General features: G+C 44.6%; 102 protein-coding genes, 2 tRNA genes and 1 pseudogene (2 of these 105 cut by a window edge). 49 read left to right on the forward strand and 56 right to left on the reverse strand.

The window, feature by feature from the left end:
• On the reverse strand, window positions 1-565 hold the 5' portion of the coding sequence (locus tag KHO06_RS09755; RefSeq protein ID WP_212581444.1) for a glycerophosphodiester phosphodiesterase family protein. The gene continues 236 nt to the left of window position 1, outside the view; only the first 565 of its 801 coding nucleotides appear in the window; the start codon lies at window positions 563-565; its stop codon lies off the left edge, out of view.
• A 194-nt stretch (window positions 566-759) separates the two neighbouring features.
• Window positions 760-2,352 carry an ABC-F family ATPase gene (locus tag KHO06_RS09760; RefSeq protein ID WP_005427581.1) on the reverse strand — a complete coding sequence of 531 codons (1,593 nt, stop codon included), beginning with the start codon at window positions 2,350-2,352 and terminating at the stop codon, window positions 760-762.
• A 399-nt stretch (window positions 2,353-2,751) separates the two neighbouring features.
• Here KHO06_RS09760 and KHO06_RS09765 point away from each other — a divergent pair, with 399 nt between their 5' ends.
• Window positions 2,752-5,097: an ATP-binding protein gene (locus tag KHO06_RS09765; RefSeq protein WP_045374022.1), complete on the forward strand. Its 2,346-nt coding sequence runs from the start codon at window positions 2,752-2,754 to the stop codon at window positions 5,095-5,097.
• A 2-nt stretch (window positions 5,098-5,099) separates the two neighbouring features.
• The gene (locus KHO06_RS09770; RefSeq protein ID WP_212581445.1) at window positions 5,100-5,978 is read left to right on the forward strand and encodes a mechanosensitive ion channel domain-containing protein; all 879 of its coding nucleotides are present in this window, start codon (window positions 5,100-5,102) and stop codon (window positions 5,976-5,978) included.
• Between the two features lie 99 nt (window positions 5,979-6,077).
• Here the strand turns inward: KHO06_RS09770 and KHO06_RS09775 are convergent, their stop codons facing one another.
• The gene (locus tag KHO06_RS09775; RefSeq protein ID WP_212581446.1) at window positions 6,078-8,120 is read right to left on the reverse strand and encodes a cache domain-containing protein; all 2,043 of its coding nucleotides are present in this window, start codon (window positions 8,118-8,120) and stop codon (window positions 6,078-6,080) included.
• Window positions 8,110-9,561, reverse strand: a complete 1,452-nt coding sequence (locus KHO06_RS09780) for a sigma-54 dependent transcriptional regulator (protein WP_212581447.1) — start codon at window positions 9,559-9,561, stop codon at window positions 8,110-8,112. Before KHO06_RS09780 ends, KHO06_RS09775 begins: the two co-directional genes overlap by 11 nt.
• A gap of 343 nt (window positions 9,562-9,904) precedes the next feature.
• Here KHO06_RS09780 and KHO06_RS09785 point away from each other — a divergent pair, with 343 nt between their 5' ends.
• From KHO06_RS09785 to KHO06_RS09810, 6 genes are all read left to right on the forward strand, one after another.
• Window positions 9,905-10,723, forward strand: coding sequence for a substrate-binding domain-containing protein (locus KHO06_RS09785; RefSeq protein ID WP_039840902.1), 819 nt, complete (start codon window positions 9,905-9,907; stop codon window positions 10,721-10,723).
• Between the two features lie 6 nt (window positions 10,724-10,729).
• Window positions 10,730-11,428 carry an ABC transporter permease gene (locus KHO06_RS09790; RefSeq protein ID WP_005427748.1) on the forward strand — a complete coding sequence of 233 codons (699 nt, stop codon included), beginning with the start codon at window positions 10,730-10,732 and terminating at the stop codon, window positions 11,426-11,428.
• A gap of 43 nt (window positions 11,429-11,471) precedes the next feature.
• A complete protein-coding gene (locus KHO06_RS09795) occupies window positions 11,472-12,191 on the forward strand; it encodes an energy-coupling factor ABC transporter ATP-binding protein (protein ID WP_212581448.1) in 720 nt (239 codons plus the stop codon).
• Window positions 12,169-12,756, forward strand: a complete 588-nt coding sequence (gene mobA / locus KHO06_RS09800) for a molybdenum cofactor guanylyltransferase MobA (protein WP_009706085.1) — start codon at window positions 12,169-12,171, stop codon at window positions 12,754-12,756. The genes KHO06_RS09795 and mobA overlap by 23 nt, the downstream gene beginning before the upstream one ends.
• Window positions 12,753-14,531, forward strand: coding sequence for a bifunctional molybdopterin-guanine dinucleotide biosynthesis adaptor protein MobB/molybdopterin molybdotransferase MoeA (locus tag KHO06_RS09805; protein WP_212581449.1), 1,779 nt, complete (start codon window positions 12,753-12,755; stop codon window positions 14,529-14,531). Before mobA ends, KHO06_RS09805 begins: the two co-directional genes overlap by 4 nt.
• Window positions 14,532-14,604: 73 nt before the next feature.
• Entirely contained in the window at window positions 14,605-14,871 is a 267-nt protein-coding gene (locus tag KHO06_RS09810; protein WP_050913334.1) for a DUF2960 domain-containing protein, read from the forward strand.
• Window positions 14,872-15,042: 171 nt separating this feature from the next.
• Here the strand turns inward: KHO06_RS09810 and nagK are convergent, their stop codons facing one another.
• The gene (nagK, locus tag KHO06_RS09815; RefSeq protein WP_005427769.1) at window positions 15,043-15,951 is read right to left on the reverse strand and encodes an N-acetylglucosamine kinase; all 909 of its coding nucleotides are present in this window, start codon (window positions 15,949-15,951) and stop codon (window positions 15,043-15,045) included.
• Window positions 15,952-16,124: 173 nt separating this feature from the next.
• Window positions 16,125-16,874 carry a tRNA-uridine aminocarboxypropyltransferase gene (locus KHO06_RS09820; protein WP_212581450.1) on the reverse strand — a complete coding sequence of 250 codons (750 nt, stop codon included), beginning with the start codon at window positions 16,872-16,874 and terminating at the stop codon, window positions 16,125-16,127.
• Window positions 16,875-17,057: 183 nt separating this feature from the next.
• Between KHO06_RS09820 and KHO06_RS09825 the strand changes: the two genes are divergently transcribed.
• Window positions 17,058-17,876, forward strand: coding sequence for a sterol desaturase family protein (locus tag KHO06_RS09825; protein ID WP_212581451.1), 819 nt, complete (start codon window positions 17,058-17,060; stop codon window positions 17,874-17,876).
• Between the two features lie 227 nt (window positions 17,877-18,103).
• On the opposite strand, the gene KHO06_RS09830 is transcribed toward KHO06_RS09825, so the two are convergent.
• The 7 genes from KHO06_RS09830 to KHO06_RS09860 all read right to left on the reverse strand — a co-directional run bounded on the left by KHO06_RS09830 (window position 18,104) and on the right by KHO06_RS09860 (window position 22,850).
• Window positions 18,104-18,322, reverse strand: coding sequence for a hypothetical protein (locus tag KHO06_RS09830; RefSeq protein ID WP_005427577.1), 219 nt, complete (start codon window positions 18,320-18,322; stop codon window positions 18,104-18,106).
• 38 nt (window positions 18,323-18,360) lie between these two features.
• The gene (locus KHO06_RS09835; protein WP_005427791.1) at window positions 18,361-18,741 is read right to left on the reverse strand and encodes a hypothetical protein; all 381 of its coding nucleotides are present in this window, start codon (window positions 18,739-18,741) and stop codon (window positions 18,361-18,363) included.
• Between the two features lie 51 nt (window positions 18,742-18,792).
• Entirely contained in the window at window positions 18,793-19,335 is a 543-nt protein-coding gene (locus tag KHO06_RS09840) for a hypothetical protein (RefSeq protein WP_212581452.1), read from the reverse strand.
• Window positions 19,336-19,337: 2 nt separating this feature from the next.
• On the reverse strand, window positions 19,338-19,808 hold the full coding sequence (locus tag KHO06_RS09845) for a hypothetical protein (protein ID WP_005427817.1): 471 nt from the start codon (window positions 19,806-19,808) through the stop codon (window positions 19,338-19,340).
• On the reverse strand, window positions 19,805-20,221 hold the full coding sequence (locus KHO06_RS09850) for an NUDIX domain-containing protein (protein ID WP_212581453.1): 417 nt from the start codon (window positions 20,219-20,221) through the stop codon (window positions 19,805-19,807). The genes KHO06_RS09845 and KHO06_RS09850 overlap by 4 nt, the downstream gene beginning before the upstream one ends.
• Window positions 20,211-20,624 (reverse strand): NUDIX domain-containing protein, encoded by a 414-nt coding sequence (locus tag KHO06_RS09855; RefSeq protein WP_212581454.1) that lies wholly within the window; start codon window positions 20,622-20,624, stop codon window positions 20,211-20,213. The genes KHO06_RS09850 and KHO06_RS09855 overlap by 11 nt, the downstream gene beginning before the upstream one ends.
• A gap of 207 nt (window positions 20,625-20,831) precedes the next feature.
• A complete protein-coding gene (locus tag KHO06_RS09860; protein ID WP_212581455.1) occupies window positions 20,832-22,850 on the reverse strand; it encodes a methyl-accepting chemotaxis protein in 2,019 nt (672 codons plus the stop codon).
• Window positions 22,851-22,990: 140 nt separating this feature from the next.
• Between KHO06_RS09860 and KHO06_RS09865 the strand changes: the two genes are divergently transcribed.
• Window positions 22,991-23,479, forward strand: a complete 489-nt coding sequence (locus KHO06_RS09865; RefSeq protein WP_005427745.1) for an NlpC/P60 family protein — start codon at window positions 22,991-22,993, stop codon at window positions 23,477-23,479.
• A 34-nt stretch (window positions 23,480-23,513) separates the two neighbouring features.
• Here KHO06_RS09865 and KHO06_RS09870 read toward each other — a convergent pair whose 3' ends face one another.
• The 3 genes from KHO06_RS09870 to KHO06_RS09880 form a co-directional block, all read right to left on the reverse strand.
• On the reverse strand, window positions 23,514-23,858 hold the full coding sequence (locus KHO06_RS09870; protein WP_005427720.1) for a DUF3802 family protein: 345 nt from the start codon (window positions 23,856-23,858) through the stop codon (window positions 23,514-23,516).
• 140 nt (window positions 23,859-23,998) lie between these two features.
• Complete coding sequence (locus tag KHO06_RS09875) at window positions 23,999-24,961, reverse strand: GGDEF domain-containing protein (RefSeq protein WP_005427771.1); 963 nt, start codon at window positions 24,959-24,961, stop codon at window positions 23,999-24,001.
• Window positions 24,961-25,929: a response regulator gene (locus KHO06_RS09880; RefSeq protein WP_005427631.1), complete on the reverse strand. Its 969-nt coding sequence runs from the start codon at window positions 25,927-25,929 to the stop codon at window positions 24,961-24,963. The genes KHO06_RS09875 and KHO06_RS09880 overlap by 1 nt, the downstream gene beginning before the upstream one ends.
• Before the next feature lie 224 nt (window positions 25,930-26,153).
• On the opposite strand from KHO06_RS09880, the gene KHO06_RS09885 reads away from it, so the two are divergent.
• Together KHO06_RS09885 and KHO06_RS09890 are read left to right on the forward strand one after the other, a co-directional pair.
• Window positions 26,154-27,020, forward strand: a complete 867-nt coding sequence (locus KHO06_RS09885; RefSeq protein WP_212581456.1) for a fructosamine kinase family protein — start codon at window positions 26,154-26,156, stop codon at window positions 27,018-27,020.
• A gap of 252 nt (window positions 27,021-27,272) precedes the next feature.
• On the forward strand, window positions 27,273-27,467 hold the full coding sequence (locus tag KHO06_RS09890) for a CPXCG motif-containing cysteine-rich protein (RefSeq protein ID WP_005427574.1): 195 nt from the start codon (window positions 27,273-27,275) through the stop codon (window positions 27,465-27,467).
• A 108-nt stretch (window positions 27,468-27,575) separates the two neighbouring features.
• Here the strand turns inward: KHO06_RS09890 and KHO06_RS09895 are convergent, their stop codons facing one another.
• A complete protein-coding gene (locus KHO06_RS09895; RefSeq protein ID WP_212581457.1) occupies window positions 27,576-28,187 on the reverse strand; it encodes a riboflavin synthase subunit alpha in 612 nt (203 codons plus the stop codon).
• 281 nt (window positions 28,188-28,468) lie between these two features.
• Between KHO06_RS09895 and KHO06_RS09900 the strand changes: the two genes are divergently transcribed.
• Both KHO06_RS09900 and KHO06_RS09905 read left to right on the forward strand, forming a co-directional pair.
• On the forward strand, window positions 28,469-29,839 hold the full coding sequence (locus KHO06_RS09900; protein WP_212581458.1) for an MATE family efflux transporter: 1,371 nt from the start codon (window positions 28,469-28,471) through the stop codon (window positions 29,837-29,839).
• 120 nt (window positions 29,840-29,959) lie between these two features.
• Window positions 29,960-30,976, forward strand: coding sequence for a DUF3080 domain-containing protein (locus tag KHO06_RS09905; protein WP_212581459.1), 1,017 nt, complete (start codon window positions 29,960-29,962; stop codon window positions 30,974-30,976).
• 22 nt (window positions 30,977-30,998) lie between these two features.
• On the opposite strand, the gene KHO06_RS09910 is transcribed toward KHO06_RS09905, so the two are convergent.
• The gene (locus tag KHO06_RS09910; protein ID WP_005427655.1) at window positions 30,999-31,841 is read right to left on the reverse strand and encodes a DNA ligase; all 843 of its coding nucleotides are present in this window, start codon (window positions 31,839-31,841) and stop codon (window positions 30,999-31,001) included.
• A gap of 314 nt (window positions 31,842-32,155) precedes the next feature.
• On the opposite strand from KHO06_RS09910, the gene KHO06_RS09915 reads away from it, so the two are divergent.
• From KHO06_RS09915 to KHO06_RS09990, 16 genes are all read left to right on the forward strand, one after another.
• Window positions 32,156-32,476 carry an STAS domain-containing protein gene (locus tag KHO06_RS09915; protein ID WP_005427675.1) on the forward strand — a complete coding sequence of 107 codons (321 nt, stop codon included), beginning with the start codon at window positions 32,156-32,158 and terminating at the stop codon, window positions 32,474-32,476.
• A 25-nt stretch (window positions 32,477-32,501) separates the two neighbouring features.
• Window positions 32,502-33,356: an OmpA family protein gene (locus tag KHO06_RS09920; RefSeq protein ID WP_212581460.1), complete on the forward strand. Its 855-nt coding sequence runs from the start codon at window positions 32,502-32,504 to the stop codon at window positions 33,354-33,356.
• Window positions 33,353-35,455: an SLBB domain-containing protein gene (locus KHO06_RS09925; RefSeq protein ID WP_212581461.1), complete on the forward strand. Its 2,103-nt coding sequence runs from the start codon at window positions 33,353-33,355 to the stop codon at window positions 35,453-35,455. Before KHO06_RS09920 ends, KHO06_RS09925 begins: the two co-directional genes overlap by 4 nt.
• Entirely contained in the window at window positions 35,455-36,144 is a 690-nt protein-coding gene (locus KHO06_RS09930; protein ID WP_212581462.1) for an AAA family ATPase, read from the forward strand. Before KHO06_RS09925 ends, KHO06_RS09930 begins: the two co-directional genes overlap by 1 nt.
• Window positions 36,145-36,156: 12 nt before the next feature.
• Window positions 36,157-36,540, forward strand: coding sequence for an Hpt domain-containing protein (locus KHO06_RS09935; RefSeq protein ID WP_212581463.1), 384 nt, complete (start codon window positions 36,157-36,159; stop codon window positions 36,538-36,540).
• 210 nt (window positions 36,541-36,750) lie between these two features.
• Window positions 36,751-38,292: a sigma-54 dependent transcriptional regulator gene (locus KHO06_RS09940; protein WP_212581464.1), complete on the forward strand. Its 1,542-nt coding sequence runs from the start codon at window positions 36,751-36,753 to the stop codon at window positions 38,290-38,292.
• Window positions 38,267-39,343 (forward strand): glycosyltransferase, encoded by a 1,077-nt coding sequence (locus tag KHO06_RS09945; RefSeq protein ID WP_212581465.1) that lies wholly within the window; start codon window positions 38,267-38,269, stop codon window positions 39,341-39,343. Before KHO06_RS09940 ends, KHO06_RS09945 begins: the two co-directional genes overlap by 26 nt.
• Before the next feature lie 152 nt (window positions 39,344-39,495).
• Window positions 39,496-40,680 (forward strand): glycosyltransferase, encoded by a 1,185-nt coding sequence (locus KHO06_RS09950; RefSeq protein WP_212581466.1) that lies wholly within the window; start codon window positions 39,496-39,498, stop codon window positions 40,678-40,680.
• A gap of 10 nt (window positions 40,681-40,690) precedes the next feature.
• A complete protein-coding gene (locus KHO06_RS09955) occupies window positions 40,691-41,863 on the forward strand; it encodes a glycosyltransferase family 4 protein (protein WP_212581467.1) in 1,173 nt (390 codons plus the stop codon).
• The gene (locus tag KHO06_RS09960) at window positions 41,856-43,277 is read left to right on the forward strand and encodes a lipopolysaccharide biosynthesis protein (protein ID WP_212582468.1); all 1,422 of its coding nucleotides are present in this window, start codon (window positions 41,856-41,858) and stop codon (window positions 43,275-43,277) included. Before KHO06_RS09955 ends, KHO06_RS09960 begins: the two co-directional genes overlap by 8 nt.
• Window positions 43,274-44,659, forward strand: coding sequence for an O-antigen ligase family protein (locus KHO06_RS09965; RefSeq protein ID WP_212581468.1), 1,386 nt, complete (start codon window positions 43,274-43,276; stop codon window positions 44,657-44,659). Before KHO06_RS09960 ends, KHO06_RS09965 begins: the two co-directional genes overlap by 4 nt.
• Window positions 44,660-44,754: 95 nt before the next feature.
• Window positions 44,755-45,882, forward strand: a complete 1,128-nt coding sequence (locus tag KHO06_RS09970; RefSeq protein WP_212581469.1) for a glycosyltransferase — start codon at window positions 44,755-44,757, stop codon at window positions 45,880-45,882.
• On the forward strand, window positions 45,879-47,306 hold the full coding sequence (locus KHO06_RS09975; RefSeq protein ID WP_212581470.1) for a chain-length determining protein: 1,428 nt from the start codon (window positions 45,879-45,881) through the stop codon (window positions 47,304-47,306). Before KHO06_RS09970 ends, KHO06_RS09975 begins: the two co-directional genes overlap by 4 nt.
• Window positions 47,307-47,531: 225 nt before the next feature.
• A complete protein-coding gene (locus KHO06_RS09980; RefSeq protein ID WP_212581471.1) occupies window positions 47,532-48,644 on the forward strand; it encodes a glycosyltransferase in 1,113 nt (370 codons plus the stop codon).
• Window positions 48,641-49,837 carry a glycosyltransferase family 2 protein gene (locus KHO06_RS09985; protein WP_212581472.1) on the forward strand — a complete coding sequence of 399 codons (1,197 nt, stop codon included), beginning with the start codon at window positions 48,641-48,643 and terminating at the stop codon, window positions 49,835-49,837. The genes KHO06_RS09980 and KHO06_RS09985 overlap by 4 nt, the downstream gene beginning before the upstream one ends.
• A 10-nt stretch (window positions 49,838-49,847) precedes the next feature.
• Window positions 49,848-50,486: a sugar transferase gene (locus tag KHO06_RS09990; RefSeq protein ID WP_212581473.1), complete on the forward strand. Its 639-nt coding sequence runs from the start codon at window positions 49,848-49,850 to the stop codon at window positions 50,484-50,486.
• Between the two features lie 48 nt (window positions 50,487-50,534).
• Here KHO06_RS09990 and KHO06_RS09995 read toward each other — a convergent pair whose 3' ends face one another.
• Entirely contained in the window at window positions 50,535-50,924 is a 390-nt protein-coding gene (locus KHO06_RS09995; RefSeq protein ID WP_045380354.1) for an ATP-binding protein, read from the reverse strand.
• Window positions 50,925-51,237: 313 nt separating this feature from the next.
• On the opposite strand from KHO06_RS09995, the gene KHO06_RS10000 reads away from it, so the two are divergent.
• The gene (locus tag KHO06_RS10000) at window positions 51,238-55,638 is read left to right on the forward strand and encodes an SslE/AcfD family lipoprotein zinc metalloprotease (protein WP_212581474.1); all 4,401 of its coding nucleotides are present in this window, start codon (window positions 51,238-51,240) and stop codon (window positions 55,636-55,638) included.
• A gap of 89 nt (window positions 55,639-55,727) precedes the next feature.
• Here the strand turns inward: KHO06_RS10000 and KHO06_RS10005 are convergent, their stop codons facing one another.
• From KHO06_RS10005 to KHO06_RS10015, 3 genes are read right to left on the reverse strand one after another with little or no spacing between them, the layout of a single operon-like run.
• Window positions 55,728-56,390 (reverse strand): DNA alkylation repair protein, encoded by a 663-nt coding sequence (locus KHO06_RS10005; protein ID WP_212581475.1) that lies wholly within the window; start codon window positions 56,388-56,390, stop codon window positions 55,728-55,730.
• Window positions 56,387-57,151 (reverse strand): class I SAM-dependent methyltransferase, encoded by a 765-nt coding sequence (locus KHO06_RS10010; protein WP_212581476.1) that lies wholly within the window; start codon window positions 57,149-57,151, stop codon window positions 56,387-56,389. Before KHO06_RS10010 ends, KHO06_RS10005 begins: the two co-directional genes overlap by 4 nt.
• A gap of 3 nt (window positions 57,152-57,154) precedes the next feature.
• Window positions 57,155-57,370: a DUF6434 domain-containing protein gene (locus KHO06_RS10015; RefSeq protein ID WP_005427785.1), complete on the reverse strand. Its 216-nt coding sequence runs from the start codon at window positions 57,368-57,370 to the stop codon at window positions 57,155-57,157.
• A 253-nt stretch (window positions 57,371-57,623) separates the two neighbouring features.
• Between KHO06_RS10015 and KHO06_RS10020 the strand changes: the two genes are divergently transcribed.
• On the forward strand, window positions 57,624-58,055 hold the full coding sequence (locus tag KHO06_RS10020; RefSeq protein WP_212581477.1) for a hypothetical protein: 432 nt from the start codon (window positions 57,624-57,626) through the stop codon (window positions 58,053-58,055).
• A gap of 52 nt (window positions 58,056-58,107) precedes the next feature.
• Here the strand turns inward: KHO06_RS10020 and KHO06_RS10025 are convergent, their stop codons facing one another.
• Entirely contained in the window at window positions 58,108-59,646 is a 1,539-nt protein-coding gene (locus KHO06_RS10025) for a sensor domain-containing diguanylate cyclase (RefSeq protein WP_212581478.1), read from the reverse strand.
• Window positions 59,647-60,094: 448 nt separating this feature from the next.
• Here KHO06_RS10025 and KHO06_RS10030 point away from each other — a divergent pair, with 448 nt between their 5' ends.
• From KHO06_RS10030 to KHO06_RS10040, 3 genes are read left to right on the forward strand one after another with little or no spacing between them, the layout of a single operon-like run.
• Window positions 60,095-63,259 carry a response regulator gene (locus KHO06_RS10030; protein WP_212581479.1) on the forward strand — a complete coding sequence of 1,055 codons (3,165 nt, stop codon included), beginning with the start codon at window positions 60,095-60,097 and terminating at the stop codon, window positions 63,257-63,259.
• Between the two features lie 17 nt (window positions 63,260-63,276).
• A complete protein-coding gene (locus KHO06_RS10035) occupies window positions 63,277-63,750 on the forward strand; it encodes a hypothetical protein (protein ID WP_212581480.1) in 474 nt (157 codons plus the stop codon).
• A gap of 1 nt (window position 63,751) precedes the next feature.
• Complete coding sequence (locus KHO06_RS10040; protein WP_212581481.1) at window positions 63,752-64,855, forward strand: porin; 1,104 nt, start codon at window positions 63,752-63,754, stop codon at window positions 64,853-64,855.
• A 78-nt stretch (window positions 64,856-64,933) separates the two neighbouring features.
• On the opposite strand, the gene KHO06_RS10045 is transcribed toward KHO06_RS10040, so the two are convergent.
• From KHO06_RS10045 to KHO06_RS10075, 7 genes and pseudogenes are all read right to left on the reverse strand, one after another.
• Window positions 64,934-65,875 carry an EamA family transporter gene (locus KHO06_RS10045; protein WP_212581482.1) on the reverse strand — a complete coding sequence of 314 codons (942 nt, stop codon included), beginning with the start codon at window positions 65,873-65,875 and terminating at the stop codon, window positions 64,934-64,936.
• Between the two features lie 183 nt (window positions 65,876-66,058).
• Window positions 66,059-66,673, reverse strand: a complete 615-nt coding sequence (locus tag KHO06_RS10050; protein ID WP_212581483.1) for a sugar O-acetyltransferase — start codon at window positions 66,671-66,673, stop codon at window positions 66,059-66,061.
• Window positions 66,674-66,893: 220 nt separating this feature from the next.
• Window positions 66,894-67,223 (reverse strand): hypothetical protein, encoded by a 330-nt coding sequence (locus KHO06_RS10055; RefSeq protein ID WP_212581484.1) that lies wholly within the window; start codon window positions 67,221-67,223, stop codon window positions 66,894-66,896.
• Window positions 67,224-67,361: 138 nt separating this feature from the next.
• Window positions 67,362-67,499, reverse strand: a pseudogene (locus KHO06_RS10060) (adenylate cyclase); the annotation flags it as partial.
• A gap of 36 nt (window positions 67,500-67,535) precedes the next feature.
• A complete protein-coding gene (locus KHO06_RS10065) occupies window positions 67,536-67,922 on the reverse strand; it encodes an MAPEG family protein (RefSeq protein ID WP_182053263.1) in 387 nt (128 codons plus the stop codon).
• A 74-nt stretch (window positions 67,923-67,996) separates the two neighbouring features.
• The gene (locus KHO06_RS10070) at window positions 67,997-68,431 is read right to left on the reverse strand and encodes an Mpo1-like protein (RefSeq protein ID WP_212581485.1); all 435 of its coding nucleotides are present in this window, start codon (window positions 68,429-68,431) and stop codon (window positions 67,997-67,999) included.
• 178 nt (window positions 68,432-68,609) lie between these two features.
• The gene (locus tag KHO06_RS10075) at window positions 68,610-69,092 is read right to left on the reverse strand and encodes a MarR family transcriptional regulator (RefSeq protein ID WP_212581486.1); all 483 of its coding nucleotides are present in this window, start codon (window positions 69,090-69,092) and stop codon (window positions 68,610-68,612) included.
• Between the two features lie 120 nt (window positions 69,093-69,212).
• Here KHO06_RS10075 and KHO06_RS10080 point away from each other — a divergent pair, with 120 nt between their 5' ends.
• A complete protein-coding gene (locus KHO06_RS10080) occupies window positions 69,213-70,115 on the forward strand; it encodes a DMT family transporter (protein WP_212581487.1) in 903 nt (300 codons plus the stop codon).
• A 63-nt stretch (window positions 70,116-70,178) separates the two neighbouring features.
• Here the strand turns inward: KHO06_RS10080 and KHO06_RS10085 are convergent, their stop codons facing one another.
• Together KHO06_RS10085 and KHO06_RS10090 are read right to left on the reverse strand one after the other, a co-directional pair.
• Complete coding sequence (locus KHO06_RS10085; protein WP_212581488.1) at window positions 70,179-70,598, reverse strand: cupin domain-containing protein; 420 nt, start codon at window positions 70,596-70,598, stop codon at window positions 70,179-70,181.
• Window positions 70,599-70,775: 177 nt separating this feature from the next.
• Entirely contained in the window at window positions 70,776-71,339 is a 564-nt protein-coding gene (locus KHO06_RS10090; protein ID WP_005427746.1) for a DUF308 domain-containing protein, read from the reverse strand.
• A gap of 295 nt (window positions 71,340-71,634) precedes the next feature.
• Here KHO06_RS10090 and KHO06_RS10095 point away from each other — a divergent pair, with 295 nt between their 5' ends.
• Complete coding sequence (locus KHO06_RS10095; RefSeq protein ID WP_212581489.1) at window positions 71,635-72,918, forward strand: mechanosensitive ion channel family protein; 1,284 nt, start codon at window positions 71,635-71,637, stop codon at window positions 72,916-72,918.
• A gap of 20 nt (window positions 72,919-72,938) precedes the next feature.
• On the opposite strand, the gene KHO06_RS10100 is transcribed toward KHO06_RS10095, so the two are convergent.
• From KHO06_RS10100 to KHO06_RS10130, 7 genes are all read right to left on the reverse strand, one after another.
• The gene (locus KHO06_RS10100; protein WP_005427656.1) at window positions 72,939-73,127 is read right to left on the reverse strand and encodes a hypothetical protein; all 189 of its coding nucleotides are present in this window, start codon (window positions 73,125-73,127) and stop codon (window positions 72,939-72,941) included.
• A gap of 369 nt (window positions 73,128-73,496) precedes the next feature.
• Window positions 73,497-75,206 (reverse strand): S8 family serine peptidase, encoded by a 1,710-nt coding sequence (locus KHO06_RS10105; protein WP_212581490.1) that lies wholly within the window; start codon window positions 75,204-75,206, stop codon window positions 73,497-73,499.
• A 204-nt stretch (window positions 75,207-75,410) separates the two neighbouring features.
• Complete coding sequence (locus KHO06_RS10110) at window positions 75,411-78,368, reverse strand: M66 family metalloprotease (RefSeq protein ID WP_212581491.1); 2,958 nt, start codon at window positions 78,366-78,368, stop codon at window positions 75,411-75,413.
• A 633-nt stretch (window positions 78,369-79,001) separates the two neighbouring features.
• Window positions 79,002-80,093 carry a choloylglycine hydrolase family protein gene (locus tag KHO06_RS10115; protein ID WP_212581492.1) on the reverse strand — a complete coding sequence of 364 codons (1,092 nt, stop codon included), beginning with the start codon at window positions 80,091-80,093 and terminating at the stop codon, window positions 79,002-79,004.
• Window positions 80,094-80,244: 151 nt separating this feature from the next.
• Window positions 80,245-80,670 (reverse strand): hypothetical protein, encoded by a 426-nt coding sequence (locus tag KHO06_RS10120; RefSeq protein ID WP_050909072.1) that lies wholly within the window; start codon window positions 80,668-80,670, stop codon window positions 80,245-80,247.
• 5 nt (window positions 80,671-80,675) lie between these two features.
• Window positions 80,676-81,122, reverse strand: coding sequence for a hypothetical protein (locus KHO06_RS10125; RefSeq protein WP_038889812.1), 447 nt, complete (start codon window positions 81,120-81,122; stop codon window positions 80,676-80,678).
• Window positions 81,115-81,726 carry a winged helix-turn-helix domain-containing protein gene (locus KHO06_RS10130; protein ID WP_038889833.1) on the reverse strand — a complete coding sequence of 204 codons (612 nt, stop codon included), beginning with the start codon at window positions 81,724-81,726 and terminating at the stop codon, window positions 81,115-81,117. The genes KHO06_RS10125 and KHO06_RS10130 overlap by 8 nt, the downstream gene beginning before the upstream one ends.
• A gap of 244 nt (window positions 81,727-81,970) precedes the next feature.
• Between KHO06_RS10130 and KHO06_RS10135 the strand changes: the two genes are divergently transcribed.
• From KHO06_RS10135 to KHO06_RS10160, 7 genes are read left to right on the forward strand one after another with little or no spacing between them, the layout of a single operon-like run.
• Window positions 81,971-82,525: a hypothetical protein gene (locus KHO06_RS10135; RefSeq protein ID WP_212581493.1), complete on the forward strand. Its 555-nt coding sequence runs from the start codon at window positions 81,971-81,973 to the stop codon at window positions 82,523-82,525.
• 17 nt (window positions 82,526-82,542) lie between these two features.
• Complete coding sequence (locus tag KHO06_RS10140) at window positions 82,543-83,061, forward strand: hypothetical protein (RefSeq protein ID WP_244858345.1); 519 nt, start codon at window positions 82,543-82,545, stop codon at window positions 83,059-83,061.
• The gene (locus KHO06_RS10145) at window positions 83,058-85,826 is read left to right on the forward strand and encodes a TcfC E-set like domain-containing protein (RefSeq protein WP_212581494.1); all 2,769 of its coding nucleotides are present in this window, start codon (window positions 83,058-83,060) and stop codon (window positions 85,824-85,826) included. The genes KHO06_RS10140 and KHO06_RS10145 overlap by 4 nt, the downstream gene beginning before the upstream one ends.
• Window positions 85,826-86,530, forward strand: a complete 705-nt coding sequence (locus tag KHO06_RS10150) for a hypothetical protein (protein ID WP_320339634.1) — start codon at window positions 85,826-85,828, stop codon at window positions 86,528-86,530. The genes KHO06_RS10145 and KHO06_RS10150 overlap by 1 nt, the downstream gene beginning before the upstream one ends.
• Window positions 86,527-87,126 carry a hypothetical protein gene (locus tag KHO06_RS26510; RefSeq protein ID WP_244858346.1) on the forward strand — a complete coding sequence of 200 codons (600 nt, stop codon included), beginning with the start codon at window positions 86,527-86,529 and terminating at the stop codon, window positions 87,124-87,126. The genes KHO06_RS10150 and KHO06_RS26510 overlap by 4 nt, the downstream gene beginning before the upstream one ends.
• 10 nt (window positions 87,127-87,136) lie before the next feature.
• Window positions 87,137-87,568, forward strand: a complete 432-nt coding sequence (locus tag KHO06_RS26515) for a hypothetical protein (protein ID WP_244858347.1) — start codon at window positions 87,137-87,139, stop codon at window positions 87,566-87,568.
• The gene (locus KHO06_RS10160; RefSeq protein WP_038889818.1) at window positions 87,568-88,359 is read left to right on the forward strand and encodes an outer membrane beta-barrel protein; all 792 of its coding nucleotides are present in this window, start codon (window positions 87,568-87,570) and stop codon (window positions 88,357-88,359) included. The genes KHO06_RS26515 and KHO06_RS10160 overlap by 1 nt, the downstream gene beginning before the upstream one ends.
• Window positions 88,360-88,612: 253 nt before the next feature.
• Here KHO06_RS10160 and KHO06_RS10165 read toward each other — a convergent pair whose 3' ends face one another.
• The 4 genes from KHO06_RS10165 to KHO06_RS10180 form a co-directional block, all read right to left on the reverse strand.
• Window positions 88,613-89,737 (reverse strand): hypothetical protein, encoded by a 1,125-nt coding sequence (locus tag KHO06_RS10165; protein ID WP_212581495.1) that lies wholly within the window; start codon window positions 89,735-89,737, stop codon window positions 88,613-88,615.
• The gene (locus KHO06_RS10170; RefSeq protein WP_212581496.1) at window positions 89,737-90,834 is read right to left on the reverse strand and encodes a hypothetical protein; all 1,098 of its coding nucleotides are present in this window, start codon (window positions 90,832-90,834) and stop codon (window positions 89,737-89,739) included. The genes KHO06_RS10165 and KHO06_RS10170 overlap by 1 nt, the downstream gene beginning before the upstream one ends.
• Before the next feature lie 113 nt (window positions 90,835-90,947).
• Window positions 90,948-93,305 (reverse strand): hypothetical protein, encoded by a 2,358-nt coding sequence (locus KHO06_RS10175; RefSeq protein WP_212581497.1) that lies wholly within the window; start codon window positions 93,303-93,305, stop codon window positions 90,948-90,950.
• A 164-nt stretch (window positions 93,306-93,469) separates the two neighbouring features.
• Window positions 93,470-93,724: a hypothetical protein gene (locus KHO06_RS10180; protein ID WP_038889820.1), complete on the reverse strand. Its 255-nt coding sequence runs from the start codon at window positions 93,722-93,724 to the stop codon at window positions 93,470-93,472.
• A gap of 373 nt (window positions 93,725-94,097) precedes the next feature.
• Here KHO06_RS10180 and KHO06_RS10185 point away from each other — a divergent pair, with 373 nt between their 5' ends.
• Both KHO06_RS10185 and KHO06_RS10190 read left to right on the forward strand, forming a co-directional pair.
• Window positions 94,098-94,706 carry an HD domain-containing phosphohydrolase gene (locus KHO06_RS10185; RefSeq protein WP_038889822.1) on the forward strand — a complete coding sequence of 203 codons (609 nt, stop codon included), beginning with the start codon at window positions 94,098-94,100 and terminating at the stop codon, window positions 94,704-94,706.
• 344 nt (window positions 94,707-95,050) lie between these two features.
• Window positions 95,051-95,986: a universal stress protein gene (locus KHO06_RS10190; protein WP_162092552.1), complete on the forward strand. Its 936-nt coding sequence runs from the start codon at window positions 95,051-95,053 to the stop codon at window positions 95,984-95,986.
• A gap of 502 nt (window positions 95,987-96,488) precedes the next feature.
• Here the strand turns inward: KHO06_RS10190 and KHO06_RS10195 are convergent.
• The 13 genes from KHO06_RS10195 to hppD all read right to left on the reverse strand — a co-directional run bounded on the left by KHO06_RS10195 (window position 96,489) and on the right by hppD (window position 108,740).
• A complete protein-coding gene (locus tag KHO06_RS10195; protein WP_212581498.1) occupies window positions 96,489-97,982 on the reverse strand; it encodes a lytic polysaccharide monooxygenase in 1,494 nt (497 codons plus the stop codon).
• Window positions 97,983-98,522: 540 nt separating this feature from the next.
• A complete protein-coding gene (locus KHO06_RS10200) occupies window positions 98,523-98,768 on the reverse strand; it encodes a mechanosensitive ion channel family protein (protein ID WP_348638092.1) in 246 nt (81 codons plus the stop codon).
• Window positions 98,769-98,872: 104 nt separating this feature from the next.
• Window positions 98,873-100,009, reverse strand: coding sequence for an HNH endonuclease signature motif containing protein (locus KHO06_RS10205; protein WP_212581499.1), 1,137 nt, complete (start codon window positions 100,007-100,009; stop codon window positions 98,873-98,875).
• Entirely contained in the window at window positions 100,006-100,713 is a 708-nt protein-coding gene (locus KHO06_RS10210) for an OmpA family protein (protein ID WP_212581500.1), read from the reverse strand. Before KHO06_RS10210 ends, KHO06_RS10205 begins: the two co-directional genes overlap by 4 nt.
• Before the next feature lie 2 nt (window positions 100,714-100,715).
• Window positions 100,716-102,464, reverse strand: coding sequence for a hypothetical protein (locus tag KHO06_RS10215; RefSeq protein ID WP_212581501.1), 1,749 nt, complete (start codon window positions 102,462-102,464; stop codon window positions 100,716-100,718).
• A gap of 612 nt (window positions 102,465-103,076) precedes the next feature.
• Window positions 103,077-103,153: transfer RNA gene (locus tag KHO06_RS10220), tRNA-Val, on the reverse strand.
• Window positions 103,154-103,199: 46 nt separating this feature from the next.
• Window positions 103,200-103,276: transfer RNA gene (locus KHO06_RS10225), tRNA-Val, on the reverse strand.
• Between the two features lie 179 nt (window positions 103,277-103,455).
• Window positions 103,456-103,794, reverse strand: a complete 339-nt coding sequence (locus KHO06_RS10230; protein WP_212581502.1) for a hypothetical protein — start codon at window positions 103,792-103,794, stop codon at window positions 103,456-103,458.
• A gap of 153 nt (window positions 103,795-103,947) precedes the next feature.
• Complete coding sequence (locus KHO06_RS10235; RefSeq protein ID WP_005427916.1) at window positions 103,948-104,610, reverse strand: DUF2726 domain-containing protein; 663 nt, start codon at window positions 104,608-104,610, stop codon at window positions 103,948-103,950.
• A 197-nt stretch (window positions 104,611-104,807) separates the two neighbouring features.
• Window positions 104,808-105,476, reverse strand: coding sequence for a maleylacetoacetate isomerase (gene maiA / locus KHO06_RS10240; RefSeq protein WP_212581503.1), 669 nt, complete (start codon window positions 105,474-105,476; stop codon window positions 104,808-104,810).
• Between the two features lie 20 nt (window positions 105,477-105,496).
• The gene (locus KHO06_RS10245; RefSeq protein ID WP_212581504.1) at window positions 105,497-106,534 is read right to left on the reverse strand and encodes a fumarylacetoacetate hydrolase family protein; all 1,038 of its coding nucleotides are present in this window, start codon (window positions 106,532-106,534) and stop codon (window positions 105,497-105,499) included.
• A 9-nt stretch (window positions 106,535-106,543) separates the two neighbouring features.
• On the reverse strand, window positions 106,544-107,674 hold the full coding sequence (locus KHO06_RS10250) for a homogentisate 1,2-dioxygenase (RefSeq protein ID WP_212581505.1): 1,131 nt from the start codon (window positions 107,672-107,674) through the stop codon (window positions 106,544-106,546).
• The gene (gene hppD, locus KHO06_RS10255; RefSeq protein ID WP_005427851.1) at window positions 107,667-108,740 is read right to left on the reverse strand and encodes a 4-hydroxyphenylpyruvate dioxygenase; all 1,074 of its coding nucleotides are present in this window, start codon (window positions 108,738-108,740) and stop codon (window positions 107,667-107,669) included. Before hppD ends, KHO06_RS10250 begins: the two co-directional genes overlap by 8 nt.
• A gap of 388 nt (window positions 108,741-109,128) precedes the next feature.
• On the opposite strand from hppD, the gene KHO06_RS10260 reads away from it, so the two are divergent.
• The 3 genes from KHO06_RS10260 to KHO06_RS10270 form a co-directional block, all read left to right on the forward strand.
• On the forward strand, window positions 109,129-109,593 hold the full coding sequence (locus KHO06_RS10260) for a TetR family transcriptional regulator (RefSeq protein ID WP_005427911.1): 465 nt from the start codon (window positions 109,129-109,131) through the stop codon (window positions 109,591-109,593).
• Between the two features lie 590 nt (window positions 109,594-110,183).
• Window positions 110,184-111,290 carry a M20/M25/M40 family metallo-hydrolase gene (locus tag KHO06_RS10265; RefSeq protein ID WP_005445476.1) on the forward strand — a complete coding sequence of 369 codons (1,107 nt, stop codon included), beginning with the start codon at window positions 110,184-110,186 and terminating at the stop codon, window positions 111,288-111,290.
• Between the two features lie 424 nt (window positions 111,291-111,714).
• Window positions 111,715-115,343, forward strand: partial view of a M66 family metalloprotease gene (locus KHO06_RS10270; protein WP_212581506.1) — the 5' portion only. The gene runs 82 nt beyond the window's last position; only the first 3,629 of its 3,711 coding nucleotides appear in the window; it begins with the start codon at window positions 111,715-111,717; its stop codon lies off the right edge, out of view.

The raw sequence follows: 115,343 nt of genomic DNA on the forward strand, positions 1-115,343 counted from the left end.
CATAGACAACGTACTGCCAGTCACTGACGTCATCATTTAAGTTTAACCAATAGCTCGTATTGAAACCTTGGTGCGTGAAAGTAGACAGCGCGCGTTCATTGACAGACTCGATGACGATTTGTCTCCGGCTAATATTGGGGTCAGCAAGACTAACCAAGCGCACCAACGCAGCGTTACGATCATCGATATTAAGTCGATACAGATTTTTAAAATCCAACCAATATTGTGTACCACTACCAAAGGTGGTAAATACCGATTCTAAAGTCAGCTCTTGCTCTCTTGGTTCCGGTTCATGCTTAACCAAAAAACGTTGCTGAGCTGGGTCGAAGAACACATCAATTTCAATCCCCCTCGCTCCCGCTTTCAGCGCTTCATTAAATGCTGAAATGGTATTTTCTTCCGCACTTACAGTAAGCCCCCTATGTGCCCAAACCTCTGTGCAGTTTTGCCAATACGTTTGTACTTGAGACGCAGAATAAGCAAACCATGCCAGCATTGGCACTAAGCATGTCAACAGCATGAGCACAACGGCTTTGACTTTCACGCCTGCTCTATGATTCGGCATATATTCTCGTCCCTATTCTCATTTTGAATTTCAAAATACGAGAAAGCTCGAAGGTTCGCTTTCTAAGTTCTCCTTTGCACAATATGTACCTGTTTTAATATTCCGTTCTTGGGGGGGACATAAAAAAGCCCCAAGCATAAGACATGCTTGGGGCTTTTTATCTTTAGACTTTTTATTTTGGAGCAATAAGAGCGTTAGCCTTCAATACCGCGAGATTTTAGGAACTCAGAGTAAGTACCTTTAAAGTCTGTGATTTTACCATCGCGGATTTCGATGATACGTGTTGCTAGCGAGTCTACGAATACACGGTCGTGCGATACGAAGAACAATGTGCCTTTGTACTGCTCTAGTGCCGTGTTCAATGATTCGATCGATTCCATATCCATGTGGTTGGTTGGTTCGTCCATCAGCAGCATGTTTGGTTTGTGCATCATTAGCTTACCAAGCAGCATACGACCTTGCTCACCACCAGACAGTACTTTTACTGACTTCTTAATGTCATCTTGACCAAACAGCATACGACCTAGGAAACTGCGAACCACTTGCTCGTCATCGCCTTCTTGACGCCATTGACCCATCCAATCAGTTAGGTTCAGGTCTTCTTCGAAGTCGTGTGCGTGGTCTTGCGCGTAGTAACCGATGTTCGCGTTCTCAGACCATTTGAACTCGCCAGTACGTGGTTCTAGTACACCAGCAAGTGTGTTCAGTAGGGTTGTTTTACCCACACCGTTCTCACCGATGATTGCAACGCGCTCACCGACTTCAAAAATTGCATTGAAGTTAGCAAACAGGTCGTCTTCAAAACCTTGGCTTAGGTTTTCAACAATCAGAGCATTACGGAAAAGCTCTTTAGACTGCTCAAAACGGATGAATGGGTTTTGACGGCTAGACGCTTTTACTTCGTCCAGTTTGATCTTGTCGATTTGCTTCGCACGTGAAGTTGCTTGTTTTGCTTTCGATGCGTTTGCAGAGAAACGTGCAACGAACGTTTGTAGCTCAGCGATTTGTGCTTTCTTCTTCGCGTTGTCGTTTAGCAGACGTTCACGAGCTTGAGAAGCCGCAGTCATGTACTCGTCGTAGTTGCCCGGGTAAACACGTAGCTCACCGTAATCCAAGTCAGCCATGTGCGTACATACTGAGTTTAGGAAGTGACGGTCGTGCGAAATGATGATCATTGTGCAGTTACGCGCGTTTAGCGTGTCTTCCAACCAACGGATAGTGTCCATATCCAAGTTGTTGGTTGGTTCGTCAAGAAGCATAACGTCAGGGTCTGCGAATAGAACCTGTGCTAGAAGCACACGAAGTTTCCAACCCGGTGCAACTTCACTCATTAGACCGAAGTGTTGCTCCATTGGGATACCCACAGCAAGAAGAAGCTCACCCGCTTTCGCTTCTGCCATGTAACCGTCCATTTCCGCGAACTGAACTTCTAGGTCAGCCACTTTCATGCCGTCTTCTTCGCTCATTTCAGCAAGTGAGTAGATGCGGTCACGCTCTTGCTTCACTTCCCATAGCTCTTTATGACCCATGATTACTGTATCGATTACAGTGAATTCTTCGTACGCGAACTGGTCCTGATTCAGTTTTGCAACGCGCTCGTTTGGATCGTAGCTTACGTTACCGCTTGTTTGTTCAAGCTCACCACTCAGGATTTTCATAAAGGTTGATTTACCACAACCGTTAGCCCCGATTAAGCCGTAGCGGTTACCTTCGCCGAACTTAACTGAGATGTTTTCAAATAGCGGCTTAGCGCCAAATTGTTGAGTAATATTCGCTGTGGAAATCAAAACCTTTACCTTAGCAATTCAAGTTTATTAGGAAAAACCGCGCAACGTTACTGCTTAAGGCTACACACTTCAAGTTTTGTTTTTATTAATTAATGAGAAAAAGCACTCTTTAGCGGACGGATTTTTGAGATTTAGCCAACATAAACCTTGCTAATAATAAGGGCACCTACCCTAACCGACTCAAATTTGAGACAAAAATTCGTCATGACTAAGCATTGACATACCCCATGAAATTGGGTTTATAGTGCGCCCCCATTTATTAATTCCGTACGCTATGCTTTTATTAAACGTCAGTTTTCAAAACAAATCGCAACATTGCACACGGTTAATGGGTAAAACTCGCATATCGCGATAAAGCAACTACACTAACTCTAACCTTATAAGTTTTAAGAGAATTTTATGCATTTCATGGCGCGCATTTTAATGCTAGTCGGTCTCGTGCTTTCTTTACCTGCTCACGCTGAGTGGGAGTACGAATTCCAACCTGAGCCTCAAATACTGCCAGTGGCAAAAGAGATCACTCAGGAGATCAATAAGCTGCCAGAACCTTTGTTTATGTCTGACCAAGACAAACGTAAGGTCAACCAACTGCTCAATGCAGTAATGAACGAGCAGCGCAAACAGACCCTTATCTTTGATAAGCACTTACAGACTTATCGTGAGTCCGGTGAAGACAGCGAATGGTTTGAGACGCAATCCAGCTACCTGACACTGAACAGCCTTGGACAAAGTAAAGAGCGTTTGCTGGAACTGACTGATCCCATCACGCATGACAAACTGACCGGTTTTGGTCCGTACGGTGTGACTCAGTTTAAGCAAGAGTGGCGCCAAACACAGCTTAATGTTGAATACTTAGTGTTCTTCCAGATTCGTGCTTTCAAATCTCTGATCAAGGAGATTCTAATTTCGCCAATCCCGGTCGTTTGGGCTGGCGTCAAAGTGCTGTTCATCTACTTCGGTTTGGTGTGGTGGCTAACCAATAGCAAGCGCATCATCAATCTATTCCGCGAGACTCAACTGGATAACGTCGCTAAGCCGCCAATTTGGGTTCGTTTGATTTGGTATTTCAGCCGTGCGCATAGAGCCATTGCTTGGTTGATTGCCATTACGCTCTCTCTGCGCGTGCTATCAGAAATCCCAAGCTTGCAGCATTTAATCATTCTAGAAATCTTCACTTGGTGGGTTCTGGGTGGTTCAATCGCAATTAGCTTCATCCTCGAATTTGCTTACCGCAACAGTCGCAGTACCAGTAAGGAAGTCATTGCCCTACGCCTTTCGACCATTCGTCGTTACGTATGGAGCGCCATTGTAGCGGGTGTGATTCTGCAAATCTCGATTCGTACTTTGGGTAAAGGCACCATCTACTCTTGGATCTACAGTGCGCTTTTCTTCTGGTTTGTATTGGTGACATTGTCTGTATTGCGCCTATGGCGTAAGAAGGTCTTCGAAGTCACAGAAAAGCTTTCTGACCGTCCGGTTTGGGTGAACTGGTCTCTGCGCCGCAAAGACACTTTGTTCCTAAGTATCATTGGCACTGCGATTTGTGCAGTGTGGATCATGCTACACAGCTCCAAGCATCGTATCGTGGCAATGCTGTCTAACTACACCATGTTTAGCCAAGCGCTGGCGTACTTGTTCCGCATCGAAGTCGCCAAGCAAACGGGCAATAAAGGTGGCGACACCAATCTGGTGAGAATCAAAGGCGAACAAACGTTCGAGTATATCCTCCCTGGTAGCGAAGACAGTGAGTTGGTGGAATACGCTTCTGATGAAATCAAGCTGCTGTCCAAATACCTTCTCACAGACAGCCCTGCGGTTTGCGTTGTTTCCGGTGAGCGAGGCGTCGGTACAACAACCTTCTTGCGCACTATGCTGAGCAAAGTAAAAAATGCAGAGCCAATTTACTTGAACTGCCCTTACGCAGGCTACAGTGAACTACTGTCAGAGCTCGCTCTGCAATTAGGATTAGAAGAAGACGCATCTGAGATTCAAGTGCTATCTGTCCTACGTAAAAGCGACACTTCTTACCTTATTGCGGTAGATAATGCCCAACGATTAGTTAAGCCAATGGTTGGCGGTTTGGGCGACTTGATTAAGTTGACGAACCTACTGCGTCGCTCTAAGAAGAACCATCGTGTTGTCATGGCGATTGAGAAAGCGAGCTGGCGTTTCGTCGACCGTGCTCGTGGCGAACGTTTGTTGTTTGACTGGGTGGCGTTTATGCCGCGCTGGAGTGAAAAACAACTCTCTGCGCTGTTTGATACGCGTATTAACCAGCAGATTGAGAATCCAGTAACGTTTGATGGACTCGTTGTGCCTAAGCAATGGGATCAAGAAGACATCACCGAAGAAGAACGTGCGAAGCAAGGTTTCTACCGTATTCTGTGGCATTACTCAGATGGTAATCCAACGGTTGCGCTACGTTTCTTCCGCCTGTCTCTTCGTCAGAACAAAGAGACGCAACAAGTGGTGGTTCGATTGTTCCACGCACCAGAGTCTCAAGAACTCGAGAAAATGCCGAAGCCAATGCTGGCCGTGCTCCGCTCAATTGTTCAGCTTGAAGTGGCGTCGCCTGAAGAGCTTTCTGAGTGTACTCAGCTAAGTATTGCGGAAGTTATTGGTACTCTGCGCTACTTCCAAAGCCGTGGCTTTATTGAATGGAGCGAAGACAAAGCTCGCGTGTCGGATCACTGGTTCCGTCACATTACCAACGTTCTCGACCGTCAACATTTATTGGTGAAATAACGATGAAAAAACTACTCACCGTATTAGCGTTATCGCTATTAAGCACCTCTGCATTGGCAACTGAAGAGATCGCGAGTGTGGATAATATCTCGCAAATTGCCAGCCTAATTCGCTGGAGCGGCGTGTTCTTCTCTATTATTGTGATTGCATCGACTTGGCTGTTGCTTAAGTTCATGAACTCGATGGTAGAAAATATTGGTAGCCAATTCGTGCAATACCGAATGGTGCTGCAAAAGCTTCAATCTTTCTTGCAGTTCTTTATCTACTTAACCGCTGGTTCTGTCGTGTTTATGATGAGCTTCCGCATTAACGATCAAATACTTGCTTTGATCGGTGGTACGTTAGCGGTTTCGGTTGGTTTCGCATTGAAAGACCTAGCCGCATCCTTCATCGCGGGTATGACGGTGATGGTGGATCGCCCGTTCCAAGTTGGTGACCGCGTCACGTTCGAAGGTAACTACGGCGATATTATTGCGATTGGTTTGCGCTCTGTACGTATGCGCACCCTAACCGATGACATCATTACGATTCCAAACAACAAGTTCTTAAGTGAAGTTGTGGTCAGCGGTAACTATGGTGCGCTGGATATGCAGGTAGTGATTCCGTTCTATGTGGGAATGAATGAAGACATTACGTTAGCGCGTGACTTGATTCAGGAAGCGGCTTCTTCAAGCCGTTATATCCACCTACCTAAGCCAGTAACAGTGCTTGTGAAGCAGACTATTACTGATAACTACTTAGCGATTCAGCTAACGTGTAAAGCCTATGTGGTAGATACCGCGTACGAGAAGCTGTTTGAAACCGACATTACTCTGCGTGTAATGAAAGAGTTCAAGAAGCACGGTATCAATCCTCCGAAGATTGCGGTGCACACCGGTTAATTAGGCATGCTCATTTAGCCGCTAAAAAGAAACAGATACAAAAAGGGTCAGTGATTACACTGACCCTTTTCTTTCCGCGTTAGCTAATCTTAAAAACTGTTAAGCAATATTCATCACCTCAAGCAGTAGCTCGGCTTTCTTTGGCAGATAGATACTGAACGTACTGCCTTTGCCCCATTCCGATTCGGCTTTTAGCTCGCCGCCTGTTTGACTAAGAATACTTTGCGAAACAGAGAGCCCTAGACCTGTACCATCACGCTTAGTGGTATAGAACGGCGAGAAGATACGACTTAAGTTTTCTGGCTTGATACCACAACCTTCGTCGGTGACATGAATAGCTGCGCCTTTCAATTCGCTGTCTTCAATCCAATCTTCACTCACAACGGTTAGCTTACCTTTGCCGTCCATCGCGTGAATGCCGTTCATCTGCAAGTTCACCAGAATCTGCAGCAAGTGATGGCGATTGATCTCGACCGAAGTATGGGCTTGTAGATCAGTGACAAACTCGATGTCGCGCTTTTTAGTGCCGGTTTTAACCAGCGTGATGCTCTCATCAATGATTGGATTCACGTGCTGCCACGTGATTTCGTCTTGTACACCACCCTGACGGCTGTATTGCAGTAGGCTGCGCGTGATATTGCGAATGCGGTCAATTTGAGCGTGAATGGCGTCAATCTCTTCCTGAACGCGGCTTGCTTCTTCACCTAGCTCAAACTGAATCAATTCAACGTTACCCAGAATCACTGCGGTTGGGTTGTTAATCTCGTGGGCGATACCCGCGGTTAACTCACCCAGTGCAGCAAGCTTTTCGTTGACCACAAGCTTGTCACGGGTTTGGTTGAGCAGTTGAATATGAAGTTCGAGTTGTTCGGTCTTGTCTTTCAAACTCGCCGTGCGTTGTTGAACTTTGCCTTCTAGTTGCATGGCAGAGTTCTTAAGTTCGACTTTGCGATCTTCCAAAGCATCGAGCATATTATCGAACTGACGAGCCAATTGAGCCAGCTCATGGTGTTCGTCTAGTCCGAGAGGACCAATACGTTTTTCTTTGCCCAACTGGACTAATTTCACGACTTTATGGATGCGTTCAATTGGACGGAATAAGTCTCGTGAGCCGCGATACACCATCACACCAGAAACTAAGAGCAGCATTAAAGTGATTAAGCTTATCTCGACGATATTGGTCATATACGCTTTGACGAATGGCCACATCAAGTAACCGGTGTAGAGCATCCCAATGACATTATCGTACTGGTCTTTGATTGGTTGATAAGCGGTGATGTACCAAGCATCGTAGACGAAAGCGCGGTCGACCCATTGCTCACCTTCCGCCAATACCTTGTTGTATACCTCAGAACTCACTCTCGTACCGATAGCGCGCCCCAGACGTTGGTCACTATCTAAGGGAACGTTGGTGCTGACACGAAGATCATCCAAAAATACCGTCAGAGTCCCCACTGGACGGAGGGTGTCGTTATCACTCAAATAAATAAGATCACGAATTTGATCGACCAATACCGTGCTGTTGTTAAGCAGCAAACCGCCATCTAAGAAGCCAATTAAGTCGTTCTGTTGGCTGTAAACTGGGATCACAGTTCGACTCACCAAGCCACGCGCTTCCACTCCACCATTCTTTAGAATCGGTACTTCAGCACGTTTGGCGAGTTCGGGGTCTAGCTTTTCCAGCTCTTTTCTGTCGAGAACATCGAAGAAAGACTCGCGCTTAGTTAAATCCATAAAGCGGAATTTGTTTTCCATCGAATTAACACGCTGGAAGGACAAAAAGTCCAAACCGTAGCGTTTTTTCTGCGCAGTCACCCACTTTTGCAACTCTGCTTGTGGGACATTTTGATTCACTCGGGTACGGAAATCATAAGAGTCCGCGAACGATTTGACGTAGTTCGCCTGCTTTTGTTGCAGCAGCGTAATGCTGTTATTAGCGACACCCAAACGCTCCGATACGTCTAACAACGCGTTTTGCCACGTATAGTGAATCGACCAATAGATCGTAATGCCAATAAGGGCTATCAGCGTTAGAAAAATTGGCGCAGATGTCAAAATCAACAGTCGATAACGCACCATGGTTTTGAATCGGTACGTCCATTTAGACAATCCTTTGTGTTGCTGCCAACTGCTACTCGGCATAGTCCTCGTCCTCAGAATCCCACTCTTTGTATTTGCGCTCTAGCGTTTTTCGTGCCACTCCTAAATCTCGAGCCGCTGCCGACTTGTTGCCTTCGTGCAAATTAACCAATTGTTGGATATGCGCTTTTTCCACTTCTTTTAGTGTCCAAGTGTTTGGATAGCCTTCACCAGCGAACTCTTTGCCCTCTTTGAAGGTTGGTAATTCTTCACTGTGTGATACGGTAATGGAAACATTAGGTAAAGCATGACCGCCATTGAGTTCACGCCAGTGATGCGCCGGCGGTTTGCCTAGCAGAATGCAACGTTCAATGAGGTTTTTAAGCTCACGAATGTTGCCCGGCCAATCGTATTCACTCATGGCTTCCATATCTTCATGGGCCCACTTCGGTGCTTGCATACCCAGTTCACTGGTCAGCATATTGCTAAAGTATGGAACCAGTTCAAACAAGTCAGTTTTACGCTCACGCAGAGGGGAAACTTCGATCTTCAACACGTTCAAACGGTAGTAAAGGTCGCTACGGAAGTTACCTTTGTTGACCTCTTCTTGGAGGTTGCGGTTGGTCGCCGCGACAATACGAACATCAATGCTGATTTCACGCTCAGAACCTACCGGACGAATGGTGCGCTGCTCTAATACACGCAGCAGTGATGCTTGCATGGATAAAGGCATCTCACCGATTTCATCAAGGAATAATGTGCCGCCATTGGCTACGCGGAAAAGACCTTCGCGAGATTTCTTAGCGCCTGTAAAAGCCCCTGAGGTATGGCCGAATAGCTCACTCTCTAAAAGCTCTGGTGCAATCGCACCACAGTTAAGTGGGACGAATGGACCTGTTCGACCACTTGCTTGGTGAATGCCTCTCGCAACCAGTTCTTTACCCGTGCCCGATTCGCCTTCCACTAGGACAGATGCGCGAGACGGTGCAAATTGCGTAATCAGCTGTTTGAGCTGACGAGTTTTTTCCGAACCACCAATAATCTCTGAGGTGTTGTGACGCTGATAGTCTCGTTTCATCGCGTATTGCATGCGCTCGTTCAAACGGCGATCCATACAGCGGCTGACCGCTTTCAGCATCTGCTCTAGGTTAAAAGGCTTGAGGATAAAGTCCGACGCGCCAAGCTGCAGTGCTCGAATCGCAATTTCCAAATCCGCGTAGCCGGTCATAAAGATGACATCCGCGCGTTTGTCATCATCTTCAAACGCCTCTTCCCATTCAATCCCTGAACGCCCCGGCAAGTTGATATCCAACAGAATCAAATCATAGTGGCGTGAATTACGTAGCTCTTCCGCTTCTTCAATGCTGCCCGCTGTATCAACTTGCGAAAACAGTTTGCCCAGAGCCTTTTTAAGAATGGCTTGCATACCGAGTTCATCATCAACGACCAGTACTGAAAAAGCGTTGTATTGTTGGTTTGTACTAATATGGGATTGAGTAGACATATTTACCCCAGTTGGATTTGAATGGGACAGAGTGTACCAAGTTTAAACAGAGATACCCTACAAAAAGTGCGACATTTTGTACCAACGCAAATTTTTGTGCAAATAAGTCCATGAATTAGCGCATAAATCAAACATTTTTGGCTTGTAAAATGTTGGCATCTTGTTTGCTATATGGAGTGTCCAAGTGATCTCAGGATGTGGGAGACATCAATGCAATACCATCGCTTCTCACTCCCTCACCCTAAGGTAGCTTGTGATATGAGCGCGCTATGACGCTCTGGCGACTTCTTTAGTAACCCAAGACTTAAGAAGCCAAAGAATCATTGGAAAGGAAACAACTAAAATGAAAAAAATTGCGCTGACTCTAGCTGCAACGTCAATCACTCTTGTAAGCTACTCTGCTTTTTCAGCTCAAGAAGGCGAACACATTCGTCTGGCGACAACAACAAGTACTTACCACTCTGGCTTACTGGACTACCTACTTCCTCAATTTGAAAAAGACACTGGCTATAAAGTGGATATCATCGCTGCTGGTACAGGTAAAGCGCTGAAGATGGGTGAAAACGGCGACGTTGATTTGGTAATGACACACGCACCTAAAGCAGAAGGTGTGTTCGTTGAGAAAGGCTACGGCGTCCTTCCACGTAAACTGATGTACAACGACTTCGTTATCGTTGGTCCTAAAGCTGACCCAGCACAAGTAAAAGACGATGCGTCAGTACTAGACGTATTCAAAGAGATCGCAAACAAAGACGCGACTTTCATCTCTCGTGGCGATGATTCTGGTACACACAAAAAAGAATTGGGCATTTGGGCGCAAACTAAGATGGAACCAAACTTTGGTGGCTACCGCAGTGTAGGCCAAGGCATGGGCCCTACTCTAAACATGGCGTCAGAGATGCAAGGCTACACCATGACTGACCGTGGTACTTGGTTGGCTTACCAAAACAAATTGGATCTTGCGATTCTATTCCAAGGCGACGAAAAACTGTTTAACCCGTACCAAGTGATTTTGGTTAACCCAGAGCGTTACCCAACCATCAACTACCAAGGTGCGAAGGCTTTCAGTGACTGGTTGGTGAACCCACGCGGTCAAGAACTGATCAACGGCTTCCGTCTGAATGGTAAACAATTGTTCGTTGCGAATGCTGAGAGCAAATAACGCAATATGAATCTTGCTGATACAACACTAGAAGCCCTGCGCTTACTGGTGAATTTTGATGCAGACCTATGGGAGATCGTTGCGGTCTCCTTTAGTGTTTCTATTACGGCAATATCTTTGGTGGTATTGCCGTCTATTTTGATGTCTTTTGTCCTAGCCTACACCGACTTTCGTGGTAAGTGGTTCTTGCTGTCCATTGTGAACACCTTACAGGCGGTGCCAACGGTCGTGATTGGTTTGCTACTGTACATGATGCTTTCAAGAGCAGGACCTTTGGGTGATTGGCAAATGCTGTTTACGCAAAAAGCCATGATCTTAGGACAAATGATCGTCTGTTTTCCGGTTCTGGTTTCCATGATGCATGGTGCGCTTCAATCGAGTGACCGTCGCGCAGTTGAAACAGCGATTACGTTAGGTGCGTCAATACCTCGTATTGCTGCTACTATGATCTGGGAGACACGTTTTCCTTTATTGGCGGCCATCATTGCGGGATTCTCACGAATCGTCACAGAGGTAGGCTGTTCAATGATGGTTGGTGGCAACATTATGGGCGTAACCCGTAATATTCCGACTGCCATTGCTATGGAAAGTAGTAAAGGTGCTTTTGCGCAAGGAGTTGCATTGGGAATTGTATTATTATCGTTAGCGTTAGCGCTCAACTTCCTCTTATCGAGCATGAGAGGCAAAGGCTATCTAAGAACATGAAGCAAGCAATCGACTCGCCATCGACCCAATGTAAGGGTGAATTATGACTATAAAAATTACCGCCGAGCAATTGTCCATGCGCTTTAAAGAGCGTGTGCTTTTCCACATTCCTGAATTGGCCATTGGTCCAAACGACGCGATTTACCTAAAAGGTGACAATGGCGTTGGTAAAACCACCCTACTCAAGATCCTTGCAGGTTTACTCAAGCCTTCAACGGGGAAAGTGGTGGCTCCAAAAGATACTTGGTTGAAGAAGTGGACGCGTCGCAATGGTCGTGTTGACGTGATTTATCTCCATCAGTCTCCTTACCTTTTTGACGGCACTGTGTATGAAAACGTCGTTTATGGAGTTAAATATCAACAAGACACAGCAAAAGATAAGCGAGCTCAAGTTATTAGTGCGCTGCGCATGGTAGGGTTAGAAACCTTAGCCGACGAACACATCTCTGTATTGTCCGGCGGTGAGAAGCAACGCGTAGCAATGGCACGAGCTTGGATCTTAAAACCATCGATTTTGTTGATGGACGAACCAAGTGCCTCTCTCGACCAAGAGTCGATTGAACGTCTGGTTATCATAGCAAAAGATCTGCTTGATCGCGGTTCTAGTATTGTTGTGACGAGCCACCAAGCGAACGCGTTGACGGATTTATGTAAAAAACAGTGGTGGATTAAAGACAAGACTTTGATAGAGTCTCCACTCTTGTATGTCATACCAAAAGAAACATCCCAAGAGAACGCATATGCTTCAGCCAACACAAACTAGTTGGGTCATTTTGGCTGGTGGTCAAGCCAGCCGCATGGGTGGAAAAGACAAAGGTCTGATCGAACTGAATCAGAAGCCACTCATCGAACACGTTATCGAACGTTTATCTCCGCAAACACCACGCATTCTAATCAATGCGAACCGAAACCAAGACGCCTACCGTGCGTTTGGTTTCGTCTTCAGTGATCAATTTAAAGATTTTCCAGGCCCGATGGGCGGTATCCACGCGGGCTTGGTTCATGCAGAAACCGATTGGGTTGGCTTCGTCCCTTGCGACAGCCCACAAATCAACACCGATCTTGTTGAACGTTTTTGCAATGCAGTAGAAGAAGACACCGATATTTTGGTTGCTCATGATGGCGACCACCAGCAGCCTGTCTTCACACTTTATCACAAGCGCGTACTGCCAAAGCTGACCGCGTTTTTAGAACGTGGCGATCGTAAGATCATCCTACTCTACAAAGAGTGCAACACCAGTTACGTTGACTTTAGCGACTCACCAAACTGTTTCGTCAACTTAAATACGCCTGAAGAACTGGCGCAATTTGGACAACTTGAATCATGAAACACACGCTAAACATCCCTATTCTTGGTTTTGCTGCCTACTCTGGTACGGGCAAAACTACGCTACTTGAAGCATTACTACCAAAGTTAACCGAAGCAGGTTTACGCATCGGTATGCTAAAGCACGCACACCATAATTTCGATGTCGACAAACCGGGCAAAGACAGCCATCGCCTACGTAAAGCAGGCGCATCGCAAATGCTGATCTCTTCTCGCAACCGCTTCGCACTGATGACAGAAACACCTGAGTCAGAATCTGAGTTTGATTACCTACTGACACGTTTCGATGAAGACAAGCTAGACGTGGTTCTCGTGGAAGGCTGCAAAAACATTGCATTTCCTAAGATCGAATTGCACCGTGAAGAAGTCGGCAAGCCTTGGCTTCATCCAAACGATGAAAACATCATTGCGATTGCTTCAGACAGCGGCGAATTAGACTCTGAACTGCCACAAATGAACATCAACGATCTTGAAGCGATTGCCCAGTTCGTTATTCAGTATGTTCAAGAAGCGAAAGCACCAAAGAGTAAAGAGAAAGAAGCCGCTTGCTGCGATACGCTTTCTCCAGCTTTCCTTTCTGTCGTTCAAGGCCAAGAAAAGATCCTTTCTTTGGTCAACACGGTTGCAGAAACCGAAGCATGCAAGATTGAAGATGCATACGGTCGTGTGCTTGCAGATCACGTGGTGTCACCAGTAAATGTTCCGCAATACACCAACTCAGCGATGGACGGTTACGCGATTCGCGGTGATGACGTCGAGCGTGAAAGCTACCAAGTGGTTGCTGAAGTAATGGCGGGCCATGCTTACGATCAACCTCTGGAAGTTGGTCAAGCGGTTAAAATCATGACAGGTGCACCAACACCTATCAATGGTGATACCGTTGTTATGCGTGAACAAGCTTCCCAAGACGGCGATACAGTCACGTTCAATGGTGCAAGCATCAAGACCGGTCAAAACGTTCGCCAAGCGGGTGAAGACTTAGCAATTGGTAGCGATGTGTTTACAGCAGGCACTCGCCTAGCCTCTCCTGAGATGGGCATGATTGCTTCTCTTGGCTTTGGTGAAGCGAACGTGTTCCGCAAGTTGAAAGTTGCTGTGTTCTCTACCGGTGACGAAGTACAAGCGCCAGGCACTGAACAGAAAGCGAATTCAATCTACGATTCAAACCGTTTCACTATCATGGGCATGTTAGAGAAACTTGGCTGTGAAATTTTGGATTTCGGTATTCTAGAAGACAACGAACAGTTGATGATTGAAGCGCTCGAAAATGCTTCTGCGCAAGCCGACGTAGTCATGACTTCCGGCGGCGTTTCCGTTGGCGATGCCGACTACATTAAGCTGGCATTGGATAAGCTCGGTCAAATTGATTTCTGGCGTATCAACATGCGCCCTGGTCGTCCGCTTGCGTTCGGTCAAATCAACGATAAGCCTTTCTTTGGTTTGCCGGGTAACCCTGTGGCTGTGATGGTTTCATTCATTAACTTTGTTGAGCCTGCTCTCCGTAAGATGCAAGGTGAACAAGGTTGGAAGCCACTTAAAGTCAGCGCCATTGCGACAGAAAATCTGCGCTCTCGCCAAGGTCGTACCGAGTTTAGCCGTGGTATCTACGAGCTAGACGAAACAGGTCGCCTAACCGTTCGCACAACGGGTAAACAAGGTTCTGGTATTTTACGTTCAATGAGTGAGGCAAACTGTTTGATCGAAATCTCCCCAGCTGTTGACACAGTAAAAGCGGGAGAAAGCGTGACAATTATCCCACTTCAAGGCAGAATCTAGGCCAATTCAGAATTCAAAGGTCAGCATGTCTGGCCTTTTTATTGATTACAGAAAATTTTTCAGAGAGACAGCTATGGCTCGCACCATTCTTTACACTTACAAAGACCAAGACAAAGAACTGACGTTCTCGTACCAGCAACACCGCAACATTCAAGAAGCGGTTGCAGAAGCAGAAGGTATCGACATCACTGAGTTCCTAAAGATGGAGCAACAAATCGAAGCAGTGTCTGACACTAAAGCAGTGCGCAACTACCGCGATAACTACTTCAGAAAATTAGGCTTTAGCAAAATCACCCTAGCTCAAAAAGAAAACTTGGGCGTAGGCAAAAAGAAAAAATAAGCCAAGCTATACAGACCAAAACAAAAACTCGCGATTCGTCGCGAGTTTTTTTATACCTATTCTTTTTGTTCGTTCTCTATAAGTAAAAAGCCCCGTTTCACCTTAACTTAAAGGAAAACGAGGCTCTCAATGTTGGTCTTATGTGTTTTCGCTTACCGAAAACTCAGACGACTATTTGATGTTTAGGAACGCAGCACCACGTACGCCACCTGAATCACCGTGTTTTGCTTTGATGATCTTTGGACACTTCGCGACAGAAAGCAGGTACTTAGGAATACGTTTTGGCATCTCTTCGTAAATCAGTTCGAAGTTAGATAGACCGCCGCCTAGTACAACAACGTGTGGGTCAGTCGCAGTAAACAGGTTCGCGAAACAGATTGCTAGAAGTTCCATAAAGCGCTCAACGTGCTCAACCGCTTTTGCTTCGCCTTCTGCATTTGCTTTGATAATGTCGATCGCTTTCTTCTCTTCGCCGTAGTAATGCGCGTAAAGAAGCTCGAAACCACGACCAGATAGGTAGCTATCTAGACAACCTTTCTTTTCACAACCGCAACCTAGTAGAGGCGCGTTTTCGCCTAGGTGGAACCAAGCGTCCAGAGGAAGACGAGTATGACCTACCTCACCCGCTACGTGGTTACGGCCAGAGAATACTTTACCTTCGTAGATAAAGCCGCCGCCAAAACCCGTACCAAGGATCAAACCTAGTACAGACGGTTCGTCTTGAAGGTCTTCATCCCATGCTTCAGAAAGCGCGAAACAGTTTGCATCGTTTTCAATTTTTACGCTGCGGCCGATTTTAGCTTCAAGATCAGCGCGAAGTGGTTTGCCTTTTGCTGCTGGTACGTTAACCGTTAGCACAGTTGCATCATCAGCATCTTCCATCCCAGGAAGACCAAGACCAATCGTACCTTCACAACCAAATTCCGCATCGTATTTGTTAACCAGACCTGCGATGGTTTCTACCAGCAAATCGTAGTTGTCTGTTGGTGTTGGTACACGTTCAGTTGCTACACGCTCAAGTTTTTCGTTAAACGCACCAAACTCGATTTTAGTGCCACCGACATCAAAGCCGTAATACATGCAATTCTCTCCTAAAAAGCTCAAACGACTCCCAAAATATGCTGGAGTCAAAAAAGATAAACTTTAGGCATTATCCATATCTGTACGCCTGCAAACCGTGACGGAATGCAGATTTATCCCCTCGTTGAAGCCAGTTGAACAACAAGCCATCAACAAAAGTTCATTCCTTAGAGTTAGCTCTCGATTTTAGCCCACTCTTTGAAACGTTTCAGATGCGGGCGAGACCAGTCGGTTTTTACTCGAGTTTTCGTCAGCATGTAGGTTTCACGGAAGGCTTCAAACCACAATTGCAGACACTCCGAAGCTTGCTCTTCACCTGCCTGTTTGAATACTAACGTCGCCACTTCTGCAGTAGACAGATGCTGCTCATTGTCCGAGCGGCGCATGATGTATTCAGACAATGACTCCGGCTCAATAGAAAGCACAGGTAAAGACTTCAAGAACTCTGAACGGCGGAAGATCTTACGTGCCTCACGCCAGCTGCCATCAATGAAGATCAGTAACCATTTTTTGCCTGAGCCATCGGCTATCTTCAAACGCTCTGGATTTAAGCCGCCTAACAAACGTTCAGGCTCATCCACGTAATCTGCTGGGAAGACAACCACAGGTTGATAAGCATCGCTCTCTAACAAGACCAACATCTCTTCGGAAGGTTCGGTACGATTCCATTGATACACGTAGGTCTCTTGAATCGTATCAGCAATAAGACGCCCAGTATTACTCGGCTTGAACACTTCGTTTTCCGATAAGATCAACATGCAGGCAATGTTGGATTCGATGTTCGGCTGAATGTCGCACAAACAATATTGTTCAGATACCTGACAATAAGGACAGCGAACCACTTTACAACCGCGAGCGTTAAACGGCTTCGTTGAGATAGATTGACGGTGCTGGTATAAACGATGGAAAGCGTGGATTCTCATGGATAGAAAGTGCCAGTTAGAATAAGTGCATGTATAAAGTAGAGCGCGATTCTACTTGCATCGCCAGTTAGTCTCAAGAAATGCTCGTAAACGGACTGATATTCACATTCCTTTCTTCTCGGTGAAAGATACGGTGGAGTCTTAAGGTCTTAACAAATAAGCGAATCAATCAAGGAAATCAGCGTGACCGAAACTGCATTTAACGACCCTTCTTGGCTACGACTCAGCATCTTTATTGGTGTTTTGTTGCTGTGTACCCTTTGGGAAAACAAGCTTCCGAGAAAGCAGTTGACTGTCGACCGTTCATTTCGCTGGTTTAACAACCTCACACTGGTCGCACTAAACAGCATCGTTATTGCCGTTGTCATGCCTATTGCCGCTTTCCAAGCAGCCATCATCGCTTATGAAAACCAATGGGGTCTACTCAATGCTCTTGCCTTGCCGACTTGGTTAAATGTGCTGATAGCCGTAGTGTTACTCGACCTCATCATTTATCTACAGCATTTAGTTTTCCATAGCGTTAAACCGCTATGGAAGCTTCACCGCATGCATCATGCTGACTTGGATATCGATGTCACAACCGGAACACGATTCCACCCGATAGAAATCATTCTCTCAATGATTGTAAAAATCGCTGCTGTTTTCGCTTTGGGCGTGTCTCCTATCGCCATCGTGGTGTTTGAAATCGTATTGAATGCTAGCGCGATGTTTAACCATAGCAATGCAGAGCTTTCACTGTCTTGGGATGCGAAGTTACGTAAATTGGTTGTGACGCCAGACATGCACCGCGTGCACCACTCTGTCATCGTGCGCGAGACACATTCAAACTTTGGTTTCTTCTTGTCGATCTGGGATCGTTTGTTTGGCACTTACCGAGCTCAACCGGAATTAGGTCATGATGATGTTGTGATTGGTGTTCCAGAGATTCGCGACAGAGACGAACAAAGATTGGATAAACTGATCACCCAGCCATTTCGTTACAAGGAAAAGTCTTCCTCATGAGCAGTTCAATAAAAGTGAATGTGTTTGGAAAAATCATGCTTGCTGAATGCAACGATGGGATTTGGACGCTTTATATCGATTCAGAAACTTCGATAAAGCGCCCAATCAGAGACTTTGTAGTGCCGCCCTCTCTCGATGAGGACGAGTTGCTGACCTATCTAGATGATATGTATCACGAACATGCGTCCGCTACTCATCCATGTGTGTTTAGGGTTGAATAAAAACCGTTAAGCTTTAATCAAATCGCGTTTTTTATTTGACTGTGTCACACCAACAAACAAGCCGATAATACCCAAGACAATTGACGAAATGGCGAGCACACTCACGTCTTGTTGCTTATTGATGGCCGAATATACAAACGCGATCCCAAAAAAGATGGCGCCAAAACTAAAGCCTGATAACGCTGCAAAAATGCCGAAGCTTGCTAGCTCCTTAAAATTATCCATAACACTTCCCTGTTGAAAAATACGTAACGTCTAAAAAATTAACGGAATATCTGACGTGATCGGCGCTGCTTTTGTGAATTCCAGAGCCAGATAGATACTCCAATAGAAAATCCTAGCAACAACGTTTGCCACTGCAGTTGTCCACTGCTCTCTAGTACGCCTAATCCATAGTGCGCATAAGAGTTGAAGCCAACGCTGCTCAACATGATCAATAACAGTAAAACCAGCCCTGTTCGGCGATGCTTGATCAACAAATACACGGCAAGCAAATCAAGGAGACCAAGTGCACTCCAATACATATTTAACCAGCCTGGGGCAAAATCGTAAGGCAAAAAGCCATCGACAATATTGTCGTAAATGTGGATGACACCACCCACTGTCAGGCAAAGGCATAGGAGAAACAGTACGAATTTATCCATTATCGTTTCCTTTCCTTATCTGAATGAATGCGCAAAGCATATAGAAATCAGCTAAATAATTGTAATTTCGACGCCATTTTTGAGAGCGACAGTGCCTTTAAACAGTACGTGAGGGGTACGAAAGAATAACAATGGTACTTTTTCCTTATCGATTCGCTCCTGATAAAAGCATAGCGTTTTGCTCGGAAGTTCGCTGAGTTGTGAAAGCTCGGTCTCTCTGTAAGGCATAAAATCCTCTTTTGATTCTTTCCAATCACCAATTTCTTGATTGGGCGACCAGAAAATCACGGTATTGGTTTGATCAAAGCCGAGTTCTCTCACATCAAATCGAAACCAACGACCTAGCGTTGTCGTCTCAAGGCCGCACTTTCTCAATCCCTCTAATACCTTAACCGGATGAATCGGCGTAAAGTGAAGCACGTCATTCCAATAGCAATCTAATCCATGAACACGACGCTGTAGAGCTTGCGGTCGATACTCGTATTTCTGGACATGTTGTTGATACAAGTTCGGGTGTGATGCTTTCAAGCAGTTAAGAGGTTTTAATCGGTCTCCCGTCAAGTTGCTTGGTACGCGATGGTAAACGTAGGTCAAGGTTATCCCTCTTGTGGTGCTTTTAAGTCAATGAACACAAACTTCATTGAAGGCGGAAAAATAAAATCATCATCACATCGGTAGCCTCTTAGCCACAAACCATCATCCCGCTTACGCAGATACAAACCCCTAGGATAGGTCTCCTCTTTAGCTATAGGCAAAGAAGCGAGCGTTACGTATTCACCTTTTGTGAGCAAAATACCTTGAAGTAACAAGTATGGTGCGACGGCGAGCGGACAAGGCTCTAGATCTCTCTGAGCTGCATGCTCAAGAAGCTCAGACAGTGTTGCGCCAAAAGGTGCCCCCAAATCCGAAGGCGTTGTTACCAATACAGACAATGCCTGACCACGTTGTTTGGTTTGTATCATTTGGTCTTCAAACAGCTGCAATGCAAACGGATTGAATTGAATGTGTTGTTCTTTGAGTTCTTGAAGCAACTCCGCATTCGTGTGATTACCAATTTCAACGTTCACTTCATTTCTCCAAGGCGAATCAACTCACGAACCTGCTCTAGAGCACGCTGAAAAACAGGATGGGCGCAGGAAGAAATGTCTTTCGCAACTTCATGCCAAAAGAATTCGAAATCATGCCCACCATCATCTTGAGTGTGGAAGACCCAATGTTCCGGCAACGCTTCACACTCACACAAAACGAAATGCCAATGTTGCTCTTGGAACCCACTCTCCCAAGCCCCTAAGTAGGTTGTTTGATTGACCAGTTCGATGCCAGACTCCTCTGCCAATTCTCTTTTTGCCGCACTTAAGAAGTCGCAATCGAAGGGTTCAACAGTGCCTTTCACCAACTGAACGCCCGCAAGAGGATGTTTGAAAAGAAGAATCTCGCGGTTTTGTTTTCGCAACACCAGAGGACACACTTTATCGACCACAGAGTACCTCCTCGCTCTGAAGGCATATTTGTTTCGCTTCGACAGGAAAGAGAGGCAACATGGCTAGTTCAGTAAAACTCACCCATCTTAGAATATATTGATTGGAAGCCGATTGCCTTTGTTGTTCGGGGCCATTACCTAGCGTAGGGGTGGCTGAACCGATATGGGATAAGAAGTAATGATCCTTTCGGCCTTGATTTTGAATCTGAAACACAGGTGTGAGGGATATCAGCTTTATAGAGGTTTCTTCCAGTGCCTCGCGTTTCGCCGCTTCAGAAAGAATTTCTCCATCCTCTACACTACCGCCAGGAAACACCCAATAGTGTTTATCGCTCTTCACTCGTTCAATCAATAAAACCTCCCCATGATCGTTTATTAATATCAGACTTGCTCGCTCTGGCATTTATCTCACTCCCTTGACTGAGCGGAATATTCTAACAACCTTGAAGCGATAACAAAGCATTAACAAATGCTGGTAACACATTTCTCTTGTGCCGTTAATCAATTTGCGATTTGGGTCACTCACTCTTGGATTCGAAAAATAAAAGGCAGAGCGATTGCCCTGCCTTTGGTCGTATTGGAAGTTTGTTTGGTCTCACCTAATACTGGATCAACTCATCTGATGCAGCTCGTATTTGTGCAGCATTGCTTGTTGATGTCCCGCGATGTCTGAAACTTGTTCTGAGCTCTCGACCATCGACTCCAACTGAAGTTTGGTGTGTACACCTTGGTCAGAAATATGTGTAATGGCTTGCGACACATCCGCTGTTGCTCGCTCTTGCTCTTCTGTCGCAACAGAGATCTGGTCGACACGCTGCTGAATCAGTTGTACCGCTTCATTGATATCGGTAAATGCTGATTTCACTTGTTGACTTGATTGCAACGCACATGACATTTCTTCTCGCGAATCACTCACCGCTTTACGAGAACGTTCTGCCGCCGCAACTAACTCATTCATAATTTCGCGAATGTTGGTCGTTTGCTGTGAGGTATCTCTGGCTAACTTACGAACTTCATCCGCAACGACCGCAAATCCTCGGCCTTGATCTCCTGCCCGAGCGGCCTCGATCGCCGCGTTTAATGCAAGTAAGTTGGTGTTATCAGCAATGCCGCTGATCATGTCCACCATTTCACGAATCTGTTTGACGCGCTCATCGAGCTCTAACATCGATTGTTCATTCATATTGAGTGAATTCTCTAACGACTCCAAACGCTGGCGATTTTTCTCAACCACGCCCACGCCTTTGACCGTATGTTTCGTCGCTAAGTGTGAAACTTCGGAAGAGGCATTTGTCACCATCGCAATCTCTCGAATCGAAGCCTCTAGTTGCGTAACCGTCGTTACCATACTAGCTAGCGCGGAATTTTGCACAGTTAGGCTTTGATTTGTTTGCTCTGCCGCATCATGGCTGATCTCAGCGGTTTGATACAAGGTTTCGCAGTTACGCGTGACGGTAGAAATAGAATCATGCGTTGAGTCGATAACTTGATTGAGTTTGCGCGCGACTTCTTTTAACTCAAACGGTCCAACCTCTTGCGCTTTACCTCGGAAATCGTGCTCTGTCAGTGCCGACAAACGGCTAAGGATATTCTTGAGGCCCCGGTTGATCCACGTTCTTAGACCAAACCATGTCACTAAGACCACTAGAGAGATAACACCAGCGGATATAACTGAAGTCAAACTCGCGTTTTGAATTGTACTGTGAACTACGGACTTACGATCATCAATAAGATCAGACGCGGCATCAGATACTTGGTCGAGCAAATACATGGTTTCGTTTGCAAGCTGCGAGGCACGTTGAAACTCCGCTTTCTGCTGTTCGCTCTGCTCTAGCTTGGTCAGTATTAAACGCAAGACGCCGTCATCGTTAAAGCCAGCTTGCACCATGTCATAAGGCGCGATCAAGCTGGTAAACTCATTAACCTCCGGATGCCACTCTTTGAAATCATCAAAAGCGAGATTGATACCAGCAATTCGATTGCGCATTTCCCTATACTCTTGCTCGGCTTTCTCTAACTCGGTGTGCGTCATCATAAGCAAGAAAGTACTCTCCATTGAGCTTGCAGAGGCGATAAAGCGGTTCGCTGCGTCACTAGACTCAGGGTTATCCTCACTCAGGAACGAACTAATTCGGTTCATCTCCGGCCCGATAGAGCTCAAGCCATAGCGAAAACCACCCACTGCGGCGTTAATATCGCTTTGCATCTGAATCACCGCTGACTGTTTCGATAAGATGGAATTGGTGACTTGATGAAGCTCTGCAACGTTTTCTCTCAGCATACTTGAGAGATGTTCTGCCACAGTGGATGTTTGTTCGATTAGCCCATCACTCTGCTTTGCTAACGCCTCAATTTGTGAAATGGTAAGAGGTAGTTCAGTGGGATCCGTAATTTGCATCCCATAGTTAAGTAGCTTGATCTGTTCTAACACATTGCGAGTGAGTGTCGCATTTGCCATTGCCATGGGTAACGCTTTTTGAGACAACTCTTCAAATTGTTCCCCAACCTGCTCCATTCCTTTGAAACTTGCGGTAGAAAGGGCTATAACAAGTGCGATGATAGTTAAAAATGTTGCACTGATAGTCTGAATCAGTGAAAAAGAAAAGCGTAAACGTTTGCGCGTCGTCATAATTAATTTATGTTCTTTCTTGGGTTTGAATCAACTTTCCGTTTGCTCGTCACATAAGTGAGACAATAACGTGATTTGCTGCCCATACTAGGTATTGGTTATGACGTTAATATTTCAGTTTTAAGTCGTAGGGATGACAGATGGGTGATGTGCGTCGTATTTATTTTCCTTTGATAATCAGTGTGCTACTTAGTGCTTGTTCATCTGGCCCAGATCCAGAAACGCAAGCAGAGCACTCCCTCCCTGTAACTCAGCTCCTCTCAGATAATCAAAGTTTGTTCGACTTTTATGATGAATGGGAAGGTACACCTTATCGATTAGGTGGAACGAAAAAGTCCGGCATTGACTGCTCTGCATTCGTGCAAAAAGCATTTGTTGAAGCATACCAAATGTCGCTACCTCGAACGACACGCCAACAATCTAAGCAAGGCGTTGAAATGAGTTGGTCAGACGCGCAACAAGGTGACTTGGTATTTTTTAAAACGAGAAGAAGCACCTACCACGTAGGTATCTATCTAGGGAATAAACAGTTTATGCACGCTTCTACATCAAAAGGCGTGATCATTTCTAGAATCGATAACCCTTACTGGGCATCGAAATTTTGGCAAGTAAGAAGAGTTACCATGTAACTCTTCTTTAGATAGAAATAACGAAAGATTAGAATCAGTCGTAAGTCGCAACAGCGGTATCAAATAAGTTTTTCACCAACGCAATGTACTCATCTAGGAAAGCGATCTGTTCGTTGGTCGCTTTCTTTGTCCATACACCCGCAAGCACTTCACCCAAATCTTCCACTACCGCATCAGCTTCTTTTAGTAACTTAAAGCGCACACTTGAATGCAATTCTGGGTTTTGTTCGAATATCGCCATGATGTTCGACGCAACCATGTCCGTTACGACATCTTCAATGCTTTCTGATCCTGTGTCACCAATTTCAGACGTAAAAATGTCTAAGTTGAGTGACAAGTGCTCGATTAGAGCGAGATATCCATCGGTTTCTACAACCACTGTTTTTCTCCGTTTTGTGCAAGCCTTCGAAGCTGAAAGCGAATTAGTTTCAATAGTAAGACATGCCGAGAAAATTTCATTAACTTATTTCATATTAATAAGCATTGATGCACTAACTGCATGGTTTTTATCCAATTAGGTTAAGCATCCTCATGATTGCAGGTTTGATTTCTTCCACTTTCTTTAGCGCGATATAACGCTGCATCGGCACTCTTTAGCCATTGTGTATGACTCTCAAAATACGATTTATACTCGCATACGCCGATACTTATCGTGTAGTTAATCAAAAACTCTTCAACTTTCACGATTTCTTGCTCAATTCGCTTTCGCAATCGTTCAGCAAAGTAATTGGCTTGTTCTTGATTGGTGTGCGGCAGCAACACCGTAAACTCTTCCCCTCCGAAGCGACCACAAATATCACTACTACGCGCTGTTTTACGCAACAGGCTTGAGGTACGACGAATTACCTCATCTCCCGTGTGGTGTCCGTAGGTATCGTTGACCTTCTTGAAGTGGTCGATATCGAAAATAACCAGTGAACTCGCCCCTTCGATGACTTTAAGTTGAGCGAACTCCTCTTTCAACGACTGCTCCCAATACGCTCGGTTAAACAATCCAGTAAGGCCGTCTTTACGACTGATTTCCGACAGGTGTTGGTTAGTCTCTCGCAAATGAATACGGTTACGCGCCGTTTCGGAAACGTCGTTAATCTGAATGGCAATGTGGCTAACATCACCTGACAACGAGCGCAGAGGTGTGATCACAATATCTTGGAACATCAGGTTACTGCTGTTGGAAACCGGAGAGAAGTTGTTGAACTTAAAAAGGTATGGTCGGTTTTCCCAACTAGAGAATGAACGCGTTTCTAAATCTGCAGATGTCTTAAGCTTGGTTTCTAGCCACGTTCTGGGCAGCTCTTCAAAGTGATCGAACAAGCACTCACCAAGAATATTCTGGGACAAAATACCACTATACGACTGCATAAAGCTGTTCCAAACACAGACTTTATAGTCTTGATCGAGAACAATAAGCCCAGAGTCCATGGTATCCAGTATTTGAGTGACCCAGTGAAAGTCTGCTATGTCCAGCGTAATTTCGGACATTAGATTAGCTCCATAATTTCATAGATGATGTCTACGGATGATTTATCTATCAGGAACAGAACTTCACACTCAAAGTCGAGTGATTCTGCCATATAGGTGTATTCAATGGTAAAGAGTTCGCCAGATTCTTCTTTTTCTTCACAGTAAGGTGTGATGGTTTCAATAATGCCAGGCTGGCGCAGGGAAAACTGTTTATCTAGCTGGTTTCCCAAAGAAGTTAAGAATGATGAAACCAGTAGGTTCGATACGTTTAGAATGATTTCATTATGTGGCGTGAATTCCAACAGATACCCAAGGCGCTCACCAATTTGGTTAATGTCTTTACCACGTAAGCAGACCAGCGCTTCACCATGAATGCCACCGCCTACAAAGCGCTGCGCAACCGCCACGGAACCATCTCTTCCAATAACGTCCACCAGCGTCATATGGAGTTCACCATAAGATAAAGGGCCTACATGAGGAACGGGAAGCTGAATGAATTCTCGTAGGTGGTCAGCCATGATCGCGGCACCTTTACCCAACGCGATATTCGCGACTTCGCGGAACTTCGATAAGGGAGAGACCTCAGCAACAGGTAAAGGTTCTGCATTAGTGTGGGCACTGAAGGCATAATGTAACCCCAGCTTTTCGTAGAGAGGAATGATCTCTTCTTCAGCCAGAGGTTTAGCAATAAAATCCATTGCACCAAGCTCTAAGCATCGCTGCTTGGCTTCGTGTTGGACATCACCCGAAATAATGACAATCTTGGTTGGATATTGACTAACGGGTAACGACTCTAGTACTTCGAACCCATCCATGACGGGCATGGTCAAATCGAGGAACAAAACGTCAATATTTTGTTCCGCTAGGATTTTCAAAGCCTCATGGCCGTCTTGGGCCTCAAGTAGGTGTAATGATGTATCTTGTACGATGGAGCGGGTAATCAACTTTCGTGCGACTGCCGAATCATCACAAATTAGTATTTTCATGCCACCAATGGAACTAAAGTCAAAAAAATTATAATACTAGCTGTGCTGTTATAGCTCCATATGTTAAGCCGATAAATCATAGGGTTATAGGCGACGTGATTCACACTTATAAACATTTTTCACTATAGGCGGAAAAATTATTGTCGAAGTTTGCTTCACTCCGCGTCAATGTTCCGCCGTTTATCCTAAACTATTGTTGGTCAAATAGATAAGCGAGGTTTTGTATGTGGCAAGCAATATCGCAGCAGCTTTCTGATACCTTGATGTTCGAATATCAAATAACTGAGAAGGTAAAACTCTCGGGTGGGGAAATCAGTGAAAGCTATATGATCAATGACGGAGAGCAGCGCTATTTCGTCAAACTCAACGATCGGGATTTCTTAGCCAACTTCGAAGTCGAGGCGGAAAGCCTGCACTTACTACGCGAAACCTCTGCTCTATTTGTCCCAGAGGTTGTTTTGGTCGGTAAAATCAAGACGCACTCCTTTATTATTCTCAATTATCTGCCAACGAAACCGCTTGAAGATGCCGATAACAGCTTTAAATTTGGCGAACAATTAGCGCGTCTCCATTTATGGGGAGAACAGAAAGAATTTGGTTTCGATACCGACAATTATATAGGCTCGACGCTGCAACCGAACCAGTGGCATAAAAAGTGGTGTGTGTTCTTTGCTGAACAACGTATAGGCTGGCAGCTTCAATTGCTGAAAGAAAAAGGCGTTTCTTTGGTCGATATCGATGACTTTATTGACGTCGTGAAACAGCTTTTGTCTCATCACGTCCCGAAACCTTCTCTATTGCATGGTGACCTATGGAACGGGAATGTTGCACTAACACCTGCCGGCCCTATCTGTTATGACCCATCCTGTTACTGGGGAGACCGTGAATGCGACCTAGCCATGACTGAGTTATTTGGAGGTTTCCAACTTGATTTTTATCAAGGATATGAATCAGTTGCACCACTTCCTGTTGGATATGAAGAACGGAAAGACATTTATAATCTTTACCATGTTCTCAACCATTGTAACCTGTTCGGAGGGCATTACCTCGAGCAAGCACAATCGATAATTAAGAAGATAATTTCTTATTGATTTGGAAGGGAAAGAGCATTACTGAGTGTAAAATTTCGACGCACATCACCCAAGATAATGACCCCAAGCCCAACGTTGGGTTTGGGGTCAACTTTTGCACTTATTTCGACTCAATTAGCAACAAGAGCACCTAATATTCAAAGTAACTCGGCTTACGTTGTATCTCTAACTCTAAGAGACAAGCGAGTAACTAAGGGCTGTATTTTCTCTACAACAAAGTATTAAAAGCCCTGCAATACTAGGAGTTTTTGTATGCAAAATTACACTGAAAGACATGTGAAATGTCCCCACTGCGGGCACTCAATCGGCATCACTCTCGATGCAAGTAATGGTAACCAAGAGTTCTATGATGACTGTCCGGCCTGTTGTCATGCGATTCACCTCAACATGAAAGTTGATGAGTTGCAGCAGAAAGTCGAATTGTTCATCGACGACAACTACGAGTAACAACTTATCCCCCCAATAGAAATAAGAAAAGGAGCCTCGAGTGCTCCTTTGTTATTTTTACTCTGTTACTTTTACCTGGTTAGGCAAAGCCAACTATTGCTCGAAGATCTAAAGCTGCTTCGCGGCCAACACACGTTCTACCGTATCAACAATCGCTTGTGTTTGTGGGTCGAATTCCACATTGATCTTTTCTCCAGCTTGGCGACGACCAAATAGTGTTCTTTCTAGTGTTTCCGGAATTAAATGAACAGAGAAACGATTATCTTCAACTTCGCCAATCGTCAGTGAACATCCGTCAAGGCCGATATAACCTTTAGCAAGTACATACTTCATGGATTCTTGCGGTAGCGTAAACCAAATCGTGCGGTTGTTTGGTGTATCAATCACTTCCGAGATTTCAGCCAGCAAACTGATGTGGCCCGACATGCTATGACCACCAATCTCATCGCCAAACTTAGCCGCGCGTTCAATATTTACGCTGTCGCCTTCCTCTAACTCACCAAGGTTGGTCAACGCTAACGTCGCTTGCATTAGGTCAAAGCTGATTTGAGTCCCTTCGATTTTGGTTACAGTGAGACAACAGCCGTTGTGCGCGACAGATGCGCCAATTTCTAGCCCTTCATTTAATGCTCCTTCAAGCACCAAAACGTGAGTTTGAAAACGATCTTTCTTGTCGATATGAACGACTTTAGCCGTACCTTGAACAATTCCTGTAAACATTCTTTTTACCTATTCGTTAGACGCAATTGATAGCCAAGACAAACGTCCACAGCTGATTTTTACAATCGTCTACCAATTAACCAAAATTCCACATGTTGTAGGTATGGCATCGGAGCATACAATTGTTTATCATCTGCGCGGAGTTCCTTCGAGGCATTTTTTCACCTTATAGTGACTAAAATCAACCATCAGATCAGTTCATCACATCTTTTGTCCTCAAGCACTCCCTATCTTTTCAAATAATTTCTTTTACAACCTATTGTTCCGCTCTGGAGTATTTCGTGCATCGCTATAAAGAAGAAGCATCGAGTCTTATAAAATTAGCAACCCCTGTGTTGATCGCTTCTGTCGCGCAAACGGGGATGGGCTTTGTAGATACCGTAATGGCAGGTGGCGTAAGTGCGACCGACATGGCAGCGGTTTCTGTGGCAGCAAGTATTTGGCTTCCATCAATTTTATTTGGTGTGGGCTTATTAATGGCACTTGTGCCGGTAGTCGCTCAGCTTAATGGCTCAGGTCGTCGCGTTAAGATTCCATTTGAGATCCAACAAGGCATTGTCCTTGCGCTACTGATCAGCATTCCAATCATCGGAGTGTTATTCCAGACCCAATTCATTCTTGGGTTAATGGATGTCGAAGCAGCGATGACAGAGAAAACCATTGGCTATATCCATGCGGTTATTTTCGCGGTTCCAGCCTTCTTGTTGTTCCAAACCTTGCGCAGCTTTACTGATGGTATGTCTCTCACTAAGCCTGCGATGTTTATCGGCTTTATTGGTTTGATGCTGAACATTCCGCTTAACTGGATTTTTGTTTACGGCAAATTCGGCGCACCTGCACTCGGTGGTGTTGGCTGTGGTGTTGCAACAGCCATCGTGTACTGGGTGATGTTTGGCTTACTACTGCTTTACGTGACAACTTCAGCTCGCCTAAAGAGCATTAATCTATTTGGTGAGTTTCACAAACCTCAACTTAAAGCGCAAATTCGTCTGTTCAAACTGGGCTTTCCTGTGGCCGCAGCGTTGTTCTTTGAAGTTACCCTATTTGCTGTGGTAGCACTTTTGGTCTCACCACTAGGGTCAATTATTGTTGCCGCGCACCAAGTTGCGATTAACTTCTCTTCGCTTGTGTTTATGCTACCAATGAGTGTGGGCGCGGCAGTAAGTATTCGCGTAGGTCATCGCTTGGGTGAAGAAAACGTAGACGGTGCACGAGTCGCTTCTCGCGTAGGCGTCATGGTCGGTCTCGCGCTTGCAATGATGACCGCTATCCTAACGGTGTTGTTCCGTGAGCAAATTGCCCTGCTCTACACTAATAACCCAGAAGTAGTTGAACTTGCGATGGTGCTATTGTTGTTCGCTGCAATCTACCAATGTACAGATGCGGTTCAAGTTATCGCAGCTGGTGCACTGCGCGGCTACAAAGATATGCGTGCTATCTTCAACCGTACTTTCATTGCCTACTGGTTGCTTGGTTTGCCTATCGGCTACGTGCTTGGTCGTACAGATTGGATTGTTGAGCCTATGGGTGCACAGGGTTTCTGGCTAGGTTTCATCATTGGTCTTTCTTCTGCTGCATTCCTATTGGGTATCCGCCTGCGTTGGATGCATCGCCAAGAGCCAGAAGTACAGTTAAACTTCTCTCAGCAATAATTCAAATCAAAGCGTGACTCGACTTGAACGCATCATTTTAAAGCCAGCATCCGCTGGCTTTTTTGATCTCTCACGGCCGTCTGAAGGTATACTTATCTAAGTGATTAAAAAGGAAATGCTGTGAGAACTTCACTTATCGCAACAACGCTTTTGCTATCAATAACCTTGCTAAGTGGGTGTAACGAGTGGTTCAACCCAGAGAAAGCAGTGTTTGAGAAATACAACCAGCGCCTGGCGAATGTCTTAGACGTGTCGGAATCTGCGCTTGAACCTTCACCTGCGATTACCATTCCTGATAAACGGGAGCTGTTCCAAGAGCTGCCTCGCCTGTCGCTTGGGTTACTAGAAAGTTATCAACTACGTCAATGTGGACTGTTCAATTTGATTGCGGAAAAAAACTCGCAGCTCGGGAAAGTGCAGGACGCTTTTTACGATTTTGATTATCAAACCAGTTTACTTAGAACATTGAATGGCTGCTTGAGTGAGTACCCATTGAGTGATGAAGAAAACACAAAGCTAAGCGGATTATACGATCAGAAATGGCATCACCTGACAGTACACCTCGACAACATGCTGCTCACCAGTGACGCAATGCGCAAACAACTTACAGGCTCCGCGTGGCTCCCCTTGGAAAGCAAAGACCAGATCGCTCACGTACGGGATGCTTTCCTCGTGTTGAATGCCATGTACCAAACCCCTTATCGCACGCTTTCTCGACTACCTGAAACCACCATCGTGAACTACCAAGAAGAGCTAGAAAAAACGCGTCTCATTGGCCGACTTTACTACACATTAATTGATGCGACTCACTGGTTAAATCACACCACACAGATGCTCGAAGCAAACCAAGACAAAATTATTTGCGGTGCTAACCGTGATATCACTCAGTTTCGGTATTTAAGAAATGTGTTTCAATCCATCTATGTGGCAGAAGTGCAACCTTACATGGCCTTTGTTGATGGCACTTATCAGCAGTTAGAGGGTGGGATTAACTTAGTTGAGCGTAGAATGGCAGCGCACGGTGCGCGTTACGGTATTGAAGAAGCACATGAACAATTTCGCAGAGAGACTTTAGAGCACGTTCAATTCTGGAAAAGCTTATTCAAACGTTGCGGGGTAACGGTTGGTAATCAGTGAAGAGACAACACCCCAAACTTTGTCATTGAGAAATTCGTTCTCGTAAGAATCGCGCGAACCGAGGCTTCCCGTTATGGGTATAACCGTTGTATCGAAACGTGATTGTCGAGCCAATCTTTGGCGGTGACTTCCTCACATCATCGGTAAAGCCACTGCCTATATAAAACTCAGTCCCGTCCGTCAATCGAACTAGCACCGCTCCCATCATTCCCAGTAGCCGTCCCGTGCCGGGCTTGTACCCAATCACAGTCGCTTCTGCATCTGCAAAACGTTTTAATTTGAGTAAATCACTGCCTCTGCCTGCTTGATAACGGCTTGACACTTTTCTAAGCATCACGCCTTCACCATCAGATTGCGAAATTTGATCTAACTGTTCAAACAAATGTTTCTCATCTTGAATGGCACGATGCTCAACGTACTTAATATGTGGTGCATCCATTGCAAACACTAAATGCTGAATGTTGTAGTAGCGCTTTCTGTAGTCTCCTGCCGAATAAGGCATGTCAAACACCATAAAGTCGATACGCTGCCAAGCGCTTTCTATTGGCGTCTTATCCAATACCGTTTGCTGCACAAGATGAAAGTTACCTCGCCCTGCCCACAACTCCCCATCCAATGGGTAATCGGGCAATACGCGAATGAACCATTCCGGTGCATATATGCGATTACCATTACGAGTAACCAAATGCTGACCTGTCCAATAAGCTCTAATGCCGTCCAACTTCTCGCTGTACCAATACTGGGACACATCGATTCCATCTTGATAAGAATCCGCGAGTGAAACCGGAGGATGTAAATTTGGATCCGCTTGCGGCTGTGCGGACGCAATCACGGCAAGTGCAATCAATGTCATTCTTAATGGCATGAGGAAACCTTTTTAATAGATCACACCTATTGAACCGCATCTATTCATAAACACCTAACCACAATTGACGTTCTTCGATCAATCGCAACTCCAACTCGCAATTAAGTGCAACCGCGTACATAAAGTTCGGACAGATCTGGCACTTTAAAACAGGGGGATTTTTACGTTTATTTGATTCTCAAATTGAGAACACACGTATTCTCAAAATGAAACCCTTCTCGCCATTAGGTTAAATCTCTGTTTTTAAAGACATTCACAATTGGCACACTCTCTGCTCTATTGAACCCAAGGAATCTTCAAACGGAGAATGAACCATGGAATTACGAAAGCAAGAAACGGCACCAAATACTCTAACCATTGAGTTTTTTGGCGATTTGGACGCAAAAGGCTGCCGTCAAGCACAGCATCAAATTGATGAGGTGATTCACAGTGATCATCACAAGGAAGTAGAAATCAACCTGCAACACGTCCAATTTCTTGATTCTTCAGGGATTGGTGCCATTGTTTATTTATATAAGCGCCTAGTTGAACGTGAACGCAGTATGAGCATAGAAAACGTATCGGGACAACCATTAGAAATTATGAGCTTGCTACGTATCAATCACGCGATTCCGGTCAATTCAAAAGGTCACTAAAAAACCGGTTAATACGGAGGTTGGCATGGTGAAACTCTTACGACAAAGCGTGTTGTGCAGTCTCGTTGTCAGCATGTTTGGTTGCTCGACGTTTGACTACCCTGACAATGGCAAGGGTGGCATGGCGGAAAATTACCAAGACATCTCTATCGAGAACTATCAGTTTTCACCTGTGATGCCAGACGAACCTCTTGGCCCTGAACATGGTTTGCGTTTCGACTGGCAACTAACCAAGTTGCATTTGGATGCTTTGATCCAAGAAGGTGCTCGCTGGTGCTTCCCCGCAGCGGTCGTTCAAGCACTAGAGAAACAAAATCGCATTGCTCGTGAGCTTGAAGGTGGATTGCTACTGGATGCGGCCAACGACATCGTGATTCAACGTCGTCGCCTCAACCAACTTGAGCTCCAATTGGACTACGTGCTATCTCAAACCACTTGTAAGCCACCGCAAGACATAGAAGCGCTACGCAGCGACCTCAACATCGTCGCCAACATCTATGACCTTCTGAACGTGGATAACCAGTTCGCCGTCGACTCTGCAGAGATTAACCCTAAATACATGGGGCACCTTGCGGAAGCTGCTTACATCCTACGTGACCACCCTTCTCTTTCATTGGTTGTAACCGGGCACGCTGACGCAACCGGCACGCCCGAATACAATCAAAAGCTAGCACAAGATCGAGCAGAGCAAGTGAAACGCTATTTAAACGTATTTGGCATTACCTCAGACCGTGTGCAAACAAAATCCGTGGGTGAAACGCTGCCTCTGTACGACGGACAAACACCCGCAGTGCGCTTAACCAATCGCCGCGTCAGCATTGAAGTTCTCAATGCGAAATCTGACACCAGCGCAGACATGGACATGGGAGGCACATTATGAGAATCCTCAACGCAACCATCTCCCTGGTTATGCTGTGTATCATCACCACTATGAGCTCTGCATGGGCTGATGAAGATGACGTGGTTAGAGTCGGTGATTTAGTGCAAATCAACCTGCCCGGTGAAGCTTCTCTTAACAAAGGTTTCCAAGTCGACAAACGTGGCCGAATCAATTTGCCGGAGATTGGGCCGGTATTTGTAGCTGGTTACAACGAAGCACAGCTGCAAAGTGTGATTACTGATAACCTCAAAACCGCTTTTAGGGATGTGGACAATGTGCGTGTATTCGTCAAGGAGCAACAGTTACTCATATCCGTGCAAGGTTATGTGGTCAAACCGGGAGAATACACACTCCCTTCTGGCTCCAACATTCAAATGTTCCTCTATGAAGCAGGAGGTCTACGGGCCGGGGCTCAATTGGACAAAATCATCGTCAAGCGCGGTAACAAGAACATAGAATTCGACTATAAACTTTTTCTCGATACTGGTGATGACTCAAAACTACCGGCTTTAGAATCTTTAGATGTGCTTTTCGTCCCTGCGTCCCCTTTGGTTGGGAATATCGAGCAAGAATTCGATGCCGCGAAACTCGCAAACTCTGGTGACAGTGCCGATTCCGCCCGTGCCATTAAAGTATTTGGTGAGGTGAATGCGCCCGGTTCATTCACTTACAAACCCAATACGACGCTCGTTGACGTGGTCATGCGTGCCGGCGGTGTTACTCGTTACGCCAGTGTGGAACAGATCCGCGTGATCACGAATAACACGCCCGTCATGTTTAATCTTAAGCGCTATTTAGACTCGGGCGACCAAAGCTTGCTACCTGAAGTTCTGCCCGGCACAACCATTTTTGTACCAAAACAAGAAGAAGAAATTAAAGCCGGTGCAAACGTGGTTTATGTCATGGGTGAAGTTGCTCACCCAGGCGCTTATGAAGGTAAAAAAGGCGCGAGTTTTATGGATATTCTCGCCAATGCAGGCGGTCCGACACGCTTTGCCGAATCTCGCCAAATCCGCGTCATTAAAGCTGACGGCGGCGTGATCAATTTCGACCTAACTGCGCATACTGAAGGGTTGTCGAATCAGCGCGTGCCCGCAGTGGGTCCGGGCGATGCGATATTTGTCCCAGAGAAGACCGATATGAACGAAAAATCTTGGCTCAAAGTCGCACCGAGTCGCGCCGTCGCGGTGATGGGTGAAGTGGTTCGTCCCGGTCGCATCGAATGGTCGGACGAAATGGATTTAATCGACCTGATCGCTCATGTCGGCGGCCCTACTCGCCGCGCAGACACCAGCAAAGTGGAAGTATCCAACAACGGCAAAGTCATCAAATTCGATTTAGACAAATACATCCTTCAGGGTTCACCGCATTCTAAGCTGCCAAGGGTATCCGCCGGTACTGTAGTTCGTGTTCACGCGCTTCCCGACGATCCATCCGACAACAAATCGCAGTGGGTGAGTCAAAGCTCTGACGCATCAATCTACGTCTTTGGCCAGATCAATGCACCAGGTCGATACCGCTTTACGACTGAGATGCACTTCCTTGACATTCTCTCAGCAGCGGATGGACCAACAAAGGATGCGGACATTCACAATATTAGAGTGACGCACCGTGGATTGGGCTACGCCAAAGTAAGCAAACTCAACTTATCGCTTTATTTTGAAACAGGTGATGAATCCATTCTCCCAGATGTGCGCCCAGGCGATACGATTTACATTCCAGAAAAAGATAGGAACTGGTTAGACCGTTCGAAAGAATCCACCGTTCGCGTATTAGGGGAAGTTCACTCACCGGGTCGTTATGTTTTTAATGACAACATGACGATTCTCGACATACTCGCCGAAGCTGGTGGACCAAGTGACAGCGCTTATGTCGAAAAGATCAGTGTGGTTAACATGTCTTGCTGCCAAGGTCAGGCTCGAGTCTTCAACTTGGCCGAATTCAGCAAAACTGCCAACATCTACGATCTACCTGTGATACGAGCCGGCGACACAATTTACGTTCCGCATAAAGACGAAAGCTTTGCCGAAAAAGCTCGTGCTGGCTTGCGTGATTTACTGCAAATCACCACCACCATCGTGCTGATAGGAGCGCTGTAATGACCATTCCTGCAACACATGCCGAGATTGAGCAAATCTATCTACAAAGTGAGCTCAAAGGTTATAAGTCTATTTGTGTGGTTGCTTGCCAATCTGAAGACGGCGTAACCTCTGTCGCTTCCGCATTGGCGGAACGCTTGATTCTAGCCGGACATAGAACCCTGTACGTAGACTTGAACCTATTTAAACCCGCTTATAGTACGGTACATGCCTTCGATGAAAACAGTGAGGATGTGGGACAATTGATCGCTCGTAAAGAAAATCATCAAACATTAGTAGGATTAACCGTCCCAGCTCTAGCAAGTACACAACTTGCCTACCGAGATCCGACGATGCTACGTAACGCCGTCGAGACTTGGCTCGAACAATACGATCGAGTGGTAATTGACACCTCTCCTCTGCTTAGCATGAACCGAAGCAATATTCCGGCACAAGTAGTTGCAGGTGTCTGTAATGCATGTGTATTGGTTGCTTGCTATGGCTCGACTACCACCAGCCAAATTGATCAAGCCAAAGCGCTATTAGAGGCAAGTAATGCCAACCTCTTGGGCTCGGTGCTTAACATGAAACACAACTCTGACCTCAAAGACGAGCTTCTTCGCCAAATCAAAAAGCTACGATTTTTGCCAGAAAAGCTCAAAGCAAAAATATCTGAACACATCAAAAACAGTGAATTGTTTACCCTATAGGGAGTGCACACTATGAATACTCAAACAGGCACTGCGTTAGAGCCAGAGTTGGTCGACGAGTTGATTCTCCAACAAATGATCAAAGACACGTGTGCGGAGATCATGCCCACGTTGATAGAGCACTACATTGAAGAGTCCCGAGAGCGCGTTGAAAAAATCCAGCAAGCATTAAGCAACCAAGATAAAGAAATGATGGAGTTTGAGGTGCATACGTTAGGCAGCTCGGCCCTCGCGCTGGGTAACCGCCCCCTCTCACGACACGCTCGTACCATCGAAAAACATTGTGTCGAAGGCAACACCGATCTCGCTTTTGAGCTCTGCCAATCATTACCAGAACTTGCAGAACAATCATTTCTCGCGTTAAACCAAAGAAAAGAGCAAGGTTTTGAAGACTAATCAGGAAGAGAACGAATTTAATCCACTAAAAATAGAGAACTTTCTACAATCCTCACTGTGTGTGCTAATACTTAAATATAAAGATTCTCAAAATGAGAAACGCGAACAAGCCATTTGCTTGAGGTAATTAATTGAATTCATCATCACTGCATGAATCTCAAGCCGACTTAACGGATTAAAACAACAATTTATACAAGTTGGGAAAGGATTATGAGACCAAGGGTGTTACTGGTAGAGGACTCTACTTCACTAGCCATACTTTATAAGCAGTACGTCAAGGATGAACCTTACGACATCTTCCACGTTGAAACTGGAGGTGAGGCGATTCAATTCATTGAGCACAACAAACCACAACTTATTATTCTCGACCTAAAACTTCCAGACATGTCCGGAGAAGACGTTCTTGATTGGATTAATGAGAATGAGATTCCAACCTCTGTCATCATAGCAACGGCGCATGGTAGCGTTGATCTAGCAGTCAACCTGATCCAGAAAGGCGCAGAAGATTTCCTAGAAAAACCCATCAATGCCGATCGTTTGAAAACCTCCGTTGCCTTGCATTTAAAACGCGCCAAACTAGAAAATCTCGTCGAGAACATTCAATCGACTTTCGATCGTCACAACTATCACGGATTTATTGGCTCTAGCCTTCCAATGCAGGCGGTTTACAAAACCATTGATGCAGTTGCCCCGACCTCAGCTAGCGTGTTTATCGTTGGTGAAAGTGGAACGGGTAAAGAAGTGTGTGCCGAAGCGGTTCACCGACAAAGTGATCGCAGAGACAAGCCATTCATTGCAATTAACTGCGGCGCTATCCCTCGTGATTTGATGGAAAGCGAAATATTTGGCCATGTAAAGGGGGCTTTCACTGGCGCTACCACCGATCGTAAAGGTGCAGCGACCCTTGCTCATGGCGGCACACTATTCTTGGACGAACTGTGTGAAATGGAGCTAGAGATGCAGAAAAAGTTATTACGCTTTCTGCAAACGGGAACCTACACGCCTCTCGGGGGCACCAAAGAGATGAAGGTCGATGTTCGTATTATCTGTGCAACCAACCGAGACCCTCTGAAAGAGGTAGAAGAAGGTCGTTTTCGTGAAGACTTGTATTATCGCGTTCATGTCGTTCCCATCGACATGCCGCCATTAAGAGAAAGAGGCAGTGACATTGTCACGCTAGCGAAGCACTTTTTGCTCACTTATGCCAAACAAGATAAGAAGAAGTTCAAACACATCGGTAACGACGTTCAGCATGTCATTAAAAACTACGACTGGCCAGGGAATGTTCGCCAGCTACAAAACATCATTCGTAACATTGTTGTATTAAATGATGAAGATAAGGTCACGCTACCTCACTTGCCTCTTCAACTGACTCGTAAGCCGGAAAAGACGCCTTCTGTATCGCCTGCGAATGCTGTGAGCGTAAAAGAAACGAGCTTCATTACCGAACAAACCGACTCCGTGCAGAATGAAGCCTTCCCAACCTCGGAGCCAGCAAGCGCCACCTATTCTTTCTCTGATCCTGAAAACCAACCAACTATCTCTGGAGCACAAAGGGCTTCAGTCTATTTTAATTCAGACGGCACCATTCGTCCGATGTGGAAAGTCGAGCGAGAGGCGATTCAAAACGCAATTGCTTACTGTGATGGTAACGTACTTAACGCCGCGGTGATGTTGGAACTCAGCCCTTCAACGGTCTACCGCAAAAAACAAGCGTGGGAAGCAGATGAAGCTAATCTCAAACAATCTTGAGATCCCCATTGCGGGTGAAGTCTGGGTACTATTGGATAGTGGTGTGTTTGGAGGGATCGAAAGTCACGTTATCGAACTCAGCAAAGGGCTACAGTCGTCGCATGTTCATGTAAGAGTGGTGTTGGTGTCAGAATACTCACCACCCGCACCACTGGTTGAAAAACTCGAACATGCCGACATTCCCGTCAGTTATCTCTGGCACCTCTGCCCAAAGTCGGAACGTTCCAAGAATATCCCAATTAAACAAATGACCAGTGCGGTGGCCGAACATCAACCTAGCGTTATACACACTCACGGATACAAAGCAGCATTATTAGCCAGAAGTGCGAAGCTCTTTACGCGTGCCTTCCCTCGCCTTATCTCTACTTTTCATGCAGGTGAGACGCCCAAAGGGAGAGTCTTGCTGTACGACTGGATTGACCGATACTCAGCTCGTCTTTCTGATCATTGCTTTGCGGTTAGCCAAGCGATACAACACAAGCTCCCTACTCAATCAGAATTGCTTAATAATTTTGTCTCCATTCCCAACCACCACTGCCGCTATAAAGAAATCGCTTTTGTAGGACGCTTGAGTCACGAGAAAGGCCCAGACCGCTTTATCGAAGTCGCGCGACACATTCCCGACCACCCCTTTTCTATCTACGGAGATGGCCCTGAAAAGAGCTCATTGGTTGAAAATCCCCCTTCTAATGTCATATTTCACGGACATCAAAGCGACATGAATGCTGTTTGGAGCAACATCAGCGTCCTCGTGATTTCATCCCGTTATGAAGGGTTACCAATGGCAGCATTGGAGGCTATGGCTCGTGGCATTATCGTGATAAGCCTGGAAGTTGGTCGACTGCCCGATCTCATCGAAGATGGAAGAAATGGATTCCTCGCTCACAACATCGTCTCACTTATCGACAAAACCAATCAATGGTTAGGCATGAGTCACAGCGAACAGTATCCACTGCGTCATAACGCAATTGAGACCATCAAAGCACATTACTCCTCTAGCAGCATCATTCCTATTCTGATTGAACGCTACCAAATTGCGAATCCTACTTGATGCATATCCATTCTCAAATTGAGAAGTCTTCGCTTTAGGTTCTCTTTATTCCCCACTTCCCACACAAAAACAGAGGTTTAAACCAATAGCATATTTTGGCATCTCGGTTGCAATGGTTAATTAAAACAGATTGGCTGACCGAGGTAACACCTATGACTAATCCAAAACGCATTCTCTATGTGCATTATGGGGACAACTGGATTCGCGGCAGCGAAAGAGTGCTGCTAGACCTTGTCTCAAACATCGACCGCAACCAGTACCAGCCTTTTGTTTGGTCAAACTGCGCGCCACTCATCGAGAGATGCCAATCATTAGGCATTGAGACAAAGTATTCCAATTTCAGCCTCGTTGGCGGATGGAACACGCCACGATGGGATATCAGTGGCTGGAACGAATTGATCAAGCAAGGCACGACACTCATAGAAGAACACAAAATCGACCTCGTAAACGTAAATAATGGAGGTCCTTGTCAATGGATGTGTGTCGCCGCTCGAATGAGCTACATTCCTTTGGTTACTCAACTTCATTGTCACTACACATTGCGCGACCGCCTCTCTCTTGGTCTACATCTCTCACCAAAGCTGATTTGTGTGAGTAAAGACGTTGGGCAAGAACTCCTAAAAGATGGCTATCCGAAGGATCGTCTACATGTCGTACATAATGGTGTATCGCTTGGAAATTACGAGAGTCCTATCGATGTAAGAGATCGCCTCGGTATTCCTCAACAGGCCTTTACCTTTATTTCTGTTGGCTCTCTCATTAAACGCAAAGGCTTTGACCGCTTAATCCGAGCCATGTATATGCACAACTATCACCAACATAACCCACACTTGGTGATTGTAGGTGATGGTGAAGAGCGCAACGTATTAAAGCAATTGGCCGTTGATTTAAATGTGGAAGACCGAGTGCATTTTGTTGGGGAGCAGCAAAATGTAGGGGCTTGGATGTCAGGCAATGTGGATGCCTTTATCAGTGGTACTTACGAAGAAGCCTTTGGTCTGGCTATTGGGGAAGCCGCTTTAGCGAAACTACCTATCATTGCGCCAAAAACAGGGGGCATTCCCGAGCTATTTGAGCACAACCACAGTGCTCTGTTTTATGTTAATCAAGGGATGGCAAGCCTTCTCAATGCGATCCAACAAATGCTGCAAGATGCTCTGCTGCGCAACAAGCTCGCAGAAAATGCTTATAAACATGCGAGTCAGCATCTCACAGTCGAAGCTTCTGTAAAGGCGATTGAAGGCATTTACCACGACGTGCTTCAACAAAAAGAGCGTACGCGAATGCCTATGATCCATTGTATGAAGCCGCTATCACGTTGGTTAAACATCAACTAAGGAGCTAGCCATGAAACGTGTTTTGATGTTTGACGCAATTCCAATGCAAGGCGGCTCTAAAATTGCCAACGCTGAATTGATTAAACAGTGCGACCAGCGTGACGTCATTGGCTATCTCGCAACAACACACCCAGAGCATTGGACCGCTACCTTTCGCTCCAACCCTCGCGTTCAGGTGCTTAAGATCAAACGTTCACCCATCACGTCACATCATGGTATCGCCTATTGGTTGATGAACAGTTTCTACTTAATTCAGCTCTTATTGGTCACGCTGAAGCTACCCAAGCTTGATTGGTTTATAGGCCTGTCTTCGCCAAACAACGACATGCCTTTGTACCTGCTCCGTTTATTTTCACGCAAACCTATCGTTCAAATGGTCCACGGACCAGTCGGTATTTCACGTGCTTCAGGCTATTGTTTGGTGAAAGCCCATGCGATTCATTACCTAGCCAATACCCGTGATTCAATGATTAATGCGCTTGTGGCTTACCTAAAAATGCCGAAACCTGCCGTAGAGCGCTACTGGACAACCTTAAATGCAAGCTCCTTCGTGAATGGGCTTTCTTCTCAGCGTACACCGAAGCAAGCAAACCCAATTTCCAAGCGTGTGTTTTGGGCGGCAAGTTTGTTGAAATGGAAGAATGTTGATTTACTGCTCGATGCAATACAGCAAGACGAAACGACCAACCTTAATGCGATCATTTGCTATATCAAACCCAACATAGCAGGAGTGGATTGCTCTGAGCCTGATTTTAGTCAACCGAATGTCGAGTGGCATGAGTCACCAAACAACTTAGATGAGCTTCGTGCACAGTGTGGCGTGTTTGTATCAACCAGCATCAATGAACCGTTTGGTCTATCTATTTTAGAAGCCTTAGCTGCTGGCATGTGCGTCGTGATTCCTCAGGATGACAGTTACTGGGATCGCGTGCTCACACACGGTAAAAACTGCATTAAATACATACCGAATGATGCGGCGTCGCTGCACAATGCGATCGTTCTTTTGAATGAATCGCCATGGCTGAAAGTCACCATGGGACTAGAAGCCTTGAATGTTGCGAGCCTATATACCGCTGAACGTTGCTATTTCTCGATCACTCAACAGCTTTGCAAAGACCCTTCTAGTAGAGATCCACAAAGCGCAAAGAAGCGTGACAAAGCTAAAGGGTACGACCATGCCTAAAGCCATGACGAATATGTCACTCTTTGCCATTGCGTTGGTGATCAACAAAAGCATTAGCCTCATTATGCTGCCTGTACTTCCTCAGTTTTTGACACCAGAGCAAATGGGCAAACTGGAGTTGCTCACTTCTTTCGGCGTGGTTACCGCCTTGCTTACGAGCATGGCAATGCATGAAGCGCTGTATCGTTTCGCCGGAGTGGAAAAAGACAAAGAAAAACAAGTGGCCATGCTTAACCACCTTTATTCCTTATCCATTACGATTGCTGCAGTGATTGGTTTGATATTGCTGTTTATCATCTTAGTCGCGCCGATCCCTGGCCCATTTTCTCAGTTCGAGTTCATCGTACTGATGCTCACAATTATTCTGGAAGGCACCATTGGTATCGGTACGGCTTGGCTGCGCATGCAAGATGACAAAGCGAAAACATTATTATATGTGATGGTAACAACCACTGTTCTTCAGGTGGTGTTCATTGTCACCGCTTTGATGGTTTATCCTCACGTCATTTCTGTCTTGCTCGGTGGCTTATTGGCGGCCGTGATTCAATTCATCTGGTTACACATCGTCAATAAGTACAAAGTCGTTATGCCGGACCTGACGTTGGCGAAACAACACCTGCATTACTGCATTCCGGTCATGATGTCGGCGCTAGTCGCTTTCTGCATGAACGGTGCTGAGCGTTGGTTTATTGGTGCTAATGCATCACTAGCTACACTTGGTGTTTATGCGATCGCCGTGAAGTTTGCGATTGGCATGTGTATTTTGGTCCAACCTTTTGGCATGTGGTGGATGCCGCGACGTTTCGCTTACTTAGAGCGGAGCCGTGGTGTGGAAGCGGTAAGAATTTCCCATCTCGGTATGATTTACATTGCGGCACTGAGTGTGCTCGTCGCGACACTTGCCTTCATTGTGATCAATCATTTTTTGCCTGATACGTATCAGCAAGCTGCACTTTACATCCTATTCCTCTTGCCGATAGCCATGCTAAAAGAATGGAGTGAACTACTGAATATCGCCATTTTATATAAACGCAGAACGCGTTGGTTATTAGGCATCAATATTGCCGCTGCAGGTATCGCTATAACGTTACTCTTTGTGCTCTCTTCCCTGGGTATTTATGGCGTATTTATTGCGCTTTACTACGCTCAATTGGCCAAGCTGGTCATGACGTTCATCATTGGGCAGCAATGCATACACTTACCATTCCAACTCAGTTTAATGGTCGCGTTACAGATCATCTCTGGTCTGGCACTGTTCCTGCTCAACTCTACTCAATCCATCGGGGGCGCAATCGCCATTTGCATTTTGACGTGCGTACTGTTTGCAGGCATCGCCTTCAGATTCATCCGCAGGGGTACACGCACCAACCTTGTGAATAAACTAAGGGCTGAAGCAAAAAGAGTGTCGTTATGAATACCAAGGATGTAAGACCCTCACAAATCACCGCTGCAACCACCATCACTATGGTTATCGCAGTGGCATGGTTAGTAATGCCCCATCCAATATTCATCGTCGCCATCTGCTTTGCTCCGCTAGCTATTTTATTAGTTCTCAACCAAACCTTTTGGCTGGTCACCTTGTTCGTGATCTTTTCCTTCTTTCGGATTCATGAAGCCTTCCCAGTTATCTACAACTTCAAAATCCCTTTGCTACTTTCATTGGGAGCGCTAGGGGCGCTCTCTTTTCACCTGTTGATCAGTCGTCAGCTTACTGTGTACTGGCATCCTTCATTAAAATGGCTATTTATCTTCTGGGCTCTCGTCATTATCAGCATTGCATTCGCGTCATCTCGGGATATCGCAATCACCGCATTCAAGAATACCTATTGGAAGATAATTGTGATGACCTTGGCGATTACTTGGCTCATCACAACCCCAAAACAACTTGCACAAATGTCTAAAGCCATCATGGTTGCAGGCTTATTAGTGGGGTTAGTCGCACTATATAATGCGAGTAATGGCATCGATCTGGTCGAGGGCACTCGCGTGTCGATTGGCCGTTCATTCGGTTCTATGCTTGGCGATCCAAATGACTTGGCTTTAGTGTTAATGTTCCCTCTCGCCTTTACGGTTAGTCAGCTGGTAGAGATACGCTCATCAATATGGATAAGAGGGTTTGCGTTACTGACTTGTCTTATTCTATTTCTGTCGATTATCGAAACACAGAGCCGGGGGGGCCTTCTAGGTGCGCTTTCTGTTTTTGGGTACTTTACTTCCAAGCATATTAGAAGCAGAACATTATTAGTTATTCTCACGCTAGTCGCGGCAATATCACTTTACATAATCGCTGGTATTGACGTTCGTGTATCTGGTGGTGGGGCAGAAGCCGGTATTGATGCTTCTGCAATGGGTCGTTTGTACGCATGGGAAGCGGCGTTCAAAATGGCACTCGATAATCCGTTAACTGGCGTAGGCTTGGAGAATTTCTACTATAACTACTTTTTCTATAGCTCCCATTGGGACGGCATTAACCACGCAGTCCATAGCACTTGGTTTGGTGTACTGGCGGAAACGGGGTTTGTTGGTCTAATTGTTTTCATTGCTTTGATCGTGTCTTTGGTTAAAACATCTCTGCGCTCTATCTCGCTTCTAACTAAACAGTCAGACATTACTCTTTCAGTTGGCGCAAATGCCGTAATAAGCGGCCTTATCGGTACCATCGTATCCGGCACTTTCCTCACTCAAGGCTTTGTTTGGCCAATTTACATCCTTACAGCGCTCACCATAGTGATAAATCGCATCGTTCAAACTGACTGTCAAAATGAGAAAGCGGAATATTCTCAAATTCAAAAATAACATAACCGATTGGTTTTTATAGATTTAAACCATTGGCATACATCGTGATACGTCTTGGGTAACAACAACGACACAATTGGCTCAAGGAGACAACGATGACAGATATCGTAGTATTTGGAGAAGATTTCGGTGGCTTACCCTCTTCCACTCAACATCTGATAAAGCACCTAGCAAAGAACCATCGTATTCTTTGGGTTAATTCTATTGGCCTAAGGCAACCGACGCTGACCACAAAAGACGCCAAACGTTTAGTTGCCAAACTGTCTGGTTCAGTAAAGCAAAAAGACGACAAAGCACAAACCGGGTTTAGTCACCACGATGACTCAGATATTCATACCATAACCTTGCTTACCATCCCTGCTCCACGTTCTGTATGGGCGCGTAAAGTTGCAACTCAAATGATGAAGTACCAACTAAGCAAAAAACTTCATGAGCTTGGCTTTCAACACACCGTTTTCTGGACGTCACTTCCGACTGCCGTAGATATTTGCAGAGAAATGAGTGCGAAAGGCATTGTCTACTACTGCGGTGATGATTTTGGTGCATTGGCAGGAGTAGACCATCAGACTGTATTGGAGCATGAAACTGAGCTCATTGATTGTGCAGACCTTATTCTAGCGGCCAGTGAAAAGTTGGCGGCTAACTTTCCTCACGAAAAAACCGTCACCATACCTCATGGTGTTGATTTCAGCCTATTCTCAGAATCGGTAGACAAAGCAGAAGACATGCCCAATAACGGACGAAAAGTACTTGGCTTTTACGGCAGCCTGTCGGAGTGGTTGGATTATCAATTGATTGAGCAAGTGGCGGAACAAGCGCAAGATTGGGATTTGGTGTTCATTGGCCCTAATGAGCTTCCTCACAACCCTTTACCACAACGAAGCAATGTTCATTACCTAGGGGTGAGAGCACATCAGGACTTACCACGTTATTCTCAGCATTGGGATGCAAGCTGGTTACCTTTTGTAGATAACGCCCAAATTCAAGCTTGTAACCCACTCAAACTACTGGAATACCTTGCGACTGGTACTCCTGTGATCAGCACACCTTTCCCTGCCCTTAAGCCATACCAACACATGCTGCATGTCGTGACGAATGTTGAGGATGTGTGTGCGAGCTTGAATCACCTTCTTCCACCACCTGAAGGATCGCTCTCGCTCATTCAACAACAAAGCTGGGAATCAAGAGCGCACCAAATTGAGCGATTAGTGAGGGCGTTATGAGCAATTTAAGGGACAACCTCACTCTTTTACTGCACGGGGCATGGCGACGCCGTTACCTGATCGTCATCCCTATGATAGTGCTGCCTATTTTGGGCTTTCTTGTCAGTAAAGCAGTGCCAACTAAGTATGTGGCTCACACCAGCATGCTGATCCAAGAAACGGCCAAAATGAACCCATTCCTTGAAGACCTTGCAGTTTCAACCATGTTGAAAGACCGCTTGAGTGCTTTGAGTACCTTACTCAAAAGCCGCCATGTGCTGTATTCCGTTGCCAAAGAGCAAGGCTTGATCGACGATACTATGGACGCGAACGAACAAGAGTTCATCATAAAAGACCTTGCCAATCGCTTAACGGTTCAACAACTCGGTAAGGACTTCATTCAAATCCAACTCACGAGCAGCCAATCAGAAGGGATGGAAGCGGTGTTAGGCTCTGTCAGCAATCACTTTGTCGAACAGCTCTTAGCGCCAGAGCGCTCATCAATAAAGGATTCTAGCCACTTCTTGACTATTCACATTGATAAACGCCGTGAAGAATTGGACAAAGCGGAACAAGCTTTTGCTGAATACAAAAACGCTTATTCTCATGCAACACCAGCGATGCAAGCACAGAGCTTGACGCGTCTCGCCAGCTTAAAACAAACGTTGGCAGAGAAGGAAGCCGAGTTAGCGGGTGTCAAGCGTAGCCTTGGTAGTTTAGACCAGCAACTTTCAAAAACCAATCCGGTGATTGGTAAGATTGAAGAGCAAATTATCGAGATTCGAAGTGAGCTCACTCTATTGCGTGCACGATACACAGAAGCACACAGTTTAGTGCAAGGTAAGCTACGTGAGTTGAACCGTCTGGAACAGGAGCGCTCAGTGCTACTCAACTCAAAACAGCCGGAAATGAACAGTGACCAACTTTGGGATATTGCAAGTACAGCGACCATAAGCACGATTGGTGATGCTCAACCGCTGCTTGTATCTCAACTCCACCAACTGCAAATCATGCGCGGCCGTTACGAATCTTTGGAAGAAGAAACGGTTAGTCTAAGAAACATGATCCAAGAGCTGGAAAGCGACGCCAATCGCTTTGGTAGCACAGCAACAGAAATCAATCGACTTGCTCGTGATGTCGCTGTAAAGCGTGAACTTTATGATGATCTGGTTGAACGTTACGAGATGGCGCAATTGACAGGATCTTTAGGTGTTTTTGAAGAAAACAAACGCGTGAAAGTCATCGATGAGCCTTACACGCCAACCTTGCCAGCTAACTTACCTGCTATTATCTTTGTTCTTCTTGGATTAATTGGGGGGGCAGGTTTAGGCATTGGCCTTGCCACCATTGCAGAACTGGCAGATAACTCTATTCACTCTCGCAAAGCATTGGAAAAACACCTTGGCGCTCCTGTCATCACCACCATCCCTAAAGTCATATTCTGACCTTGTTTTTTGACTAATCCTAAGACACTCTCTTCAGAGTGTTTTTTTATTGAGCCATTTCACCTCAAACTCACTTCCATCAATTTTGAATCTCAAATTAGGAATATCGATTTTCCAATTTGAACCTTTATAACAATTAAATATAAGCCATTGTTTAGTCGATACTTAAATTCTGGCATGCCCCCTGCAACGTTTAAGCGATAGCGATACGTCGAGGGCTCAGGAATGGAACACTCAGGCACACAAGAATCACCAATACACGGCAACGTGATTGTTCACGTCGTTCAACACCTAGCTCCCGGAGGTTTAGAAACGTTGGTTTTGGAGATGCTTCGCTTTGCGAAACCCGAAGATTCGGTTTTTGTTATTAGCTTAGAGGGAAGTAAAACAACAGCACTAAACCATTGGGAGAAACTAGAGAGCTTTGAAGCCCAACTCCACTTTTTGAACAAGCCTGCTGGTTTCAATCTCACTACGATTCGAACTTTGAGCGCCAAGTTGAAGGCATTAAATGCGAATGTCGTTCACACGCATCACATTGGCCCGCTTTTATACGGAGGCATCGCCGCACGGCTTAATGGTGTGAAAACCTTAATCCATACGGAACACGATGCCTGGCACTTAAACAATAAAAAAGCAGCACGATTACAGTCGATTCTGTTGAATGCGCTTAAGCCGCAAGTGGCAGCCGATGCCGACTTTGTTGCAAAACAAATCATCAATAAATTAGGCTATCGCAATGTAAACACCATCCACAATGGCATAGATTGCAACAAGTTTACTGATGGCGATAGAAGTGCCGCTCGAGCATTTCTCTCTCTACCCAAAGACAAAGTTATCATCGGTACGGCTGGGCGCTTAGAAGCGGTTAAAGGCCAAGAAATACTAATCAAAGCTTTTTCCCATCTCCCCAAAAATACCCACCTTGCAATTGCAGGTTGCGGAAGCCAAAAGTCGTTGCTTGAAGCCCAAGCACAGTACTTGGGCATCCGAGACAGGGTAACTTTTCTTGGCTTGGTTGACGATATGCCGCGTTTTTACCAGAGTCTTAACCTCTTTTGCTTGCCGTCACTTCAAGAGGGCTTTCCTCTCTCTACATTAGAAGCGCAGGCGTGTGGCGTACCTTGTATAGCCAGTGATGTTGGTGCGGTTAGAGAAACCCTTTCTCCTCACACAGGAACACTCGTAGAACCAAACCAAGTGCCAATGTTGACCGACGCCCTATCGCAACAACTCGCGTCACCACCTCGCTCTCCTAGAGAGCACATTCTTGAGCACTTTGACATTAGAACTATGGTTAATCGCTATGCGACTCTGGCTCAAGGAGAGAACTTATGATCGATCTACTTTTGACAATCGGCTTCGTTTTGTCTGCGCTACTGATCATCTATCATCACGTCGGTTACCCGTTGGTTTTGAATTGGCTATCCGCTCGTCGCAAGCAACGTCAAACGTCAAAAAACATGGGGAAAGAACGTTGTTATAAAGCTTCAAAAGCCGATTGTACGCTTCCAACGATGACGGTGATCGTCCCAGCGTACAATGAAGAACAATGGATTGCAGAAAAGATTCGTAACCTCGCGAGCTTAGACTACCCCAGAGATAAGCTGACCATCATTATTGCCTGTGATGGTTGTACCGATAACACCGCAGAGATCGCACAAGGCACCATCCAAGAAGCGATTTGCGCAGACACCTTGTTCATCGTGCACGACCATAAAAATAACCGTGGTAAAGTGAGCTTGATCAACACAGAGATGGAAAATGTTACCTCTGAGATCACTGCCCTAAGTGATGTGTCTGCCCTTGTGTCTTGCGATTCGCTCTTGCTTGCCAGCCAGCACTATCAAAACGAGAACGTTGGTGTGGTTAATGCCACTTACCAAATTATGTCTACCCAAAATCAAGGTGAAGCGGCCTACTGGCGTTATCAATCCAAAGTGAAATTCAAAGAGTCATTAATCGGCTCGACCATTGGTTCTCACGGCGCGTTTTACACATTTAGAACTGACCTATTCACACCTTTAGAGCCAGAGATCATCAACGATGACTTTATCTTACCAATGCGTATCGTGCTTCAAGGCTATGCCTCTGTCTATGAACTGAAGATGCTCGCGATTGAGTTAGAGGAGAGCTCCGATGATTCTGACTTCAAACGTCGCCTACGTATCTCAGCAGGCAATATGCAGCAGTTCTTGAAGCTGAAAAGGTTGCTACTGCCTCGTTACCGTGGCACCGCATTTGCATTTTTGTCAGGAAAGGTTCTGCGCCTCGCGACCCCCTACTTAATGATCATGTGCCTGACGAGTTCTATTTTGCTCATTGAGCATCCCGCTTTTCAACTTCTGTTGGTCGGACAGTTGGCCGTCTACTTAGTGGCGTTTATCACTTACTTAATACCAGCATTCAATTTGTTTAAGCCGTTCAAGTTGATCAACTACATAGTGGTTGGACACATAGCAAACTTTGCAGGCGGACTACGTTACCTACTTGGTATGGAAAATGGTCGCTGGAAGCGCGTTAATCAATAAGGAAAACACAATGAAAATTTCACGCTACGACTCAAATATTCATTTAGCAAAACGCACTTTCGACGTCGTTATCTCGCTACTCATCTTGCTGGCGACGATGCCAATTATGCCGATGATCGCACTAGTCATTGTGGTCAATTCGAAAGGCCCTGTCATTTATCGTCAGCTCCGTGTTGGTCGCTGCACACCAGAGAAGATGGACTTATTTGAAATTATGAAGTTTCGCACCATGTACATCGATGCTGAACAGCGCTCAGGGGCGGTGTGGGCCAGCGAAAATGACCCTCGAATAACTCCCGTTGGCCGATTCCTACGCAAGACGCGTCTGGATGAACTACCGCAACTGTTCAATGTTCTCAAAGGGGAAATGTCTTTGATTGGTCCTCGTCCAGAGCGCCCTGCTTTCTATCAAAAACTAGAAGATGAAATTCCTTATTTTGTTGAACGTACCTACGGCGTATTACCAGGTATCACTGGCCTAGCGCAAGTCAACCAAGGTTATGACTCTTGTATTGAGGACGTTCGCCGCAAAGTGGGCTTCGACCACAGCTATGCATTGAGTCTAAGTTCTTTTAATTCTTGGATTTCGATGGACATTTCGATCATGAGTAAAACGCTCGTCGTCATGATCGATGGTCGAGGTCAGTAAGGTTAGGGAGATAGAACGGAAGCCAAAAAGGAGGAAATAGATGAAACGTTACTCTTGCCACTGTCGACGCATGTTTTCAATCGTCGCCAGTGGCACATCATGAATACTTTGAAATTCTTCGCGACACACCTTTATTTCCACTTCAATGCCCTTTTTTTCGCAATACTGTAGATAACGCTTCATCTCCCAGTGACGTACAAACGTGTTACTAACAATCACTGTGTTTCCCTTACTTAACCACTTGCGCGTTTGTTGAAAACACCATTCGTGGGCATCAGTCAGCTTTGTACCATCAAAAACGTATTCACCACTTTCATTCTCAAAGTACATGTCAGCTTCAAAATGTTTGGCTTTGAGCTGCTTGGACAACTTCTTGGCAAGCGTCGTCTTACCAGAACCCGGTAAGCCACGAATTAGGATAAGTTTTGCGTTGGGCATAATGGTGTGATTTTAGTGGAAAACCAGCAAACTGTACGCGATTTTTATAGAAAAGAAAGCCAAAGTGAATAGAAGCTTCATTTACTCTCTCGATCTTGCTCTCAGTTACGTAAATAATTACCCCGCAGCGTTAATTTTTGTTCCCTCCTGTCGCATTTAAAACTAGAATGCGCGCGCATTTATTGAGCCTCAAAAAATCACTTAAAGTGAACGATTCACAATACAACACTCAATAGATCTGAGCTTTTAAATAAAGTTACTCTCAACCAATTCGCCACTCTTAATCTGATGGCATTTTATAAGGGTTTAGTCTTTGAAAAGAAGTCTTCTTTCAATCCTTGTCGCATCGCTGCTTTTTGGCTGCGGTGGCGATGAAAACAATCACTCAACAAGCACTACGCCACCAACGGTAGAACCTGATTTACCGCCAGATCAGCCGGATATTGGCGTAACTACCTATCAAGGTAAGTTGTTCATCAATGGCAAACAACTGACTGGCGATATTCAGTGCGATGGACAAAACATCAGTGAATCTGGCTACTTTACCTATGCGGCTTCAGAGGGTAATTTCAGTTGTGAATTTGGCGCTGTCTCTTTAGGTGAATTCAGCTATCAGATCCCAGTGCAAACCCGCACGGGCTCACAACCTGCTGAGTTAACTCAAAACTACGATCTTAAATATGTGCTCGGTACGCATGCCAACAATGCCGCTAAGCTACTGCATAAAATCGATACGTGTCCTTCGCAAGACACGCAAGTTTGCTTGGATGAAATAAACAGCTACGACATCCAAGACCTATACGAAAGCGACGATCAAGCTGCGATTGATGCGTTTCTCAACCCTAGCGTTGTGAATGAAGGCGACCAACCTAGCGCTCACGTAGATCCAGAACTTCAACCAGAAGTCACCCCAGGTGCAAGCAACAACCTAACAGGGTCGTTTGTTTCTGCCAATGCAGAAGCCGCCTACGAATACAAACCAAGTGCCGCCAACAAACCACTAACTAAGAGCCGATTAACCGACTCGCAAGGCAACGCACTTGCTGGTGTCGAGTTCTTCAGCCAATCCGCACGTGGAATCACGGATACCAACGGTGAGTTCGAATACCTATGGGGTGAAAACCTGATCTTTGGTATCGATACCTTTACTCTAGGTCAAGTGAAAGGCAATAAGGTCAATTACCAACTTACAGATTTAAGCGACAACCCATTGGTGAAGCAGAACCTTGATGCGTTCGTTCATCGCTATGGTGTGTCTTCTGGCAACCACATTGAAATCAGCGATACCGTTCGTCAGGTGTTTGCACAATACCCGAACGTTATTAACGAGCTGATCAATTTAAGCCTACCAAACGGCGCAAAAATTGAAGGCACGAACTTCACCACGCCAAATGAGTTCGAAGCACAATTCAGCCAAGGTTTAACACAAATCATTGATGGGCAACTAAAGCAGACGCCTCAATGGTCAAGCTTTGCTGCGCCTATGCTGCGTACGGTTCGTGCTTCTGGCAGTAATTATGTCACGCAATCTCTGCATCAGATTTATGCAGGTGTGGATAGCGTCCACATCTTCCATGATAATCATGGTTGGGGCGGCTCTGGCTACACACGTGCGATGCGCAACTTCAACCTAACTAACGAAGCCTTCCCTGTTCTGATGCCACGTAACGACAACAGCTACTGGCTCCCGTTTGGTGAAGAAGCGGCATGGACTCGTGGTTCTGGCAAAGATCAAAAAGCCTACATTGTGGATGCCACAACCATTGATGAGAGCTCAACGATCGTGATGCAGCGCCCAGAAGTGATTTCCAAACAAACCGCGACCTTTAATCTACCAACCATGACGGCAGGTATGATTGGTTCAGGTAAAGTGGTGTTCTTGGGTAACGCGATGTACACCTCTATCTTCTCTTGTCCAGACAACTACTGGGCAGGCGCAGATCTGGGCATCGACAGCGAAGCACAGCAATGTCGTTACAGCACACCTCACAACCAAGAAGCGCAAGATGCGGATACTCGTACCGATCGCGGCAGCATGCAAATCATGTTCAGCAACTTGATCGATTGGTTAGTGCCGAATGCAACGCAAGAATCTGTCGCGATTGCCACCAACATCAACAAAGGTCACGCATTCCGTTGGGATCGCAAAGAAGGTCAAATCTACGATTTCTTTGTCAATCCAAGCTATAAATTGGGTGAAATGGACGTATTAAGCAGCGGCCAGTTTGATTCATTAGATCCAACCTCTACACCACTGCTTTTGCTTCAGTCTTACGAAATCAAAACCGATGGCTACGCGACAAAATCCGTCGTGGCTGACATCAACCAACCTAAGTTGGACGCTGATGACGTTACAGCGCTGATCGAATACGTAAACAACGGTGGTAGCATCATCTTCTTTGATGCTTTGGAAGAGAGTAACCCAGAGCCAATTGCTCGTTTAGCGGATGCGGCAGGCGTTTCTGTTGGCGGTGCGAACGTTGCCAAGACGTTCCAATCCTTGTGTACTGATAGCTATTGGTGTCACAGTACATCAGGCCCGAACGTACCTAACTTGCATACCGTCGCAGAGCATGATCTCGTGGTTTATGAACGTTATGCAGACACGACTAAGATTGAGATTAACGACAACGGTACGGTGACATGGCCGGGCAATATCGACATGCCAACGCTAGAAATTCCGTTGTACAAAGTCTCAATTGATGGACAAGAGCATCAACGCTATGCCTTCCACATGGTGAAGTCGGAACAAGAGAAGCAAGCAGCCGTCGCAGAGCTTCAACGCGAGTTTCCTGGCGTGCCGGTTTGTAAAGACGATTACCAATACGAAGTAAACTGTATTGAAGTGCGCGAAGGTCATGGCATTCCAAGCCGCGGTAACCACCATCGCCCAGACTTTACCCGTTACGAAATGAGCCCAGAAGTCGTGGATAGCATGGTAAAGGCAGCGAACTTAGGTGCAAATATTGATCGCCTGCTTTCTCACGAGCTTTACTACCGCAGTATAGGAGAGATTGGTGAACGCTTGTCGCAGGCTGAGTTAACTTCAACCTACGATAACCTATCCGTTTGGCTGTGGAATGACGAGCAATACGAGTTCAATCCAAACGTACAAGATGAACTTGGCTTCGAACGTGCGGTCGAAATGCTGAACTGTTACACAAGCAACGAACATCAAGGCGGTAATGTTTGTGGTCAAGAGACGCGAGAGCAACTTGCTAAATGGTCAATGATTACCGAATCAGGCGAGCTGAACCCGTCTTACCCTCTGAACTGGATGGAAAAGCCGTTAACCCGCATGATGCTGGGTCGCTCTTATTGGGATTTGGATATCAGTGTCGATACGACTGGCTACCCAGGTCGACCAAGCCAATCAGGCAGTGCAGCGAACATTGCTATTCATACTGACAACAAAACCGTGATAGGTACAGCAGGCAGTATGCAATCGACGGGCTTGTGGGCGCCGCAACTGCAAGAAGTCACCATTTCAGGGGGCGTGAAAGCATCTATCAACGTTGCTTTGGTTGATGATCTAACGGGCCGTGCAAACCACGAGCTGAGTTTGAAACGCCCGCCACGCGTGCAAAAGACCTTCCAATATGACGGTTCCTCTTTGAGCTTCAAAGTACCTTACGGTGGTTTGATTTACATTCAACCGTTAGAAGTGGATTCTCGTGACGTTGTGACGTTTAACTTCACTGGCGTGCTTCGTGCATCTTGGTGGAAAAACGGCTCTTGGCTAAACCCAATCAACACAGACGTACCACTGGCAGAAATCGACTCCGGTCATTTCATCTACACCACGCCAACGAATAACGTGCTGGATACAGACGTACCTAAGTTTGTCGATGAACTGAATGCATTCGCGAATGATGCCAGTGATTTTTACGGACGTGACCAGGTTATTGAACAAGGTCAACATCGTCGATTTACTTATGATGCCCTACTCGCTAACCGTCACCGCTTTGTGAATGACGTGCAAATCTCGATTGGAGCGGCGCACTCAGGCTACCCAGTACAAAGCAACAGCTACTGGCCGACATGGACAGTGGTGCCAACGAACCCAACCAACGACTGGTTGTTATGGCATGAAGTTGGCCACAACCTTGCTTCAGCGCCGTTTATGATGGTAGGTTCGACTGAGGTTACTAACAACATTCTTGCCCTTTACATGCAAGAGCAGCGTGAAGAGAAACCGTATATGGAACGCATCGCAAGCGACCTATCTAAATCGCCGCTATGGCTTGATCGTTTTGAAGGTCATGCTTGGAGTGAAGCGGATGTTGGCATGCGTTTAGCCATGTTCGGTCAGTTAAAACTGTGGGCAGAAGATCATTTCAATATTGATGGCTGGTATTCGAACCAAGCAGAGAAACCAAGCATCTTTGGCGAAGATCAGGGCTGGAACTTCTTCAAACTCGCACACCGTAAAGCGCGAGGTGACAGCATTGGCGACCAAGGCATTAACTACTGTGAAACGCAAAGCAGCCAGTTAAACCAAGGGGATCTCATGATGGCATGTACCTCATATCTGACCGGATATGATCTAACAGATTACTTCCGTATGTGGAACCCATCAGAAACCAAAGCCAACCTGCCAAATGGCACTGTTGATTACTCCGGTGGTTTAACGCCTGCCGGTTTCAACGCGGTTGCTGCAATGGGCTTACCTAAGCCAGAGAAATCTCCATTTGAGTATTTGTCTGTTAAGTAACCCGTAAGATGATAAAAGCCGACAGAATTCGATTCTGTCGGCTTTTTTGTATCACTCTGTTTGCTTTGGCGAAATGCCGAAGAGGCAAACTACAAGGCCATCAACTCTCGCTGAGTTTGCTTATCCAGTTTTTCTATCGCATATCGAAACGCCGTTCTCGGCATTCTGCTGTGGCTGCATTTCAAATAATCTATCACACGTTCCGGTTCTTTTTGTGCCAATACTTTGAGCATCCAGCCATAGCCCTTTTGCACCAAGTAATGGTCATCTTCTAACAATAAGTCCACTATTTGAAAAGGCTTAGTGCCTCCATACAGACCTTTATTTATCGGATAAATCAGTACAACTGCTGCGGCACGCCTGACGGCAAAGTTGTCACTCTTACACCAACTGAGTGTTCGCTGAAACAACTGGTTATCTTGAGCAATGAGCGCACCGAAAGCGTGGGTGCAGAAATCATCACAATCATTCCAGTCGGTAATGTACTGATAAAGCCAAGACTCAAACCGAGCATACGTCACCTCATCATAATGCTTTCTCATTCTGTAGGCCCAATCAAACGCAATCACACTCAAAGCCCAATCGCGCTCAGCTAATAATCTCTCACATTGTTCGAAAACTAAGTCTGGCTGTTTGCTATCCAATTGACGAAAGCTCTTGGAGGACAAGTTTCTAACCAAACCTGTCCGAACTCGCTCGTTGGGGTATCCAATCTCACTCAACTGTTCAGATAACGTTTCTACAACATTCATTTTTCTTCTCTCAACACTTCCTTGGTGATACGTTTGGCGTGAATCAACCACCAAGGTCGCCCGTCAAACAAACGAGAGCCAACTTGTTCAACTTCCAACATCAAGCCGTCGACAACTTCGCTAGGCAATACTTCCCTTAATTGAACTTCATTACTCACCCATTCTTGATAAATGGCATGCCAAAATTCAGAAACACCCTTTCTCTCAATCGCTTCAACTAATTCAAATCCGTTTCTTTCTAGAGCCGAACGCCATGCAAAGCCCAGCTTTTTCGATTTAGGCGAGCCCTCTAGTGGCTCCCGTGTTGTGAAAATCAGTTGGCCACCCTTATTTAGTAAGCGATGAACATCTGACAGCAATTGGTCTTCGTCTTTTGCAAATGGTAAAGCGTCGATGCTGACAACACAGTCAAACCTATTGTAAAGACGGGATAAATTTTCAAATTCCACCACAGAAAACTCGACGCTTGAGCCCTCTTGTGTATGGTGCTTAGCGTACTCAATTGCGAATTCAGAACGATCTACGCCTAACACGTCGCAATCTAACGCTTGGTTAAGCCAGCGACTAAAGCCACCAGCTCCACAACCTAAATCCAATACAGCCTTAGGTTTTTTGTTAATGAGTTTACCTTGAATTTGCTCGAGTAACTCGACAGTACAACTGCTGTAAGGCTGCAAGTTCGAGGGGTAGATCTCACCTGCCGCTTTTGTCCATAATGAATTAAAGAAATCGTTGTTTAAACGGTATTGATAGCTATCCATAAATTACTTTGCTTCCTGTCTGCGTAACCATTCTTGTGCGGCTTCCCCCATGGTTATGCCCTCTGCTTGGTTCATCCATTGCATGAAGCCGCGATCAAACGCGAAATTATCTCCACACTTCGCTTTGAAGTAGCGACGTACATTCTGAGTACTCTTATAAGAGGAAGTCACTAACATGTTGTCTTCTATCTGGTCTTTATGCCAATCCACTTTATTCATCTCACGTTCCTTGCCTGACTTTAATACGCAACGTCTTGCTTAAAAGAGAGAGTGACATCTTTTATTACCCACATCTACTTGGTGCTACTGAATACTTCATTTTTGCTGATAGGCTCATATTCCAACCATTTATGGGTTGCACGGGAAAACAAAATGGGTACGAGACTCAATTATTTACCGATCGCATTGTAATCAGAGCTTCGCTAAGGCGGTCTGCAATTAGGGTCTCCCACTATTTATTGAAGGAATGAAAATGAAACAAACGCTTCACCCGAAAGTTCAACAGCAGTTAGGAATAGCTTTACTGGCATTGCGACTCAGTATCGCACTGGTGTTTATCATGTGGGCGCTGGATAAAGTGCTAGTGCCCGAACACGCAATGAAAGTATTTTCTAGCTTCTATGGCTTAGATATTTCGAGTGGCTTTTCTGTCGCGTTAGGTATTGCCCAGTTGGTGTTCATCGGGATTTTTGTGGCTGGACTTTGGAAGAATCTGACTTATCTTGCAATTCTGGTATTGCACTCAGGCTCGACTTTCTCTTCGTTCGCGAAATACCTAGATCCATTCAACAACCTACTATTCTTCGCGGCATGGCCAATGCTTGCAGCATGTTTCGCTCTCTACCTGTTGCGTGAGCATGACATTTATGTACTGAGAAAACAGCCTCAAGCGGTTTCTATTTAACTCACATCCAAGAACAAAACGCATTAAAAAGGGAGGCTTATCGCCTCCCTCTTCACTCATTGAATATCGGTACTTCTATCATCGAAGCATGATAAAACGCATATCGCCCTTTGCCTAATTGCTTGGCTCGATACACTGCCATATCAGAACAGTGCAATAAGGTCTCGATGTCTCTTCCTGCATTATCTGTCATGACAACACCAATGGATGCGGTTAAGTTGATATCGAGACCTAGACGGTCGGCGGTGCTCTGTAGCTTTTCAAGAAATCTATCTAGCTTGAGTTCAAGATCCCGCTTGTTTCTAAACTCTTTCGTCAATACCACAAATTCGTCGCCGCCAAATCGACCTACAATGTCACGCTTATGGCCAAAGCTCTCTCTCAATACCGCCACAAATAACGCGAGGACTTTATCTCCCGCTAGGTGACCGTAGGTATCGTTGATATATTTGAGGTTATCCATATCAAAGAATATACAGGCTCTAGGCGTGTTGCCAAGGGCTAATGATTTCTCTGCACCTCGCAAGAAGTATTCGCGTGTTAGCAATCCACTACGTGAACAAAAGACACCATTGCGACTGGCTTGAATAACTTGCTCGAAATGCTCTTTTAATTCCATAGAAGCGTCATTAAACACGACCTTACTCTCTTCCAAGAATCGGTCAAGCGGCTGCGTTAGACCCACCACTTGCTTACCCATTAAACGTGCGATCACGACGTAGATAGCGATAATCAACAACACGTTTGCACCAAACATCAATGTACCTTCGCCAAGTAACGCGCTAAATTTCGCTTTGGAAAGCAAAATCCAAGGCGTACCTTCTACCCTAGTAAATTCAACGTATGATAAATCCAGAGGATAACTGTAAGTAAAGAAGCCACCTCTCTCGGAGCCCGTTAGTGCTTTTAAATTCTCTTCACGGTCAAACAGTTTTTCATAACCGTAGTTGAACAAGTTGACACCAATGTAATGCTCGTCTCGAGAGTGGCTGATGATGTTAAGATCTTCATCTAATAGCACGCTGTAAATGTCGCTCTCTCCCTCTGTATCCAATGCTTTTTGAATCTCAGAGAAATGAATGGACGCAGATATCGTGCCTTGTAAATCACCACCCTCATCAAACATTGGGCGACACAATACATACACCGTTTGTCCGTTAGAGACATCGGTGAGGACATTGGTCATGACTGTTTTTTTGGTGCGAATAACCTGGTGGAAGTACTTTCGGTGAGCAATAGAGTGGACTTTGTCATTATGAGTACTCACCATGTTTCCTACACCATCACTGAAACCAATGCCCGCAAGGTCAAACGCTTGCTTATAAGGCATTGCTCTCTGTGCACGCTCGTGTAAGGAGATATCGGGTTCAGTGAAATGTTGATCGGAACTCATTGCTCGCAATAAATCACGGTAGCCACCAATGATCGTACCAAGATTAATTTCTGCCGATTTGACGTGATATTTGGAAAGGTTTTGAGCTTCACCAACTTGCTGATACGCCCAGTAAGTAAAGTTAGTGAATAATGCAATGAGGAATATCGGGACGGTATACCGCAGTGTGACCGATTGAAGACTTCTGGATACATTCATGATTTAGTTATTGTTATTAATAGCCGTACAAAACTTTTCGTTTGCATAATAATGATTTCCCCGCCCTGAGCTTGTGACCTTATGACGTTCAAATCACAAAAATTTCAAGTACGTTCTGCACATAGTCTCAATCACAAGAAAATCCGGCAATTATACCCATGCCTTGGTATCTAAACAGCCATTTTCAGACCTTATTCGACAAAATATTTTACTCACTCAACAAAAGGTATTTGTTTATAAATATCATCATGTTAAATAAACCACAATTATGCATAAAGACTGACTTATACTGATAGATTAGAAAACCCATACCCTTAAATCATCTAACTTTTGTCGTAGGAGTCACAGGTCCCACGCCGTACAAGTATGAGTTTTTCTACCCCATTTCTAACAATTGAGATAGTTAGCCTACACTTTTATATCAACCAATTGGATATGGGTGTGTACTGTGGTCAGATCGCTTTCATGGAATAACCTATCTGTTAAGCACAAGTTATTTAGCTTAGTTGTTTTACCCATTGTTCTGCTCCTCTTTCTCGCGGGACAACAAGTTCATCGACTCTCTACACAAGCACAAGATCTAGAGAAGGCTCAGTTATTTTCTGACTATATGGATAACGTTTCTTTTCTGTATAACTTGCCAAATAACGGTGACGTTTCAGACAGGGAATTAGCGATCAAATACATCACCCAATCACTTAACAACGAAGCAAAGCGCATCTTTGCAGACAAAGGTTTAGAAATGGCCGATCTGCTTTCCAGCATAGAAGAAGCGAGCTTATCTCTGACGACCACAACAGACATGAATGAGCGTCTAGACATTGCAGAATGGCGAGCAGACACCTACAAGCAGATCCTACTCGCATTAGAAAAAGTGCCGTTTAATGACGCCACCTATGAAACCCAAGCGCACCTCTCTGCGCTAATACAAATCGAGTGGTTGATGTTTTGGTCTAAAGAAGAGAACCGCCTGAGCCAATATCTGATTTACTCCGTTGAGCACAACCAATTTTATGATGCCGACATCAGCAGCGAGATTGAGTCTCTGGTCAAAAACCAACAATTGTTCCTTGAACGCTTCGTCACTCTCAACGCCAACCAACAACAAGTTGAACTGTTAATCGACACATTCACCAATGAAGTGTTCGTCCTTAGCCAAGAGTTCAGAAGCTTTCTGTTCAACGAAGAAGCGCTCAGCACCCTGCCAGAAGCTGAAGTTGCAGCAGGATTAACCGCCCTAAATGGACGCTTAGCCTTGCTCAAAAACGTCGATAACGACATATCCAATCAACTCAAAGCGGATGTTGGTCAAGCGATCACCATAGCCAATCAGCAGCGTTTGATGTTCATTGGCGTTATGTCTTTCATTACCATCGCGGTGATTAGCTTAGCGCTACGCCTCGTACGTAAAGTAACCAACAACCTTCAATTGGTTCTCGAATTTCTCCGTCGTGATAGCTACAGCGAAGAATCTCCACTAAGAGAGTTAATCAAAGGTAAAGATGAGTTAAGTAAATTTGCGCAAGAAGTTGAGCGGTTGAGTTACGAACGCGAGCAAGCCAAGGTCAAACTCACCCAAGCTAAGGAAGACGCGGAACAAGCAAAAGATGATGCGATTAAAGCCAGTAAAGCAAAAAGCAGTTTCCTTGCCAATATGTCACATGAAATACGTACCCCGTTGAATGGTGTTATCGGTATTTCAGAAGTGCTGTCCGATACCTCTCTTACCGCTACGCAAAAAGACTACGTCGACACCATTGAGACGTCATCACAGCTACTACTGAGCTTGATTAATGACATTTTGGACTTTTCCAAGATTGAATCTGGCATGCTACTTATCAGCCCTCATTCCACATGCGTGCGCGAATCCATTTACGACATCGCATCTATTGTTTCGCCGAAAGCAAAAGAAAAAGGCATCGACCTTAAAGTAAGCATTAGCCGTAATACCCCTTATCGATTGATGATTGATGATCACCGTCTACGCCAAGTTATCATGAACTTTATGTCTAATGCGGTGAAGTTCACCGAAAAAGGCAGCGTGCATCTCTCTGTTACCACACACGGCGTCTCAGGCGCCAACGCTGTCATGGAGTTTTCTGTTCAGGATTCAGGTATTGGGATCGACGAGCAACAACAAAAGAACATCTTCGAACCATTCGCACAAGAAGATAACTCTACAACCCGCCAGTTTGGTGGTACTGGTCTTGGCTTAGCAATAAGTACACAGCTCGTCGAGTTAATGGGAGGCAAGATCCAACTAGAATCTGAAAAAGGACACGGCAGTCGATTTTTCTTCCAAATATCCCCTGCAATCGTTCATTTGGGCTTTGATCCCAAGCATGCTGCCAGCGAAAGCCAAATTTGGTTAGTTTGCGAAGATGCAGACATGGAACGGATACTGCGCGATGAACTGAGCTTCTACCAGATTGCGGTTCATCAATCGATAACACACTTAGACGCCCTTCCTGCTTGGATTAGCGATAAGGAACGCGTCATCGTGATTTACAACGAGACACGACCAAATTCAGCGATGAAAAACGAAGCAACATTCCAACGACTAGCTGCTCAAAATGTGCATATTTGTCTCGTTAGACACCTTCATAGCGACCAGTTTGATTTTGGTGAAAATGTCAGTGCGATTATTACTCAGCCACTTCTGGGGCAACGCCTAGTCAAGGCGATTGAAAGCTGTCAGGCAAGATTCAGTCAAACCGCTCTAGAGGCAGATGCAAGGGAAACATCGAATACGAACAACAAGATCTTGGTGGTCGATGACAACACGGTAAACCAAAAAATCGCAGGGTTACATGTGACAAAGGCTGGCTATGAATTTGACTTAGCGGCCAATGGCCAAGAAGCGGTCGAGATGTTCGCTAAAAATCAATACGCATTGATTCTGATGGATTGCATGATGCCCGTGATGGATGGGTTTGAAGCAACAAAAAGAATTCGCCAATTGGAAAAAGAGGTCAATAGAGGCTATCGAATCCCAATCATTGCCTTAACAGCAAGCGTAGTGGATGACGACATACAGAAATGTTTCGATGTCGGTATGGATGACTACGTGCCTAAACCATTCAAAGCAGCGGTATTAAAAGATAAGTTGTCAAAAGCCGTTGAGGCGAGCAAATCGAACGTAGCAATAACGCCCGCGGTATCTTCAACTATAAGCAGCCGAATCAACACTCAATCAAAAGAAAGGCCGGAAGAACCGATGACAACGCCATTACCCAGCCGATCTGAGCGTATTCTTTTGGTTGAAGACAATACGGTCAACCAAAAAGTCGCTTCTCTACTTCTGAGTAAGGCGGGATATCAATTTGAAATCGCTGAAAATGGTCAGATCGCCTTGGACATGTTCCAACAAGATAATAGCTTCGACATCATCTTAATGGACTGCATGATGCCGGTGATGGATGGCTTCGAAGCAACTAAAGAGATTCGTGCATACGAAAAAGTTTCTGGTTTGCCTAAGACCCCTATTATCGCGCTCACAGCAAGTGTCGTAGACGACGATATTCAACGCTGTTATGACTCTGGCATGGATGCCTATGTACCGAAACCAGTGAGAAAAGAAAAGCTTCTCCATCAAATTGAAAGTGTGATTTAAAGAGCAAGGTAATGGTCATGGATACCCATTTATTAAAAAACAAGGTACTTAGCGTTGTTTCTACCGTGATGATTGCTTTTGCATTGCTGATCTCCTTTGATAGTGAAGCCTTGGCAGGAAATAGCTATGCTATTTTTTCTCTCGATTCAGATTTTGATGAACTCAACATCACCAAAGCACGAAAGCTCTATCGAGGGAAAACCAAACGACTGCAGGGTAAACGAATTGAGCTATCTGATTGGCCTGATACCTCATCGGAACGCTCTGAGTTCTACCGATACCTCCTCAACAAAAATGTCGCGCAAATGAATGCGCATTGGGCAAGCTTGTCATTCTCAGGGAAAGCGCGCCCACCCAAAGTTATCGACAATTCCGATATGGATGCCCTTTTGACATGGATGAAAGAAAAGCCAAATCGCATTGGCTATGCACCGGTGAGTAGCCTTCCGTCAAATGCACAGATCCTCTACGTAGTAAGCTCGGAGAAATAATATGAAGAAAACACTCATCGCATCAGTGATAGCAACAGCGCTTAGCAGTGTGGCCTTACCGAGCTTAGCGGCAATAGAGATCACCGATAATTTATCGTTGAGCGGCTTTGGCTCTACCTCATGGGCAACAACTGACAACAAAACACCAGTGCTCGTTAATCGATTCATCGACGATGAAAACTGCTACGACTGTGATACCACCTTTGGTGTTCAACTCGACTTCTATTACGACGCTTTTAAAGCTTCTGCTCAAATGGTCAAAAGACCACAGGACCACTGGAGCGATCCTCAGCTAGAATGGGCCTACCTTGCCTACAGCTACGGCAATATTGAGTTTCGCGCGGGTCGCCTACGAATGCCTGTATTCCTCGCCTCCGAGTATTACTATGTCGGGCATGCCTTTACGCCAGCAAGGCCACCAAACGAAGTCTATGACAGTATTCTGGGAATTACGGCGTTCAATGGGATTTCATTTCTATGGAACTATGAGATCAACGACAGCATGACGTTAACCACGACACCTTTCATTGGTTTTCATGATGAAAGTACCATCGACTTTAACGCCAATACCGAGCTGACGTTCAAAACTAACGATATGTATGGCGTGAACTTCATCTTGAGTGGTGATTATTATCGTTGGAACTTGACCTATTTAGATTCGAATTACGACCAAGAAACGAAACTGCGCAACCTCACTACCACTATTCCTGGTGTTGGTGTTGTTCCCATTCCAGATCAAACCATCAAAGCAAAAGGCCAAGATATTCAGCTTATCTCGCTAGGCGCAGAATATGAGTTTGATACCCTGACTTTAACTTTGGAAGGTCAAAGCAACGACATTGCATCTGCATGGTATGCACAAGGCAGCTATAACTTAAACAAGTTCACACCGTATGCTATTTATGGCCAACAGTTTGATGACCATGAACATAAAGTGAGCGATAGCTATCTATTGGGTGTGAGGTACGATCTGCACTATAACGTGTCACTCAATGCGGAATGGCAACACTTTAAAGCTTATCGAGACGCCTCAGGTGCATTTGTTTCTCCCCCTTCAGATGACAGCGCAGATATGTACACCATTATGGCTAACTTTGTGTTCTAAGCCTTTGGCAGGTCAATGCTTATCGACCTGCCTCCCCTCTATCACCGTCTCCGTTCTTCATCTTCTGTAATAGAGTACTCATGACTTAAACCGGTTGATCATCACAACCGAAACAACGGTCAGTATCATCCCCAAGGCATGAAACCAAGTAAATGATTCATTCAATATAAAAATGGCGCACAACGCCGTCATCGCAGGGCCAATATTGCTCACCAAACTCAGGTGTGCGGGGTCGAGGCGCGCCATTGCGGCTGCTATCAAATATGAGGGAATCACCGTGCAGAAGATGCCAAGCAATACCCCAATGGTGATGAGTTCTTCACTCATAGTATTTAACTGTAACGAGCTAAAAGACAGATGAATAAGAATTGCAATCCCAGCACTCCCCATTCCAATACTGGTGAACAGCTTACTTCCGAGTTTTGCGATACTGGCTTTACTCATGACCAAGTACACGGCAAATACAAATGCCGACGCAATCGCTAACCCACCACCGAGCCAAATCTTCTCTCCATATTGAGTAAGATCGTGCGCCACAATGAGACCAACCCCAAGATACCCAACCAAAACGGCAAATAATACCGAACGCTTGGGTGATTGCCCCTCTTTAAACCACATGATCAGCACAACAAAAGTAGGAAAAAGGAAAAGTAATAAGCGCTCAAGTTGGGCGGAAATGTAATTAAGTGCCGTAATGTCTAAATAACTGGCCAAGTAATAACCCAGCACGCCAATGGACGCCGCTTTAAGTCCATGCTTTCTCACTTTCCCGCGATATTCAGAGTTACGCAACGTCCAAAACAAAATGCCAAGGTAAACTGGTAATGAACTCATCGCTCGTAGCGTCATGATACTGACCGCATCACCACCATACTGGTAAGCGAGTTTGACAAAGACAGGTTTAATCGAAAACAGCAGTGTTCCGGCAAGTGCAAGCATGACACCTATTGTCACGGCACTCACTGGCTTCTTTTTGATCTGGCTTTCTGATTGGTCGTTGGAATCGGATGCCGTATTCATTTTGTCTCCTTGATGATTGATGACTTTCAAACAAGGCTACGAGATAGAATACGACTCTGGCTGCATCTACTCGCAGCCAGGCACAACTCAACCTACCGACTGCTTGGCATTGGAAGGAGGAGCCACCAGAGGTTGGTTGTGCGGATGATCATTTTACTTTCCTATTCGGGTAGAAGGTTCAGATTAACCATTGAACATATTTTGTTCAAGCTTAAGGTCTTTAAAATAGTACTCTTTGTCGTGTTGTCCGACCTCTCTCAGCACACGACACGGATTACCAACCGCAACAACGTTGGCAGGAATGTCCTTGGTTACTATGCTGCCAGCGCCAATCACTGAGTTCTCTCCAATCGTCACACCCGGCAATACCACCGAGTTTGCGCCAATCCACACGTTATCTCCGATTCGAACTGCTATGTTGAACTGAGCGACATCTCGTCTCAAATCAGGATCGATTGGGTGCCCTGCCGTCGCTATAGTCACATTCGGTCCAATCATTACGCTATTCCCAATGTAGATGTAAGTATCGTCAACCAAAGTGAGATTGAAGTTTGCGTAAACATTATCACCGAGGTAAGTGTGGCATCCCCAATTCGCCCTTAAAGGCGGTTCGATGTAGCAATTCTCACCTACAGACGCGAGAAAACGCCCGAGTATCTCGCCGCGCTTTTCTGACTCTGAAGGACGGGTGTGATTGTAATCGTATAAGGTTTCAAGACATTCGGTTTGCATTGCCGCCAGCTCTTCATCATTGCAGAAGTACACTTTTTGGCTGTGCAGCATGGTTTTCTTATCCATTTTTATTCCTGTTTAGGGGATGTTCTTGGTTGGAATTTAGCAAAGTAGCGGTAACAATGGCTTGCCAAAAGTCATGAAATTCACCCGTCGCCCTAAAAAGAGAGCAAGCAATTATTAGCGAAGAAAATGGGCGAAGGTGAAAGTGAAGGTATCGTGTCCAAAGTTGAAATACGAACAGAAATCAAAAATGCCGCAAATTTCGAATCTTACGGCATTTGTTCTAAGTAGGCTTATTTCTTTTTTTACGAGCCTCCAGACGCGCTTTAAATTTCTTATCTCGCCGCTTTAATGCTCGAAAAAACTTCGATTCTTCGTGATACCAACCAATAACACTTACAGGAAACCCCACCAGCATCATGATAAAAATATCGGCGGGAAACTGCTCCGTAATGTCTTTCAATGAATGCAGCTCACCAAAAACAAATAAACCGATTACCTTGCCAACCAACAACGCACAGCAAATCATCAAGAAAGACTTCATAATGTAGCTCCATTTGCCTTTCTTGCGTTCTTCTCGCCAATACACATATTTGTGCTCGCGGTTGTACATTTCCCCCTCCGTATAAGTGACATTGTCACCATCATTTTCGAAATGGAATGTTAATGCGAGACGGCAAGCCCGCACTACTTTAATCATAGTGCGATTGGAGGGAGTTGCTTATTAGACCAATAAGAAATGACGGGGATTTTACTGAGCGGTCCATATTTGTTTGTAAGAGCGCAGTTCTCGGTTGGACTCATCCAAACCAAACATGCCTGCTAGAGCCTCTAGTTTTTGCTTGTAACGTCCTAGTGCGCTTTCATCATCAGTCATGATCGCGAATTTTTCACAAGATAACTTTGTGCAAACGCGTCGTTAAAATCAAAACGCAAGAGAAAGCATATAAATACAGCTTGTCACGCCCACAATAACGACAAAGGTTCGGCCAATAGCGATATCTGCGATGTACATGACCGGATGCGCCATTCGCGTTATAGCAAATATAATGGCTGGCATAGACAAGTCAGACCAAGGAACGCCACTCAAGTTCACCGTTAAAATTGTGGCTGTGTAGAAAGCCAGCGCTTCCCAAGCATTGGATTGAGCAGCAATAATTCTCGCCGCACGCCCACTAAGTTTCCTCTCTTGTAAGCGTGGATGATGATTATCAAGATGACCGAGTTGCTGAACCTTGGCATATCCACCAAGACCTGCAAGTACATAAGGAATAACGCTAACAAAAACTAAAACAAACAGAGCGGTAGGCATAATAGTTCTCGATAAAAATGGGAACTACCTAAAGTCTAGCAACTCCTTATTCCCATAACTTCTTGCTCATCTCATTAATGCTTACGAAACACCCAAATAGGACCAATCAGTAAAAACTGAACGTCTTCAAAAAACGATGGTTTCTTCCCTTCGATTTTGTGCCCGATAAACTGGAAAATCCAAAGCACACCAAAAAGTAACATCGAAATCTGTAAAACTGACCAACCTAGTATGTCCATCGACCAGATCAGGCCGATACACGCAACGGTGTAGCCAATCATCATAATAAATACGCTTAGAGAAAGGCGGTAGTAAAAGATCCACGCGGGTAGCGCAACAACCCACACCCAGTTGAGATTGAACCCAAATAAAGGAATCTGCGGAATGGACCAAATCAAGCCAACCACCGATAAAAAGATGCCGGGTACCGCCACCTTGTGAATCTTTTGGTTGATTGGATTTTGATGGCTTTCGCCGTAGGCTTCTAACCATTCAGAAAGTGCACGCATAACTTCACCCTTAACATCGCCATAACATTTGTATAGTCGGTGCGAGTTAAAGGTGCTAGCTTTTGCCTGAAGATATTGACAATAAACAAAGTATCTGTGACCAAGTACAAAGTATGTTACTGATATTCCGATGAAATACGCTGCCCTTTAGTCAGTTTCGAATCCACAAGGTTATCGATTACTCATACTGCGGCAATAAGAGCTTTAACGCCTGATTAACCTGCCCTTTTTCTGCACTGCTCAAAGACCCCATCAACTCATGTTGCGCTTGAAGGTGCTGCTCTATCAGTGAATCAATGAGCTCGAAACCTTTTTCTGTGAGTTCGACAGTAACGCTGCGGCGATCTTCTTTACTGTGCTCACGTGCAATCAGACCTTTCTTCTCTAGCTTATCAAGCCGATTTGTCATAGCGCCGGACGTCAGCATCATGGATGAAATCAGCTCCGATGGCGTTAAACGATATGGCTGACCACTGCGTCGCAGCGTTGCTAATACATCAAACTCGCCCATTTTGAGGTCGTAACGTTTGTGCAGTTCGGCGACGTGGTTTTCCATATGCTTTGCGATTCTCATCAAGCGCCCCATGATCGCCATCGGTTCAGTGTCGAGCTCCGGCTTTTCCTTAGCCCATTGGCTTACCACTTTGTCAATTGCGTCCATTACCCTTTCATCTCCAAAGACATTCTGATTTACAAATTAATCTTAACATAAAGATACTTTACAAAAAGTCATTTCAAACGTATCGTTACAATAAATTATCTCAACGTAAAGATATTTAATATGAACATTTTACTCGCGATGATTCCGGCGTTCTTTTGGGGCACCACTTACGCCGTAACACAATTTACTCTGCCAGACTGGCCGCCAGTGTTGCTTGGCGCACTGCGAGCTTTGCCGGCTGGACTTTTGTTGCTTGCTATCAAACCATCACTACCAAAGAAACAAGATTGGAAGATCTTAATGGTACTCGGCACAATCAATATCGCCCTCTTCTTCGGACTCATCTTTGTTATGGCGTTGACCTTGCCTTCTGCCATTTCTGGCGTCGGTATGATTTCTGTCCCTGTGTTCGCGATGCTATTTGGCTGGGTTGTATACAAACGACAACCAAGTTTGATTCAAGGGATAAGTGGCACAGCACTGATTGCATTAGCGTGGTTCCTGTTTGATCCTAGTTCGATCACACTTAACCCCATTGGCTTGATCGCAATGCTCTCGGCAATTATGTGTATCGTTATCGGCAGTAGCGTCACTAAGTCTCTTGGGACAAGAATGCACTGGTGGACGGTCCTAACGTGGCAGCTCATCTTAGGCGGTATAATTCTTTCTATCGCCGCAGCCATCTTTGCGAGCTTTAATCCAGAACCATATGTGAGTGCCCTACAAAACACATCATTAAGAAACGTCGGTGGTTTATTGTGGGTTATCGTACTCAACACTGCGCTTGGTTACGGCATGTACGTGTGGCTATTGCAACGCATGTCGGTGGTGGACTTTACCTTCGGTGGTATCGCAAACCCAGTAGCTGGCATTGTTTCTGGCTTAGTCTTGATGGGCGAAAGCTTCACTCCCCTTCAATACAGCCTGATGCTAGGCATGATCCTGATGTCGCTCGTTCCACAACTGGTGATGTCCTTTAAACAAAAACGCAGCATCAATCACGCAAAACCTTGTGAGTCGTAACACTCTACAAAGCGAAAAACAAAAAGCCTGAGTTTGTACTCGGGCTTTTAGGTTCTAAATTCTTCATTTCACCGTTATCGGCTTATCTTTCACACCAGCGTAGAACACCAAAATCTCTACCGGCTCACCACCCGTATTTGCGCCAAAATGCCATTGGTCGACGACTTCTGCAATTGCGTCTCCGGCTTTCAGTACGATCTTCTCTTCATCCTTTTTCGTGACTGTGATTTCCCCTTTCAGCACTATGCCCGCATTAATGACAGGATGTTGGTGCATGGGAAGCTGCACGCCCTTCGGGACGGTAATTTTCACAATAGTGACTTCAGGTTGGCCTTTGGGGTATTCAGGCAAGGTAGTGCCATCCCAGCTGGTTGTCGTCTTGAGGACTACGTCGGCCTCCACTGAATCTGGCAAATGGGTGTCTGCCCATGCAAAGCTAAACACCAGTGAAAGTGCAATCACTGCAGTTTGAATCGGTTTCAAAGTTCTCTCCTTGTTTATTGATAACCTTTACTTAAACAGTAAGAGAGATTCAGGTATGAGCCTGACTTGAATAGTAAATATGTGAGGTTGAGAGCGATTTTAAGTCGTCCATAAAAAATGCCCACCGAATCGGTAGGCATTCTCTATTTCACAAAGTTTTAGCACTAGATAGCGTCTTTATTGGGAGAGCTTTTTCATTTGTAAGCCCATAAAGATGAAACTGATGCCTTCAATCAGTAACGAGATTCCGACAAACGTGCCCAATAACGTTGTTGAGAATGCAGGATCATCGAGCAACATGAAGAAGTAACCACCGATAAGCACTGAAATTACACCACTGAATACAATAACGTTGCTGCTTGGTAGGCTACGGTTGCTCAAACCAAAGAAGATGCGAGTCAAACCGTTTAAGATCATCACAATCACCATCAACATGGTAATCGTGACAAGGCCCGCTAATGGTTTGAACAAAATAAACAGACCACCCACGATATACAGTACAGCACTTAATACATACCAAAGCTTCTCTTTCCAAACATTGATGGAGAATGTGTGGTAAGCCTGAACCAGACCACTGAACAAGAGTACGGCACCCACAATGGTTGAGATCGTCACGCCTGCCAGTACGGGCAAACTCATTGCGCCAATGCCCATTAGTGCGATGATAACACCAACGATAACGAAGTATTTCCAGCCTTTAGATAGGAATGTAGGCTGTTGTGATTGATTAGAATTTTCCATTGAATGCCTCTTAAATTAAACGCGAGTCGCCTCTTCAGTCTAGTCTATTAAAAACGTAGAGAGTTCACAGACTTAACAGAAATACGTGTCCCGTTTGCATTAATAGATGTTAAACCTGTATCACATCGCCGCCTATACGCTATTTTTGAACAATAAGTTTCAAGATTGCTGGATTAAACCAGTGCAAAACAAGGAGATGGGGAGTAGGATTAGCGGCTTTCTAACGCCAGTTGCCTGCCTTTTCTTGATAAGTTCTCACTCTTTTGATTCAGGCTACATTTTAGAGGATGACATTTTGCTCGATCATCACATTCGCACCTTCATTTCTGAAAAGCTCAGTGCTGTCGGTATTAACAGCGACCCATATGGCATTGAACTCACCACCGTATTTATCCTAGCAAGCCTCACCGCGGCAGCTGTCAGTTATTTGATCGTGCATCACTTGATTGTTCGCTCAGTAAATAACGTGCTGCAGAAAGCCAACAAACCGCTCGCTGAAAGTTTGGCGAAATACGATGTATTAGAGAAACTTTCGCTGCTTATCCCGATTATGGTACTGGATGTTTTCATTCCCCTTGCAGTAGGCCACTATGATTGGCTGGCTGCTATCTTCGATAGGATTTTGAGCATTTCGATTTTGGTCATCTTTGTATGGATGATCTTCGCCCTGCTCGACGCAATGAATGACATCGCGACGTTTAAAGGCATAACCAAAAGAATGCCGATCAAGAGCTTTGTTCAGTTGATTAAGCTGTTCACCTTCTTTGTTGGCGTCGTGGTGTCTATGTCGATTCTCGCTAACGAATCCCCGGTCATTTTCTTGTCTGGATTAGGTGTCGCGACTGGTTTCGTGATGCTGGTGTTTAAGGACACGATATTGGGCTTTGTCGCTGGCATTCAGCTTTCTGCAAACCGCATGATCAGCTTGAACGATTGGATTCAAATGGACGCTTATGGCGCAAATGGCACGGTAGAAGAAATCTCTTTAACCACGGTGAAAGTCAGAAACTTTGACAACACAGTGAGCATGCTGCCTGCTTATGCTCTGGTTCAGAACGCATTTATCAACTGGCAAGGCATGTCTGATTCAGGTGGTCGCCGTATCAAGCGCTCCGTAAATGTTGACGTCACATCGATTCGTTTCTTATCTGATGAAGAAGTTGAAAAGCTGAAAAGCATTCGAATCTTGCGCCAATACATCTATGAAAAATCGCGAGATATCAACGAATACAATGAGGAAATGAGCGACGAACCAACTTTTGGCAACCTTCGTAAAATGACCAATTTGGGTATGTTTCGAGCTTATATTAATGCCTATTTGAAAGCGAACAAAGACATCCACCAATACATGCTTATCATGGTGAGACAGCTAGAACCGACGCCAGAGGGTATTCCGCTTCAAGTTTACGCCTTTACCAACAATACAGACTGGGCTTACTATGAAGGCGTACAAGCGGATTTATTCGATCACATCTACTCTATTATGCCTTTATTTGGTTTACGCCCTTACCAGATGTTCACGAGTCATGATGCCAGACAGATTGGACTGGAACAGGTCACCAGTAAAAACGCTCAGTAACATTGCCTCAAGAGTGAAGCCTATGCTTCACTCTCTAAACTGGGCGCGAGGTTTTTACGATTGTAACGGTGCTCCGTAAGCACCCCACCTTCCACCTTGTAACGCAAACCGTATTTACCGATACAGCCTCGTAACCTTGAACGCGTCAAATCTGATAAATCAGATGCGGTACTTGCTTTATCTACAAGCTGCACCCAATAGGTTTCCATTTTGTCCTTCACAATGATCTCCCCCGACCAACATTTATAGATTTAGGGAGAATTCTTACAAATACCGATAGTAGTCTGGATAGCATACGGCAGAACTTTTCTAACAGAATGCCTACGAGAATCGCAGTTTTCTCGTTCAAAGATGTATTAATGCGTTGAAAACAAAGCTTTCCGTCTAATTTTTCTATTACAAACTGAATCAATAGTTCAGTGATTAAATGATAAATTTCCCGCGATTCGCCTTTTGGAACCTAATTTTCAGAGAATGGCGTAAGTTACTGATAAGACTATGCCCAAGCGAATTTAAAGGGGTAATGCTTCACGCAATTACCCCTACTCGTTTTTCTAGCCCTTCTTGAATTTCACCAATCAATTACATTGGTTATTTGTACTTCCGACTTTTCGCCAGACACCCCATGTACCATCGGCGCCCGGTTCATTCCCTGAGGTCCACCATTGGTTATCCCACTCATCACCGTTCCAAGAAACACGATGGCAAGGTGACGCGTAAGTTTTACTCCTGTCCCACATTTCTCCTGTAGAAGCCACTTTTGCTTTTTGAACCACGACGACTTCTGATGTATCAAACAACGAACCGTCTTTGACGGTTAACAAGAAGCGATAGGTCGTGTCAGCAGCAATTTCTGCAAAACGAACGGTAGTCTCTTCCGTAGTTGGTGATGCTATATCTGCAAGGGGGGATGAAGGGGAAAGTTGTTTCCATTCAAAAGTTAATAAGTCACCGTTTGGATCGCTCGATTGAGCACCAGATAAACTAATCGACCCTGCACCTGTCAGTTCATATAGATTCGAGGTTGCCACTGCGATTGGAGCCTGATTTGTATCACCAGCCCCTTCCAGCTCGGTGTACAACAAGCGATTAGGTGAACCAGAACCCACGTTATAGAGCGCATTTGGCGTGCTGGATTCGATCAACGATTGTTTCAGTTCACTCGGTAGTGCTTCGGGATTGGCTTCTAGAAGACGAGCTACCTGCCCTGTCACATGGGGTGTCGCCATAGACGTACCAGACATTCTTTGATAACCACCATGATTGCGAGCGGAAATGATACTGGCCCCTGGTGCAAATAAAGTCACACATGTTCCCCAGTTTGAATCACTCCAACGATAATCATCCTTAGTTGATGCACCAACCGTGATAGAGTATTCCGAATGCGGCGTTTTGGTGCAAGCGTCTGTGTTGTTGTTAGCGGCAGCATGAACAAATGAGATATGATGCTGCGTAACCAATTTGTCTACTGCTTCATCAATAGGGGCCCATCGAGTACTGCGAGAAATACTGTAGTTGATTACCGCTGGCTGCCCTCTCTGCTTGGCATGTTCAATCACCCAGTCAAACGACTCAAGGATATCACTCCCCCAGCCTTTATTTTCGCAGTTCAATACTCTCACAGAATAAATATCGGCACCTGGAGCAATACCATACTGCTTTCCTGCCGCAGTGCCGGCTACGTGAGTTCCATGTCCATGGCAGTCAGATGCATCACCATCACTATCAACGAAGTCCCAACCGGAGATAGCCCGTCCCTCAAAATCAGGATGACTAAAGTCGATACCAGAGTCGATAACATAAATCGACACGCCTTTGCCAGTGTACTGGCCCACATTATATCGACCATCTAATGGTAAGTTACGCTGATCGGAGCGGTCTAATCCCCAAGATGCGACAGGTTCAGATGCCGTACTCAATTCACCATCAGCTGTAAATATAACGTCTCGATAAACACCTTTAACATCATTCATCGCTCTAAGCTGCGAAGCCTGATCCTGAGACATTTCAACAGAAAAGCTACTCAGGTTTCTATATACGTTTAAAGCTGAGAGAGGCTGATTTTCTTGAAGTGAGCGAGCAGACAAAGGTTTCGGCTCTGCATTCAATCGCTGTAGGACTTGATTCACTCTCTCTTCCATTGAGGAAGGTCGAGTAGATCGAGACATGGGACTAGATACATTTGAATCCTTTAACACCACAACATAGGTGCCTTGAGAAGAAGCATAAGCAGGAAAATTCAGTATCAATGGTAATGCACTTAAACAGAGTTTTTTATAAGGGAACATAATATTAAACCTTCAAAGACGGTATGTATGGCTGCTCGAATTGTTTGTTGGGATGCTTGTTTGTTGAAATACTTGTTTGTTTAAATAAATGCTTGTTGGGATGCATCCCAAGACAACCGACGAGCAGGATATAAGAGAGATAAAGTATGTCGGAGCATAAAGAATGCCGAGAGCGCCACTCCCGACAGCCTTTATGCTTTCGTGCTACTGGCAGGCAGCGCCCTTGTTGACCCAGACACTGGACACATCAGGCTGCTCGCCACGAGTCCACCACTTGGCTTCAAATTTAACCCCGTTATAGGTAACCTGAGCACCTCCGGAGTATGCTGCTTGACTTGACCATGGCAGCACAACATCACTTACGAGTTCCCAAGCATCACTACTGTCAGGTTGATTATTTTGACTCCAGTGCTTTGCCTTCCAAACCAACTGCTTGTAACTGACTAAGTCACCACCTGAATAGGATTTGTTGGCAGACCACGCGTCGTAATTCGTGGCATTTGGGTCACTGACGCTGCAGGTATTGCCGCTGGCTTTCACGTTAAGCGTTGTATTTGCGCTTGCACTCTCCCCTTTAGGATCGGAAACAACAACACTTAGCAAAAATTGACTATCAACCGTCACATCTGGCACTGAAAGTTGAATCGTGCCATCGGACATAGTCTGATAAGCTAAGCCTGAAGTGCTCCACTTAAATGACAGCACATCACCATCAGGATCTGATGCCGTCGCGGTTATCTCTATAACCTCTCCGGGTTTTGCATCAATACTGCTTGGAAGAGAGACTTCCGGTGCATGGTTCTGAGTTGGGTGGGGCTGAGCAATAATGGTGACCATATCACTGGAGCTCGATTTACCATCTGAAACCAACACAGAAAACACATAAGATTGCTCTTGTGTCGATTCTGCCAAAACCACATCGGTTGTCATTGCGTTATTTGCTTGAATGCTCGCGGGCAAACCCGATATCTGCTCCCAAATATAAGTTAACTTGTCACCATCAGCATCTGTGGATTTGTCGGCCGATAAGGTGATAGTTGCTCCTGACAATACTGACTGGTCTTCACCTGCGTGCGCTACGGGCTTATTGTTCTCGGATGGTTTTAAAGAATCTGACTGGACGATAGAAACCTCTAACGCTTGCTTTGGCTTCTCTATATCTAACGAGCTTAAAACAGCGTTATCACACACAACCTCTGCCCTTGTTGGATCATCGGCCTGCTTAAGGTTGATATGGAATTTGTTCATCACATTATCGTCGTAACGGAATCCAACCAACTGATAATTGTCCGTTTGGTGGTCTTGACCGTTATACACTTTGACATAACAACCTGTCGTATCGAGGCGATCAACAGGAGTAGGTTGATAAACAAATCCATAAGCGCCGTGCAAAGCAGGGAAAATGTAGCTGTCTAATTGCTGCTGAGGATCGTAATAACCTACTAGCGTCGTTACTGGTACACCATAGTCAGTTGGAATACGTGTTGGTTTACCCTCGGCTACCTGATCTTCAGTGGTTTCTAACCATGTTTTTCCATCACTGATGTAAAACTTACTATCACCTCGATCCAAGTTAACCAACTGACCATTAACATGAGCCGTCACTCCATAGCCAGAGTAACGCGCAATGTTCACAGCTTTGCCTACTGCAACATTTTCTGCACTAGGCAAATAAATATCGCGTATCCAACGTCCATCTCCCGTCTCGACTTTCGTGATGTCAAAATCGTTGATGTAGCCCAACAATACGGAGCCATCGATGTCGTCTTTGATCGTATTCAATTGTGATTGAGAGGTAATCGATTTCGATAACAAAATAGCGGGTTGCTGGAACGCTTGCATCGCTTTCGTTTCATCATTCCACTTAGTAAACCCAGTAGAAGATGATTCATCAAATGTGGCTTTGCCCTCCATAAAAGTCTGAATTTTCTCTAGCACATAAGGCGTATGCAGCGTGTATTTGGAAATTGGTGAAGTTGGCTCACCGCCCCCCATCGCATCTCGATTAAACTTGTAACCTTCAAATGCAGGAATGCCAATCCCATCGCTACAGCAAACTTGGTCTTCGCCATTACGCTTGTTCCACATGAAGTTGGCAATGAAACGCTTCTGAAATAGATCCCAGCCCCAAGCAGAGTTGATGTCCGTTGATGGGCGGTGTGTCGTCCCATCAGTGCCTCCAGGCCAATGACCCAATCCAAAGTTATGGCCAACTTCGTGACTCCATTCATTACCCACTGATGAGTCGATAGTCACCATGCCGTTGCCTCCACTACCACCGTGAGCAACAACACCATTTTGATAACGACCTACTGCTGCAATAGCGGTAATTTGGTTCGCCGTGTACGGGTGCGCTCTCTCTGACACTGACGTTGATGAGTTGATCCCATAGTTTGCGAGATTAATACCATGGGACATCAAGATCTTCGTGGTATACGCTCGCATATCTCCTTGGTGCCAAGTCCCAGTGCTAGGATCAAGCTCTGTAAGTAAATGTCCATCCGGTAGCATCACTTCATCAAGTTTCATGGTTTCGTAAGGGTTAACAATCAACTTACTTACCGGAATTTTCTGGAAGTAATCCTTGTGCAACTCTGGATTATCAGCAAAGTAGAAACGTCCCCTTGGATTAGTCAGCATCCCCAAATCCATCGTATTTATGAGCAATTCGTTAGGCGCGCCAATATCCAAATCGGACAGAAGACCAGATGTACTCCCATTGAGCAATTCCAAAGTCAGACCGGGTTGTATCCAAGTCGCAGGGAGCGTTACAGACCACATGTCTTTTGCGTACATAATGTCGAGGTTGGGACCGTCATGATTGGGAAGTTGCTCTGGTGTGTTTAGTGATAAAACACCCAACTGATTACCTTGACTATCTCGTGCAATAACTTTGACTTGTGATGAGACATTCAGTGGTTCAACTGGCTTAACAAGAAGTAAAGTATCACGCAATGCGGTGAGATGCGGCCTAGGGTCGCCTTTATCATTGTAATGAGGGACAGTAATATTTTGTGCATAAATCACCATCGCCTCAAAATCACCCTGTAAATTATTTACTGGCATTTCATTATTAAATTGAATAACTTGAGCGTTTGCCATTCCTGAAAGCAATATTCCACCAGCTATATTAAGTGCCATACTGACTTTATTTCTTTTCATACTTCCCTCTTCTATTTATATAACAACATTTCAACTAGCCACTGCTTTAGCCAGTGATAAATCTAATTATCTTTCTTAGACAACATAAGGATTAAGCTTTGCTGACAACCAACAAACCAAGACAAAATAAATAAAAAACCTATTAAATTTTAGAATTCACTTATTTAGCAGTAAATTATTTAACAATAAATATATCAAATAAGATTTTTTAGAGCGCCAGCTCCAACCAACAGATTCAAACCGATTCAAAACACATACAAATCAATAACTTGAACCAGAACAAAGCAGGAGGCTTATCTAAATCAAATATTTACCAATATATTTAAACGAATGAAAGTTTGAGTACTGAGTTTTAAACCAGCCTCTAGCTATAGATAAGTTCAGATTTATACTACAACATTAATATTTGCATTCGACTGATAAAAGTGAATATTAAAAATTAATTTAATTATCAATATAAAAATGGAATAAGAGTCAAATATTTCACTAGTTTCAATCAAGTTATATCATCACTCACTGAATCAATAACTCATTTTATAGAGCGTTTTTTAAGCTGTTATTTTTCTGGTAATAAAAAAGCGGAGAAGGAAGTCCCTCTCCGCTTTGCGCGTTATTGATACTTGCTTAAAGACGCTATGGTGTCACATCTGTAAACGTGAACGTGCCGTTATCCAGTTCGCGTTTCACTTCTTGCTTTTGGTCAAAATCAATCTTAGTCAGGTCAACTTTCTTGATTCTACTGTCGTGCATTGTGGTGTAGTACAGCGCCTTGTTACCTTGATCGATAACCGAAGTCCATTGTGTCGCACTTGGCAGATCTGGAATATGGCTACGGTACTCTGGGTTAAACTCGGTGCCAATTGGAATATCGAAGTTGTTCAGAATATGGAAGGCTTGTGACACCGCCTCTTCACCCGTTTTTGATTCTGGGGCTGTATTTACGAAAAATGCCGCACGTACAAAACGCGATGGTGGCGTAATGTCACCCGGTAAACCTAAGAAACCAGAACCAATACCAAAAGACTTCGCTTCGACACCACCGAATTTAGTCGGAGCACTGGTGCCTGGTTGCAAATGAATGTAGTTATTCAAGTTGGTGACTTGCCATGGGAAAGTTGGTGAATTAGTCAGTACTCCAACTTCGTTATCATAGATGTGCACTTGGCCATGGTCCATGATTTCAATAACGATGTTGTTGCCCGCTTTATCGGTAACGCGCCAATGTCCAGTCGGTGAAGGTTGACCTTTCTCATCAATATAAACAGGAACGATATCGATGTTTTTCATTGCCGTTTTAACTTCATCCACGGTTTTGAACTGCGACAGCATCCAACGTACAAAATCCATATCCGCAATACTGTCTGCTCGATCATTCGGATTATACGCTTTTAGTGAACCGTAGCCTTTGAAGTAGAACAAGCCTGCAGTTAGACCTTCTTCATTGATGCCTTCACCAATAAAGCGATCATCACTCACTGAAATACCAACAAAGCCGTACTTGCTCTTCCAGCTCAAACCTTGCTTTTGGTCTGGCATCGTTGAGGTAAACGTGTAATCACGAGGAGTAACAATCAGTTTACTATTGAGATCGCTCTCACCCCACTCAATTGTTCGAGCGTGAATGTGGTCGTTTGCAGTCGTCGAAAGTGAGATACCAGTACAAGCGGTCGCCGGAGCAATGATGCTTGCAGAGAGTGCCATAGCAAGGAGGGTTTTCTTTATCATTTTTAGTTCCACCAGAGGGGTAATAATTCGCGATTGTAGCCCTTTTTAGGCAACTTACAATCGAAAATATATAAAATTGATGGAATATAAAATTGTTGACAATCTTGATAGCACCGCCACCTCGCGTTCACTAGGTGGCGGTGTTCTCTAATTATAAGATGCCGAGGTTACCCTCCACTATCACTTTTTCTTTTGTTACCCCTTTCCTTGGATCTTCTTCGATGTGTTTTAACATATATTCATTGCCGGAAATATGTTGAAGTTTTAAGACAAAAAAAGTTTGATGCTCATGTAAGAACTCGTTTAAGTTCAAAACTTGAACAGAAGAAAACTTATTTTGATTCAGTTTAAACATAAACAAGGTGTTTAAAAATGAAGCATAATAGCCAGAATCGACAACTTGTGTTCCTTGATTATAGTTAACATCAGAAATATACCGACCATTCGAACCTACAATGTGGATCGAACGCTCTGAAAGATCTCCTTTAATAACAAACTGACTCGTTATTGCATTAAACCACGGGAGAGTAAGAGTAAATACCGTCAATATAATAAAAAATGCGACTTTCCTTCTCATTTTTATCACCACCAATGCAATTGCCCTGAAAATATTATTTCATCTAGGTAGATTTCTTTATCTGCCTTTTGCATTTTACCAACCCATTTCCCATCTTTTTCCAATAGTTTGACGGGTGTCATTCCCGAAGAGTACAAAGCCATGTCAATATCGATCACTTTTTCAGCAAATTCAGGTTCCAACCCTTCTAAATAAGAGCGCCCAAAATTTATAAAATACATAGAGGAACCAATAGTTGCATAGATTCCATTGTCAACCTTATACACTTTACCTTGGTATGTATTAATGGCTTTATATATTCCGGACTTTCCTGTCACTAATACTTCGAGCCCGCTATCTTCAAAGTGAACGTAACTGGAAAAGTAAGTTCCTAGTGAAAGGTACCAAGGAATCGAAAGTACAAAAATCGTTGAAATTCCTATCCTTAGTGAAACTCTTCTTACCTTACCCATAGAAGCCCCCATAGCATTCAAAACATTCAAATGCCTCTCTATAGATAAAGAAAAAAGTCAGCGCAATGATCACCATTCCAATCGATAGCTCCCAAAACATTGGAGCGGTTACAAACGCTTTTACATTAGAGGTTAACGATTTTTCATTGCTGGCTGAGATGTTTACCATAGGTAAAGTATTAGAAACAACGACTTTCGTTTGGCTTTCTTCAACACCTATCTCCTCACCTTTATCATTGTTTTTGATTGACTCTATAGGTTCAGATGTAACATTTGAATGAAATATTTCTAACTTCCTTGCATTAATAAATACATAACCTTCCCCTGGCAGGTTATTAATCTCGAGTCCTTGCTCCAAGCTGTTGAGTTTTTTTCTGAGTTTCATTATTGCGACAGCAAGTGAATTATCACCAACAACTCTTCCAGGCCATCCTCTTTCAATGAGGGTTTGTTTATCTATTACCTCTCCATGCGAATCACAGAACACTAAAAGCAAATTGTATTCACTTCGATTTAATTCTAGTGGCTGATTTTCTTTGCCCGATTCACTATCGATTAAAATTATCGTTCTTCTTACAGTATCAATAGAAAGCCGTTTGTACATTTTTTGCCCCATTTTTTGTTAGTCCACTTACATTTACATAAAAAAACATAAAGCGCCTAAATTCAAACAGTTAAACTTCAAAAAATGGCAATTAAATGTTTTTAACCTTAATAACATCACTATTAAGAGCTTTTTAATTCACAGAGTTTGATCTTCTGCGCAAAATGCCTGCTTTTCCACACCAAAACGTTCGTTTCCTATTTATCTGGAAAAACGAACTCATTAATAAACATAGGTAATCAATATGAAAGTAAATGCATTTTTCACACTGGGCACATCGGCATTAATTATGGCTTCAGGCGCAGTAAATGCAGAAACAACAGCCGTAGAACAAGCAACAGCAGATGCGATTTGGACGGGTGTAATTGGGGGCTCAGTTCCAAGTTCAAACTTAATTATTACAGGTGAAGCCGGTGGTGACATAAAGCCGGGTACTTTATATGTAAACAGTGATGGTACTTTTACTTCTTCTGATGTTGTTCTAGAAGCTCGTGACTACACTCCAGCAGTCACCCTACCGACACCTGCTGACGAAGTTATCGGTGATCGCCAACCAGCCGCCACTTGGACATACATGAACTCACAAGTAATGATTGGCGGTCAGGTTACAAAAGACGCAACTCTCGTTCTGTCTGATGCAATGTCGGGTACTGACTTAACAAAAGGCACATTAAACGAAGTTACTGGTGGTTACGTTCAGCTAACAGTTTCAAACGGCACGGAAATCACCGATGTGCCAGTAGAAGGTGAAGCACAAGTCATCGTACAGATGGCAGCAAGTTACGACGGTTCACTTTAATTAAGTTAGGGGGAAACGTGAAAGCTTCAACACTCATTAAAGTCGCCTTCTTATTGCTAACGATGTTTAGCTTCGGAACTAAGGCAGAAACCTACACCTTTCGCCTAGTGAGTGAGATCGATAAAAGTGACTTCTTTTCTTACCAGATCACGAAAGTCACGTTTTCTCCTGCCAACATAACGCTGAAACCAAACGCAGAAACCAATACGTTTCATGATGCGTTTACGCTTTTGACCGTCGATACCGATATTCCAAGTTCCGACGTATCAATGAAGTTCCAGTTGTTTATGAAAAGTAACACTGCACAGTGCTTTGATATCGACGAGACGGCGTTAGTGACGCCGTCTGATTTTGCACAAATTTTTATTGCTGAACAGCCACTGACCGAGCTCACGCCTGCTTTACTCGACTTTAACAAGACATCTGATGGACTAAAAAGTGGTGAGTATGACGTCAAGCTCACATTTGGTGAGATTCCAAATGGCGCAAATATCTGCCGAGGAGAATTTTCTGTTCTAGCGGAGTTGTCTCTGTGAAAAAAACAAGGTTATTTACCACTGCTGCGTTAAGCACCATTACACTCCCTCTGATTGCATCTGCATCTTCTGTTCCTGAAGGCTTCCAAGATTTTTTCCAACAACAGAAACGAGACGTAGAGATTAAAGGCATTGATGGTACGTTTTTTAGCGTTCCAATGCTTGTAACTTATGACTCTGTAAGACTGGAAGATCCTAAAGATGCTCGTGGCTTCATTACACATCTCGTCTTATCAGGTTTGAGCGAAGATGCCGCTCGCGAAATCGTAAGTACCTTACAGCATGGTCAATCCAACAGTGTTGATTGCGTTGGGGATTTAAACCTCTGCTCTCTTGCACCACAAACCTTTGACACCTTTTACGATTATCACTCGAACAAGTTATACCTTTATGTAAATAAAGAGATGCTAGAGGACAATAAACCCAAAGCTCTCGAGAAAAACTACGCCGCTACCTATAACGAAAATGCGGGGATAATCAATGATGCAAGCCTTTATACGTCTTCCGATTTATCAGATAACACGACCATATCACTTAGTGACCAACTGATATGGGGTCTACCCTATGGTTCGATCCATATAGATTCTTACGTCAGTAATCAGGAGGACGCATCCGAGTTGAACTACGGCTACTATAACCTCGAGTACAAAGCCGTAAGAATGACCTCGGGCTATCACCAAGATCGACTTGCATTAAATAGCACCTCATTTCTTTTGAATGGTACACAATATCACGATCTAAACGCGAGCTTGTCTTCTAGCAAAAATCTTAGCCGTACCAATAAAAAAGATGACCAATTTTTGTTTTACTACGCACCGTCTCCCGGTGTCCTGAAAGTCTACAAAGATGATCAAATCATCGTTCAGCGCTCCGTTGGTGAAGGTCAAGGCAGCTTGCGTTATTCAGAGTTACCACATGGTGTTTATGATGTCGTTATAGAGATCTCAACCGGTAACCAAGTCGTCTCATCTGAATCAGCTCGAATCTACAACGCAAATACTGACACATTGAATACCGGAGAGTTTGACTACTTGCTGTCTGCTGGCCAATTTCAAGGTAACGAAACGACACAACTTAACCCCGACAGCACAACAGAATTAGCTCAATCATTTGACGATACCGCCTATGTTCAAGGGCTTGTCGCTTATAAGTGGTCAGACGCTCATACCGTTGCCATTGGTTCAACCATCACCGATAACTACGTGATGAATCAAATTGGATTCAAAGGCTACCTCCCTTTCGATAGCCGATATGAAGTGTCTTTCTCGAGTATAGACAGTGAAGCATTCTATGTATCTGGATACTGGAACATCGATAGCATTGGCATTACTTATGAAAAACTGACAAATGACGAACGAAATATATTCGCTGAATATTTGTATGGCTCAACAAGCAAAGAACAATTGAGCATTTCGAGCAGCTTTGCATTAGGGGCCGATATCCGGGGCTATGGTTCGGTGAACTACTTGAACCAAACTGATTTTTACGATAATGAGCTCACAAACTGGTTTATCTCATCAGGCCTGAGCATGCCTTTTGTACTGAATTCCAGCTTGGATTTAAACCTTAGTTTCAGCAATGAAGAATTGGTTTCAAATTGGGATCAAGGTGAAGCGACCATCGCATTAAATTGGTCAGTTCCACTGTCGTCAATTTTAAGTGGTAATACGGGTGTAACTTTTGATGAAGACGGTTTTAGCCAATACACAAACAGTTTGGAAAGCCGTGATCTTGTTGAGCGCGATGATACCGACCTGCGGGTGACACTAAGCAATAGCTACTCAGAGAACTCGCCTGATACAACGCTAAATAGTCTGACAACCTATGGCTCACAACACAACCGTCATTATCAAGCTGATGGCTTTGCCTACATTGCAGATAACGGCAAACGCTCTTTTAACGCCACACTAAGCAGCACACAAGTAGTTGGCAAAAATAGCCTGAACTTCACTACCCAACATAGTGATGCGTTTGTGGCTGTCGATACCAAAGACAATATACGCTTTGATAAAGACGAAGAACAAACAAAAGGTCTATTGGTTATACGTTCTGACGATAAATTCAACCGCAAGGAGTACATCAACAACGAGTCAGCACTCATTCCCTTGGGAGAATATCAAGCCAGTACCGTTGAGCTCGATGTAGAAAGTGTCGCATTACACAACAGCGGTCAGCAGTCTGTTACCGCTTACACCCATCCGGGAACCGTTGTGGAACTGAACTCTAACGTGAGTCGCGTCATCAGCTTTGTCAGTAAATTTAGAGACATCTTCGGAAACAATATCGAAGAAGTGAAATGTTCAGGGCCAGCCTGCTTAGAGATATCCAACATCACTTCTGGTATTCACAAAATAGATGTACAAGAAGGCCTGAGCTTCACTCTGACTAGTGACGGCCAACAGTGCTATTTACCTTCTGTGGATGATGCAAAGCAATTGAACTTTGGCACCAACTATTGTCAACCTGACCTATCTCCTATGGAGTCCATCGTTCTTGTAAAAAATCATCGAGAAATCAATGTTATGTACATTGGTGAATTTGATGACCTAGCAATGATCAAACCGCAACTCCAAGCCATGACAGATCAAGGCATGGAGATCCTAACCACGCAGCTGGGACGTAAGTCTTTCGTTTACCTAACTGGTGAAACTGGGCTTCAGCTGACTCAACAGCAACAACAAGATATTGAAAACGTTGCGCGATATGCCCGCTCCGAAACACCACGAGAGCAAGATTTTGTACTTAACAGACCAGAAGGAAATTGATGATGAGAACATTTCCCATTTTGATGACATCACTATTAGCTAACTCTGCATTCGCGATGAACATCGACACTATGCTGCTTATCGGTGATGAATACGGAAATGGCGTATTCACCATCTCAAATGAAGAAGAAACAACGGAGTTTATTCAATCGAATATTACTCAAATCGAAGTGAAAGAAGGCAACCTGATCCGTACTCCCTATACAGAGGACAATTTCGAAGATTGGCGAGTCACCCTAACTCACCCCAAAATGATCCTGGAAGCAGGCCGCCAAAAACAGGTTGGTGTCCGCTCCCTTTGTGGTAGCAAATGTGATTTCACTCAAGATCAATACTTCTTGGTGAGTTTTGAACCTTCTCCATACGATCCTGAAGGCAAATCAAAGTCCGCTGTTGTCATCAACTTTGGTTATCGCCCCCTTTTCGTCATTCCAGCCAAAAAGCAAAACATCGATTACACCATCTCTCTTGAGAATGGAAAACTCTTAATCAACAACAAAGGGAACAGTTTCATCCGCGCGTATGTCGATGAATGCAGCGACAAGGTAACGGAAGATTGTGAACTTACAGCAATGTCTCTTGCAGGTCGTGAACGTACTTACGAACTCCCAAAAAACATAAAACCAGCGGACTTAGACGTAACCATCGTGAATCACGACGAAAGCTACCGTGAAAAGCTGACATTGAGGGAGAATGAAGAATGAAGCGCGCTCTATGTTACTCTCTTATTTGCGCGTCACCATTGGCTTATTCGTCAACACTGAATATTCACATTGAAGGCCAACAGTTACGATTTGAAAATGCACTCTCTTTGGGTGCATCTTCCTATACATTGAGTGATTGGACAGTCGCCGGTGGTCTTACTCCAACAAAACGATTTCTTCCTGGGGCTTATTTATCAAACAAACCTGACAAAATCACATTGTCCTCTGCTTCTGGTCAAAACGTTGAAGCGCCTATTTCAGTCAATGGGCTTCAATACAACGTTTCATCCAACTCTTATACTCGTACCGATAACGCATTGGTAAGCCCTACTTGCACCATATCACAGGTGTCCGGAAATACCGTTCATTTAGAAGATGGTACAACGCAAACTTGCAACGCAGATTTCTCATTAGACTATACAGAATCAGTCACACCTTTTTACTTCTATCGACCCACTTTTAATTTGGATACAGCCGCTTTGCTCGCAGCTTTTAATGGTAAGCCGAAAGGCGTTTATGCAGGTACAATCCAAGCAGATATCAAATATTATTATGAGTCATTAGGGGGGGGCGCTAACCTATCGCGTGATTCCTGAGGTGTTTACTGTGAATGTCAATTATGTGCCAAATACGTTAGAGAGTATCGAAGTCTCTGGCGACGGCATCATGGAGCCCGTCTATGACACGGACAATCACACGGTCTCGGCTGATACGACCTTTAACATTACCGCTTTAGGCCAGTTTAGTACCGGACTTTATATCACTCTGCTTAGTCATGATTTTGAACTTAAATCGAGCGTTGGGGAAACCACAATTCCATTTTCTGTTACTTGCCTGCAATCCAATTGTGAAGATCAGGAGTGGATTAAAGATGGTGTTAGCCAGTTAGAGAGCGATGAAACCTCATATACGATTGACACACCAAGTAACATCATCAACTTTGACCTGAATGTCAGCTACCAAGATATCCCATCGACTGAGGTAGAAACCGGAGCCTACACAGGCAGCTTCACCGTTATGTTTGAGGAATTGTACTAATGAAACCATCTTTAATATGGATCGGCTTAGCATTGACCTACCCTAATCTCTCTATGGCTCAAGAATCTAATTGGTACGTAGGTGCTGGCGTAAATCATACGGGGAAAATGGATTCAGATCTCTCTGACTCATCAATGGGTGGTCAAATCAATGTTGGTTACGAGTTCCACCCAAACTGGGCCATTGAAGCATCTACCGGTTACTACGGCAATTTGGATATGGTGATTCCTGGAGATTACCGAAATACAATTGAGGAAGAGACCCGCTACGGCTCAGATATATCGCTTCTTGGAGCCCTTTCATTATCACAGTATTACAATCTGTACGGTGGCTTAGGGGCACAAGTAGAGGGTGGAGACATCTCTCCAATAGGTCAGCTAGGCATTCAATATGAATACAGCCCTTCATGGTCAATCAAGTTTGGCTATAAGTTTCTGTGGGCATCTAAATCCGAATACAATTTGCAAATGTTAGGTTTAGGGCTTCAATACCACTTCGCACGTCCTGAAACTGATGTTGAACAAGAGCCAAGCTATGATGATATTAGTGTTATCGCCTCGACCAAAGTACCTACGTCAACCCCAGAGAAAACGGCGACTAAAACACGCTGCACAACCAACACATACATAGTGAAGAAAGGTGACTGGTTAATTAAGATTGCCTATCAGCACAACTTATCGTTTAGTGAGTTAAAAGCGATAAACAACGACTTTAGAGAGATTAAGGATCTAAACCTTATCTACCCGAATCAAGAAGTATTGGTTCCAAGTGCGGGTTCTATTTGTCCTTAGACAACTAGTAAAACGACTCCAAAAGATTAAAAAGGTTAGCGTCTAAGCTAACCTTTTTTACTAATCATATGATGAAAACTTTGCATTAAAGAATAGGTAGTTTCTCCAAAACACCTCAAACTCAGCTGATTCGCTGGGTAGTACGCCAAAACCTTTTAATTTAGCGTATTTAAAACAAGTTAGTGTCTTTGTGGCTCAATGAACCTGTAAGTAAGTACGATAAAATAGGTTGGCTTTTCACCAACCTTTTCGCTCAGTTATACGAAGCGAATCTCGCATCAGTCACATAGGCTAGGACATCGATTGAGTTACTATCCCTCGCAATTCGGCTACTTACCTGAACCCAATAAGGTTTACTAGGATCTATGCCAGCCCAGTTCATTGGAAACTCAAGTGCTGGCTCAGCTGGTTTCTGGCTGCTTTCCGAAGAGTATACAAGAAACTGTCCATTATTATTTTCAAACCAAATATGCCTTTCGTGGGTCTTCACATCCATATTTTCTATCCCCATTGAGTTGCCGTATCCCGCAAACACTTCAGTCCTGCTATTCCAATAGTTTGTGACAATCTCAAAAGCCCTTGTGGTGTGGGGAGAGCCCGGCTGATAAGACACATCACCCCAACTTGATTGAGGGGTAATTGATTCCTGTTGAACTAGAAACGACAGCTTTCCCGATATAGCATCTTTTTCACCATGGTTTTCAATCTTAACGTAGCCAATAAAGTTTGTGCCCGTAAACGAACGGTCATTGAACACAGAAATTGATCTTACTGACCCGCTGTCTCCGTAGTAAAGAGACGGAATTCCAATACCATCAATCGGTTTCAAACTTCCTGGCTCCGCCGCGACACGATTCCACTTGCTAGCATCATGTACTGGTAACTCTGAAGCATCCATTGCATCTTCAGCTCTATAAACGATTGAATCAACAGCTAGTGCACTACTTGCAACACTGAGAACCTCATCATTAAAGGATAAATCTGTGTATGTTGTATTAACAGTACCATCAGCTTGAACTGTTAATATTTGCTGATCTTCGTAGTTGCTGAAAACACCTTTACTATTTTCCGATAGCACTGTTATATCCTGATATGGTGCAACAGCACCATCAGGGTCCAGAATTTCAATATATACGTCGCTGATATTGCTAAATTCTCGGGTCGTATAGTTAATGAAGCTTTTAAAATCAGCGACTTTCTCGCTATCTAACAAAACGCAAGTAACAAATGCAGCAGAGGTAGCTTTAGTCAATTCGGCAGAAAGGCCATCAATGGCCATAATTCCAACTCCCGATGTCTCGGATGTCATATCTGCACTCCAGTACGGCGTATTTGCTGGCCAATTTTTTGACTCAAAAAGATTGCCATGTTCTGCCATCAACGCGCTCCATTCCCTTTGGATAGCAACCTACCATTTCGAGTAGCACAATATGACTGCGCTTGTTCGAGTGACATTGTCACTACCTTTGAACCTTGAGGTCCAGTAACGCCATCTTGCATAACTGCTTCAGAGTATGATGTATTAGTGTAATCCGCGAGAACCTGACTAACTGGTGCGGTAAACGTAATATCAGCACCGATGGTAGGGTCTGCAATAGTGATATCTTCCCAGTCTTGGACAAGATCGAAGTCAGGTTCGACCTCAATGTAAACTTGCCCTACATCATACCCACCTCGCCCGTCGGTAATTGTATAAGCGATCTCGTGTGGCCCAGGCTGAGAAGACTTAAAAGTAAAAGTATGTTCCGTTTGGGAAGTAATATTTGCTTCGGCATTATAGGCGCGAACTGAATCCAACAGCACCACGTCTTCGGCGTCAGATACATAGTCAGTAAGATCAATTGTGGCTAACATATCCTTTGCTAGCTTACCTTCTAGAACCTTGTTTTCAGCCACAGGCGGCGTGTTCACAGTATCTGATACTGCGATATCTATCGTACCTAGCTTAGTGGTAGAGCCATCACTCATTGAGTACAGAACCCTGTCGACACCGATTTCGCTTGGTGTAAAAGTAATCTTATTGGTACTTGGCTCTGCCGTAGCTGAGCCAGTACCCAAAACACTAATATCACCTGAAACGACGTAAGACGATGTATCTAGATCTCCAGAAAGCGCTGTATTTAAGTCTATCGTTATTTCAGTAAGTCGATCCGTAGTTTCCGAGAGGTTAGGAAGAGTATTATCGCTGGCTGTTTCAGACACTGATACCCTAGCTATAGCACTTGCCTTCCCTACAAACGCCTCTGTATCACGTGGACCAACGGTGTATTTAAACTGGCACTCACCAACCTGTTCTGCACTCAACGAAAAAGCCATTCCGTCTATGGTATCAATTTTACAGTTAGAGGCGTCAGACATTGGAGTCACAGAAGTTAGTTCGAGCTCAACCTCAGATGATGTTGCCGCTTGAACATTGATAATACCTTCCGTTCCTAAAAGCGCTTTGTCTTGTAATGATTCGGCATTAATTAACACTTCAGTTGGAGTTTCAGGCGGTGTGGAAACCGGATCAGAACCGCTATTGCATCCGAACAGAAAAAGAGATGATATGAATAGAGTTAGATATTTATACATGCTTGTACCCATCTTTACAGGTATGACGAGAAGTTTGCATTAACAATGTATGCTTCCACTTCTTCATAGTTTGTTGCGCCCCCAGCTCCTACCCAATATGGCTGAGTTGGGTCAATGGCTCCCCAATCGAATGTGCCGACAAATTCTGGTTCGCTCGGTCTTTCAGGTGTTGGCGACGAATAGTGATACAGCATGTCACCTTTCTTCTGAAACCACAGATAACGATCTACATATCTAACTTCAGCAGGCGTATTACCTACAAAATTATCGAAACCCGAATAGAAGTTGAATTCTTGCTTTGCATATTGAGTAACAATGTTGAAAGTATCCTCGGTTTGAGGAGCTCCTGGTTGATCTCGCTCGGGGTCATTAGCTGGGTTGTACCAAGTTGAATCGGGCATGTTTCCTTGCTGTTCTATAAAGAAGGAAATCGCGCCATAACTTAATGTTCCTTTATTCCGAATATGCAATGCCATCACAAAATCCGAACCAATAAAGTGATCTTTGTATACCGAACTGCTCCCCATTCCTTTCTCAGCGCTATAGTTGTACAAAACCGGAATACCATTAGCGCCGATCGGAGGAGGCGTATGACCAAACCTCGTATCAACATGATTCCATTTTGATCCATCTTGTGTTTCAAGTGATGAGGCGTCTTCATCCGGAACGAAAGGATAAAGCTCATTTGTCGAACTCACTAAGGATGAAATAACAGATGAGTTAAACGCGGTATCGAAATATGAGACAGACTGCTTGCCCGTCGAATCCGCAACGAGCTCTTGATGCGTTTCGCCTGAACTAAAGACACCATTTTCTTCTAAAGCCTCTAGTTCAATATCTTGGAAGGCACCGGTGCCTCCATCGGGGTGATTAACGAGCAATTGATATGAGTATTCGTTGCCCGAAGCAGAGATCAAGCTAGGAGAGACAGAAAAATCTTTCACACTCGGATTACTCATATCGACACACGTCGTGTATCCAACATCAGTGCCTGGCTGTTGTCCAGTAGTCCCATCAAAAAGGCTCGCCGTTGCGGCATTGAGTTCACTTACCTTTTCCGCCGTCCAATAGTTCACCTCCGTTGGCCAGTTATGAGTGGTAAAAGCACTGATTTCATTGGTAATAAGAGAGTCTAGCTCGCGCTGTAGAGGTAAGCGGCCACCTCGAGTTTTGCAGTAAGCGCGTGCTTGTTTGAGCGTTTGCATAACCACTTCTGACCCTTTAGGCCCCTTTTCACCAGATTCGATATGAGTTGAGGTATAAGAAGCATTCACATAATCTGCGTAGACTTTACTCATTGGCGCAAGCAATCGAATATCGGAACCGATAACAGGATCGTGAGTAACAATATCCTCCCAATCTTGAATCAAAGAAAAGTCCGGTTCGACTTCAATTCGAGCAACTGACGTCGTATAACCACCTCTATGATCACTCACTGTATAAGCGACATCATGTGGTCCTGGCGTCGTCGATGAAAAAGTGAACTTGGTATTCATCGTATCTGTGGCATCAAATAAAGTGGTCGTAGAGTTAAAATCCTCAATGGCAATGAGTTGAACATCATCACCATCAACGTCACCCACATAGCCGCCAACATCTATCACCACCGATTCCCCAAGCGCTAGCAGTTTGTCATGAGCAAAACTATCTGCTCTAGGTGCCGTATTTGCACTTAACTGAGATACCGATACTGAAATTGTCCCCACCTTTAATGCTTCGGCACTTTGGTAGCTGTAATGAATTTCTGTTTGGCCTTTACCAGAAGGACTAAACCGGATCTGCTTAGAGTTGATATATTCCGCAGTACCACTTCCAATTACGACCATATCCTCTTGAAGCTCAAAAGAAGAATCAGGTACCGAAGAACCTAACTCAACTTCAAGATCGATAGTAATGTCTGTACCTTCTGTCGTAGACGCAGTTATGCGTGGCAATGTGGAAGATGAGTAAGTAGAAGCGACAGCAACTCGAGCGTATGAGTAAGACGTCGAGTCGCCGTTTGCCGGAGCTACCTGATATCGAAAAATACAGTCTTGCGTATCATCAGAGACGACATCAAAAACGTCATCTGTAATACCAGTAATTTGGCACTGCTCACCAGAAAGCGAAGCAACAGAAACGATGCGGAAGCTGCTATTGTCACTGGTAGATACATGTGGCCCCAACGCTATTTCACTCGTAGAACCAGACAAAGCATTCTCTGAAATGTCTTCCGAATAAATCGCAGTTTGAGGCTCAGGGGGAGGCAGTACAGAGCCTTCATCTTTATCACTACTGCCTTTACACCCGGCAAGTAAACAAAGAACAAAGGCACCAAATATGAGCTTTGGAGGACGGTACCCTCTAAGCTGAAAACGGAGTAATTGCGTCATTTTTAATCTAGATAGTTAGAACAAAGTTACGCAATTTTCTTATTTAAGTGGTGACTCCACCACTAAACACCCATGATTAGTCATTAAAAACTAACCCATTGTTTTTAATCACATTAATGGCTATTTTAATCACATTTAATTGTGACATTAATTCCAAAAAACTTCTAAAAGGCCTTAATATCTTCAATAGCCCGCAGTAACAAACAAAAATCCATGCAGTCCTGAGTGTTCTTAATATCATAGTGTAAAGACTTCACTGCTAACTCAATGGTGATTTTTAGCTTACTAGTTCTTGGCTTGAGGTGGATGGTGATACTGTCGCGTTTTAATCCTATTGTGAAGTGATCGTATCCAAGCTCTTTTGCAAACTCTACGATTGTATTTCGCCAAAGTGCCGTCTTCGAAATGCCTTTCATCATTTAGGTTGTACCTATGGACTTACTAAAAAACAGCAACAAGTTTGGTCTTTCCAAAACGGTTATACCAATAAATGATTGTGAAAACCGACTGTTGACTGCCATTAAGGAGAGGTAGAGCTTTCTTTCGCGTACACTGTTGCTCAAACTCATCAATACGTCTCCGACAGAAGAAACATCAATTAGAGTTATTTAGGTAAAATTACCTCTATGTGGTTGTTTTTATAAAAAGTAACACGCCCCATCAGTTAGGTGATAACTCACATTTCCACAATAAACAAATTGATTAATAAACATTCAAGTCCATTTATTTAACTTGCGATTTCTTCTTACGCATACTTGCCTCGAATTTCAAAACACGAGCAAGAGTAACAGAATGAACATCGTTAATATCGACCACGTTTACAGCATCGCGCGTAACCACTCAAACTCTGATAAAGCGCTCTTTCTACTGCAAGAAATGGCTGAATATTCGAGAGAGACTTTTATGCATGTCATGAACGTCTCTATCTATGCTTACTACTTTGGCGAGTACCTAGGTTTTTCAAAGCAAGAGCTAGAACTGATTTTTGATGCTGCTCTTGTCCATGATCTAGGAAAGCTAAAAACACCGCTGCATGTCCTTCATAAACCAGACCAATTGTTACCAATTGAACGCCAAGTGATGAATGAACATGTCAAAGAGTCATACAATATGACGAAAGACTACCCTGAGTTAGAGCCGGCTTCTATGCTAGGAGGCTTACATCACGAGCGTTGGGATGGAAATGGTTATCCATTTCGTTTGAAGGGCGATGAGATCCCTTGGGGAGCTCAGGTATTAGCCATTGTTGATGCTTGGGATGCAATGGTATCTAACCGCTCATACCGCCGAGGAATGAATAGAGACCACGCACTAAAGATACTGGTCGACGAGAGAGACAGCGGTCAGTTTAATCCTGCACTTGTCGACAAGTTTGTAGCCTATATAGAAACAACCTATTAATTCTCCCTCGGCTGTTAATTATCGGCATAAAAAACGCCCAAAGCTCGATTGGGCGTTTCCTTTCTCTGAAAAGGCATAAGTGTCTCTAAAAACAATTCACTGCATCAGTGACAACGTCATGAGAACTCACCTACCTTTCTCTCATACATTAGCAATCATTCTTTATAGCATTCTAAATATGCTCTAATTGATTGAGGCCGAATCAATGTTTAGAAATAGCCCTTCTCCATAGCGACATAATTTTACTTATAAACTTTAGAAGGCTTGTCCTAACGCAATTAACCATGATTTTTTCATGGAAATATCCCCTTCTAGAGACAACACTTAATAGAAAGGAGGTGATTATGAAACAGTTCAAAAACATCTTATTCGTTAGCCAGGGACTGGCGGGCAAGAGCGACTCTCTAGAGCAAGCGATGAGACTCGCCAAAGAAAATGATGCTCGCTTGTCAGGTTTAATCGTATGCCCAGCAATGCCCTTAACAATGAGCGAGTATCAACAAAGCTATGAGAACTCGTTGGTTGATAACCTGTTTTCAGATATCAAAACAACACAATTAAAAGACCTATCATCTTCCACAGTTGAGCCCTTCCCTATCAATGTCATTAGCGGCGATAAGCCCGGGCTCTCAATCATTCACGAAATCTCGCTACACCACTACGATCTCGTGATTAAAGACGCTGAGCCAATACATGAGGAAAGCAAAGGTTTTAAAGCACTCGACATGACATTGCTGCGAAAGTGCCCTTGCCCAGTCTGGTTAAATCGAAAGCCGAAGGAATCAACCACAACAAAACGCATTGGTGTCGCCATTGACCCAATCATCGACAACGAAGAAGAGAAAGAACTCACGACTCGCTTGCTTCAGGTCGCCAGCTATATCGCCAACTCCTTCGAAAGACAATTACATATTGTCTCTTGCTGGGACTACCAGATGGAAAGCTATCTGAGGCACCATATATGGATTCAAATCGAAGATGATGTCCTCGACCAACAAATCAACACCCATCGAACTGCCCACCTTGAGGCTCTAAATACGGTTATCGAAGCATCTGGAATAGAAGGTGATTCCGTGATCCACCATTTGCACGGTTCTGCGGACGAAGAAATACCAAGATGGGTGAAGGATGAGGAGGTAGATGTATTAGTGATGGGCACTATTGCTCGTGGTGGCATACAAGGGTTAGTGATAGGAAACACCGCAGAAAACGTACTCCAATCCATTGACTGTTCTCTTGTTGCACTCAAACCAAAAGGCTTTATCTCTCCCGTTGAATAACAACGAAAAAAGCCCGTTTCTCATCACTCGAAACGGGCTTGCATACAAACACTGATGCAGAAATGTACTATCCACGATATAGAATGGTGAAAGTTAACAGCGACATGCAGCGCTGTTAACAAGCCAGATGATACCGCCTCCATTTAGTGAAAAAGAGGCAGTGTAACGATGAGTTTTAAAATCTTTGCCTAGCAAAGACGTAAAAAAAAAGAGCCCTCACATCCATGGGGCTCAATCAAAAATTTCGCATTATTGTCATTATAAGGTGAGGTTCAACTATAGGAGGTGTTAGTTAACGCTCAGGGAGATACTAACTCACGAAATACATTCAGAATAAGCATCTTAACAGACCACTTTTTTCTAATTGCCCATTGAGCAACAGAGGGTGATTAACCGACTTTAACTTATGCCTTGAGCATATGAAAAAGCCATCGCACTATTAACTAGAACGATGGCTTTGATGCTTGCCTAGGCCAACTCCATTTGGCTTTAGTGAATGAGATTAGCTAGCTGGACGCCAAACACCCCATTGGTCTTTTTGGTAAGTCGTTTGTGGATCATCACCACCTTGGATCCACCACTGAGCTTTCCATTTTCCGTCAGCGTAAGACACCACTTCACCACCTAGATACGTTTTTGCGGCATCCCATTCATCACCACTTGGATCCGGTGTTGGATCTGGGTCTGGTGTTGGGTCTGGATCAACCGTACCTTCATCTGCAATCACTTCAAATGTGTATGTCTCTTTACGTTCACTGTTTACTGCGTTAGCAACAAACGAAAGTGTTTCATTCTGAGTAATGGCTGTCGTATCTACCACGATAGACGCGGTACCATTGTTTTGAATACTCACCGCCGTGCCTTGAGTTTGAGTCAGATTCGCCGCTTCGCTAATTGCAATCACAACTTTGTCACCTGCGTTTACGACCTTATCACTCTTAACCAGCTCGTAAAGTTCACCAGTTAGAGGCTCAACCGTACCGTCGTCACCATCAATAACTGAAATAACACCCGATGCACGGCTATCTTTTGAGTTGAAGAAGTTACGTGAAGGATCGTTTTGGAAGTACATGTAATGAGACATTTCTTCATGCCAATCACCAATGAATACGGCACCATCTTTGAATTCTTCATGCCAACCATTGATCTCTGATGCCAGTAGACGCTGCCAGTCATTGATGTTGGATGAATTCACTTCAATATCAAAGCTGCGTGCAATATCACCGTACTTATTGATGATGTCGTATTTAACCGTGTCACCAAGGTCTGGGCCAACAAAGCCGGCAGGGATGTACAGATCACCCTTCACAAGATCAGGCTGTGGTGTTGGCTCAGGTGGAGGGGTTTCACCGCCCACAATAGTGATATCAGAACAGTTGTAGAAGCCTTCACCCGCCGCATCATCGCGTTGCCAGCGAACATATAGAATTGCGTCGCCTGAGCGGTCAGAAGGAATGGTAACGTTCATGCGATACTTACCATCTTCAACTGGCACATTACCTTCTGTCTGAATAAGCTCTAGATCACCCCAAGCAAGCGACTTGCTCAGATCTGCGCCTGGTTTGGTTAGGTAAAATTCCCAGAATGATGGGTTGTGTGGTGCAGTGGCATTGAACACGAACTCAAAAGTACCCGTGTTAAGCTCTGTACGAGTCCAAGCTGTATGTGGCGCACCCATACCCTTCTTCTGCGGGTCGTTTGCGTAACATAGTGTGCCGTCAGGAATTGCAGCTTTTACCGCTTCCATGTTGTTGTAGTCGGTAATGTTCTTCGCGTACTCGTTGCGCTGAACAAACGGATAGGTACCCGAGATCTCCTTTGCCTGAGCACAAGCCGCATTTGGTGGATTGCCCGACCAAATTCCGCCTTGTTCATAACATGTATTTTGGCGAGCACTCGGAAACTCTGTCCAACCGTGAGCATTTGCTGCTGTTGGTAGGCCAGATAACATCGCCATGCCCACTGCTGCTTTAAGAATGTTTTTATTTGCTTTCACTTTTTCACTCTCTTCCGTTTATTGTACAAATAAGATCCAACGGATTTTTATATCCGCCATCACTTATTGCGTGTTTATAGTTTTAATCAGAAAACAGTAAAAAATAATATACTTAACTTTTATCAATAAAAGATCCATGGTTATTGATAGGAATAAACATCACAATTTTAAATATTTCGGATTCTTATTGCAAAATCCTTACCACCAGATAACACACATTAAAAACAACCACTTACAAGCAAATCACGTTCAAAAAATGACATATATGTAGAGTAAATACACCAAAATAGCATTCTTATTATCCTAGCTAAAATTGACCATTAATTGTGATTTATATTCCAATCCATTTTTAAATCTTTATGATTAAAAAACCTAATTAACGCCAAGCTAATATAATTAAGTAAAATATTTAAAACAAAAACTTTCACCACCCCTATGTTTCATCAATCGAGGAAAAAATGCATCAGATCTGAAATTAATCTGTCTTTCACTTGTGGCGAGTTTTATTAATGTACAAAAAAGGAGCAGAAGCTCCTTTCATTATTGCTGGATATGTACATCTCTTTGCGGGAATGGAATCGTGATGTCTTCTGAATCAAAGGCATCTTTCACTCGTTCATAAAGGCCAAAGTAAGCCGGCCAATAATTTTCAGAATCTACCCATGCCCACACTAACATGCCAACGTGGCTGTCACCGTGCTGGCTAACATGGACATCTGTCGCTTTTAAAAGATAGGCCTCATGAGCAATGCTGCTTGTAATGATGATTTTGTGTGTCTGAGAGATTGAGTTGCAGCGAACTCATTGCCAAATTCTTCTCTGAGGGCTTCCAAGCATGGTCGACTGGAATGATTCTCTCAATTATTTCTTCTAGCTTAACCTACATTTATTTAGTGCCTTAAGTTATAAGCTTGTGATTTGTAATTTTCCAAAAAGTCATTAATACTCACGACCTGCCAACCATTACTGTTTGCATATTCAATATCGTTCATTGATATTGCGACACCAAATTTGTGCTTTGGCCACGCAAGTTCAAGCCGTGCGCCTCCCCCTCTGAAACTGTCTTCAACAAAATAGTTAATATCGGGGAGTTTCAGATACGCTTGTCGACAAGCATGCAATACGCCATGTACACCTGGATCTGAGTAATCAAACAACTCTTGCCACTCACCGAGGTCATCAAGTAAACCTTGTTGTTTACGCAGATCATTTATTGTCTGACGCTCTCTGTGGCTGAGACCCATATGCTCATGCATGGGTTGTTTGCTGTGACAATCGATACACAGTGCACGAAGGTTTGACGGCCTGTTATCTGATTTAACACCATTAACATGATGAACATGCAGAAGTGATCGGTTAGAACGCATATTCACTTTACATTGTTCACACTCAAAGTTTTTTTCTACTCTATAGTGGGAGGATATTTTCGACCAATCATCACTGTAGCCACTCTCAGCAGTCTCAGCTCGTCGAGACGGCATGTGAGGGAAGAAAGAGCTATAGGTAGCAAAGAACTCTGGCATATCAAATTCATCGAATATCTTCGAACGATGACCGCCACTGCTATAGCCCTTATAATTCAATTGCCCTAAGCATAATTTGCAGATGTTTAATCTTGCATAGCCCTCTTCCTTACTTTGACCATAATACCCGCTACCAGATATAGGAAACTCACCGGATGTATCATTGATAACTACATATCTTTCGAATCGCCCTTCCGCACGCATAGATTTCAACTTAGAACAATCAGTCACATGATATTTATTGCCAGTTGATGGGTTTTTAATAACTGATTGAACAGCACTACCATGGTCTTTTATATAAAGGAGAACTTGTCTTCCTTTGTAGCTAAGTAAACCAGAATCAATATCGACATCTTTGAGCTCTACGTCTTTGCCTTGAGCAAGCTCTATATCAATTTTGCTTTTTTCTGTTATTTGATGGACCCAGGAAAATACGCCTTTTTTTTCTGGCTCCATAATTTCAATCGCACGCATAAGGGAATGAAGATTAAGCGTTAGTTTCATTCCGCCCCCAAGATCTTCAATATCTGCTCTTCAGCGTTAGTGATTACACGAAAAGACACTCGACGAGAGCGTTTTTCGTCTTCTACACCATCTTTAATAACTGCTTTAGATGAAGAATAACCTACTGCCGCAACGTTATTTTTTACCCAGCCATAATGTTGTGCACGAACATCATCAAGTTTCATTACATAGCCAAGTACTGCACGCGTCCGTGACTGTGATAAACGCATGTTATTGAAGTAAGCCTCGTAATCGCTAGAATCGTGATTCCAACGGCTAGAGGTATGCCCTTCAATTTTAATCTCTTGAATAATCGGCTTGTACTGCTCTAATACTTCAAGGTAACGAGGAAAGAAATCATTCAAAATTACCTGAAATTGCTGAGTTAAATTCGCCTTACCATTTCCGAACAGTACTTCAGGTGAAGTAAAGTTGACACTCAACGTATCTCGCTCAATTTCAGCCCCCCACGTATCAAGATCTTTAGCAAACTCTTCTAGCAACGCAATATAGATGGCCTGCTGGGTTTTCTGATAAGTTTCTGCGACTTCTTTTATTTTGTCACGCTCAACCATAGCATCACGCATAAGTGCAACAGAAATGAACAAGAACACCATCATCAAACCCGCCATTAGATCTGATACTGACATCCAATGTTCACCACCATCACCGGTAGATTTGTTTTTTCCGAATAGCTTTTCCATGATTACACTGCAATTTTACTGTTTACAACATTCGACATTTCACGCGTACGTTGGTAATCGCGGGTAAATTGCTGCGTAATCGTTGCAAGCGCTTCACCCATTTCATTCATAGTTCGGTTGATTTCTTGCTGCATTTGTAGATCAAGCACTTCCACTTGTTTCTCAACTGCACTACCAGTTCTACCTACTGACTGCGTGATCTGGTCTTCTAAGCTATCGAATGTTCTGCGTACTGCCTCTGCCTGCACTTTGAACACTTCTTCTAGAGTGGTTTCTAAGCGATCGTGAAGTTTTTTGATCGCTGATGTCGTTTCTGACTGAATTTCTTTCGTGCTATTTAGTAACTCTTGGTTGGCTTCTTTTAGAACATTGCCTGTTTCTCGTGCATCGTCTTTAATATCGGCAACCAGTACGCGAAGCTGTCCATTCAGCTCAGTAATTGAGTCTTCAAGGTGTTGCCTAATCTGCTCTGTCGTATCAGTTAGATGACTGGTCACATTGCTTAGGCCGCCTGTTGCTGTGCCCACTTGATCTTGGAACGTCGTTGATGCTTCCAATAATTGCCCACCCAACGTTTGAGAGCTTTCAATTAGTTGGCTCGATACATTCTCGGCTCCCGCTTCCAAGTTTGTACGCATATGTTCAACACTCTGAGTCGCAGTCGAACTGAAGTTATCAATAATGTTTTGTGACTCTTGTAGCATTGATTCGTAATGTGTCGAAGCCGCTTTAACTGATTCACCAATTACCGACATGGTATTATCCATTTGCTCGCGAATTTGCGGCATTGCTTCTACTGCTTTATCACGAAGATCTTTAAATGCTTCTAAGCGATGCTCGAGCTCCGTCACTTGACCATGACCTAACTCCATAACTTGTTGAAGTTTTTCCATAGTCGCTGGGATGGCTTCTGTACGTTCATTGATGCTAGCTACTGACTTCTCTGTCGAAGATATAGCATCTACACCTAGCTGATACTTCATGGCCATATCTGCTAGTTGGTCTTTATAGTTTTCTTGCCAATCAACGAGTTTCTTCACTGACTCGTCTAATCGCTTAAAGTTCTCACCAAACTGCTCTGTCAGTTTGTCATTAAACTCAACAATGACTTCTTTCAGTGCATTAATAACTTGCTCTGTTGCAGACTTAGATAAAAGTTCACCGAACTCATCCATTTTTTGCCAGAGTTTAAGCTGGAATTGCTCACTACCCTCAGCTGCTTTTTCCATATGGTGAGCTAATGATTTGTTTCCATCGTTGATATCTACACGTAGGTTTTTAATTTGAGAAGTCAATGATGAATCTTCATCACCTTTGATCGCAGATAGCAGCTCATTGGAAGCATTCAGTTGAGCCGACATAACAGAGTAAATATCTTCAGGTCCAATACCCTTTACTGTATCTTCACCTTTTTGCGGAATGGCTCCAAGAATAGCCTTATAAATGATCGATGCAGCCATACCAACTAGACTGGTTAAAAATGCAGTCTTCAAGCCTGCAAGCAGAGATTCAATACTTCCATCGATGTCTGTTGGATTGAATTCCATCAAACCGACAACAATACCTGCAAAAGTACCTAGGATACCCAAAGAGGTAAGGATGTTAGTTGTACTTGCCGTAAATCTAGGTGCTGTTCCTAGAAAAGCCAAAATACTAGAAGCTACAAGTAGAAAAAGGATGGTATAGATGAATGCATCCGAAATAGATGCAGCACTATAAGAAGCGATGATAGAAGCAAGAAAATCAGTCATTTTTAGTAAATCAGTTGTATAAGGAGGTGGATTTTTCCGGATTTTACTCACAAAATAAACAGTATTCCATACTTTTTTTTATTTTTATAACTCGCTTTGCCTGGATGCAAAATGAACAGCTTTAAGTTCAACTAACTCTTTGATCATGACAACCACCTCTGCAATTTCTTGTTCACAGTTCATCGCTAAAGCTTTGTTCACATCATAACTCTTAGCTTTACTTGCCCTAATTTCACAGTTTACTGCGATATAATTGTTAATTGACTTTACCGATGGCGTCGCTCATTAAAAATAGGCTTTGGCCAAATATCGATAAGAACTTCTAAATAATTTCTTTGATTAATTCTGCAAGTTATTAGCGTATCTGTGCCAAGAAAAACACTTAGGAACCGGGTAGCAATTCTCTGATAATTGCTGTAACTAGATGCTTGCACATGATGGGAATCACTATTGATTACATTTGTTGGGGGCTCAACACTTTAAAGACGTTTGTAAGCTTATGAAATGCCAGCAAAGGAAGAAGGATAGCTAAAGCTAGCCACCTTAATATTCCAGATACAACAAAGCCCGCTAAAATAGCGGGCTTTGCGTTTGTTCACGAAGAACTAAATTTGGTGGGTCCGACCAGATTCGAACTGGTGACCCCTACCATGTCAAGGTAGTACTCTAACCAACTGAGCTACGGACCCAAATTTTATGTTCGGCATACTTTGGTTTTAGTATGGCTTTAAGGAGTGGTGGGTCCGGGCGAACTCGAATCGCCGACCCCTACCATGTCAAGGTAGTACTCTAACCAACTGAGCTACGGACCCATTCCTTAAGAACGAGATGGATATTAGCTATATCCCATGAGGGGTGCAAGCACAAATTCACTAACTTTGATTCGTTTGGCGAAAATGTAAACTCAACATCCAATTTTGGACGATTTTATCGCCAAAGCCTTGTATCACCCGCTGTAAAAGTGTGATCTACTTAACTTTTGTGTTTTGGGTTAATTGTCGTAAGGCACTTCACTGAGCATCCAAATTTGCAAAACTTGCGATACGTTTGGGCAATCGCCAAACAAAATTTGGTATTTAGGCTCGAACGGTTCACCAATAAACGTTGTGCGAATCAGTTTGCCTGTTTTGAGATCCACTTGGGTACTCACACGCCCTTTAAAGTTTTGGAAAATCGCAAACTGCTCACTGTGGTAAACCATCTGCTCACGATAAAACAAGAAATGGTCCTGAGGTGTATCAGTTAATTGGCATTCAATTGGTTTAAGTGACTGCTGAGCATGACTACTGAACGTGAGTAGCAGCGCTGAAAGAATCCATCCATATCGCATAACGCTTCCCTATTCTTCTTTCTTTATCAAAGTATAGGAGCTACTAGGACGGATGCTGATAAGTGCTGTTCTTTGTTCAGCGGAAAACACAAAAAAGGCTTCAACTAATCCAGTTGAAGCCTTTCTCTATTTCATTATCTGGGAACGAAATGTTTATTCGTCTTCTGTATCAAACACCACATTGTAGTTTTCTGTGTAAGTACAGTTTGGCTGGCGGCTACATGTGAAGAAGCGTCGGCCTTTAAACTCACCTTGGCTTGCAGTTTTGATGATCATCGGGCTACTGCACTTTTTACAAAAGCGGACTTCTTTATCCGGTTCAATCAGATCAATGTGTGCCGCCAATAAACGACGTAAGCGCCCTACTTGGTAGCTGTGTTTTACCGATGCACCAATCAAAGGCAGATTCGCCGATTTACATACGTGCATGAGCAACTTTTGACGCTCGACTTTGCCTTTGTGTAACTGCTGACCGTTATCAAGCTCAATAATCACGCGAGGTTCAAGCGTTCTAGGGTCGCAGATAACGTAATCGAAGTAGCTGCGTGAAATTCGGTTACTGGCAATAAAGAACTGTTTTTTGTTCTTAATCTCTTTTGGCGCGATCAACGTTGCCATGTTTACTTTGGCAAACACCACGGCATGATCACCAACCGCTGCTCTCAAAGCATTAAAAAACGCCCCTTCCTGCCCTTTTAATAAAGGACCTTTCGAACGGTATGGGAAGTCTCGCGTGTCATCGTTTTTGATAACGTACTTTTGAATGATAAAGAAGAAAACAACAAGAAGAACAACAATGATAAAGATGTTGGTCATAGATAAAGTGCGCCCAAAACAACTAGTTGCTCAAAGCCTAAATGGAAATCCTAACCATAGCAACAAAACCGATAAATTTTGCGGGGTGATAATAACAGTAGCCAACGTTTTGAACACGATTTTTACGTCAAGTTGAGAGAACAAAAACGGACTCCATTAAGAGCCCGTTTTTTACTCGGTAAGATACAGAAAAAGTATTAGCAATTCGCGTCAGGTTGGTTCTCTGGCATAGCATCAATAAACGCGGGCAATTGATTACATGCTTCTACAATCGAGCTAATTACCGGATAAGGAGTCATATCCACCCCAAAACGTAATGCGTTGTACACTTGAGGCACTAAGCAAATATCAACAACAGAGGGAGAGTCAGTCACACTGTAGATACAGTTTCCATGTTGTTGTCGATGCTGGTTTAGCTTCTCTTCTAATGCAGTAAAGCCTTGATTTACCCAATGATGAATCCACTCGACTTTCGCCTCTTGGTCACACGACAGCTTCCCTTCTAGGTACTGCAATACGCGCAAATTATTGAGTGGGTGGATCTCCATCGCAATATCCTGAGCCATAGCCAAAGCTTGGTAACGAAGCGGCGATGGCTCTGGAATCACTCGAGCTTGCGGATACTGCTCATCGAGATACTGAATGATGGCAAGAGATTGGTTGAGTTGAATATCACCATCCACCAGCACTGGCACAAGCTCAGAGGCGTTTAACTCATGATATTCCGCGCTGTGCTGCTCGCCGCCATTACGTACCAAATGAACCGATTTGGACTCGTACTTCAGCTCTTTTAAGTTCAAACAAATGCGAACTCGATAAGCCGCAGAAGACCGCCAATAGCCATAGAGGGTGATGTTATCGCTCATACTTCCCTTGCCCCTCCCTCTCAGTGTTTTAGGTATTGGCTGACTTGCTGATCAATCGCACCAAAGATCGAGTTACCATCTGCGTCAAACATCTCTAGCTTGATAGAGTCACCAAACGACATAAAGCTCGTCGACGGTTTGCCATCACGAATAGTTTCAATCATGCGCACTTCTGCAATACATGAGTAGCCTACGCCACCCTCTTCGATAGAGGTTCCGTGCTCCGTGCCTTGTTTGTTCGATACTGTACCCGAGCCAATGATTGCACCTGCAGAAAGTGGACGTGTTTTGCTGGCATGGACAATCAAGTCAGCGAAATCAAACGTCATATCTACACCTGCATTCGGGCAACCAAATGGGGCATTGTTGTAGGTTGAAACAAGCGGCAGATGCACTTTGTTCTCATACCATGCTTCACCCAGCTCATCTGGCGTTACTGCAACAGGAGAAAACGCTGAAGACGGTTTTGATTGGAAGAAACCAAAGCCTTTCGCCAGCTCCGCCGGAATCAAACCACGCAACGATACATCGTTAACTAGCATGATAAGACGAATTGAATCTTGTGCTTCTGCAATGCTTGCTCCCATCGGCACGTCACCGGTGATCACGGCAACTTCACCTTCGAAGTCAATGCCCCACTCGTCGCTGGCAAATTCGATGTTGTCGCAAGGACCAATAAATGCGTCAGAACCACCTTGATACATCAAAGGATCGGTCCAGAAGCTTTCTGGCATTTCCGCACCACGCGCTTTACGCACTAGTTCGACGTGATTGACGTAAGCACTGCCATCCGCCCATTGATAGGCGCGAGGCAATGGTGATGCTAGATAGTGGGATTCAAACTCCTCACTTCCTGAAACCGAACCATTGTTTAGCGCGTTATAAAGCTCTTCCAGTTGTGGAGCGACTTTGTCCCAGTTATCCAATGCCACTTGCATGGTTGGAGCGAGATGCATCGCGTGGAAAATTTCGGTTGCCGGAACACATTGTGTCAGGTCTTTGCTCACGACCATCAACAGACCATCGCGAGAGCCATTTTTCTTGGTTGCTAATTTCATCCTTGCCCCTTACTTCTCTTGCCAGCTATAGACGTATTCTTTGTTTTCAACCTTATCGAGCTCGTCAGAAAACTCGAGTGCGTGGCGCGTATCAATCATCACTGCCACCTCATCGGTAAACTTCTTCTTATATTCCTGCCCTGCTTTGAACGCTTTCGGGTGAGGACCGTGGGTAAAACCTGCTGGGTGGAAAGTCACCATACCTGCTTCTATGTTGTCACGGCTGAAGAAATCCCCTGCGTGGTAGAACAAGACTTCGTCATAATCGTCATTGTTATGATAGAACGGCACCTTCAGTGCGCCAGGGTCGCTCTCGATTGGACGTGGCACAAACGTACACACCACAAATCCAGCACCAACAAATGTAGTGTGGGCAGAAGGTGGTAAGTGATAGCGATGCGACATCAAAGGTCGAATATCACGCCAGTTCACTTTCACCACTGCCAAGTCACCGTGCCAGCCAATCGCATCAAGCGGGTTGAATGGGTAAGTAATCACGCTGACTTTGTCATGACGCTTCACATGAACTTGAGTTTGATCTTCTGAGTATTGCGCGCGGAATTCGTCGTTAATGGAAGGCGTTTCCAGAACCGCCGGGTCAAATACAGCATGATTACCCACCATGCCTTTCTCTGGCAAAGAATAAGCGGCATCGGTGTTTTCAATCATCAGAACAAACATTGGCTCACTTGGTTCTAATCGCCAACTGGTTGAGCGTGGAATCATTACGTAATCACCTTCGCTCACTTTGAGATGACCATAGTCGCAGTAAAGATCTGCCGTGCCGTGATGGATGAACAGCAGCTCATCACCATCGGCGTTACGCACCAAGAAGTCCATCTTTTCGTCCATACGCCATACACGGATCTTACAGTTGGCGTTGTGTAGCAGATGCGGCACTGCCCAAGGCGAAGTCTGACTCGCCGTTTCGACTAGGTTGAAATCGAAAGCGCGCGGACGTAAATCGCCTTCCCACTCAGACCAACCTGTCGGTGCGTGTTGATGATGAAAGTGTGCCGCAGGACCGAAGAACCCACTTCGACCTGCTTCACGTTCGTAAATTGCCTCTTCCGGGAAATCAGCATGTGCTTGCTTGGAGCACACTCCCTCCCGATGAGGGAATGTGATCCATTTATGCATCGCTTAGTACTCCTCGGCGGATTTGGTCTTCTTCAATCGATTCAAACAATGCTTTGAAGTTACCTTCGCCAAAGCCCTCGTTGCCTTTACGTTGAATGATTTCAAAGAACACAGGACCAATTACGGTCTGGGTGAAGATTTGTAGCAATATGCCGTCTTTGGTAGGCGCGCCATCAATAAGTACTTGCAGATCGCGCAGTTTGCTTACGTCTTCCCCGTGTCCTTTTACGCGCTCGTCGACTTTCTCGTAGTACGTATCCGGTGTTGGCATAAAGTCCATACCACGATCTCGCAGTGTTTGAACGGTTTGGTAGATGTCATCGGTTGTCATCGCGATGTGCTGAATACCTTCTCCGTTGTATTCACGGATGAACTCTTCAATCTGCGATTTGTCGTCAGAGGACTCATTGATTGGAATGCGGATCTTGCCACACGGTGCGGTCATTGCGCGGCTAACAAGCCCAGTCAGCTTACCTTCAATGTCGAAGTAGCGAATCTCGCGGAAGTTACCAATGCGCTCGTAGAATCCTGACCACACGTCCATGTTGCCTTGCTTCACGTTGTGGGTCAGATGGTCGATTTCGTACATACCAACGTCTGCTTTCGCTAAGCGCTCTTCTGCATCATCGTAGAAACGGAAGTCGACATCATAAATGCTTTGTTTGCCGTAACGGTCAACGAAGTACAGAAGGCTCTCACCAATGCCGTAAATTGCCGGGATGCTCAGCTCCATAGGGCCGATTTCCGTTTTGTACTCTTCACCGCCGTTATCCAGTGCTTGCTTGAGTGCTACGTTGGCGTCTTTCACACGAAATGCCATGCCACAAACTGAAGGACCGTGAACTTTAGCAAAGCCTTCTGCCTGACTGTGTGGCTGGGCGTTAACGATAAAGCTGATGTCACCTTGTCGGTACAGCCAAGCCTCTTTAGAACGGTGTTTTGCGATCTCTGCAAAACCCAACGATACAAACAGCGCTTTCAGTTGTTCAATACCTTCGCTGTCCGCCGCTGTGTATTCCACAAATTCGAATCCATCCGTGCCTAATGGGTTGTAGGTGTCCACCATGACTTTCTCCTTATGTCATTGTTGTGTTTGAACATGCGTTCTCGTTCGATATTTCTAACTTGGCGCAGGAGGAGAAAAATTGGAATACATGAGTGGAAATCTGGCTTTGCGCAGTTTTAAACTTCGATTGTAAAATTTATGTTACAACACATTCAATTAACGCAAACGCTTACCAAAATCATAAGTAAAGTAAGTTATATCAATGCATTATCATATCCAATATCAATTTACACGCCGATCCATGATGTAAACAGTTTGTTACCGCGGTGATTTTTGTGGGCAGTAACGCGCATTTATCATTCAAACAACGTCAAGATAAGGATATTTATATGGAATGACTGACGATAAGTGTTAGTATCATTTTTTAATCACAATACTGGCAATAGTTATGGCACGCCGAACTCACGAAGATACCCAAATCACGATCAACACCATTCTCGATGTCGCAACAGAGCAACTGATTACACTTGGCTACGAGAAAATGTCTTATACGACGTTGAGCGATCAAACGGGGATATCGAGGACGGGAATAAGCCACCATTTTGCTAAGAAGGTCGACATTCCGAGAGCACTACAAGGTAGATTGCTTAAGATGATGATGGATAAGCTCGACCTTTCTAACAATGAAGCTGCGTTTATCGGCAGTTGGAAACATCATTTTGATGATGCTGAGTTTATGGCAATTTGGCGCTTGGCATTGTTGATGACAGTTTGTGAACATCACACTCCCTACCTCTGCGACTTTCAACGTCAGGTAGAGGCTGTTGCTTCCTACAAGTTAAATAAAGACTGTAAACACATTATCGAATGGTTGATAGGATTAACTCTGCTCACTCTTCATAAAGCTCAATAGCAATCACTCTCTCCAAGTAAGAGTGCACATACAAACTTTTTGTTTTGGGCTCAGAAAACAGAGAATGAAAGCAATAAAATTAAAGCGACCGAACCCTTTTCAGAGTTCGGTCTATCCAGAAAGGCAGTGCGAAAGGACATGAATAAACAGAGATTGTATTAACCCACATGTGTGATATTGCTTCAATAAGTGACAAACAAATTACAATCGACTCGACATATATAGTGCTAACTTTTCATCAATTACAAAAATAGCTCGAGCCTGTACATAAATACATCATTGCCATCACGAAACCAGCGGCTTTCCACGCTCACATTAATTCGTAAAAAGCTCATTTCAAATACAGCCCTCTTACCTCTCCCTTGTTCCACTACCACCCACTGTTCATTTCATGTTTTTCGAGGTTTTACTTTCGTGACCGCCACATCAGATCCGGTAATTGACAGGTCAGAAGAATGTCAGGCAGAGGTGTTTTTTGATTCAAGACAGCTTTCACTCGGATTAGCTGTGTAATAAGAGGTGTTCTGTTCCCTTTCGGGCTCGCACTCTATACCGCTGCGGTCTCGACCAAGAAAGAAAGAGACATCCAAATGACACAAATTAATCAAGAACGTCTAGTTGAACATTTCTGCCAACTGGTTCGCATCGACAGCGAATCTATGAATGAAAAACAAATTGCAGAAACTCTGGCTGAGCAACTGGGCGAACTAGGCTTTACTGTTCACAAGCTACCTGTACCAGAACACATTTCTAACGGCTTTAACGTGTACGCACGTCTAGAAGGTAAGAAAGAAGGCTCTATCCTAATGAGCTGCCACATGGATACAGTAACGCCTGGCATCGGCATTGAGCCGATCATCGAAGATGGCATCATTCGCTCTAAAGGCAATACGATCCTAGGTGGTGACGACAAATCAGGCATCGCAGCGATCATGGAAGCGGTTCGCTGCATCCAAGCCGAAAACCTAGAGCACAAAACGTTAGAGCTTGCTTTCACTGTGCATGAAGAAGGCGGTTTGTTCGGCTCTGAGTACTTCGACATGACGCACGTAACGTCTAACGAAGCGATCGTACTGGATACAGGCGGTCCTATCGGCACCATAGTGACTGCGGCACCTGGTCAGCAAAAAATCGTTGCGACAATCAAAGGCCGCCCTGCACACGCGGGTCTAGCACCTGAAGAAGGCATCAGCGCAATCATGGTAGCGGCAGATGCAATCAACCAGATGAAACTGCTTCGTATCGACGAAGAAACCACAGCAAACATCGGTATGGTAAACGGCGGTCAAGCGACAAACATCGTGATGCCAGAACTGAAGATCGTTGCTGAAGCACGCTCTCTAAACGGTGAGAAACTAGAAGCGCAAGTGAACCACATGATCTCTACCTTCGAGTCAGTATGTGAAAAGCACGGCGCAGAAGTTGAAATCGAATCAAGCCGCGCATACGACGCATTTGTTATCGAAGAAGACAATGCTCACGTATCTGCAATCAAAGCGGCATTCGCTGACATGGGCATCGATGCGTTCACAAAAGGCACTGGTGGCGGTAGCGACGCAAACAACTTCAACAAGAAAGGTCTAACAACGGTAAACCTTTCTACTGGTATGGCGAAAGTACACACCACTGAAGAATTCATCGCCGTTGACGACATGGTGAAAATCACTGAGTTCGTTAAGCACTTCCTAGTGAAATAATCTAGAGAATAAAGCGCAACTAACGCTGAATTTGAAACGCTAACGGGGATCCCCTTCTTGTCTTGTGCATGAAGGGGATTTTTTATTTCCGTAGAGTAACGCCCTACTTTTCTTGCCAACCTAAGCCACTGAAAAACGTTTATCCCTCAGAACAATATGGCGTACGCATATATAGAAAACGTCATTTTGTATAGATAGATAAAAGCGAATTTGGACATAAGATACCAATCTAATCTCACCACTGGATCAAAGGTGGAAGCAAAATCACAAGCAGTATTCTTGCTATCTATTTCGATACCGAATCCCATCAGATAATCAAATTCGTAAGCAACTCTCATCAAGATCGCTTATGCAACTCCCCATATCGTGCTGAGTTTCTGGCGGCACACGAATGTCTATTCAATTGGCAAAAGTAGAGTCTAATATGAAGAAAAATACGCTCGCTTGGCTGATCTCCTCTTTCCTAGGAAGCACAGCCACTTTCGCATACGCGAACCACGATCTGACACTGGTCGAAATCGGGAATCAAACCTTTGAACGCATTGAAATGCTCAAGCAATTCGCAGACAAAGGCGAAGGAACGTTTCAACGCGATGGAGAAACCTACCTTGATTTTCAAGGTTATGAATACTGGGTGAACTTCGATGGCTATCCAAAGTTCCCTTTCCTATCTGGTGATCAAGACCAAGCCTACCGTAATGTCGTAGACTTCGTCGGCCCTGATTGGGAATTCATCATGTACAACGGCGGCTTTTACCTGATTCACAAAGAGTTTGGTGTGATGAACCGCGACGACACTGGTTGTTACATTGAATACATTCCTGCTGCGCGCGGCTCTAAAGGTCCACATGGCGAATACATTTGGCAGTCAGAGATGATTCAAAATATCGAAACTTCTGACTGTGGAAACCTGTCCGCACCGAGCATTGATGCCCTTAAGGTTACCAGCGTTTCTGATCAAGGTGTCCAACTAAAATGGGCAGCGCAAAACGCGAATGACAATGTGGTTCTGACATTGACTGAATCAGGCACTGAGCCTACTCGTTATGAATACGTACAATCAGGTTTATTCATCGGCAGCCTGAAGCCAGACACTCGGTACACCGCTGAGCTTTCGTCATGTAATGCGATAGATTGTCTCGAGCCACAAAAGATTGAGTTTACGACCAGTACCGCACGCCTTGGCTACGCGGACGAATTGGCGCTAGTAAATCACTTGATTGGTGATTTGACTGGTTCTATCCATTTTGCTCAAACCCATACCACTACTGGCCCAAATCAAAACGATGTGAACCTGTTCCCTGACTTGGTGATCGACCGTGAAGCCTTGCTCCTATTCACGCCAGAAGACAAAACCGTTCAACAAGTTTGGGTAGAAGTGAGCTTTGAAGGTACTGTCATCACTCGCCTCCCAATGCTGCCACCAAGCGCGCTTGCGGCTTCTGATCAGCCAGATAATGGACGTTCTAAAGTGGTGTTCTCCCATCACGCTTGGTCACTGCCACTGCAATGGGATTGGATGAAGCCAGGCTTATCGCTGCGCTTAACCGATAACACCGATCGCCAAGGAGACTTAGCTGCCAATGAACTTGTCTTTGGTGGCGCACCGGAGCTTATCATTCAAAACATCGACATGGGTATGCTCACCGCACCGCGTGATGGCAATACCATGATCAAAAACATGGCAAAGCTGAGCGCCGATTACTTCCAGAAAATCCCAGCATCTAAACTGGTGATGGCGGATTACACAGCCGCTTACTTCCCGAAAGTAACGCTGCCAAACGGTAAGGTTTACACCACAAGCTCCGATGGTGAAGGTGGCTGGCACGGTGGTGACATGCGTGAAGCCATTGGTAAAGCACTGGTATCTACAGGTGTGAATAATGCGAACGTCGGCATTGTCGATAGTGCTGGCTATTCGCAAGCTTACAATAAACGCTTCAACCACATTACTGCGCACACCAACCGCGGCGTGTACACCAATGGCATTATTGATCATGGCGGCAGTGGCGGCGGTGGCATCGTGACGTTAACAGCGACAACTGGTAACGAATGGTCGCACGAGCTGGGGCATAACTACGGTCTTGGTCACTACCCTTGGTATGCTTCTACGCACGATTTGGAATCTGGCTGGGGTTGGGATGCTCTGCATCGCCGCTTTATTGGTAACTTACACTGGACAGGTGAAGCCACGACTAACGATGTGGGTGGTGAAGTGGTACCACCATTTGCGGGTGAATTCCGCTTTATGCGTGACGCTCAAGCCGGCGGCGAAGCCGCACTATTGGGCACCATTAGTCATTACACGTTAGAGCACCCTTCTCAGTCTCGCCGTGTACAAACTTGGCTCAATAACGGCTTTAACGTTGATTTAAACAGCTCGACTGGCTATGTTCGTTGGAATCAAGAAAGCCAAAGTTACGAAGAAGCACAAAACGACACGCCAGTGCCTAGTAAGGCTGGCGTGCCTGTTGTCACCATCTTGGGCATTTACGATCCGCGTAACGAACTTGCAAGCCAAGTGTACCCGCTAATTTACTCCAACTACGGCAACGTATTTGAGCTGCCTTTTGCACCCGACGTAACTTACCATCCGGAAGGTTGGCAAGCGGTGTCTTCTTTGTCTGACGAGCAAATTCAACAAGATTTGTGGCAGACGATGAAGGTCAACAACCAGCAGGCTCGCATTTGTCAGTTCAGCTACACGGCAAGCAACGGTGAGAGTGCAAACTTCGTCGGTACAGTCAGTGCGGATATGGCTCGTTGTGAAAGCAGCGAAGACATGTACTGGAACATCAATGGTCAACGTGAGCGCATGATTTCTCAAGATCATGACTACTCGCTGCTGTCTAAATACGGTGAAGGAGCTGTGACTTACACGCCGAACACTGAAATTGGCGAAGTGCCACTTTGCGTACTTGATAAATCTGGCACGAGCCATGATGGTGCAGGCTACTTCACCTCTTCCCATTGCCAGCAGTTTAGTGGCGTGAAACACAACAACGGTGCAGATTGGCGTTACGCGCGACATCAAGGTGGAATGTATCAGCCAAGTATGATCTCTCAACGTAGCTGCGCAGTTACGGTGGAGCGCCAAGATGGCTCAGTACAAAACATTGCGGTTGCAAGTAGCCGATTAAACGACTCACAAAGCAATAAGTTCCACTTTAACCTAGAGCAGCTGCCACTGCCGACTCGTGTCACCTTAAGTTGTACTGACGTGAATGGTGAACAAGTGCTCGATAGCTTGATCCCTGATCAAAACCCGGCGATCGATAAGCTTGTTGGTCCTATCTTTGTTGGTCAAGAGCACGGTTACAAGCAATACATTGATGAACAAGTAATGTTTGCCGAAAATGCAGCGTTAAACCGCATCGACTTTGGCTTTGTGGCTGACTTCGACAAGTTCGTAGCAGACAACTATGGAGCGGGTGTGCTGAACAATGGTGAGACAAGCGCAGAACGCCGCGCTGGTGCACTTTACGTGTACCCTAACCCAGCCACCGGCACTCGCGATTACTTCCTAATGCGTGATATCTCTGCGGCGGATTTCCCAACCAACCAAGCAGACAATGAAGGCTGGAAGTACCTAGGTTCAGCGGAAAACCATGTCCAGTTTGGTTTTAACCCACTGAAAGTCGATCGTAGTAACATCGACAATGCACAGCGTGTTGCCAGCTACTTCAATCAACCTCAATTGCTAACTTGGGAACAAGCGAGTTCAACAACATGGGGACAATCTGAGAACGCTATTTTCATTGATACCGATGAAAGTGGTGAGCGCCGTTACTTTATGCAAAAACGTCCGGGAGTGAACGGCGCGTTGCCAGTTCAAAACACCTCTGACGCTGATTGGCGCTTTATTGGTAGCGATACGGATATTGAACAGTACATTGCTGAGCTCAACAGTGACCTAGCTAAGTTTGAAGCCGAAATCTTAAACTGGCACAAGCAAGATCGCATGGGAGTTTGGGGCGAGAACAACAACACGGGAACGATAAACGATATTTACGTGTATCACTTCCGTGGTGGTTATCATTACTACCGCCTCAT

The organism is Vibrio sp. B1FIG11 (genome assembly GCF_905175335.1).
In the GTDB taxonomy this organism is placed as follows: domain Bacteria; phylum Pseudomonadota; class Gammaproteobacteria; order Enterobacterales; family Vibrionaceae; genus Vibrio; species Vibrio campbellii.

What these genes read in the sequence shown, in the direction of transcription:
- KHO06_RS09765 (WP_045374022.1), top strand. Translation starts at nt 2,752, where the DNA reads ATGCATTTCATGGCGCGCATTTTAATGCTAGTCGGTCTCGTGCTTTCT.
- KHO06_RS09770 (WP_212581445.1), top strand. Translation starts at nt 5,100, where the DNA reads ATGAAAAAACTACTCACCGTATTAGCGTTATCGCTATTAAGCACCTCT.
- KHO06_RS09775 (WP_212581446.1), bottom strand. Translation starts at nt 8,120, where the DNA reads ATGCCGAGTAGCAGTTGGCAGCAACACAAAGGATTGTCTAAATGGACG.
- KHO06_RS09780 (WP_212581447.1), bottom strand. Translation starts at nt 9,561, where the DNA reads ATGTCTACTCAATCCCATATTAGTACAAACCAACAATACAACGCTTTT.
- KHO06_RS09785 (WP_039840902.1), top strand. Translation starts at nt 9,905, where the DNA reads ATGAAAAAAATTGCGCTGACTCTAGCTGCAACGTCAATCACTCTTGTA.
- KHO06_RS09790 (WP_005427748.1), top strand. Translation starts at nt 10,730, where the DNA reads ATGAATCTTGCTGATACAACACTAGAAGCCCTGCGCTTACTGGTGAAT.
- KHO06_RS09795 (WP_212581448.1), top strand. Translation starts at nt 11,472, where the DNA reads ATGACTATAAAAATTACCGCCGAGCAATTGTCCATGCGCTTTAAAGAG.
- mobA (WP_009706085.1), top strand. Translation starts at nt 12,169, where the DNA reads ATGCTTCAGCCAACACAAACTAGTTGGGTCATTTTGGCTGGTGGTCAA.
- KHO06_RS09805 (WP_212581449.1), top strand. Translation starts at nt 12,753, where the DNA reads ATGAAACACACGCTAAACATCCCTATTCTTGGTTTTGCTGCCTACTCT.
- KHO06_RS09810 (WP_050913334.1), top strand. Translation starts at nt 14,605, where the DNA reads ATGGCTCGCACCATTCTTTACACTTACAAAGACCAAGACAAAGAACTG.
- nagK (WP_005427769.1), bottom strand. Translation starts at nt 15,951, where the DNA reads ATGTATTACGGCTTTGATGTCGGTGGCACTAAAATCGAGTTTGGTGCG.
- KHO06_RS09820 (WP_212581450.1), bottom strand. Translation starts at nt 16,874, where the DNA reads ATGAGAATCCACGCTTTCCATCGTTTATACCAGCACCGTCAATCTATC.
- KHO06_RS09830 (WP_005427577.1), bottom strand. Translation starts at nt 18,322, where the DNA reads ATGGATAATTTTAAGGAGCTAGCAAGCTTCGGCATTTTTGCAGCGTTA.
- KHO06_RS09835 (WP_005427791.1), bottom strand. Translation starts at nt 18,741, where the DNA reads ATGGATAAATTCGTACTGTTTCTCCTATGCCTTTGCCTGACAGTGGGT.
- KHO06_RS09855 (WP_212581454.1), bottom strand. Translation starts at nt 20,624, where the DNA reads ATGCCAGAGCGAGCAAGTCTGATATTAATAAACGATCATGGGGAGGTT.
- KHO06_RS09860 (WP_212581455.1), bottom strand. Translation starts at nt 22,850, where the DNA reads ATGACGACGCGCAAACGTTTACGCTTTTCTTTTTCACTGATTCAGACT.
- KHO06_RS09865 (WP_005427745.1), top strand. Translation starts at nt 22,991, where the DNA reads ATGGGTGATGTGCGTCGTATTTATTTTCCTTTGATAATCAGTGTGCTA.
- KHO06_RS09875 (WP_005427771.1), bottom strand. Translation starts at nt 24,961, where the DNA reads ATGTCCGAAATTACGCTGGACATAGCAGACTTTCACTGGGTCACTCAA.
- KHO06_RS09880 (WP_005427631.1), bottom strand. Translation starts at nt 25,929, where the DNA reads ATGAAAATACTAATTTGTGATGATTCGGCAGTCGCACGAAAGTTGATT.
- KHO06_RS09885 (WP_212581456.1), top strand. Translation starts at nt 26,154, where the DNA reads ATGTGGCAAGCAATATCGCAGCAGCTTTCTGATACCTTGATGTTCGAA.
- KHO06_RS09890 (WP_005427574.1), top strand. Translation starts at nt 27,273, where the DNA reads ATGCAAAATTACACTGAAAGACATGTGAAATGTCCCCACTGCGGGCAC.
- KHO06_RS09895 (WP_212581457.1), bottom strand. Translation starts at nt 28,187, where the DNA reads ATGTTTACAGGAATTGTTCAAGGTACGGCTAAAGTCGTTCATATCGAC.
- KHO06_RS09910 (WP_005427655.1), bottom strand. Translation starts at nt 31,841, where the DNA reads ATGCCATTAAGAATGACATTGATTGCACTTGCCGTGATTGCGTCCGCA.
- KHO06_RS09915 (WP_005427675.1), top strand. Translation starts at nt 32,156, where the DNA reads ATGGAATTACGAAAGCAAGAAACGGCACCAAATACTCTAACCATTGAG.
- KHO06_RS09920 (WP_212581460.1), top strand. Translation starts at nt 32,502, where the DNA reads ATGGTGAAACTCTTACGACAAAGCGTGTTGTGCAGTCTCGTTGTCAGC.
- KHO06_RS09925 (WP_212581461.1), top strand. Translation starts at nt 33,353, where the DNA reads ATGAGAATCCTCAACGCAACCATCTCCCTGGTTATGCTGTGTATCATC.
- KHO06_RS09930 (WP_212581462.1), top strand. Translation starts at nt 35,455, where the DNA reads ATGACCATTCCTGCAACACATGCCGAGATTGAGCAAATCTATCTACAA.
- KHO06_RS09935 (WP_212581463.1), top strand. Translation starts at nt 36,157, where the DNA reads ATGAATACTCAAACAGGCACTGCGTTAGAGCCAGAGTTGGTCGACGAG.
- KHO06_RS09940 (WP_212581464.1), top strand. Translation starts at nt 36,751, where the DNA reads ATGAGACCAAGGGTGTTACTGGTAGAGGACTCTACTTCACTAGCCATA.
- KHO06_RS09945 (WP_212581465.1), top strand. Translation starts at nt 38,267, where the DNA reads ATGAAGCTAATCTCAAACAATCTTGAGATCCCCATTGCGGGTGAAGTC.
- KHO06_RS09950 (WP_212581466.1), top strand. Translation starts at nt 39,496, where the DNA reads ATGACTAATCCAAAACGCATTCTCTATGTGCATTATGGGGACAACTGG.
- KHO06_RS09955 (WP_212581467.1), top strand. Translation starts at nt 40,691, where the DNA reads ATGAAACGTGTTTTGATGTTTGACGCAATTCCAATGCAAGGCGGCTCT.
- KHO06_RS09960 (WP_212582468.1), top strand. Translation starts at nt 41,856, where the DNA reads ATGCCTAAAGCCATGACGAATATGTCACTCTTTGCCATTGCGTTGGTG.
- KHO06_RS09965 (WP_212581468.1), top strand. Translation starts at nt 43,274, where the DNA reads ATGAATACCAAGGATGTAAGACCCTCACAAATCACCGCTGCAACCACC.
- KHO06_RS09970 (WP_212581469.1), top strand. Translation starts at nt 44,755, where the DNA reads ATGACAGATATCGTAGTATTTGGAGAAGATTTCGGTGGCTTACCCTCT.
- KHO06_RS09975 (WP_212581470.1), top strand. Translation starts at nt 45,879, where the DNA reads ATGAGCAATTTAAGGGACAACCTCACTCTTTTACTGCACGGGGCATGG.
- KHO06_RS09980 (WP_212581471.1), top strand. Translation starts at nt 47,532, where the DNA reads ATGGAACACTCAGGCACACAAGAATCACCAATACACGGCAACGTGATT.
- KHO06_RS09985 (WP_212581472.1), top strand. Translation starts at nt 48,641, where the DNA reads ATGATCGATCTACTTTTGACAATCGGCTTCGTTTTGTCTGCGCTACTG.
- KHO06_RS09990 (WP_212581473.1), top strand. Translation starts at nt 49,848, where the DNA reads ATGAAAATTTCACGCTACGACTCAAATATTCATTTAGCAAAACGCACT.
- KHO06_RS09995 (WP_045380354.1), bottom strand. Translation starts at nt 50,924, where the DNA reads ATGCCCAACGCAAAACTTATCCTAATTCGTGGCTTACCGGGTTCTGGT.
- KHO06_RS10005 (WP_212581475.1), bottom strand. Translation starts at nt 56,390, where the DNA reads ATGAATGTTGTAGAAACGTTATCTGAACAGTTGAGTGAGATTGGATAC.
- KHO06_RS10010 (WP_212581476.1), bottom strand. Translation starts at nt 57,151, where the DNA reads ATGGATAGCTATCAATACCGTTTAAACAACGATTTCTTTAATTCATTA.
- KHO06_RS10015 (WP_005427785.1), bottom strand. Translation starts at nt 57,370, where the DNA reads ATGAATAAAGTGGATTGGCATAAAGACCAGATAGAAGACAACATGTTA.
- KHO06_RS10020 (WP_212581477.1), top strand. Translation starts at nt 57,624, where the DNA reads ATGAAACAAACGCTTCACCCGAAAGTTCAACAGCAGTTAGGAATAGCT.
- KHO06_RS10025 (WP_212581478.1), bottom strand. Translation starts at nt 59,646, where the DNA reads ATGAATGTATCCAGAAGTCTTCAATCGGTCACACTGCGGTATACCGTC.
- KHO06_RS10035 (WP_212581480.1), top strand. Translation starts at nt 63,277, where the DNA reads ATGGATACCCATTTATTAAAAAACAAGGTACTTAGCGTTGTTTCTACC.
- KHO06_RS10040 (WP_212581481.1), top strand. Translation starts at nt 63,752, where the DNA reads ATGAAGAAAACACTCATCGCATCAGTGATAGCAACAGCGCTTAGCAGT.
- KHO06_RS10045 (WP_212581482.1), bottom strand. Translation starts at nt 65,875, where the DNA reads ATGAATACGGCATCCGATTCCAACGACCAATCAGAAAGCCAGATCAAA.
- KHO06_RS10050 (WP_212581483.1), bottom strand. Translation starts at nt 66,673, where the DNA reads ATGGATAAGAAAACCATGCTGCACAGCCAAAAAGTGTACTTCTGCAAT.
- KHO06_RS10055 (WP_212581484.1), bottom strand. Translation starts at nt 67,223, where the DNA reads ATGTACAACCGCGAGCACAAATATGTGTATTGGCGAGAAGAACGCAAG.
- KHO06_RS10065 (WP_182053263.1), bottom strand. Translation starts at nt 67,922, where the DNA reads ATGCCTACCGCTCTGTTTGTTTTAGTTTTTGTTAGCGTTATTCCTTAT.
- KHO06_RS10070 (WP_212581485.1), bottom strand. Translation starts at nt 68,431, where the DNA reads ATGCGTGCACTTTCTGAATGGTTAGAAGCCTACGGCGAAAGCCATCAA.
- KHO06_RS10075 (WP_212581486.1), bottom strand. Translation starts at nt 69,092, where the DNA reads ATGGACGCAATTGACAAAGTGGTAAGCCAATGGGCTAAGGAAAAGCCG.
- KHO06_RS10080 (WP_212581487.1), top strand. Translation starts at nt 69,213, where the DNA reads ATGAACATTTTACTCGCGATGATTCCGGCGTTCTTTTGGGGCACCACT.
- KHO06_RS10090 (WP_005427746.1), bottom strand. Translation starts at nt 71,339, where the DNA reads ATGGAAAATTCTAATCAATCACAACAGCCTACATTCCTATCTAAAGGC.
- KHO06_RS10100 (WP_005427656.1), bottom strand. Translation starts at nt 73,127, where the DNA reads ATGGAAACCTATTGGGTGCAGCTTGTAGATAAAGCAAGTACCGCATCT.
- KHO06_RS10105 (WP_212581490.1), bottom strand. Translation starts at nt 75,206, where the DNA reads ATGTTCCCTTATAAAAAACTCTGTTTAAGTGCATTACCATTGATACTG.
- KHO06_RS10110 (WP_212581491.1), bottom strand. Translation starts at nt 78,368, where the DNA reads ATGAAAAGAAATAAAGTCAGTATGGCACTTAATATAGCTGGTGGAATA.
- KHO06_RS10115 (WP_212581492.1), bottom strand. Translation starts at nt 80,093, where the DNA reads ATGATAAAGAAAACCCTCCTTGCTATGGCACTCTCTGCAAGCATCATT.
- KHO06_RS10120 (WP_050909072.1), bottom strand. Translation starts at nt 80,670, where the DNA reads ATGAGAAGGAAAGTCGCATTTTTTATTATATTGACGGTATTTACTCTT.
- KHO06_RS10125 (WP_038889812.1), bottom strand. Translation starts at nt 81,122, where the DNA reads ATGGGTAAGGTAAGAAGAGTTTCACTAAGGATAGGAATTTCAACGATT.
- KHO06_RS10130 (WP_038889833.1), bottom strand. Translation starts at nt 81,726, where the DNA reads ATGTACAAACGGCTTTCTATTGATACTGTAAGAAGAACGATAATTTTA.
- KHO06_RS10135 (WP_212581493.1), top strand. Translation starts at nt 81,971, where the DNA reads ATGAAAGTAAATGCATTTTTCACACTGGGCACATCGGCATTAATTATG.
- KHO06_RS10150 (WP_320339634.1), top strand. Translation starts at nt 85,826, where the DNA reads ATGATGAGAACATTTCCCATTTTGATGACATCACTATTAGCTAACTCT.
- KHO06_RS26510 (WP_244858346.1), top strand. Translation starts at nt 86,527, where the DNA reads ATGAAGCGCGCTCTATGTTACTCTCTTATTTGCGCGTCACCATTGGCT.
- KHO06_RS10160 (WP_038889818.1), top strand. Translation starts at nt 87,568, where the DNA reads ATGAAACCATCTTTAATATGGATCGGCTTAGCATTGACCTACCCTAAT.
- KHO06_RS10165 (WP_212581495.1), bottom strand. Translation starts at nt 89,737, where the DNA reads ATGGCAGAACATGGCAATCTTTTTGAGTCAAAAAATTGGCCAGCAAAT.
- KHO06_RS10175 (WP_212581497.1), bottom strand. Translation starts at nt 93,305, where the DNA reads ATGACGCAATTACTCCGTTTTCAGCTTAGAGGGTACCGTCCTCCAAAG.
- KHO06_RS10180 (WP_038889820.1), bottom strand. Translation starts at nt 93,724, where the DNA reads ATGATGAAAGGCATTTCGAAGACGGCACTTTGGCGAAATACAATCGTA.
- KHO06_RS10185 (WP_038889822.1), top strand. Translation starts at nt 94,098, where the DNA reads ATGAACATCGTTAATATCGACCACGTTTACAGCATCGCGCGTAACCAC.
- KHO06_RS10190 (WP_162092552.1), top strand. Translation starts at nt 95,051, where the DNA reads ATGAAACAGTTCAAAAACATCTTATTCGTTAGCCAGGGACTGGCGGGC.
- KHO06_RS10205 (WP_212581499.1), bottom strand. Translation starts at nt 100,009, where the DNA reads ATGAAACTAACGCTTAATCTTCATTCCCTTATGCGTGCGATTGAAATT.
- KHO06_RS10210 (WP_212581500.1), bottom strand. Translation starts at nt 100,713, where the DNA reads ATGGAAAAGCTATTCGGAAAAAACAAATCTACCGGTGATGGTGGTGAA.
- KHO06_RS10215 (WP_212581501.1), bottom strand. Translation starts at nt 102,464, where the DNA reads ATGACTGATTTTCTTGCTTCTATCATCGCTTCTTATAGTGCTGCATCT.
- KHO06_RS10230 (WP_212581502.1), bottom strand. Translation starts at nt 103,794, where the DNA reads ATGCGATATGGATGGATTCTTTCAGCGCTGCTACTCACGTTCAGTAGT.
- KHO06_RS10235 (WP_005427916.1), bottom strand. Translation starts at nt 104,610, where the DNA reads ATGACCAACATCTTTATCATTGTTGTTCTTCTTGTTGTTTTCTTCTTT.
- maiA (WP_212581503.1), bottom strand. Translation starts at nt 105,476, where the DNA reads ATGAGCGATAACATCACCCTCTATGGCTATTGGCGGTCTTCTGCGGCT.
- KHO06_RS10245 (WP_212581504.1), bottom strand. Translation starts at nt 106,534, where the DNA reads ATGAAATTAGCAACCAAGAAAAATGGCTCTCGCGATGGTCTGTTGATG.
- KHO06_RS10250 (WP_212581505.1), bottom strand. Translation starts at nt 107,674, where the DNA reads ATGCATAAATGGATCACATTCCCTCATCGGGAGGGAGTGTGCTCCAAG.
- hppD (WP_005427851.1), bottom strand. Translation starts at nt 108,740, where the DNA reads ATGGTGGACACCTACAACCCATTAGGCACGGATGGATTCGAATTTGTG.
- KHO06_RS10260 (WP_005427911.1), top strand. Translation starts at nt 109,129, where the DNA reads ATGGCACGCCGAACTCACGAAGATACCCAAATCACGATCAACACCATT.
- KHO06_RS10265 (WP_005445476.1), top strand. Translation starts at nt 110,184, where the DNA reads ATGACACAAATTAATCAAGAACGTCTAGTTGAACATTTCTGCCAACTG.